95 protein-coding genes and 3 tRNA genes (2 of these 98 running past the window's edge) are annotated in these 115,343 nt (G+C 60.6%); 44 read left to right on the top strand and 54 right to left on the bottom strand.

What is annotated here, in order from left to right:
* Together rsmA and H6866_04755 are read left to right on the top strand one after the other, a co-directional pair.
* Window positions 1-269 carry the 3' portion of a 16S rRNA (adenine(1518)-N(6)/adenine(1519)-N(6))-dimethyltransferase RsmA gene (rsmA, locus tag H6866_04760; GenBank protein ID USO08592.1) on the top strand. It extends 544 nt beyond the left edge of the window, so the window shows 269 of its 813 coding nt (coding positions 545-813); its start codon lies beyond the left edge, outside the window; it ends in the stop codon at window positions 267-269.
* Complete coding sequence (locus H6866_04755) at window positions 266-1,018, top strand: SDR family NAD(P)-dependent oxidoreductase (protein USO08522.1); 753 nt, start codon at window positions 266-268, stop codon at window positions 1,016-1,018. The genes rsmA and H6866_04755 overlap by 4 nt, the downstream gene beginning before the upstream one ends.
* A 43-nt stretch (window positions 1,019-1,061) precedes the next feature.
* Here H6866_04755 and trxA read toward each other — a convergent pair whose 3' ends face one another.
* The 6 genes from trxA to H6866_04725 all read right to left on the bottom strand — a co-directional run bounded on the left by trxA (window position 1,062) and on the right by H6866_04725 (window position 11,412).
* On the bottom strand, window positions 1,062-1,379 hold the full coding sequence (gene trxA / locus H6866_04750) for a thioredoxin TrxA (GenBank protein USO08521.1): 318 nt from the start codon (window positions 1,377-1,379) through the stop codon (window positions 1,062-1,064).
* A gap of 61 nt (window positions 1,380-1,440) precedes the next feature.
* Complete coding sequence (gene addA / locus H6866_04745) at window positions 1,441-4,899, bottom strand: double-strand break repair helicase AddA (protein ID USO08520.1); 3,459 nt, start codon at window positions 4,897-4,899, stop codon at window positions 1,441-1,443.
* A complete protein-coding gene (addB, locus tag H6866_04740; protein USO08519.1) occupies window positions 4,896-7,877 on the bottom strand; it encodes a double-strand break repair protein AddB in 2,982 nt (993 codons plus the stop codon). Before addB ends, addA begins: the two co-directional genes overlap by 4 nt.
* Window positions 7,874-8,557: a nucleotidyltransferase family protein gene (locus tag H6866_04735; GenBank protein ID USO08518.1), complete on the bottom strand. Its 684-nt coding sequence runs from the start codon at window positions 8,555-8,557 to the stop codon at window positions 7,874-7,876. Before H6866_04735 ends, addB begins: the two co-directional genes overlap by 4 nt.
* On the bottom strand, window positions 8,554-8,985 hold the full coding sequence (gene tsaE / locus H6866_04730; protein USO08517.1) for a tRNA (adenosine(37)-N6)-threonylcarbamoyltransferase complex ATPase subunit type 1 TsaE: 432 nt from the start codon (window positions 8,983-8,985) through the stop codon (window positions 8,554-8,556). The genes H6866_04735 and tsaE overlap by 4 nt, the downstream gene beginning before the upstream one ends.
* Window positions 8,986-9,066: 81 nt before the next feature.
* The gene (locus H6866_04725; protein USO08516.1) at window positions 9,067-11,412 is read right to left on the bottom strand and encodes a PAS-domain containing protein; all 2,346 of its coding nucleotides are present in this window, start codon (window positions 11,410-11,412) and stop codon (window positions 9,067-9,069) included.
* A 72-nt stretch (window positions 11,413-11,484) separates the two neighbouring features.
* Between H6866_04725 and H6866_04720 the strand changes: the two genes are divergently transcribed.
* On the top strand, window positions 11,485-13,329 hold the full coding sequence (locus H6866_04720; protein ID USO08515.1) for an ATP-binding cassette domain-containing protein: 1,845 nt from the start codon (window positions 11,485-11,487) through the stop codon (window positions 13,327-13,329).
* Here the strand turns inward: H6866_04720 and H6866_04715 are convergent.
* From H6866_04715 to H6866_04705, 3 genes are read right to left on the bottom strand one after another with little or no spacing between them, the layout of a single operon-like run.
* The gene (locus H6866_04715; protein USO08514.1) at window positions 13,326-14,174 is read right to left on the bottom strand and encodes a DUF808 domain-containing protein; all 849 of its coding nucleotides are present in this window, start codon (window positions 14,172-14,174) and stop codon (window positions 13,326-13,328) included. The genes H6866_04720 and H6866_04715 overlap by 4 nt on opposite strands.
* 6 nt (window positions 14,175-14,180) lie before the next feature.
* Entirely contained in the window at window positions 14,181-14,843 is a 663-nt protein-coding gene (locus H6866_04710) for an epoxyqueuosine reductase QueH (GenBank protein USO08513.1), read from the bottom strand.
* Window positions 14,833-16,071 carry an MFS transporter gene (locus H6866_04705; GenBank protein ID USO08512.1) on the bottom strand — a complete coding sequence of 413 codons (1,239 nt, stop codon included), beginning with the start codon at window positions 16,069-16,071 and terminating at the stop codon, window positions 14,833-14,835. The genes H6866_04710 and H6866_04705 overlap by 11 nt, the downstream gene beginning before the upstream one ends.
* Before the next feature lie 152 nt (window positions 16,072-16,223).
* On the opposite strand from H6866_04705, the gene H6866_04700 reads away from it, so the two are divergent.
* Window positions 16,224-16,649 carry a hypothetical protein gene (locus tag H6866_04700; protein USO08511.1) on the top strand — a complete coding sequence of 142 codons (426 nt, stop codon included), beginning with the start codon at window positions 16,224-16,226 and terminating at the stop codon, window positions 16,647-16,649.
* Between the two features lie 7 nt (window positions 16,650-16,656).
* Here H6866_04700 and H6866_04695 read toward each other — a convergent pair whose 3' ends face one another.
* On the bottom strand, window positions 16,657-17,889 hold the full coding sequence (locus H6866_04695) for a sodium:proton antiporter (protein USO08510.1): 1,233 nt from the start codon (window positions 17,887-17,889) through the stop codon (window positions 16,657-16,659).
* A 115-nt stretch (window positions 17,890-18,004) separates the two neighbouring features.
* Between H6866_04695 and H6866_04690 the strand changes: the two genes are divergently transcribed.
* Window positions 18,005-18,763 (top strand): hypothetical protein, encoded by a 759-nt coding sequence (locus H6866_04690; GenBank protein USO08509.1) that lies wholly within the window; start codon window positions 18,005-18,007, stop codon window positions 18,761-18,763.
* A gap of 43 nt (window positions 18,764-18,806) precedes the next feature.
* The gene (locus tag H6866_04685; protein ID USO08508.1) at window positions 18,807-19,199 is read left to right on the top strand and encodes a VOC family protein; all 393 of its coding nucleotides are present in this window, start codon (window positions 18,807-18,809) and stop codon (window positions 19,197-19,199) included.
* 177 nt (window positions 19,200-19,376) lie between these two features.
* Here the strand turns inward: H6866_04685 and H6866_04680 are convergent.
* The 3 genes from H6866_04680 to H6866_04670 form a co-directional block, all read right to left on the bottom strand.
* Window positions 19,377-19,466, bottom strand: a tRNA-Ser gene (locus tag H6866_04680).
* Between the two features lie 230 nt (window positions 19,467-19,696).
* Window positions 19,697-20,347: a helix-turn-helix transcriptional regulator gene (locus tag H6866_04675; protein USO08507.1), complete on the bottom strand. Its 651-nt coding sequence runs from the start codon at window positions 20,345-20,347 to the stop codon at window positions 19,697-19,699.
* A gap of 89 nt (window positions 20,348-20,436) precedes the next feature.
* The gene (locus tag H6866_04670; protein ID USO08506.1) at window positions 20,437-21,162 is read right to left on the bottom strand and encodes an alpha/beta hydrolase; all 726 of its coding nucleotides are present in this window, start codon (window positions 21,160-21,162) and stop codon (window positions 20,437-20,439) included.
* 36 nt (window positions 21,163-21,198) lie between these two features.
* Between H6866_04670 and H6866_04665 the strand changes: the two genes are divergently transcribed.
* Both H6866_04665 and H6866_04660 read left to right on the top strand, forming a co-directional pair.
* Window positions 21,199-22,362, top strand: coding sequence for a glycosyltransferase family 4 protein (locus H6866_04665; protein USO08505.1), 1,164 nt, complete (start codon window positions 21,199-21,201; stop codon window positions 22,360-22,362).
* Window positions 22,359-23,342: a glycosyltransferase family 9 protein gene (locus H6866_04660; GenBank protein ID USO08504.1), complete on the top strand. Its 984-nt coding sequence runs from the start codon at window positions 22,359-22,361 to the stop codon at window positions 23,340-23,342. Before H6866_04665 ends, H6866_04660 begins: the two co-directional genes overlap by 4 nt.
* A gap of 22 nt (window positions 23,343-23,364) precedes the next feature.
* Here H6866_04660 and H6866_04655 read toward each other — a convergent pair whose 3' ends face one another.
* A complete protein-coding gene (locus H6866_04655) occupies window positions 23,365-23,946 on the bottom strand; it encodes a translation initiation factor IF-3 (GenBank protein USO08591.1) in 582 nt (193 codons plus the stop codon).
* Window positions 23,947-24,122: 176 nt separating this feature from the next.
* On the opposite strand from H6866_04655, the gene H6866_04650 reads away from it, so the two are divergent.
* Window positions 24,123-27,287 carry a winged helix-turn-helix domain-containing protein gene (locus H6866_04650; protein ID USO08503.1) on the top strand — a complete coding sequence of 1,055 codons (3,165 nt, stop codon included), beginning with the start codon at window positions 24,123-24,125 and terminating at the stop codon, window positions 27,285-27,287.
* 13 nt (window positions 27,288-27,300) lie between these two features.
* Here H6866_04650 and thrS read toward each other — a convergent pair whose 3' ends face one another.
* A complete protein-coding gene (thrS, locus tag H6866_04645; protein ID USO08502.1) occupies window positions 27,301-29,298 on the bottom strand; it encodes a threonine--tRNA ligase in 1,998 nt (665 codons plus the stop codon).
* Between the two features lie 265 nt (window positions 29,299-29,563).
* On the opposite strand from thrS, the gene H6866_04640 reads away from it, so the two are divergent.
* The 4 genes from H6866_04640 to H6866_04625 all read left to right on the top strand — a co-directional run bounded on the left by H6866_04640 (window position 29,564) and on the right by H6866_04625 (window position 32,704).
* Window positions 29,564-30,061, top strand: coding sequence for a hypothetical protein (locus tag H6866_04640; GenBank protein USO08501.1), 498 nt, complete (start codon window positions 29,564-29,566; stop codon window positions 30,059-30,061).
* A 124-nt stretch (window positions 30,062-30,185) separates the two neighbouring features.
* A complete protein-coding gene (locus H6866_04635) occupies window positions 30,186-30,920 on the top strand; it encodes a L,D-transpeptidase (GenBank protein USO08500.1) in 735 nt (244 codons plus the stop codon).
* A 75-nt stretch (window positions 30,921-30,995) separates the two neighbouring features.
* Entirely contained in the window at window positions 30,996-31,379 is a 384-nt protein-coding gene (locus H6866_04630) for a hypothetical protein (GenBank protein ID USO08499.1), read from the top strand.
* A 56-nt stretch (window positions 31,380-31,435) separates the two neighbouring features.
* Complete coding sequence (locus H6866_04625; GenBank protein ID USO08498.1) at window positions 31,436-32,704, top strand: hypothetical protein; 1,269 nt, start codon at window positions 31,436-31,438, stop codon at window positions 32,702-32,704.
* A gap of 142 nt (window positions 32,705-32,846) precedes the next feature.
* Here H6866_04625 and H6866_04620 read toward each other — a convergent pair whose 3' ends face one another.
* From H6866_04620 to H6866_04590, 7 genes are all read right to left on the bottom strand, one after another.
* Window positions 32,847-34,301 carry an HlyD family type I secretion periplasmic adaptor subunit gene (locus H6866_04620; protein ID USO08497.1) on the bottom strand — a complete coding sequence of 485 codons (1,455 nt, stop codon included), beginning with the start codon at window positions 34,299-34,301 and terminating at the stop codon, window positions 32,847-32,849.
* A gap of 25 nt (window positions 34,302-34,326) precedes the next feature.
* Window positions 34,327-36,735, bottom strand: coding sequence for a type I secretion system permease/ATPase (locus H6866_04615; protein USO08496.1), 2,409 nt, complete (start codon window positions 36,733-36,735; stop codon window positions 34,327-34,329).
* A 90-nt stretch (window positions 36,736-36,825) separates the two neighbouring features.
* On the bottom strand, window positions 36,826-38,178 hold the full coding sequence (locus H6866_04610; protein USO08495.1) for a TolC family outer membrane protein: 1,353 nt from the start codon (window positions 38,176-38,178) through the stop codon (window positions 36,826-36,828).
* Window positions 38,179-38,299: 121 nt separating this feature from the next.
* Entirely contained in the window at window positions 38,300-44,980 is a 6,681-nt protein-coding gene (locus tag H6866_04605) for a cadherin-like domain-containing protein (GenBank protein ID USO08494.1), read from the bottom strand.
* Window positions 44,981-45,203: 223 nt separating this feature from the next.
* The gene (locus H6866_04600) at window positions 45,204-46,679 is read right to left on the bottom strand and encodes an NAD-dependent succinate-semialdehyde dehydrogenase (GenBank protein USO08493.1); all 1,476 of its coding nucleotides are present in this window, start codon (window positions 46,677-46,679) and stop codon (window positions 45,204-45,206) included.
* 904 nt (window positions 46,680-47,583) lie between these two features.
* Window positions 47,584-47,982, bottom strand: coding sequence for a hypothetical protein (locus tag H6866_04595; GenBank protein ID USO08492.1), 399 nt, complete (start codon window positions 47,980-47,982; stop codon window positions 47,584-47,586).
* 339 nt (window positions 47,983-48,321) lie between these two features.
* Window positions 48,322-48,397, bottom strand: a tRNA-Ala gene (locus H6866_04590).
* Between the two features lie 136 nt (window positions 48,398-48,533).
* Between H6866_04590 and H6866_04585 the strand changes: the two genes are divergently transcribed.
* The 4 genes from H6866_04585 to H6866_04570 all read left to right on the top strand — a co-directional run bounded on the left by H6866_04585 (window position 48,534) and on the right by H6866_04570 (window position 53,997).
* Window positions 48,534-49,280: a CvpA family protein gene (locus tag H6866_04585; GenBank protein USO08491.1), complete on the top strand. Its 747-nt coding sequence runs from the start codon at window positions 48,534-48,536 to the stop codon at window positions 49,278-49,280.
* Complete coding sequence (locus H6866_04580; protein ID USO08490.1) at window positions 49,273-50,838, top strand: amidophosphoribosyltransferase; 1,566 nt, start codon at window positions 49,273-49,275, stop codon at window positions 50,836-50,838. The genes H6866_04585 and H6866_04580 overlap by 8 nt, the downstream gene beginning before the upstream one ends.
* Complete coding sequence (locus H6866_04575; GenBank protein ID USO08489.1) at window positions 50,835-51,548, top strand: SDR family NAD(P)-dependent oxidoreductase; 714 nt, start codon at window positions 50,835-50,837, stop codon at window positions 51,546-51,548. Before H6866_04580 ends, H6866_04575 begins: the two co-directional genes overlap by 4 nt.
* Before the next feature lie 85 nt (window positions 51,549-51,633).
* Entirely contained in the window at window positions 51,634-53,997 is a 2,364-nt protein-coding gene (locus H6866_04570) for an AAA family ATPase (GenBank protein USO08488.1), read from the top strand.
* On the opposite strand, the gene der is transcribed toward H6866_04570, so the two are convergent.
* From der to H6866_04555, 3 genes are read right to left on the bottom strand one after another with little or no spacing between them, the layout of a single operon-like run.
* Window positions 53,994-55,409 (bottom strand): ribosome biogenesis GTPase Der, encoded by a 1,416-nt coding sequence (der, locus tag H6866_04565; protein USO08487.1) that lies wholly within the window; start codon window positions 55,407-55,409, stop codon window positions 53,994-53,996. The genes H6866_04570 and der overlap by 4 nt on opposite strands.
* Before the next feature lies 1 nt (window position 55,410).
* Entirely contained in the window at window positions 55,411-56,760 is a 1,350-nt protein-coding gene (locus tag H6866_04560; protein USO08486.1) for a PQQ-binding-like beta-propeller repeat protein, read from the bottom strand.
* Window positions 56,757-57,488 carry a hypothetical protein gene (locus tag H6866_04555; GenBank protein USO08485.1) on the bottom strand — a complete coding sequence of 244 codons (732 nt, stop codon included), beginning with the start codon at window positions 57,486-57,488 and terminating at the stop codon, window positions 56,757-56,759. The genes H6866_04560 and H6866_04555 overlap by 4 nt, the downstream gene beginning before the upstream one ends.
* Window positions 57,489-57,611: 123 nt before the next feature.
* Here H6866_04555 and H6866_04550 point away from each other — a divergent pair, with 123 nt between their 5' ends.
* The 11 genes from H6866_04550 (at window position 57,612) to H6866_04500 (ending at window position 68,657) form a co-directional block, all read left to right on the top strand.
* A complete protein-coding gene (locus tag H6866_04550) occupies window positions 57,612-58,064 on the top strand; it encodes a hypothetical protein (protein USO08484.1) in 453 nt (150 codons plus the stop codon).
* A 78-nt stretch (window positions 58,065-58,142) separates the two neighbouring features.
* On the top strand, window positions 58,143-59,357 hold the full coding sequence (locus tag H6866_04545) for an NADP-dependent isocitrate dehydrogenase (protein ID USO08483.1): 1,215 nt from the start codon (window positions 58,143-58,145) through the stop codon (window positions 59,355-59,357).
* Between the two features lie 13 nt (window positions 59,358-59,370).
* Window positions 59,371-60,609 carry a L,D-transpeptidase family protein gene (locus tag H6866_04540; GenBank protein ID USO08482.1) on the top strand — a complete coding sequence of 413 codons (1,239 nt, stop codon included), beginning with the start codon at window positions 59,371-59,373 and terminating at the stop codon, window positions 60,607-60,609.
* A gap of 117 nt (window positions 60,610-60,726) precedes the next feature.
* Window positions 60,727-61,476: a type IVB secretion system apparatus protein IcmL/DotI gene (locus H6866_04535; protein ID USO08481.1), complete on the top strand. Its 750-nt coding sequence runs from the start codon at window positions 60,727-60,729 to the stop codon at window positions 61,474-61,476.
* Between the two features lie 148 nt (window positions 61,477-61,624).
* The gene (locus H6866_04530) at window positions 61,625-62,812 is read left to right on the top strand and encodes a type IV secretion protein DotH (GenBank protein ID USO08480.1); all 1,188 of its coding nucleotides are present in this window, start codon (window positions 61,625-61,627) and stop codon (window positions 62,810-62,812) included.
* Window positions 62,809-64,158, top strand: coding sequence for a DotG/IcmE/VirB10 family protein (locus H6866_04525; protein USO08479.1), 1,350 nt, complete (start codon window positions 62,809-62,811; stop codon window positions 64,156-64,158). The genes H6866_04530 and H6866_04525 overlap by 4 nt, the downstream gene beginning before the upstream one ends.
* A 102-nt stretch (window positions 64,159-64,260) precedes the next feature.
* Window positions 64,261-65,604, top strand: coding sequence for a hypothetical protein (locus H6866_04520; GenBank protein USO08478.1), 1,344 nt, complete (start codon window positions 64,261-64,263; stop codon window positions 65,602-65,604).
* Between the two features lie 184 nt (window positions 65,605-65,788).
* Entirely contained in the window at window positions 65,789-67,180 is a 1,392-nt protein-coding gene (locus H6866_04515) for a DotA/TraY family protein (protein ID USO08477.1), read from the top strand.
* Window positions 67,181-67,238: 58 nt separating this feature from the next.
* Window positions 67,239-67,526: a hypothetical protein gene (locus tag H6866_04510; protein USO08476.1), complete on the top strand. Its 288-nt coding sequence runs from the start codon at window positions 67,239-67,241 to the stop codon at window positions 67,524-67,526.
* Window positions 67,523-67,942, top strand: coding sequence for a hypothetical protein (locus H6866_04505; GenBank protein ID USO08475.1), 420 nt, complete (start codon window positions 67,523-67,525; stop codon window positions 67,940-67,942). The genes H6866_04510 and H6866_04505 overlap by 4 nt, the downstream gene beginning before the upstream one ends.
* Window positions 67,917-68,657, top strand: coding sequence for a hypothetical protein (locus tag H6866_04500; GenBank protein USO08474.1), 741 nt, complete (start codon window positions 67,917-67,919; stop codon window positions 68,655-68,657). The genes H6866_04505 and H6866_04500 overlap by 26 nt, the downstream gene beginning before the upstream one ends.
* Before the next feature lie 48 nt (window positions 68,658-68,705).
* Here H6866_04500 and H6866_04495 read toward each other — a convergent pair whose 3' ends face one another.
* The 5 genes from H6866_04495 to H6866_04475 all read right to left on the bottom strand — a co-directional run bounded on the left by H6866_04495 (window position 68,706) and on the right by H6866_04475 (window position 75,281).
* The gene (locus tag H6866_04495; protein ID USO08473.1) at window positions 68,706-71,042 is read right to left on the bottom strand and encodes a hypothetical protein; all 2,337 of its coding nucleotides are present in this window, start codon (window positions 71,040-71,042) and stop codon (window positions 68,706-68,708) included.
* A 156-nt stretch (window positions 71,043-71,198) separates the two neighbouring features.
* Window positions 71,199-71,870 carry an ABC transporter substrate-binding protein gene (locus H6866_04490; GenBank protein USO08472.1) on the bottom strand — a complete coding sequence of 224 codons (672 nt, stop codon included), beginning with the start codon at window positions 71,868-71,870 and terminating at the stop codon, window positions 71,199-71,201.
* 234 nt (window positions 71,871-72,104) lie between these two features.
* A complete protein-coding gene (locus H6866_04485) occupies window positions 72,105-72,866 on the bottom strand; it encodes a VacJ family lipoprotein (GenBank protein ID USO08471.1) in 762 nt (253 codons plus the stop codon).
* Between the two features lie 145 nt (window positions 72,867-73,011).
* Window positions 73,012-74,115, bottom strand: a complete 1,104-nt coding sequence (lptG, locus tag H6866_04480) for an LPS export ABC transporter permease LptG (protein USO08470.1) — start codon at window positions 74,113-74,115, stop codon at window positions 73,012-73,014.
* Entirely contained in the window at window positions 74,112-75,281 is a 1,170-nt protein-coding gene (locus tag H6866_04475; GenBank protein ID USO08469.1) for an LptF/LptG family permease, read from the bottom strand. Before H6866_04475 ends, lptG begins: the two co-directional genes overlap by 4 nt.
* 55 nt (window positions 75,282-75,336) lie before the next feature.
* Here H6866_04475 and H6866_04470 point away from each other — a divergent pair, with 55 nt between their 5' ends.
* Together H6866_04470 and H6866_04465 are read left to right on the top strand one after the other, a co-directional pair.
* A complete protein-coding gene (locus H6866_04470; GenBank protein USO08468.1) occupies window positions 75,337-76,797 on the top strand; it encodes a leucyl aminopeptidase in 1,461 nt (486 codons plus the stop codon).
* A gap of 13 nt (window positions 76,798-76,810) precedes the next feature.
* Window positions 76,811-77,257 carry a DNA polymerase III subunit chi gene (locus tag H6866_04465; protein USO08467.1) on the top strand — a complete coding sequence of 149 codons (447 nt, stop codon included), beginning with the start codon at window positions 76,811-76,813 and terminating at the stop codon, window positions 77,255-77,257.
* Window positions 77,258-77,309: 52 nt separating this feature from the next.
* Here H6866_04465 and H6866_04460 read toward each other — a convergent pair whose 3' ends face one another.
* The 3 genes from H6866_04460 to H6866_04450 form a co-directional block, all read right to left on the bottom strand.
* A complete protein-coding gene (locus tag H6866_04460) occupies window positions 77,310-78,032 on the bottom strand; it encodes a hypothetical protein (GenBank protein USO08466.1) in 723 nt (240 codons plus the stop codon).
* 186 nt (window positions 78,033-78,218) lie between these two features.
* Window positions 78,219-80,852: a S8 family serine peptidase gene (locus tag H6866_04455; GenBank protein USO08465.1), complete on the bottom strand. Its 2,634-nt coding sequence runs from the start codon at window positions 80,850-80,852 to the stop codon at window positions 78,219-78,221.
* Window positions 80,849-81,928, bottom strand: a complete 1,080-nt coding sequence (locus tag H6866_04450) for an anhydro-N-acetylmuramic acid kinase (protein ID USO08464.1) — start codon at window positions 81,926-81,928, stop codon at window positions 80,849-80,851. Before H6866_04450 ends, H6866_04455 begins: the two co-directional genes overlap by 4 nt.
* A gap of 59 nt (window positions 81,929-81,987) precedes the next feature.
* Between H6866_04450 and H6866_04445 the strand changes: the two genes are divergently transcribed.
* Genes H6866_04445 through H6866_04430 form a run of 4 tightly spaced genes read left to right on the top strand, consistent with a single transcriptional unit; the run spans window position 81,988 to window position 86,336 of the window.
* Entirely contained in the window at window positions 81,988-83,232 is a 1,245-nt protein-coding gene (locus H6866_04445; GenBank protein USO08463.1) for a tyrosine--tRNA ligase, read from the top strand.
* Between the two features lie 59 nt (window positions 83,233-83,291).
* Window positions 83,292-84,284 (top strand): aspartate carbamoyltransferase catalytic subunit, encoded by a 993-nt coding sequence (locus tag H6866_04440; protein ID USO08462.1) that lies wholly within the window; start codon window positions 83,292-83,294, stop codon window positions 84,282-84,284.
* Entirely contained in the window at window positions 84,281-85,582 is a 1,302-nt protein-coding gene (locus H6866_04435) for a dihydroorotase (protein ID USO08461.1), read from the top strand. The genes H6866_04440 and H6866_04435 overlap by 4 nt, the downstream gene beginning before the upstream one ends.
* Window positions 85,569-86,336, top strand: a complete 768-nt coding sequence (locus H6866_04430; GenBank protein USO08460.1) for a TSUP family transporter — start codon at window positions 85,569-85,571, stop codon at window positions 86,334-86,336. The genes H6866_04435 and H6866_04430 overlap by 14 nt, the downstream gene beginning before the upstream one ends.
* Here the strand turns inward: H6866_04430 and H6866_04425 are convergent.
* Both H6866_04425 and H6866_04420 read right to left on the bottom strand, forming a co-directional pair.
* Window positions 86,291-87,481 carry a CoA transferase gene (locus H6866_04425; protein ID USO08459.1) on the bottom strand — a complete coding sequence of 397 codons (1,191 nt, stop codon included), beginning with the start codon at window positions 87,479-87,481 and terminating at the stop codon, window positions 86,291-86,293. The two genes, H6866_04430 and H6866_04425, sit on opposite strands and share 46 nt — an antisense overlap.
* Window positions 87,478-88,008, bottom strand: a complete 531-nt coding sequence (locus H6866_04420) for a prepilin peptidase (protein USO08458.1) — start codon at window positions 88,006-88,008, stop codon at window positions 87,478-87,480. Before H6866_04420 ends, H6866_04425 begins: the two co-directional genes overlap by 4 nt.
* Before the next feature lie 192 nt (window positions 88,009-88,200).
* On the opposite strand from H6866_04420, the gene H6866_04415 reads away from it, so the two are divergent.
* Complete coding sequence (locus tag H6866_04415) at window positions 88,201-88,656, top strand: hypothetical protein (GenBank protein ID USO08590.1); 456 nt, start codon at window positions 88,201-88,203, stop codon at window positions 88,654-88,656.
* Window positions 88,656-89,594: a hypothetical protein gene (locus H6866_04410; protein USO08457.1), complete on the top strand. Its 939-nt coding sequence runs from the start codon at window positions 88,656-88,658 to the stop codon at window positions 89,592-89,594. The genes H6866_04415 and H6866_04410 overlap by 1 nt, the downstream gene beginning before the upstream one ends.
* Window positions 89,595-89,596: 2 nt before the next feature.
* Here H6866_04410 and H6866_04405 read toward each other — a convergent pair whose 3' ends face one another.
* Genes H6866_04405 through H6866_04390 form a run of 4 tightly spaced genes read right to left on the bottom strand, consistent with a single transcriptional unit; the run spans window position 89,597 to window position 95,350 of the window.
* Window positions 89,597-91,057, bottom strand: coding sequence for a mechanosensitive ion channel (locus tag H6866_04405; GenBank protein ID USO08456.1), 1,461 nt, complete (start codon window positions 91,055-91,057; stop codon window positions 89,597-89,599).
* 59 nt (window positions 91,058-91,116) lie between these two features.
* Window positions 91,117-93,477, bottom strand: coding sequence for a 3-hydroxyacyl-CoA dehydrogenase (locus tag H6866_04400; GenBank protein ID USO08455.1), 2,361 nt, complete (start codon window positions 93,475-93,477; stop codon window positions 91,117-91,119).
* The gene (locus tag H6866_04395; protein USO08454.1) at window positions 93,474-94,229 is read right to left on the bottom strand and encodes a GNAT family N-acetyltransferase; all 756 of its coding nucleotides are present in this window, start codon (window positions 94,227-94,229) and stop codon (window positions 93,474-93,476) included. Before H6866_04395 ends, H6866_04400 begins: the two co-directional genes overlap by 4 nt.
* Window positions 94,226-95,350: a thiolase family protein gene (locus H6866_04390; GenBank protein ID USO08589.1), complete on the bottom strand. Its 1,125-nt coding sequence runs from the start codon at window positions 95,348-95,350 to the stop codon at window positions 94,226-94,228. Before H6866_04390 ends, H6866_04395 begins: the two co-directional genes overlap by 4 nt.
* Window positions 95,351-95,535: 185 nt before the next feature.
* On the opposite strand from H6866_04390, the gene H6866_04385 reads away from it, so the two are divergent.
* Window positions 95,536-95,940 carry a TIGR02300 family protein gene (locus H6866_04385; GenBank protein USO08453.1) on the top strand — a complete coding sequence of 135 codons (405 nt, stop codon included), beginning with the start codon at window positions 95,536-95,538 and terminating at the stop codon, window positions 95,938-95,940.
* 56 nt (window positions 95,941-95,996) lie between these two features.
* Here H6866_04385 and H6866_04380 read toward each other — a convergent pair whose 3' ends face one another.
* From H6866_04380 to ettA, 8 genes are all read right to left on the bottom strand, one after another.
* Complete coding sequence (locus H6866_04380; GenBank protein ID USO08452.1) at window positions 95,997-96,422, bottom strand: hypothetical protein; 426 nt, start codon at window positions 96,420-96,422, stop codon at window positions 95,997-95,999.
* A gap of 251 nt (window positions 96,423-96,673) precedes the next feature.
* Entirely contained in the window at window positions 96,674-96,970 is a 297-nt protein-coding gene (locus H6866_04375) for a hypothetical protein (protein ID USO08451.1), read from the bottom strand.
* Between the two features lie 15 nt (window positions 96,971-96,985).
* Window positions 96,986-98,812, bottom strand: coding sequence for a glutamine--fructose-6-phosphate transaminase (isomerizing) (glmS, locus tag H6866_04370; GenBank protein ID USO08450.1), 1,827 nt, complete (start codon window positions 98,810-98,812; stop codon window positions 96,986-96,988).
* A gap of 22 nt (window positions 98,813-98,834) precedes the next feature.
* The gene (locus H6866_04365; protein ID USO08449.1) at window positions 98,835-99,209 is read right to left on the bottom strand and encodes a hypothetical protein; all 375 of its coding nucleotides are present in this window, start codon (window positions 99,207-99,209) and stop codon (window positions 98,835-98,837) included.
* Window positions 99,202-100,605: a bifunctional UDP-N-acetylglucosamine diphosphorylase/glucosamine-1-phosphate N-acetyltransferase GlmU gene (gene glmU, locus H6866_04360; GenBank protein ID USO08588.1), complete on the bottom strand. Its 1,404-nt coding sequence runs from the start codon at window positions 100,603-100,605 to the stop codon at window positions 99,202-99,204. Before glmU ends, H6866_04365 begins: the two co-directional genes overlap by 8 nt.
* A 45-nt stretch (window positions 100,606-100,650) precedes the next feature.
* Window positions 100,651-101,439: a DUF3108 domain-containing protein gene (locus H6866_04355; protein ID USO08448.1), complete on the bottom strand. Its 789-nt coding sequence runs from the start codon at window positions 101,437-101,439 to the stop codon at window positions 100,651-100,653.
* Window positions 101,440-101,482: 43 nt separating this feature from the next.
* The gene (locus H6866_04350; protein ID USO08447.1) at window positions 101,483-101,872 is read right to left on the bottom strand and encodes a VOC family protein; all 390 of its coding nucleotides are present in this window, start codon (window positions 101,870-101,872) and stop codon (window positions 101,483-101,485) included.
* A gap of 4 nt (window positions 101,873-101,876) precedes the next feature.
* Complete coding sequence (gene ettA, locus H6866_04345) at window positions 101,877-103,523, bottom strand: energy-dependent translational throttle protein EttA (protein ID USO08446.1); 1,647 nt, start codon at window positions 103,521-103,523, stop codon at window positions 101,877-101,879.
* Window positions 103,524-103,695: 172 nt separating this feature from the next.
* On the opposite strand from ettA, the gene H6866_04340 reads away from it, so the two are divergent.
* From H6866_04340 to H6866_04325, 4 genes are all read left to right on the top strand, one after another.
* On the top strand, window positions 103,696-104,328 hold the full coding sequence (locus H6866_04340) for a porin family protein (GenBank protein USO08445.1): 633 nt from the start codon (window positions 103,696-103,698) through the stop codon (window positions 104,326-104,328).
* Window positions 104,329-104,439: 111 nt separating this feature from the next.
* The gene (locus tag H6866_04335) at window positions 104,440-105,204 is read left to right on the top strand and encodes an SDR family NAD(P)-dependent oxidoreductase (protein ID USO08444.1); all 765 of its coding nucleotides are present in this window, start codon (window positions 104,440-104,442) and stop codon (window positions 105,202-105,204) included.
* A gap of 55 nt (window positions 105,205-105,259) precedes the next feature.
* Window positions 105,260-105,967: a hypothetical protein gene (locus H6866_04330; protein ID USO08443.1), complete on the top strand. Its 708-nt coding sequence runs from the start codon at window positions 105,260-105,262 to the stop codon at window positions 105,965-105,967.
* A 100-nt stretch (window positions 105,968-106,067) separates the two neighbouring features.
* Window positions 106,068-106,799 carry an SURF1 family protein gene (locus H6866_04325; GenBank protein USO08442.1) on the top strand — a complete coding sequence of 244 codons (732 nt, stop codon included), beginning with the start codon at window positions 106,068-106,070 and terminating at the stop codon, window positions 106,797-106,799.
* Here H6866_04325 and H6866_04320 read toward each other — a convergent pair.
* Window positions 106,777-107,079, bottom strand: a complete 303-nt coding sequence (locus H6866_04320; protein USO08441.1) for an SCP2 sterol-binding domain-containing protein — start codon at window positions 107,077-107,079, stop codon at window positions 106,777-106,779. The two genes, H6866_04325 and H6866_04320, sit on opposite strands and share 23 nt — an antisense overlap.
* A gap of 38 nt (window positions 107,080-107,117) precedes the next feature.
* On the opposite strand from H6866_04320, the gene H6866_04315 reads away from it, so the two are divergent.
* Complete coding sequence (locus tag H6866_04315) at window positions 107,118-107,936, top strand: 4-(cytidine 5'-diphospho)-2-C-methyl-D-erythritol kinase (protein ID USO08587.1); 819 nt, start codon at window positions 107,118-107,120, stop codon at window positions 107,934-107,936.
* 6 nt (window positions 107,937-107,942) lie between these two features.
* Here H6866_04315 and H6866_04310 read toward each other — a convergent pair whose 3' ends face one another.
* Window positions 107,943-109,823, bottom strand: a complete 1,881-nt coding sequence (locus H6866_04310) for an SEL1-like repeat protein (GenBank protein USO08440.1) — start codon at window positions 109,821-109,823, stop codon at window positions 107,943-107,945.
* A 243-nt stretch (window positions 109,824-110,066) separates the two neighbouring features.
* Between H6866_04310 and H6866_04305 the strand changes: the two genes are divergently transcribed.
* A tRNA-Gln gene (locus tag H6866_04305) sits at window positions 110,067-110,141 on the top strand.
* Window positions 110,142-110,303: 162 nt separating this feature from the next.
* On the opposite strand, the gene H6866_04300 is transcribed toward H6866_04305, so the two are convergent.
* Complete coding sequence (locus H6866_04300; protein ID USO08439.1) at window positions 110,304-111,323, bottom strand: recombinase family protein; 1,020 nt, start codon at window positions 111,321-111,323, stop codon at window positions 110,304-110,306.
* On the opposite strand from H6866_04300, the gene H6866_04295 reads away from it, so the two are divergent.
* Window positions 111,322-111,522 (top strand): helix-turn-helix transcriptional regulator, encoded by a 201-nt coding sequence (locus H6866_04295; protein USO08438.1) that lies wholly within the window; start codon window positions 111,322-111,324, stop codon window positions 111,520-111,522. The genes H6866_04300 and H6866_04295 overlap by 2 nt on opposite strands.
* Here H6866_04295 and H6866_04290 read toward each other — a convergent pair.
* From H6866_04290 to H6866_04275, 4 genes are all read right to left on the bottom strand, one after another.
* Window positions 111,509-112,225 (bottom strand): anaerobic ribonucleoside-triphosphate reductase activating protein, encoded by a 717-nt coding sequence (locus H6866_04290; protein USO08437.1) that lies wholly within the window; start codon window positions 112,223-112,225, stop codon window positions 111,509-111,511. The genes H6866_04295 and H6866_04290 overlap by 14 nt on opposite strands.
* Window positions 112,222-114,207 carry a ribonucleoside triphosphate reductase gene (locus H6866_04285; protein USO08436.1) on the bottom strand — a complete coding sequence of 662 codons (1,986 nt, stop codon included), beginning with the start codon at window positions 114,205-114,207 and terminating at the stop codon, window positions 112,222-112,224. Before H6866_04285 ends, H6866_04290 begins: the two co-directional genes overlap by 4 nt.
* Before the next feature lie 183 nt (window positions 114,208-114,390).
* On the bottom strand, window positions 114,391-114,567 hold the full coding sequence (locus H6866_04280) for a hypothetical protein (GenBank protein USO08435.1): 177 nt from the start codon (window positions 114,565-114,567) through the stop codon (window positions 114,391-114,393).
* A 9-nt stretch (window positions 114,568-114,576) separates the two neighbouring features.
* A protein-coding gene (locus tag H6866_04275; protein ID USO08434.1) for an alginate export family protein crosses the window boundary here: on the bottom strand, window positions 114,577-115,343 show its 3' portion. 454 nt of this gene lie beyond the right edge of the window; 767 of the gene's 1,221 nt are visible here — the last part of the coding sequence; the start codon falls outside the window, past its right edge; it ends in the stop codon at window positions 114,577-114,579.

The following is a 115,343-nucleotide window of genomic DNA, read 5'->3' as shown; positions in this document are numbered from 1 at the left end:
GCGCGTTCACGCCGCCGCCCAAGGTGCATTCGGCGGTGGTGCTGTTCACGCCGCGCCCGCGAACGGACACGGTGCGTTTTTCGACGATGGAGCGCGTGAACGCCGCCGCCTTCGGGCAACGGCGCAAGATGCTGCGCGGGGCGCTTGGCGATCTGGCGCGTTTTCTGCCGCAGGCCGGGATCGACCCGACCGCGCGCGCGGAGGATGTGGGCGTTGACGCGTTCGTGCGGCTTGCGCAATGTGTCGAGGACGAAGGGGGCCCGACATGAACATCGTAATCACGGGGGCGAGCAGCGGCATCGGCGAGGCGCTGGCCTTGCATTATGCTGCCAAGGGCGTATCGCTGGGCCTGACCGGGCGGGACGGTGCGCGGCTGGAAGGCGTGGCGCGCGCGTGCCGGCGCAAGGGGGCGCTGGTCGAGGCGGCGGTGCTGGATGTATGCGATCGCGCGGGGATGCGGGCGTGGCTTGAAAAATTCGATTCGGTGCGGCCTGTCGATCTTGCCATCGTCAATGCCGGGATCGGCGGTGGGGCGCGCGGCGCAACGCCCGAGGCGCTGGAGGCGGCTCGCCGGATTTTCGAGGTCAACATAGACGGAGTGAACAACACGCTGGAGCCGCTTTTGCCGCGCATGGCGGCGCGCAAGGCGGGGCAGGTCGCGTTGATGGCGTCGCTTGCCGGGTATCGCGGCGTGCCGGGCGCGCCTGCCTATGCCGCGTCGAAGGGTTTTGTGAAGCTGTACGGCGAGGGGTTGCGCGGCGCGCTTTGGCGCAAGGGAATCCGGGTCAATGTCATCTGCCCGGGCTTTGTCGTCAGCCGCCTGACCGGTTTTAACGATTTTCCCATGCCTTTCCTGATGTCGGCGGAGCGCGCAGCCGCGATCATCGCGCGCGGCCTTGCACGCAACCGTCCGCGTATCGCGTTTCCGTGGCCGATGGCGTTCGCCGTGTGGTGGCTTGCCGCTTTGCCCGCCGTGCTTTCGGAATGGGTGGTGCGGCGTTTGCCGAAAAAGAAATGAAAAAAGACCCCGACCGGGGGCCTTTTTTCAAAGGAATGGCGCGTTAAATCTGGGATTCAACCCATTGCGCAAGCGCGGCTTTCGGCATCGCGCCGACCTTGGTCGCCGCAAGCTGGCCGCCCTTGAAAAGCATCAGCGTCGGGATGCCGCGTACGCCGTATTTGGTGGGCGTGTGCGGGTTTTCGTCGATGTTGACCTTGACCACCTTTACGCGGCCCTGCAGATCGTTCGAGATTTCGTCGACGATGGGCGAAAGCATTTTGCACGGGCCGCACCATTCGGCCCAGAAATCGACCATTACGGGCTGGCTGGATTTGAGGACTTCGGCCTCGAAGCTGGAATCGGTAACGGCGAGCGCCATGGCATTTTCCTTTCTTCGTGTACGGCTTCAAAATATGGGGCCGAAGGGGGCCTGGTCAAGGCTATAAAACGGCGGTGACGTCCATCAGGTCCGGCCCGTCGGTCCAAAGAAGGGCACAGGTGATGGGGCGGTCCGGCCAAATCCCCGCCAGCACGTCGCGGTAGGTGCGCATCTGGCGCAGATAGGCGGCGGGCACGTCGGCGATTTTACGCGGGGCGGGGCGGTTGGTCTTGAAATCGAGGACGGTGATCCCGGATTCATCAACCAGCAGGCGGTCGATCTGGCCGGATACGACGGTATGGGTGCCATCCGGGCGCGCAAGGTGCCCGGTCAAAGGCACCTCGGCCCGCGCGGCGGGGGTGAAAAGCGGTGCGAAGGCGGGGGTGTCGAGGACGCCGAAGACGGCTTCCAGAATCTCGTTCTGCGCCGCGACGTTCAGGCGGTGCGCGGGCTGGGCCAGCCATTGTGCCGCACGCAGCATCCTGTCCTCGGGCGGCAGATCGGGCAAAAACTGGAACAGGGTGTGGATCAGGCGGCCACGCCGGAAACGGTGCGATATGTCGCCGAACAAAGGCGACATCACGGCCGGGTCGTCGATTTCGGGGCGCGAGGGGATCAAGGGGCGCGGCGGCGATTCGGGCGGCGGGGCGGGTGCGCGCATCCATGACGGCAGATCGGCGGCGCGGGTATGACCGCGCGCGCGTTCCGTCGCGGGCGCAAGGGGATCGGTTTGGGGGTTTTGCAGCACGAAAACGTCGCCGTCGATGTTGCCGACGGGTTTAATCGCGGTTTCGCAGGCGGTGTACCAGCTATTTTCGACATCGATATAACGCAGGGCTGATTTCTGCGCGCCGCCAATATACAGGCGGTCCGCCGCACGGGTCAGGGCGACATATAGCAGGCGGCGGCTTTCTTCGTCGTTGGCGGCTCTGATCGCGTTGGCGCGATCGTGCGCGAGTTGCGCGCCTTCATCGGTGGATGGCGGCCAAAGGGGTATGCCGCGCACATCGTCGCGTTCGGGCCAGAATACGGAATCGCGCAAATTGCGCGCGGCGGTGGTGCGGATCGTATCGGGCAGGAAGACGATGGGCGCCTGAAGCCCCTTTGAGCCGTGCACCGTCATCAGGCGCACCGTGTCGTCGGCTTCCTGCAGGTCGCGTTTGATTTCGGTGTCGTCGGTCAGGGCGTCTTGCAAAAACCCCTGAAGCCCCCGCACGTCGCGCATGTCGTGCGCATCGGCGCGGGCGAGAAGCTCCTCCAGCGGATCGCGCGCGTCCTCGCCCAAACGGGCGAGCAAAGCGCGCAGGCCGGAACGGGAATCGGCGGGGCATGGGGAAAGCAGCAGGCCGTGCAGGAACGCGCCCGCATCGCCGTTCGTGGCCAGAAGTCCGGAAAGCCATGAGGCCACGGCATCGCCGCGCGCCTTGACCGGTTGCCACAGGGGGCGGCGTTCGCGCCCGTGTGCCAGGGCGAACAACGTATCTTCGTCCACGCCGATGAATGGGGATTTCAGCAGGGCGGCGAGATTGAGGTCGTCGTCCGGTTGAAGGGCGAAGGCCACCGCGGCCAGACAATCCTGCACCGCGATCTGCCGCGTCAGGACCATGCGATCGATGCCGCTGACCGGGATATTGCGCAGGCGCAGGTGACGCAACAACGCCTCGGCCATCGGCTTGCGCTTGCCGACCAGTATCAGGATATCCTCGGGCCTGATGCGGTCGCCGCGCGATTCCAGAATCTCGCCGGGGTCGGCCAGCATGGCGGCGATGGTGTCGGCGACGCGGGCGGCCAATGCCTCGACCGGTTTTGGATGTGTGATCACATGGGTGAAGGGCGATTTGCGTTTTTCACCGGCCTTGTTCGGCGGTTCGTCGATCGCGTAAACGGGCCATAATTCGATGCGCCCGCCCTTGCCGCCATGTGCGGCCTGATGGGTTACCGGTCCGCCGTCCTGCGTGACACCCGCGCGCATCGCCTCGGGCGCGAAGACCCGGTCGACGAAAGACAGGATGCCGGGGCCAGAGCGAAAGGACACGCGCATCGGGATGGTCTGTTGCCGGTGCGGCAAAGGCGCGGTCGCGGCGTCGAGGGCGGCGTGTTCGCGCGCGAAGACGCGCGGGTCCGCGCCCTGAAAGGAAAAGATCGATTGTTTTTCATCACCGACGACGAAGGTGGTGCGTGTCCTGTCCTCGCGCTGGCCGAGGCCGGAATAGAATTCCGCGTACAGGCTTTTGACGATGCTCCACTGGTCGGGGCTGGTGTCCTGCGCTTCGTCCAGCAGGATGTGGTCGATGCCGCCGTCGAGCTTGAACTGTACCCAATCGACGCCGGTACCGGAAAGAAGTTTGCGGGTGCAGGCGATCAGATCGGTGAAATCAAGGCGGTTGCGGCGGCGCTTTTCCTGTTCGTATTCGTCCAGCGCGGCAGCCGAAAAACGCAGCAGGGCGTTGGTCGACGCGGCGGTTGCGGCCGCACGCATGGCGAGATCGAGCGCGCCCAGCCGCTTGGCCTCCGCCGTCCAGAGTTCAAGGGCGGATGCATCGTTTTTCAAAAGACCGGAAGGGGGTTTCGCCTCGCCCTTGCTATCGAGAAAAAGTTTTTTGTATTCGTGAAAATGCGCGGCGGGTTCGGCACCGCGCGCGAAGGCGTCGATCGTGGTTGGCGCTTTCTGACAAAATTTCGTCTTGCACTGCGCCATCAGCGGATAAAACGCGCGCAAGGCGTCGAAAGGCACGGCATCGCGGAAAGCGGGCAACAGGGATTCCGCATCGCTGCCGGGCATTACGCCAAGCGTGTGTTCGACAGCAGCGCATAAACCGTCGATGCCGCCGTTGGTCGTTCGCGCGTCGGCAAAACGGGTGCGTTCGGCCATCATCGAATCCATCAGGGATTCGATCTGGTCGGCGTTGCGCAAGGTTCCGAGCCGATCAAAGGCGGATTTCAAAGCGCGGTCGGCGGGCAGATTTTCGCGCAGGCGCAGAATGATCGCATGGCGCACCACGCGGCGCATGTCGCGGCTTTCGGCGTCGGTCATGATTTCAAAGCCGGCGGGCAGCTCCGCCTCCATCGGGAAGCGCGCGAGCACAGACTGGCAGAAGGCGTGAATGGTCATGATGCGTAAGCCGCCCGGCGCCTCGATCGCGCGGGCAAACAGATTGGCCGCTTTTTCAAGCTGTTCGGCGTTGGGCGTCGTTTCAAGCAATCTTTCGAGTTCCGGCGCCAGCGCCTCGCGTCCGGCTACGGACCAGCGGCGCAAGGTGGAAAAGACGCGTTCCGTCATCTCGCTTGCGCCCGCCTTGGTGTAGGTAATGCACAAAATCGCGGAAGGCGGCGTGCCGGGCGTGGATTCGCCGGGCAGCAACAGACGCAGATAGCGATTGACGAGCACCGAGGTCTTGCCCGAACCGGCGGACGCGCCGACCCAGACAGGCACGTCCGGCCGGGCGGCAAGGTTTTGCAGGCGCGTCGCCTCGCCGACCGGGTCGGGCGTGGCGGGTGCGTGCAGGGGGGCGCTTGTCATGCCGCTTCCTCCCCTTGCGTTTCGTCGTCGAATTCGGACGACCATTCGGCGATGCGGCCGAGATGCGCGTATTCGTAATCATCGGGCAGTCTGTAGGCCGGGTCGGGCCAGCATTCGTAAGGCATGCCGTCTTGAAGATAGCGGCGCAGCAGGGTTTCAAGATCCGCGCGCGCAGTCGTGCAAAGCGTATCCAGATTTTCGGTGAAGGCGGTCGTGCCAAGCGCGCCGCCGCTGCCGCCGACACCCCAATAGGCCAGCGCAGCCAGCGCATCGGGCGGGGCGGCGATGCCAAGCGATGCGTCGAACCCGCCCGCCAGCAGCATCGCGCCCAGAAGGGTAAGTTGCGGTTGTTCGCCTTGCAGGACCTTGTTTTTCGCGGGCGCGGCGCCTGTCTTGTAATCAATGATCGCCCATCCGTCCGCGCGGCGTTCAATGCGGTCGGCGCGGCCCGCAAGCGTGAAAGCGCGTGCGTTGATGTTCATTTCCATCGTGCCGTCGCGTTCGGCCCATGCGGTTTGCATTCCCTGCCGCCATTCGCGTTCGTGGCGGAGCAGCGCGTCGGTCATTTTCAAAAAACGCGGCCACCAGTGCCCGTAGACGTCGGGATGGGCGTGCGCGTCGGCAAAGACCTTTTCACCGATTGCCTGCAATTGTTCGCGCGCATCCATCGGCAAGCCCGTGGGGAAGGTGCCCAAAAAACGTTCAAGCGCGGCATGGACCAGCGTGCCGCGTTCGCGGGCGTCGGGCTCCGCCTCCAGTGGGTCGAGGGGTTTGAGAGCCAGCACATGCCGCGCGTAGACGCCGTAGGGCTCGCCGCGCAGCTTTTCAATGTCGGTAACGCGCAGACGCCACGGCCGCGCGTCGAGGGGCGGGTTGGCGACGGGACGATCCGTCGCGCAGGGCGGCGCGTCCGGCCTGTCCATCGCCGCCGCCAGATCCAGCCATTTTTCACCGCGCGCGCGTAAATCCTTCACATTCGCGCATTCGCACACCGCATCCAGGCGTTGCAGCCAGCGTGCCGCGATGGCGGGCGCGCCGTCGCGCGTTTTGCTGCGGGTCAGGATGACTTTGGCCGCGCCCATGCCTTGCGCGAAATCATGTGCCGAAAGGGTGGTCGCACGTTCGGGCGCGGGCAGGCCAAAATCGGCGCGCATGCCGCGCGACATCCAGCCGTCGACTTCGGGCAGGCGCGGCCATGCGCCTTCGTTCAGGCCGCCCAGAATCATGGTATGCGCCTGATAAAGCCGTGCCTCGATCTGGCCCAGAATGGCCAGACGCGGATGGGTACCGAAACGCGGACGGATGCTGACTCCCTCCATCGCGGATTCCAGCACCGCATGCGCGCCGGACCAGTCGAGATCGGGCAGTATGTCGGAATGCTCGAACAAGGTAGAGAACATATCCGCCGCGGCTTCACCCGCGTCACCCGACCATAGACGCTGCGCCCCGGATTCCGGCGGCGCGGCGGCCAGATTTTCGGCCAGCAGGGCCAGAGCGCGCAGGCGTTCGGACGGGCTTGCGGCCAGCGCGGCAGGGGCAAAGATTTTTTCCAGCGCGCGCAGGCCCGCGCGGATTGCATCGCGCATAGCAGGGTCGAGGTGGCGGTTCGCGTTGAGTGCGTGGTGCAGCCCGGTAAACCCGGGTGCCGGGCGCAGGCCGCGCAAAATATGGCGGTCGAGCAGGCGCACGAAACTGCGATAAGGCGGCGCTTCGGCGGGCCATGCCGCGCCGCCACCCGCCAGCGGCGATTTGAGCGCGGCCAGCAGCGCCACGGGCGAGAATTCACCATCCAGAAGATCGACAAGCAGCAAAAGCCATGCGCCGACCGGGGTGCGGGAAAGTTTGCGTCCGGCGGAATCGTCGATGGCAATGCCCCAGCGGGCGAGGTTGTACGCCACCCGTCCCGCCAGCACGCGGTCGGGCGTAACCAGCACGCAGACATCGCGGTTCGTTTCGTCGGCGATATGGGCGCGCATGATCGCGGCGATCGCGCCGGATTCGGCGGCCAGATTCGCGGCCTCGACCAGCGCGACGTCTTCAAAGCAGGTTGCTTCCAGCGGTTCTTCCTTCCATCGGTGCAGCGTGCCCGCCGGACGCATCATGGCCGCGATCAGTCGTTCGCGGTCGCCGGGGGGCGGCACGCCGTCCCAGTCGCGGATTTGCGCGCGATTGATTCCGATGTGATCGAGCAGGCGTTGCAACCCGGCCTGCGGGTGGCCTTCCTCGATATGCGTATTCCAGCTTTCGTCATCGAGTACGCGGTCGAGGCCGGGCAGGACGACCAGACCTTGCGGCAGTTCGGCCACGGTCTTTATCAGATCGGCGGTCGCGGGAATCGATCCCGTGGATCCTGCCGCGATCACCGGGCCCGCAGGCGGGTTTGCGCGCAGATGTTCGGTGTAGGCGCGGATCATCGCGATGCGCCACGCGCCGGGGTCGAGCGCGTTTTCCGTGCGTAGTTGCGTCGGCCAGTGGCGGGCGATCGCACGCTTGAGAAAATCAAGTATGATGCCCCAGTGCGCGGCGTATTTTTCGGGGGCGAGCGTGTCGAGTCGTGCGAGGTCGAGCCCTTCGGTATGGATGGAATCAAGCAGGCGGCCAAGTTCTGCCGCCATCGGCAAAGCCTGGGCGATGGTAAAGCGGTCCGGATAGGCGCGGGTGAGATAGCGCGCGAGCATCAATTGACGGCGCAGCGGGTGGATGGGGGTGGCGTCGCCCAATGTTTCCATGCCTGCGCCGAGCGAGAGCGCGTCCTCGTCCACATCGCCGATGGGGCGTATGTCGGGCAGAAGCAGGGGCGTGCCGCCGGATTTGCGCAAAAACGCCTCGCGCAAATTGCGGCAGGCGCGGCGGTTGGGCAGCAGTACCGTCATCGCGGCCAGTTGCATCGGGTCGTTCGCGGCGCGGGCCAGCAATCCCGCCGCCAGCGTGTCGACGAAGGAACAGGTCGCGGGGATGGTGTAAATCGCACCCATCATCTGCCTCGTTCTACCGCTGCGATGTCGGCGGGCGTGGTCAGGTGATGCCAGACGCCCTTGTGCACCCGTGCGGCCAGACGTCCTTTCGTCTGTGCCGCGTCCATCAGGTCACGGAAGGAAAAGGGACCGTCGGGGGCGGAATCGAAAATACGCGGGTTTAAAATGCGCGCGCTGGTCCACATATAGGCGCCGGATTTATCCGGCGCGCGGCGCGGCAGGCCATCCGTCAGGTCGTAATCGCCGATGCCGGGCGTCAATGTCATGGTTTCAAGCGGCTGAAGCAAAAGCAGGATGTCCATCGTGTTTGCGTCCCACGCGTCGGCAAGATCGGGAAGGGTATCCACGTCCGGCAGGATGGAATCGCCGGAAAGCACCATCAGCGGTGCGTCGCGATCAAGATGCGCCAGCGCGTTTTTTATGCCGCCGCCGGTATCAAGAAGCGCAGGTTCGTAAATCGCGGCGACACCCATCGCGTCAAGATGCGGGGTGATGATTTGGGCCAGATGGTGTGTGTTGGCGACGATGGTTTCCACACCCAGCGCGCGCAGGGATTCGATCGCGTAATCGATGATCGGTTTTCCCGCGACCGGCACCATGGGTTTTGGGCAGGTATCGGTCAGCGGGCGCATACGTTCGCCCCGCCCTGCCGCCAGAATCATCGCCTGTGTGATGCGGGTCATGTCGAAACCTCGATCCTGCGGGTGCCGTCCTGCGTGATGTCTATGACGATATTCAGCGCGTTCGCGGGTAACAGTGCGCCCAGACGCTCCGGCCATTCGATCAATAACAGGGCATTCGACGCCAGCGCGTCCTCCCACCCCAGTTCAAAGACCTCCTGTGGGTCCTTGAGGCGGTAGAGGTCGAAATGCCAGACCGGCATGTCCGGGGTGTCGTAAGTCTGGACCAGCGTATAGGTCGGGCTGGGCACGTCGAGATCGGGGTCGCCCGAAATATGCCTGATCAAGGCGCGGGCCAGCGCGGTCTTGCCCGCGCCCAGATCGCCGGTCAGCGCGACGATCCGGCCCGGCGCGCATAAAGGCGCAAGAGCACGGGCATGACCGGCCAGTTCGGCCTCGGTCTTCGCCAGCATCGGTGGGGGCAGGTGCATACGAATTAGCTAGCATAAAAATTGGCGGCGTCCAAAGCGCGGCGCATCCTTTTATGTTTGCGCGGGCGGGCCCGCAGACTCTTACGTCTGCGCGGGTGGGCCCGCGCGGGGCAACGTAATCGTTACTTCGGTGCCTTCGCCGGGGCGGCTGGACAGGCTGACCTCGCCGCCATGCATCCGCACGATGTCGCGCACGATGGCAAGGCCAAGGCCGGGGCCGCTTGCCCCACCATGCGCGTTGGTCACGCCCGCGCGCTGGAAGGGCGCAAAAATACGGTCCTGTTCATCGGCGGGGATGCCGATGCCGGAATCGCGCACGGTAAGTTTGACCGCATCGGCGTCGCCGCGCAGCACCAGTGCAATCGTGCCGCCGCCGGGGGTGAAGGAAATCGCGTTGCGGATCAGGTTGACCAGCACCTGTTTGACGCGGCGGGCGTCGGCGCGAACCATACCGATATCCGCCGGGCAATCGAGGCTGGTTTGCAAGGTTTCGCGGCCCGCCCATTCGCGGGTCAGGTCGTAAACCTCGCGCGCGGTCTGGCCGATGTCGACCTCGCCCAGACGCAGGGACATAACGCCGGCCTCGATCTGCGTGAGGTCGAGAATGTCGTCGATCAACGCGGTCAAATTCGCGCCCGCATCGATGATGCCGCGCGTGTATTCGCGCTGTTTGTCGTTGAGTTCGCCGAAATAGTTATTGGCCAGAATTTCGGCGAAGCCGGTCATGGCGGAAAGGGGGGTTCGCAATTGATAGGAAACGTTGGCGAGGAAGTCCGTCTTGAGTTTTTCCGCCTCCTCCAGCGCGTGGGCCTTTTCGCGCAAGGCTTCCTCGAAACGGAATTTGTCGGTGATGTCGCGCAAGGTTTTCATCACGCCGCCGTCGGGCATGGGCACCGAGGCGAATTCCAGCACCGTGTCGTCGTCGCGATGAAGCTGGCAGGTTTGTTCCTTGCGCTGAAGGCCGAGCGAGACGAGAATCGATTCGATGTCCTTCCAGCCGAGCTTGAAGAATTTACGGTGTTTTTGCACCAGCTCGGTGATGTGCGGTTCGCCTTCCAGATCCTCGGGGTTGAGGCCCCAGAGCGTCATGTAACGCGGATTAAAGTATTTCAGGCGTCCGTCCGGCCCGAACACCGCCACGCCTTCGGCCAGATTTTCCAGCGTTTCGCGCTGCATGGCCATAAGCGTGTTGTAGGAGGATTCGAGTTCGAGGCGCGAAGTCACGTCCTCGAAGGTCATCATCAGCCCGCCCATCGGGTGCGGCGCCGCCAGCATCCGGATCGCCGCGCCGCTTGGCAGGTAAAGCATGTCCTCGTGCGGGTGAAGCAGGCCCGTGAACATATCGACCCATGATTTTTTGAAAGCGCGGAAATCCGCCTGTTCCGGCAGACGGCGCAGCTCGCGCAGTTTTTCCATCAAATCGCCGAGTTTCGGACGTTCGTTGAGATAGCTGTCTTCCACCCCCCACAGCCGCCCAAAGGCGGAATTGTGAAATTCAAGACGGTGATCGGCGGCGAAAATCGCGATCGCAGTCTGCAACTGTTCAAGCAGCTTGCCCTGCGCCGCGACATAGCGTTTGTGTTCTGCGGTGCGATCTTCCTCGGCGGTGACGTCGGCGGTCTGGATCAACACGCGGTCGTCGCCGCCCATGGGCAGGATCGCGAATTCGACGACGCGCCGACGCCCGCCCACGATCAGGCGCGCGCGCAGGGTTTGCGGTTTTTTGTCGGCACGCGCGGCGCGGATCATCTGGCGCAGTCTGGCGGGCGCGTCCTCGGTTCCGCCCGGAATGGTGACGGGCAGCCAGATCTGGGTTTCGACGATTTCGGCGGCGGGGCGTTCAAGCGCGCGGGCATAGGCGGCGTTGACCCAGGCGATGTCGTTGAGCGCGTCGGCGATCCAGACGGGCATCGGCACGGCGTCGAGCGCGGCGCGCAGCTTCCCGGTTTCGTCGTCGGCGGTTTTGCGTTTGGCCTTGAGTTCGGCGATTTCAAGCGCGTCGGCGGTAACGTCGTGCAGCCAAAGGATGTCGAAAGTGTCGAGCCCGCCCAGATCGTGCCCGCGCGTGCCGTGGATGTGCAGCGTGCGACCGCCGCGCGTGCGGGCGCGCAGAGCGAAACCTTCGCCGTTTTGGGCGAGGGCGAGAAACCCTTCCTCCAGCGCGGCGGCATCGGCGGCTTCCAACACGTTTTCAATATCGTGCACGGTGGTCAGGCGGTCGATGCCCAGCGCGCGGGCGAAGCCGCGCGAATACAGCAGCGCGCCGCCCGGCGCAGGTTTTCCGTCGACCCCGCGCGCCCAGCCGCAATATTCCAGCGGCAGGGCGGAAAAAAACGCCTCCAGCCGCCGCTTTTCGGCACGCGCGGCCGCGCCGCCCAGCAAAAAGGAAAAGAACCCCGACATCGCGCATAAGGGTACAGGCTTCATGGTTTGGCGAAAAGGGCGTTTTCACACGGTTTTACCTTGTGCCATGGCCATGGAATGGCTTAATCAGGCGCCATGCCTGAACGCCTGATCCTCCATGTCCGCGACGCGCTGGTCGCCTTCGGCAAGAAGCCGCTGTTTGAAAATCTGGAATTTTCGATTCTGGAAGGGGACAAAATCGCGCTGGTGGGCAAGAACGGCGCGGGCAAGACGACGTTGATGAATGTGATTACCGGCGCGCGAACGCTGGACGACGGCGACCGCTGGCAGCTTGAGGGCACCACCATCGGTTATCTGCAGCAGGACATTCCCATGCGTCCGGGCCAGAGCGTGCGCGATTTCGTGCGCGAGCATGTGCGGGTTTCGGACACGCACGAGGCGGTGGATTACCGGATCGACGCGGTCTTGCATCCGCTCGACCTCGACCCGGATTGGACGATGGACACGATGTCGGGCGGCCAGCTGCGGCGCGCGGCGCTGGCGCGCGCGCTGGTCGAGGACCCGGACATACTGCTTTTGGACGAGCCGACCAACCATCTGGATCTGGACATCATCGAGTGGCTGGAAAATTATTTGAAGAATTTCCGTGGCGCGGTGCTGTGCGTCAGCCACGACCGGACCTTCCTTGCCAATATGTCGGACAAGGTGTTCTGGCTGGATCGCGGGCGGATGCGGGTGTGCCCGAAAGGTTTTTCCGATTTCGAGGACTGGCAGACCGCGCTGATCGAGCAGGAGGCGCGCGAGCTTAAAAACCGGCAGAAATGGCTGGAGATGGAGGAAGAGTGGGCAAGCCGCGGCGTGCCCGCGCGGCGCAAGCGCAATCAGAAGCGGCTTGAGATGATGCGTGCCGAGCGGGCGCGGCTTAAGGCCGATCTGTCTTCCTATCGCCGGATGATCGCGAAGGTCGAGCTTGAGGCGGGCGAAACCGAAATCGGCGCACGGCTGATCACGGAATTCACCCGCGTGCATAAAAGTTTCGGCGAGAAAAAGATTCTCGACGGGTTTTCGCTGCGCATCATGCGCGGGGACCGGATCGGCATTCTGGGCCGCAACGGGTCGGGCAAGACGACGTTCCTGAAACTTCTGGTTGACGAGATGAAGCCCGACGCGGGCACGATCAAGCGCGCGCGGGACATCAACATTTCCTATTTCGACCAGCAACGAAAGGACATGCGTCCGGACTGGTCTTTATGGCGCACGCTTTTGCCCAATGGCGGCGATTACATCACGGTGATGGGCAAGACGCGGCATGTGTGCGGATATCTGAAAGATTTTCTGTTCGATCCCGCGGACGCGATGCAGGCGGTGGGTTCGCTTTCGGGCGGGCAGAAAAACCGGTTGATGCTGGCCAGGGTTTTGGCCAATCCCGGCAATTTCCTGATTCTGGACGAACCCACCAACGATCTGGACATGGAGACGCTGGACATGCTGGAGGAGGTTTTGTCCGCCTATGCCGGGACCTTGATCGTGGTCAGCCACGACCGCGACTTCCTTGACCAGACGGTGTCGAAGATCATCGCCTTCGAGGGCGATGCAAAAATCGAAATGTGCATCGGCGGTTATTCCGATTATCTGGAGATGAAAAAAGAGCAAAAGGCGCCGCAAAAAGGCGCGGCCAAGACCAAAGGCGCGGCACCTGAATCCGCGCCCGCTTCCACGTCCGCCGCTTCCGCCGCATCGCCGGCGCGCGCGGCCAAGCTGTCTTACAAGCTGCAATACGAACTGGACAACCTGCCGGAAAAAATCGCGGGGTTCGAGGACGAGATCGCGACCCTGACCAAAAAACTGCAGGACAACGATTTCTATATGCAGGACAAGGACGGGTTCGCGCAGGCGACGCGCTATCTGGAACGGGCGAAAAAGAATCTGGACGCCGCTTTGGCGCGCTGGGTCGCGCTTGAGGACATGAAGGGCGGTTAGGACAAGAAGCCCCGCCGCAAACGGCGCGCGGCCAGTATCGCGCCTTTGGCGGCCAGCGCCGCTGCAAGGCCGCAGACAAAGCCGAGCGCCATGGCCAGAGCCGCGCCAGGCAGGCCATGCATCCACGGTTCCGCCAGGCGGTGCAGCGGCGGGATGCCATGCAGCAGGATCTGACCGCCGACCACGAACATCGCGGCGGTTCCCAGCACGCCCAGCGCGCGCATCAGCCATGGCGCGGCATACAGGATGCCCCGGCCCAGCGTGCTTGCAAATCCGCTTTTGCGCGCGAGGTAAAGACCGAGATCGTCGAGCTTCACAATCGCGGCCACCAGTCCGTAAACCAGCACGGTCATCGCAAGTCCGACCAGCACCAGTGTGGCGATGCGCGTAACAAGATCAGCATCAGCCACGATACCGAGGGCGATCACGATGATTTCGGCGGAGAGAATGAAGTCGGTGCGGATGGCGCCGCGGATTTTTTCTTGTTCGCTGCCGCCGCCGGCTTTTTGTGCGGGCGGGTGCGGCAGGATTTTTTGCGCGCCTTCAAAACACAAATAAAGGCCGCCAAGCGTCAGAAGCGGACCGATCAGCGCGGGCAGCAACGCGGACAGCGCGATCGCGGCGGGGACGATGACGGCCTTGTTGATCAACGACCCCTTGGCGACGGACCAGACCACGGGCAATTCGCGCTCGGCCGGAGTGCCGATCACCTGTTTCGCGTTGAGCGCCAGATCGTCGCCGACCACGCCGGCGGTCTTGGCGGCCGCGACCTTGGTCATGCCCGCGATGTCGTCAAGCAGGGTGGTGATGTCGTCAAGCAGGGTGAAAAGCGTGGCAAAGGCCATGGCGGATTATTTGCCGTCGTCGCCGTAAAAACGGGTGCCGATCTCGATTTTTGCGTGGCCTTTGGCCATGCGTTCCTTGTTGGTGTCGCGCCGTGAATAGACGCAGCCGCAATATTCCTGCTGGTAGAAATGCTCGCGCTTGGCGATCTCGATCATGCGGTGGGAGCCGTTGTCCTTGCGCCAGTTGTAGTCCCAGTATTGCAGCCCGTCGTAACGCGCGGCGGCACGGCGCCCGCAATCGTTGATCTGTTCCATGTTCTTCCAGCGCGAAATGCCAAGGCACGAGGTAAACAGCGGAAATCCGTTTTCATGGGCGTAAAGCGCGGCGCGTTCAAAGCGCATGTCGAAACATTCTGTGCAACGGCGCCCGCGCTCCGGCTCCCACTCCATGCCCTCGACCCGCGCGAACCAGTTGGAGGTGTCGTAATCGTTGTCGATAAAAGGAATGCCCATCTTTTCGGCGAAACGGACATTTTCGTCCTTGCGCAGGTCGTATTCCTCGCGCGGGTGGATGTTCGGGTTGTAGAAGAAGACCGTGATATCCAGCCCCGCTTCGGCCATCGCCTCCATCACCTCGCCCGAACAGGGGGCGCAGCAGGAATGCAACAGCACACGCCCGGTTCCGTCCGGAACCGGCAGATGCATGCGGCGCGGGAATTCAGTGTTCATGGTGGCTATCTATAGCAGTCTTGCGCAGGCTGGGCGATAAAATAGCGATGATCGCGACCACGGCAAGGGACATCACCGCGCCAAAAACGACCGACGGGACAAGGCCCAGAAACCGCGCGGCGGTGCCGGATTCAAATGCGCCGATCTCGTTCGACGAAATCACGAACATGGATTTGATCGCGGAGACACGGCCCATCATCGGCACGGGTGTCAGCAATTGCACGATGGTGCCGCGGATCACCATGTTGATCCCGTCAAACGCGCCGGACACGGCCAGACACAGCAGCGAGAACCACATGACGTGCGAAAGGCCGAAACCCAGCATGCACAAGCCGAACCCGGCGAACACCCATAGAAGTTGCGCCCCGGAAAGGTGGCGCATCGGCCTGAGCGCGAGGAACAGGCCTACCGCGACCGAACCCGCGAAGGGCGCGGCGCGCAAAAGGCCCAAGCCTTCGGGGCCGACATGCAGGACCTGGTCGGCATAGGCGGGCAGCATCGCGACCGCACCACCGAACAGCACCGCGAACATATCAAGCGCCATCACCGAAAGTACGACCGGGCTTTTAAGGATGAAGCGCCAGCCGGAAAGGATGCTGACCCATGCCGGTTCGCGCATCCGCGGGGCGGCGGCGTAGGCCGGTTTAAGGGAAAAAGCCACAAAAACCGACACTGTCAGCAGGGCGAAAGGAATGATCCACGCGCCGCGCGCGCCGTATCCGCCATAGACGATACCCGCCAGCGCGGGGCCGGCGATCGCGCCGCTTTGGAACAGGCTGCCCATCCATGCGTTCGCACCCGCAAGCTGGGGCCGGGGCACCAACATGGGAATCAAGGTGGTGGAGGCCGGCATGGTGAAGGCGCGGGCAAGGCCGGACACGAACACGCCCGCGAACAGCACCGCGACGATCGTGGATTCGGCCAGCGGCAGATGCCCGCCGCCAACCAGCATCAGCACGAATGTGTTCAGGCACAGCGTGACCAGCGCCAGCGCATAGACGCGGTGCGGGCGCGATATATCGACGATGTGCCCAGCGAAAAGCGAAGAAACAAGGGCGGGTGCGGCCTCGGCCAGGCCGGTGAGGCCGAGCATCCACGGGTCCTTGGTCAGGGAATAAATCTGCCAGCCGACGATCACCGCCTGGGCCTGAAGGGCCAGGGTCGTGGTAAAGCGCGCCGCCAGCAGGCGGCGGAAGTCACGGTTGCGCAGGATCTCGAACGACAGCATGGGCGCGCGACACTGCGCCCTGTGGCGGGTCCGGTCAAGCCCCGGCGTGCGCAGGGGGCGTGCCCCATGAATTGCCCAGTGGCAATTGCCCTGTGGCTTGCATTGCAGCGCGCGTGAGGTATTCTTCGCGGTACAGGTTTTTGGAGGTTTCGATGCGTCTTTTCGCCCTGATTTTGCTGGTTGCGGTGGTGCCGTTCGCGGCCGGATGCAAGCAGGAAAAAAAGCAGGAAGCGCAGGACGCCACGTCAGCGCCGTATGGCGTGGATGCGCCGCAGGGTCAGACGTCCGCGCCGTCCGCACCTGCGCGTGTCGCCGATGGGTGGTCCGGTCGCTGGATCGGGCCGGGGGATTCGTATCTGATCGTCCAGAACGAGGACGGGTACACCGTCACGATCGCCGACCAAAGCGGGCTTAACCAGTATCCGGCGCGTCCCACCAAGGCGGGCATGGAATTCCTGCGCGCGGGCAAGATCGAATCCCTGAATTCCGGAAGCGGGGCGGATACCGGCGTAAAGGAACTGGCGCGCCAGCGCAGTTGCCTGATCGTCAAGCCGGGTGAAGGTTATTGCCGGGAATAAAGGGCCGCTAGCGCCCGACCCATGCCAGCAGGCGGCGGAAGGTCAGGCCCTGCACCAGAATCGAAAACAGCACGACGACATAAGTCATCGGGACGATCAGGTTTTTTTCCGGTCCCGCGGGCAGGGAGAGCGCCATCGCGATCGACAGTCCGCCGCGCAAGCCGCCCCATGTCAAAAGGCGGATCGTGCCGCGTTCAAAGCGCGTGCGCAGACGCAAAATCGTAACCGGGAGCGCGACGCTGACCAGCCGCGCAGCCAGCACCGCGATAATCGCCAGTGCGCCCATCAGCGCCTGCGGCAGGTGAATGGGGATCACCAGAATCTCAAGCCCGATCAACATGAACAGTACCGCGTTCATGATCTCGTCCAGCAATTCCCAGAACAGGTCTAGGCGGTGTTTGGTGATGTCGGACATGGCCATGGCGCGGCCGTGATTGCCGACGACCAGCCCCGCCGCGACCATGCAGATCGGCGCCGAGACATGGATGTATTCCGCAATCGCATAGCCGCCGGTGACCAGCGCGAGGGTGAGCAGCGCCTCGGTCTTGTAATCGTCGATCGCGCGCATCAAGCGGTACGTGCCCCAGCCCAGCCCCGCGCCGAGGGCGAGACCGCCCCCCGCCTCGCGCAGAAAGCCCAGCCCGACATGCAATGCTGTGGGCGGTTCGGGTGTCATGGCGATGGACAGGATGGTCAGGAAGATCACCACGCCCACACCGTCGTTGAACAGGCTTTCGCCGCCGATTTTGGTGTACAGGGTTTTTGGCGCGCCAACCTGTTTTAAAATCGCCAGCACCGCGATCGGGTCGGTCGGCGCGATCAGCGCGCCGAACAAAAGCGCATAGATAAGAGGCAGATCGACGCCCAGAAAATGCGCGGCCATCCAGACCAGTGCGCCCGTGATCGCAGTGGCCAGCACCACGCCCACGGTCGCCAGAATCGCCACCGGCCATTTAACGCGCGCGAGATCGGCCAGATTGATGTGCAGCGCGCCCGCGAACAGCAAGAAGGACAACATACCGTGCAGCAGCACTTGCGAAAAATCGATGGTGCCCAGAAACGCGGTGGCCAGTGTCAGGTCGATCCAGCCTGCCGCCGCCAGCAGGATGCCAACCAGTGAAACCAGCAGCGCGAAGGCCATATGCCCGATGGTGGAGGGCAGGCCGATATATTTCTGGTTTATGAAGCCGCCAAGGGCGGCAAGGCAAAGAAGAACGGCGGTGATCTGATAAATCGTCATGCCCCATGGTAACAGCGAAGCAGGCGCGGGCGGAACCGGAAAAGATCGGCCGGGGGATTTCAGCTTGAGTTCAGGTATCGCGCCTATATGCTTGGCTGGACGGAAGGAAGATTTCATGGACAACGCGATTGAAAAAACGCTCAGCAAGGTGCCGGCGGTCACGCTGGGTTTCTGGATCATGAAAATTCTGGCCACCACGCTGGGCGAAACCGGTGGTGATGCGGTATCGATGTCGATGGGGCTTGGTTATCTTGCCGGGACCGTGATTTTCGCCGTGGTCTTTCTGGCGGCGGTGTTCGTCCAGATCCGGGCGGCGCGCTTCCATCCTGTGATCTACTGGGTGACGATCATTGCCACCACCACCGTGGGCACGACGCTGGCCGATTTCGCCGACCGGTCGCTTGGTATCGGCTATGCCGGCGGGTCGACGCTTTTGCTTGGCCTGTTACTGGCGTCGTTGTTTGTCTGGCATCGGACGATGGGCAGCATCGCGGTTGCCAGCATCGTCAGCGCGAAGGCCGAGATGTTTTACTGGGTCACCATCATGTTTTCACAGACGCTGGGCACCGCGCTGGGCGACTGGACGGCGGACGACGCGGGGTTTGGTTATACCGGCGCGGCGGCGATTTTCGGCGGCATGCTGGCCGTACTGGCGGGATTGTATTACGGCACGAAGATTTCGCGCACCTTCCTGTTCTGGGCCGCGTTCATTTTGACCCGGCCTTTGGGTGCGGTGGTGGGCGATTTTCTTGACAAGCCTGTCGCGCAGGGCGGGCTGGAGCTCAGCCGTTACGCCGCCTCTCTGGTGCTGGTGGCCGGGATCATGCTGTGCGGCCTGCTGTTCCGGCACAAGGCGGCGGAAAAAGCGCATTAGATAGATTAGCGGAAGCGCCGGTCCCTCTTTGAAAGGCAAACACATGAATCCCGTCGTTCATTTCGAAATGCCGTACCGCGACGCGCGACGCGCCGGTGCGTTTTACGAACAGGCCTTTGGCTGGAAGCCGCGATTTTTGGGCGAGGAAATGGGAAACTATATCCACATGACGACATCAGAAGGGGATGCCTGCAATACGGACCATCGCGGCACGATCAACGGCGGCATGTTTCCGTTCAAGGTGGATTGGCCGATGCAGTATCCATCCATCGTCATCGCGGTCGAGGACATCAGGGCGGCCATGGACCGCGTGAAGCAGGCCGGTGGAGAGGTGCTGGGCGAGCCGATGACGATTCCGGGCATCGGTGAATATGTGTCCTTTACCGACACGGAAGGCAACCGCAACAGCATTCTGCAACCGGGAAACGGCTGCTAGGGCTCGGCCTCATCCATGTCATGATCGTGCGCCCGGTTTGCGGCCGCATTATGAAGACGGGTATTTCGCTGCTTTCGTGATCGATCCGGACGGCCATAACATCGAAGCTGTTTATTCGCCGCGCCGCCGGGGGGGATGAGATTGCAAAAACAGGCCCAAAAGGGCCCGTTTTTATAATGGCGGAGGGGATGAGATTCGAACTCACGATACGGTTTCCCGTATACACACTTTCCAGGCGTGCGCCTTCAACCACTCGGCCACCCCTCCGCATATAAAATTCGCCGTGTTGTGGCCTCGTGGTTGAGGCTGTTTTGTTGTCGTTGCCGACAACGGGGCACTCGGCCACCCCTTACGCATATAAAATTCGCCGTGTTGTGGCCTCGTGGTTGAGGCTGTTTTGTTGTCGTTGCCGACAACGGGGCACCCGGCCACCCCTTTTGTATCAAATCGCGGCAGACCTTAGCGAAAGAAGCGCGGCGGCGCAACTGCCGGGCGTTTCAGCTTTCGTCCGTGCGGGCCGGTCGCACCGGGTCCGCGCCGGTGGACCAAAGCAGGTCGAAGGCCAGCGCCTGGGTGCGCGTCAGATCGGCGCTTTTGAGAATCGCGATCTGGCGTTGCGCCCAGAAGACATAAGCGACGCGGTCGGCATAGATGATGGTGTCGACGGGGCCGAGACGTTCAGGCGCGACCACGCGGTAATGCTCGGCCCCGCGCGGGTAAAAACCGGGCATGTCGCGGGTGATCAGGCGTTCGTGCAGTCCCGCCTCGCTTTTCCGGGCGGCATACAGACGGCTTGCATCGGGATCGTGGGCGGTGAAATTGCGAATATCGGCAAGGACGCTGCGGACTTCCTGTCCGCGGGCGCTTGAAAGGATGTCGGCGATCAGGTCGCGCAGGAAGCTTTCCCCCTCCAGCCTTGTCACGGTCACCGCATCATGGCGCAGTTCAACCCCGCGCGTGCCGATAAAGGCGATGCCGTGGCCTTCCAGCGTGCGTTGAAGCTTTTCCAGCGTGCCCTGACGCGGGTTGGTGGTGCCGCGTTCGATATTGTTGATGACGTTAAGGTGCATGCCGGATTCACGGGCAAGGTCGGCCTGAGTCCAGTCGAGCAGCGCACGGGCTGCCTTGATTTGCGGAACCGTCATCATCCCGACTATTGAATGGTGTTTGATGGTGTAAAATCAACATTAAATTTTGTATTTGTTTGCGGTTATAATTTTATACACATTTTATTGTGTTAAATGCGGCTTATAACATCTAGCAAGGCGGATTCCTGAATGGCCAGATCCTCGGGCCGGTTCAGGCGATGGTCGCCATCGGGAATCAGCGTCACGCGCACGCGGGCCGGATCGGCAAAGCGCGCAGCCACCGATTCGGCGGTTTGCCACGGCACACTCTCGTCCCTTTGGCCCTGTACCAGATGGACGGGCCCGTCGAAATACCAGGGTTCGTCCATCACGAAATTCGCGGGGCCGTCGGCGATCAGACCGGGCGGATAATCGGGCCCCGGCGCGACATGGGCGGTGAAATCCGGCGCGGTGGCGATGCCGACAAGGGCCGCCACACGATCGGGCCGTTCCTCCATCGCGCGCAGGGCGGTCCAGCCGCCCATGGACGAACCCATTAACACCACCGGGCCTTCGGTCAGTTGGTCGATCACCAGAAGGACGTCGTGGACGGCGCGCGAGAGGGTGAAGTCCGTATACGGGCCGTTATCGGGGCCGGCGCCGTGGCCATAGGCGTCGTAGCGGATAAAGGGAATGGCGTGACGGCGGCAGGTGGCATCGAGAAACAGGGCCTTGGTCGCGTTGCGGTCGGAGCGCAGGCCATGCAGGAATACCACCGCAGGGCCGGCTTTGGCCGGTTGCGCAGGGTGAAAGCGGTCATAAGGCAGGTGCGTGCCGTCGGGCCGGAGCAGAAATCCGGGTGCATCAATATCGGGGGTAAGGGTTTCAGGGGGCATAGGTTTCTGCTATCAGAATCGTTCGGACAGGACCATATGCTGAATCTGAAAACCCAAAAGACCCCCGTGGTCATGCAGATCATCCCGGAACTTGGCCCCGGCGGGGCGGAGCAGGGGTGCATTGACGTCGCCGCCGCGCTGGTACAGGCGGGGGCGCGGGCGCTGGTTGTCGCTTCGGGCGGTGCGCGGGTGGGCGAAATCATCCGCGCCAAGGCCGAATTCATCCCGATGCCGGTGCAATCCAAAAACCCGTGGGAGATGTACTGCAATATCGGGCGCATCCGGCGGCTGATCAATGCCTGGAACGTCGATATCGTGCATGTGCGCTCGCGTGCGCCGGCGTGGAGCGCGTGGTATGCGTGCAAGGGCACGGGCGCGAAATTCATGACCACGGTGCATGCGCCGTATAACGAGGGCGGGAAGCTCAAGCATTTCTACAATTCGATCATGATGCGCGGCGAACGCGTGATCGCGATTTCCGGCCATGTCGCACGCTATATCACCGAAAATTTCCGGATCAATCCGGACAAGATGCGGCTGATCCACCGGGGCATCGCGCTGGAGCGTTTTCATCCGACCATGGTGGGGATGCAGCGCATGGCGACGCTTTTGCGCGACTGGCGGATCGAGGACGGCGCGCCGATCGTGCTTTTGCCCGGTCGGATCACGCGTTGGAAGGGGCATCATGTATTGTTGCAGGCGATGTCCCAACTTGGGCGGCCGGACGTGTTTTGCGTACTTCTGGGTTCGGATCAGGGACGTACGGAGTACAGGCAGGAATTGGAGGCGCAGATCGGCGCGCTGGGTCTGACCGGACAGGTCCGGATCATTGATCATTGCAGCGACATGCCGGCGGCGTACATGATTTCGTCGGTCGTGGTTTCGGCCTCGACCGATCCGGAAGGGTTCGGCCGCGTACCTGTCGAAGCGCAGGCGATGGGGCGGCCGATCATCGCGACAGACCATGGCGGCGCACAGGAAACCATTTTGCGCGGGGAAACCGGCTGGCTGATCCCGCCGAATGACGTACAGGCCATGGCCGAGGCGCTGCGTCAGGCGCTGGCGCTTACGCCGGGGCAGCGCGCGGCGCTGGCCACGCGGTCCATGGCTCATGTCGCCGGGCATTTCACGCGCGAGAAAATGTGCGCCGAAACGCTGGCGGTGTACGCCGAACTTCTGGCTGAGAAGTACGGGCAATGACAGGTGCTACCCGCCGCGGCAACATCCTTGTAATCAAGCATGGCGCGTTTGGCGATTTCATTCAGGCGCTGGGGGCTATGCGCGCGATAAGGCAGGTGCACAAGGACGCGAAGATCACGCTTTTGACCACAAAGCCCTTTGTCGCGTTGGCCGAGGCATCGGGGTATTTCGACGCGGTGGCCGCGGATCTTCGTCCGAAATGGTATCAGTTCATCAAGCTGTCGGTGTTGCGCCGCTTTCTCAACGATGGGAAATTCGGGCGGGTGTACGATCTTCAGAACAGTGAGCGTACGGGTCTGTATCTCGGTCTGTTCAAGCGTGTGCCGGAATGGAGCGGAATCGCGTTTTCGGCATCCCACCACATGCCGGACGACGCGGCGCGGCGTACTCTGCATGTGTTCGACGCGCTGCGCGCGCAATTGGCGATTGCGGGTATAAAAAAGGTCGAGGTCGACGATTTGTCGTGGATCAAGGCGAATGTTGATTCCTTCGCCCTGCCCAAACCTTATGTACTGATCGCCGCCGGATGTTCGCCGCAGCATCCGAAAAAACGTTGGCCGGTCGACCGTTACGTTGCGTTGGCGCAGTGGATTGCGGCGCAGGGGCATACGCCGGTGCTTTTGGGGACCGCGGCGGAGGCGGATGTGAATGCGCAGATTCTGGCCAGCTGTCCGCAGGCGGTCGATCTGACCGGCCTTACGACGATTCAGCAGGTCGCCGTGCTGGCCCGCCAGGCCGCGGCGGCGGTGGGCAACGATACCGGGCCGATACAGATGATCGGACCGACGGGGTGCCGGACAATCGGGCTTTACCCTGGATTTTCCAATCCGAAACGGCACGGGCCGCTGGGGGTCAACGTGGTCACGATCCAGAAACCGGCGATGGCGGATATCAGCATCGACGAGGTTGCGGAAAAGCTCGCGCCATGGGTCGCGGGGATCGCAGGCGCGGCACAGCCCGCGGCAGGCGCCGCGGAATAAAGGCCGCGAAGGCGAATAAGTATCAGCTTTTCGGGGCGGGCATCAGGACCATGACCGCCTGACGGCCTTCGGCCTGAATGTCCTGTTCAACCTTGGAAAGATCGGCAAGGTCCGTCTTGGCGCGGCGCATCACCTGAAGCGAAAGGTCGAGGTGGCTTTGTTCGCGTCCGCGGAAGCGCAGGGTGAATTTCACCTTGTCGCCGTCGGTCAGAAACTGGCGCGCCTGCTTGATCTTGATCTGATAATCGTGATCGCCGATGGTCGGGCGCAGCTTGAGTTCCTTGATGTCGATGGTCTTTTGCTTTTTGCGCGCCTCGTTGGCTTTTTTCTGCTGCTCGTATTTGTATTTGCCGAGATCAAGAATTTTGCACACGGGCGGGGCCGCGTTGGGCGACACCTCGATCAAATCAAGGCCCGCTTCGCGCGCGCGCTTGATGCCGTCATAGGGGGTCATGACCCCCAGCATTTCGCCGTTTTCATCGATAACGCGCACTTCCCGGGCGCGGATTTGTTCGTTGACGCGGGGGCCATCTTCATTGAGCGGCGGACGGCGCGGCGGCAGAGGCGGGCGGGCGATGGGGCATTCTCCTGATATTGTTAAAATCGTAAAGCCCGATTATTACGGCGGTTCGGCAGCGGTTGCAAGGTCTGCATGCGGCAGATGTGTACGATGGCCGGGCCCCGCACTTTGCAAAAACGCGGCTTTCGCCCGTGTTTATGTTGACATAATCAACACCGGCGGTGTAGCTGTCTGGTTTGCCCCGTAGGAGAGGTTTTTGAATGCGCGTCCTTGTTTACGTTCCGAGCGATTCCCCGCGCGAGGCGGATGTCGTGGAGGCATTCGACACTGATTTGCCGGATGAGAAGTTTGCGCTTGAATACGCGACAGACACCGATGACTTTCTGGGGCTGATCAAGACCTATTCTTTCGATGTCGTGCTGGCTTACGCCGATGGTGCGCTTAAAAACCCGGTTTCGTTTTTACGCAACATTGATCTCGCGAATTTGCAGGGACCGATCGTGTGCCTATATCACGGTCTGGATGCGCAAGGGATTTTTCAAGCGCTCAGCTACGGCTGCGTTTCGGTCAGCGAGATGCGCGACGATACCGTGCCGGGCACTGTCGCCGCGCTTGTGAACAATGCCTATTACGGGTATGGCGGCCGTTCGCGGATCAAGACATATGGGCCGTTGACGATCGATTTCGCCAACAGAGTGGTCAGCGTTAATGGCGTTCCCGTGAACTTCACCGGACAGGAATTCGACGTCCTGTCCCATATCTTCGGGCGTCCGGGCAAGCTGGCAACCAAGGAAAGCATTCATGCCTCCATGTATCGGCTGGACGAGGAGACGGAAATAAAAATCGTCGACGTCTATATACACCATTTGCGTAAAAAGCTTAGGGAGGCCGCGCCTTCCCTTGCGCTTGACCAGTGCATAGAGACCGTATGGGGACAGGGTTACAAATTCGTCCCACCCGGCGAAGCCGCGGCTCATACGCTGGTTTTCGGGCCGCTGGCCGTTGATTTTTCCGGGATGGAGGTGCGCATCGACGGTGATCCCGTTGATCTGACCATCGGTGAATTTATGGTGCTCAAGACGTTGGCAGAGCATTTTCCCAAGCATCTCGACCCCGCGATCCTTGTGGCAGAAGCCAGCAAATTCGGCCGCGAAGCGGACGAAAGCAGCATCGCGCGCTATGTCGCGCTTTTGAACAAGAAGCTGGCGACGCGCGGCGAGATGTATGAACGGCTGATCGTTTGCGGGCCGGACGGGAAATATCTTCTGAATCTTTCTCAGGTCGCGCCCAAAATCGCGGCCAGCCTGGAAATGGATGTCGAAACGCTGGGGCCGATTCGGGTCAACCGCACGCTCGACGAGGTGACGTTCAAAGGCGTGGCCGTCGACCTGACCGAGCGTGAGACGGATATCCTTCTGGCCCTGATGGCGTTGCGTTCCGGTCTTTCGACGCTTGAGGCCATTGCCGAAAAAGTATACGGCGATGCGTCGAAGGCGGCGACCATGATGCCGAGTTTTCAGAAACTCAGGTCCAAGCTGACGGTGGCCAATGACGGCATCGACCCGGTCGTCACGCGTCGCGGTCTTGGCTATATTCTTGACGTTCAAGACGGGCGCGCGCGCAAAAAATCCACGATTGATACGGATTTGCTGCGTGTCGGCGGCTGGATTTTGAATACCCCGCGTGCGGAAATCGGCTTTCGTGCCGAAGGGCGGGTTTGGCCACTGCCGTTGGCACGGCAGCAATATCTTTTGATGAAGGCGATATTGGAGGCATATCCGAACGCCCTGACCCGCGCGCAGGCGCTGATGGCCATTCATGGATCGGAAGACCTAGATAAAGTCGCCGCATTGGGGACTTTATTTTCCACGCTTAAAACCAAGCTGGAAAATGGATATGCGGGGATAAGCGCCGGTTTGCGCAAAGTCGGCGGCTCGCTTTACAGGCTGGATCTGCCTGCGGACGACATTACCCCGGAAATTCTTGAAGAGTGCAGCATCACCGAAATCGGCGCATGGGGTATCAACCATACGCTTAACGCGCTTTTCTTCGACGGTTCGCCGGTGACGCTGAACGATACGGAGTTTTTCGTGGTCGAGGCTTTGGCCGAAACCTACCCGGAAGTCGTGAGCAGCGAAGCGCTGGCCGATATGTTTTTTAACGGGAGCCGCCCTGCGTTGAATGCCTGCCTTACGAATCTGCGCCGCCGCATGCGCGAGGAAAACAACATCACCGAGCCGCTTTTGCGTACGATACGTGGTGTTGGTTATTCGATTACCGCGAACCGCGAGGAGTTGTCGGGCCATATCGTGGAGGCATTCAATAAGCAGGCCGCGGGCGAAATAGAAATCAATTTCAGCTTGCACGAACTGTGTTGCGGCGAGGCGGTCGTGACGCTTGGCGCGAGTGAATTGTTCGCGCTTGAGGCGCTTTCGCGCGCGGATGCGCCGTTGCGTTTCGCGGATATCGCCGCCAGCAGCGAAGGGCGGTATTCGGAAAGCGCGATTCAGGCGGCCTTGGCCGCAAGCCTTCCCGCCAAGATGGAGAAAGCGGGAATTGAAGATTTCGCGCTGATCGAGAATGTATTCGGGCTTGGTTATATCCTTGTAGGCCGGCGCGAGCACATACGCGCCAACAGCCAGTTTCTTGAAGTAAAAAACATGCGCCTGAGCCAGTCGCTGTTCGAGCTGAGCGTGGATGGCACAACCGTTTCGCTTACGCAGTCGGAATATTACATGCTGCGCACGATGTTCGAGCATCCGCGCGTACCATTGAGCGCCGAAAACATGCAGGCGCTGATGCTGGAAGGTGAGGAGGTATTCTCGGTGACGACCCTGATTACGGGCAAGCACCGTATCCACCGCAAACTGGCCGATGCGGGCATTAAAAACCCGGATATCATTTCGGTTAAGGACGGTGTCGGCTATTACCTGACCTGCATGGAAGGCGATTTGAACGTAAGCCGTCTTGACGGCGTGCGCGCCACGACGCCGAGTGACACGATCATTCGTGTCGGAGCCGGCCTTGTGCTTAACACGATCGGTGAAAGCGTCATGTTGCGTGACAGGGCGCTTGGGAAGATCGAGGGAAAGGTGTTCGACCTGCTGGCGCTGTTCGCGCGCATGCATCTGGAGCCCGTGACGCCGGAGGATATCGCCCGACACATGTTCGCCGACAAGCCGTTAAATACGGCTTTGGCCAGCGTGCAGCTCGGCATCAACAATCTGCGCTGGGCGCTTGAACAGAACGAAGCCGGGCTGGGCAGTGCGCTGATCCGCGAATACAGGGCGGGCCGCAAGCAGACCGATCCGGTCGTCGCGTATACGCTCGTCCTCGACCCCGATGAGTACACGTTCGTCGGCGAACTGCTTCAGGAATCAGGCATGGTTGCCGCGAACGGCGCCGGTATGGCGTTGCGTGTTTAGGGCGCTGCTGGTTTTAGTATGGTGCCTTGCTGTCGGCCACAAGGGCGGAAAGCGCATCTGCCAGCGGTTTGACGCTTTGGTCCTGCGATCCCAGACGGCGGATGGCGACGGTTTTGTTTTCCGCCTCGCGCGCGCCAAGCACGAACATCACCGGCACCTTGGCGTGGGAATGTTCGCGCACCTTGTAATTGATCTTTTCGTTGCGGGTATCCAGTTCGGCGCGCAGGCCCGCGGCTTTCAGCGCGGCGAAGACCTCGGCGGCATAGGCGTCGGCGTCGGACGTGATGGTCGCGACCACGCATTGCACCGGCGCCATCCACAGGGGCAGTTTGCCCGCGTAATGTTCGATCATCACGCCGATGAAGCGTTCCATCGACCCGAAAGCCGCGCGGTGCAGCATGACGGGGCGGTGTTTGGCCCCGTCCTCGCCGATGTAATTCGCATCTAGGCGTTCGGGCAGCACGAAGTCGAGTTGCAGCGTGCCGAGCTGCCATGACCGGCCGATCGCGTCCTTCAGGTGGAATTCCAGTTTCGGGCCATAAAAGGCGCCATCGCCCGGCGCTTCGGTGTATTCCAGTCCGGCGGCCTTAAGCGCCTGACGCAGGCCGTTTTCGGCCTTGTCCCATGTCGTATCCGACCCCGCGCGCTGTTCCGGGCGCAGGGCCAGACGCACGCGCACTTCACTGAAGCCTACGTCCTTATATATGTTGCTTAGGAAGCGGCAGAATGCCACGGCCTCGGATTCGATCTGGTCCTCGCGGCAGAAGATATGCGCGTCGTCCTGCGTCATCTGGCGCACGCGCATCAGGCCGTGCAGGGCGCCGTGCGCCTCGTTGCGGTGGCAGCAGCCGAATTCGGCCATGCGGATGGGCAGGTCGCGGTAGGATTTGATGCCCTGATTGAAGATCTGAACGTGGGCGGGGCAGTTCATGGGTTTGAGCGCCAGCCAGCGCGCCTTGCCCGAAAGGGTGGGCTGGTCGCCCTCGGTGCCCGGCACCTCGTCAGGGACCACGAACATGTTTTCGCGGTATTTTCCCCAGTGGCCGGAGGCGACCCAGAGCTTGTTGTCGATCAGTTGCGGGGTTTTGACCTCGACATAGCCGCCTTCTTCTAGGCGGCGGCGCAGATATTGTTCCAGCGCCTGCCAGACCGCGTAGCCCTTGGGGTGCCAGAAGACGGAGCCTTGCGCCTCGTCCTGAAAGTGGAACAAGTCCATTTCACGGCCGATTTTGCGGTGGTCGCGTTTTTCGGCTTCTTCCAGCGCGGTCAGATAATCGTCGAGTTCCTTTTGCGTGCGCCACGCGGTGCCGTAAATGCGGGTCAACATCGGGCGATTGGAATCGCCGCGCCAATACGCACCCGCCACCTTCATCAGCTTGAAGGCCGTGCCCACCTGCGCGGTGGTCGGCATGTGCGGCCCTCGGCACAGATCGAACCATTCGCCCTGGGCGTAAATCTTGATTTCCTCGCCCGCTGGCAGATCCTCGATCAGTTCGACCTTGAAATTCTCGCCTTTTTCGCGGAAGCGGCGGATGGCCTCCTCGCGGCTTACGACTTCGCGCATGAAGGGTTTTCCGGCGGCAACAATTTCCTTCATCTTCGCTTCGATCGCGGCGAAGTCCTCCGGCGTGAAGGGGGCGTTGCGGGCGAAATCGTAATAAAAGCCGTTTTCGATCGATGGGCCGATGGTCACTTGCGTGCCGGGAAAAAGGGATTGCACCGCCTCGGCCATGACGTGGGCGCAGTCGTGGCGGATCATGTCCAGCGCGGCTTCGTCCTCGCGCCGGATGATGGCGATGGCGGCGTTTTTGGCCAGCGGCAGGGAGAGATCGTATAATTCACCGTCGACGCGGATCGCCACGGCGGCCTTGGCCAGGGATTTGGCGATCGATTCCGCAACCTGCGCGCCGGTGGTGCCAGTGGGATAGCTGCGCGACGAGCCGTCGGGCAGGGTCAGGGCGATCTGGGCGGGTGTACTGGCGGAATGGTTGGCGGGGGCGGATGCGGGCATGTACGGACCTTTTAATGATATCAAAATGCCTTTGGCAAAAATGCGGGGCAGGGCGCCCTTTTTAGCGCGTAGGGGCGGAATTCTCAAGGCCCATGGGTCATCCCATCGGCCCCGCGCGGCGATTTTATTCTGTTGCGTTTTTTTGGGGAGGTTATTAGATGAATCACGTTCCGGAAAATTAATTATTGACATAATCTGTCATGGTGTTTACATTAACTAGCGATTAACACATTCCATTCGGCGAAAATTCTAGAGGAGATTAAACATGGCGAATTTGGTTAAAGGAATTGCGGCTGCTACGGTTGCTGTTGGCCTTCTGGCTACTCCGGCTGCTGCGGCCGGTCGCGGCGGCAATGATGGTTCGGGCGACGGTTCGCGTTGCACCGATTGCTCGGGCGGCGGCGGTCACGGCCATCGTGGTAAAGCTGGTGGCGCATTCCAGAACGTTGTCAACAAGACGCGCGTGAGCGTCGTCACCACTCCGAATCTGGCGGTTTCCAGCGGTTGGTGCATGGAATCGCTGTCTGTTTCGCTGGGTGCCGGTTTTGGTGGCTTCTCCGGCGCGATCGGTGGTGCGAAGTCGACCTTCGCTGAAGCCTGCGGCCGTTGGTACACGATGGCGCAGGGCGCAGGCGGCAGCAATTGCGTGCCGGCTTTGACGTCGGTTCTGGTCGCCGGCGGCAAGCCGATCGACGCGGCGCTTCAAGGTGCGGTCAATGCCTGCTACGGTCGCGCTCCTCGCAGTCCTAAGCCGCGCGGCTAAGACGTTCGCACGTCAAAGAACAATCCAAAAAAGCCGAGATTCTTCGGCTTTTTTTATTGACCAAAACTTATATATTTGTTATGTAAAATATTATATTGTCTGTTTTTTGATCGGGGTTATACGAATGCGTACCAAATTTGCTTCCAGATTGTTTCGCGCCGCTGCTGCTGCGGCTTTGTTCGGCGCGTTGACCGGTGCCGTGCAGGCCGGCGATCTGAACGAAGGGTTCGCGGGACTGAATACAGCCTCGCACGACTTGAACGGTGCGGCGGTCACGGGTGGCAGTTACGGCGGGCGAAGTAGCGCAGTTTATAATCGTGCGGCCCATCCAGGGCTGTGGGACCATCGCGGCATCGCACGTCCGCATGTCGTCGGGTATCGCGGCAACCAGCCGGCGGGCAGTCTTTTGCTCGATCATAAATACCAGCATCTTTATCTTATTCTTGAGGGCGGGCGGGCGATCGAATATGTCGTGGCCGTCGGTCGCAAGGGGATGGAAATTGGCGGAGGCAGCCACCAAATCGCCCGCAAGGAAATCGACCCCACATGGGGCGATCGCGGCGCGATGGCCGTACCGGGGCCGCAGAACCCTTTGGGTGTACGCGGTATGTTTTTGGCCGATACGCGCGGCGTCGAGCACGGCTTCACCATTCACGGGACCAACGATCCGGCCAAGTTGCGTCAGCCCGACGGGGCGCGGACGCCATCGCATGGCTGTATCCGCATGGCGAATGACGATGTCATCGACCTGTATAACCGTGTCCATGTGGGGGCACGGGTAACGGTGCGTTTTGACGATTCGGTGCGCAACGAGATTAAAGAGGGCGGTCATGTCGCGCGTCTGGCGGCGCAGCCTTGAAAATTTTGAAAGTTGACCGCGCTGAAATATTAATTTATAATATGTAAAACATTAAACGGGAACGATTTTCTGGGTGTGACCATGCGTTTAACTTTAACAGAGGTATTTCGGCCCCTTGCCGCAGCGAGTTTTATCGGGTTGTCCCTTGCGGGCTGTGCTGTCGACCGCACGCGTGAAGACGGGATGCGCGAAACCGGCTTCACCGTCGGAATCGCAGGTAAAAGCGAAGTGAATTTCGATACGACGGTCGGGCGTGCCAACGTGCTGAATAACGGCTTGGCGAATCAAGACCCCCGCGTGTCGCAAGCGGCAGCGCAAATAATCTGTGAAAATAATAACGGTGCCGGCAACCGGGAACAGACGCGGATGCGCTGGCAGGTCGCGGCAGGGGAAAAACCGGACATTACGTGCGGAGCGCCGCCAAAAGCCGGACCAACACGTCGCGGCTTGACGCAATAAGTTTTGTACGCATCTTTTTGATAACGGTACGCAATTTCATTAAAAGGTTTTGACGCATGTTCAGGTTTAAAGCCATTTTCAAGCGCCTTTTGCAGGGTGCCGCCGTAGTGGGCCTTGCCGTAGGGCTTGGCACCACGGCAGTGCAGGCACAGACCTACGACGCCGCGCGCGAAGCCGGCCCGGATATGAGCGGCTATACCTATGTGCCCGGCCAGAAATGGTACGAGTTGAACAAAAAGGGCGGGCTTTCGGCGCGCGTGGTGCACGCGGTCGAAGAGCAGATCGGAAAGCCCTTGTGCAAGATCGAAATCCATCCGGGTCACTTCATCTCCAACCTCAAACCATGCCCTGCCGACCATCCGATGATGGAAGACAGCAAGATCGGTTTGCTGCGCAAGAAAAGCGGATGGTTTAACGGTGAATGGGCATACGAAATGCGCACCGATTATGCCGATGTGCAGGTGGCAAAATTGATCCAGCAGGAAGATCGGGCGCTGAAAGCCGGAGCCTCTGTAGGCAAGAAACCGGCAGACAAGCCTATCGCCGTTGCCGCTGCGTCCGCGAAGCCGAAGACTGAAAAACCGGTGGTCGTGGCCAAGGCCGAGATCAAGAAGAAAAAATTGCGCAATCAGATCGCTGCCAAGGCACTCGGTGCGAAAGACACGCTGGTCGCCGGTTTGCGCGGAGCGATCATGCCAGAAATGCCGACCACCGGTGCGCCCTTGCCGCCGTTTCGTCCTTCGTTCGATGTGGCGATGGATTTAGGTGTCGCCGCCGATGGCCGTGCCACGACGCCTGCGGAAACGGCTGACAAATTTATAAGCGACACGAAAGATATGGCACCTGCACAGGTGGTGGTCGCACGCGAGCCGGGCGAAGGCTCGTTCATCGGTCTTCGCGTGGCCGCGCGTCCGTTGGAAGGTGTGCCCGGTCTTGCCGCCTTCGCGCCCAAGGATAAAGGTTCCGCACCCCGTCTTTCCGGCGGCACGGATCAAGGCACGCAGATCGCGGCCATCCCCGCGCCGGACCGCATGCGCGACGGTGCGGATAACCGCAAGGGCGTTGTGGCCGGCGGGGTGTCGTCGAAATTCAACATCGTGGCGGCGAACGTGACGCGCGAGATCGCGGGCATGGGCATCAAGCATTTCGTGCAAGTGGAAACCGACGACGGCAAGCGGGTCGATATCGCGCTGGACTGGCGGCGCGCAAACGGCGCTCTGGTCGCGTTCGAGGTCATGGATAACGGTTATCAGCGTTTTGACGTCGAATCCCACCCCGCGTTGCGCGGGCTGACAAACCGGGTTCGTTCGTTGGCCGTCGCCTAGAGCGCGCCATTTTTAGACTGACGTAATTTTCACGCGTCATGCCGCGATTTGTTCGGGGCATTCCTTGCCATCGATTACCCTCATCACGCGGCGTCGAAAACGTTTTGGCGCACGATTCTTGTTTATTGAATGGGAAGCGGCATCAATGTTCGTGCAGCGCCGAGTCGACGGTCTTGATGAAGGGTTTCATCAGGTATTCCATCACCGTGCGTTCGCCGGTCAGAATATCGACCGTGGCCACCATGCCGGGGATGATCGGCAATTCCTCACCATCATGTTTGATCGTCGTCACCTTGGTGCGGACCTTGACGCGATAGAAGCTTTGCCCCTTTTCATCGGTGATGGTGTCGGCGGAAATATCCGCGACCTCGCCCGGCATCCCGCCATAGATCGAAAAGTCGTATGCGGTCAGTTTGACCATCGCCTTTTCGCCCGGATAGATGAAGGCGATGTCGGCGGGGCGGATGCGCGCCTCGACCAACAGGGTGTCGTTTGTGGGCACGATTTCAAGCACGGTTTCTGCCGGCTTGACCACGCCGCCCACGGTGTTGATCTTCAGATCCTTGACGATGCCGTCGACCGGCGAGCGGATCTCGGTGCGGGATTTCTTGTCCTCCAGCGCGCCAAGGGTCTGGCCGATCGACTGCACTTCGATCTGGGTCTGGGCCAATTCGGCCTGCGCCTTTGATTTAAACTGGGTGGCGGCGTCGTTGAGGCGGGCCTGTGCCTCCGCTACCGCGGCGCGGGCGCGGGGAAGGGCGGCGCGCAGACCGTTCAGATCCGTGCGGTGGCCGGCCATGCCCTGATCCATCTGCAGCAGGTCGCGTTTGGGCGCCGAGCCGCGATCGACCAGCGGGCGGATCATGTCGATTTCGTCCTGCGCCAGCGCGATCACGCGGTTGGTGTCGGAAATCTTGGTGGTGATCTCGTTGACTTCCTGCGCGCGCTGGTTGAGCTGGGAGCGCAGCACGTCGACTTCCGAATTAAGCGAAAGTTTATCGGCGCGGAAGGTGTTGAGTTCCTCCTGCACGCTTTGTGGCGCGGCCTTCATCACGTCGTCGGAGAATTTGGGGGCGTCGAGGCCTTCCGCCTCGGCCTGAAGGCGGGCGATCTTGGCCTGAAGGCCCATGTATTTGGCCTGTGACGAGCCAAGGTCGGACGCCGCGCCGACGTCGCGCAGGCGCAAAAGCACCTCGCCCATCTGCACTTTCTGGCCTTCCTTGACCATGATGGCGTCGACGGTTCCGCCTTCCTGATGCTGGATTTCCTGAATTTCCGAGGAAGGGATGACCTTGCCCTCGCCACGCGCGGTCTGTTCGATCTTGGCGAAGGAGGCCCAGACCAGAAACACGAAAATCGTGGCGCAGATCACCAATAATTGCAGATGGCGGTGCAGCGGCAGTTCGTCATCCGCTACCAGAAATTTATCGGCATAGGCGGAAAAGCGGTCGGTCGGGCCCTTGGCGCCGAACGTATCCTTGTGGATTTTTTCCCAATCTTTCGCGTTGCTCAAATCCATGCCGGGCGCGGGTTGCGATTCCGGACCGGATCCTGATTGCTGCGGTTGTTGTTTGCGGGGGTCGTTGGCACCAAGCATGACGGTAGATTCCCTTCAAATTCCTTTAACGGTCCTGGCCCTGGGCGGTATTCGAGCCGCCGAATTCGCCGGCCTGAAGGCGGCGCAGGATTTCGTCCTTCGGCCCCATGGCAAGAATACGCCCCCGATCCATCAGGATCAGTTTGTCGACCAGTGTCAGCATCGTGGCCTTGTGCGTGATCAGGACCACCGTGCGCGCACGCACCAGCACCTCAAGCCGACGCATCAGGCGCATTTCCGATGCCGGATCGAGGGAAGACGTCGGTTCATCCATAATCAAAATCGGCGGATCGTAAAGCAGGGCGCGGGCGACCGCGACCGCCTGTTGCTGACCGCCGGAAAGCGCCTCGCCGCGTTCGCCGACCTGCGTGTCCAGCCCGTGCTGGGTGTCGCGCAGGAAGTCCATCACGCCGGAAAGTTCGGCCGCGCGGATGACGGCGCGGTCGGAGACGGTTTCATGGCCCATGGTGATGTTCTGGCGCACCGAGCCGTAGAAAAGCTGTGGTCGTTGCTGAATCACGCCGATGGCGCGGCGCAAATCGCCGGGATCGATCTGGCGGACATCCGTCCCATCCAGAAGCACCGCGCCGGAGACGGGTTCGTACAGGTTCTGCACCAGGCGTTGCAGGGTGGTCTTGCCCGAACCCACCGCGCCGATAATGCCGATATGATCGCCGGGGTTGATGGTCAGCGAAACGTTGGCCAGCGCGGCCACGGTCTGGTTGGGATAGCCGAAGACGACGTCGCGCAGTTCGATCTTGCCGCGCACCGTGGGCATCGAAATAAAGTGTCGGCCGCGCGGGCGTTCGACCTTTTTGAGCATCAGGTTTTCAAGCTGCTGAAGCGATTCTCTGGTTTGCTTCATGCGGACGATCAGGCCCGCGATCTGAGAAAGTGGCGCGAGCGCGCGGTTGGAAAGCATGTAGGATGCGACCAGCGCGCCGGTGGTCATATGTCCGGCCGCGATCATATAGACGCCGACGATAATCACACCGATGCTGGCTATCGACTGGATGAAGGATGCCCAGTACATGATCGAGGAAGTGATCTTCCGCATCTTGACGCTGGTGCGCGAAGCGCGGTTGGTCAATTCCTCCCACTGTCTTTGCAGGTGGCCTTCGGCGGCCTGAACCTTGACGGTTTCAAGCCCCGTCACGCTTTCAAAAAGCAGCGCGTTTTTAAGTGCGTTTTCGGCCATGGATTGACGGATCACGCCTTCGATATGACGGGATTTAAACCAGGACAGGCCGATGACGATCGGGATCGCCGCCAGTACGGGCAAAACAACCCAGCCGCCAAGAATGGTGACAAGAATAAGAAAGATGATCGAAAACGGCATGTCGATCAGTGCCGTCATCGTGGCCGATGTAAAGAAATCGCGCAGGGAATCAAATTCGCGCATGTGGGCTGTCAGCACACCCGCCGAGGCCGGGCGCTCGGTCAATTTCATGCCCATCACCTGTTCGAAGATGCGGCCCGACACCTTGACGTCGGCGCGTCGTCCAGCGACGTCGATGAAAAAGCTGCGCAGGTTTTTAAGCGCAAGGTCGAAGATATAGGCGAAGCCCATGCCGATGGCGAGAACCCAGAGCGTCGGGAAGGCGCCGTTGGGTACCACGCGGTCGTAAACGTTCATCACGAACAGCGGCGAGATCGCGGCGAAGATGTTGATGACGATCGCGGCAAGGCCTACTTCGATGTAAATCGATTTGTTTTCACGGATCGCGGACCAGAACCAGTCGCGGCCTTCCTCGATCTCGGCCGGGCCGGCACGGTCGTCGAGCCGTGCAACCGGGCGCAGGAAAAAGCAGTTTCCTGTATAGGCCTTCGCCAGCAGACGCAGCGGCAGTTCGCGCATTTCATCCGGCGTTTCGGGCAAGATGATGCGGAAGATCGTGTCTGGATGCGCGCCGGCATTACGGTCGCCCACCGATTGTTTGCCACGCGGGGGCAGGATTTCCGAGACAATGCAGGCCTGATTGCCTTCCAGCGCCAGAATGCAGGGCAGGTTGGGCATGATGGCAATCGCATCGAGCGATTTTTCGGCCAGACGGGCCGAAAGGTCGGCGCGCTCGGCGGCGCGAATGAACAGGGCCGGAGTCACACCCTCGCGCGGGATGGGCAGGCCCGCGGCCAGCGCGGTCGTCGAAATGCGGCGTCCATACAGGCCCGACACGATTTGCAGGCATTCCAGCAGCGCATCCTTGACCGCGAGACGGTCGGCCTCCAGCGGCCAGGCAACGCTTTCGCGGGTGACGCCCTGTGTGGCGGCCTGTGCCGCCGGCGTCTGTGCCGCGGGGGTTTGCGGCTGTTTGCCCGTGTTTTGTTGCTGTTGCGGCTGCGTCTGCGGTTGTGAGGCAGAGGCGGGTTGTGCGCCTGCGCGCGCCGGGTTTTTTGGGGTGCCGCCGGGCGGGGTGCTGGATGATTTGGACAAGGAGTGTCTCCGGAAAAAGAAAAACTGCGCCGTTCGCGGGCGCAGTTTATCATGAATTCGTGGAAAAAAAGAGGCCTTAAGTCCGAAGCTTTAGTTCAGCACCGTGGTCGTGGTGTTGGCTTCACGCGGCGAGCTTACGCCCAGCGTGGACAGGAGGCGCCCTTCCAGAGCGAGAATGCGGTAGACCGCGATAATTTCCAGATACTGGGCGTTGACCGCGTTGGAGCGCGAGACGAACAGCTCGTTCTGGGCGTCGAGTACGTCGAGCAGGGTACGACGGTCCAGTTCAAACTGGTCCTTATAGCCTTGGACCACCTTGGCGTTGGAATCGGCCTGCGCGTTGAATTCCTTGGCGCGTTCGCCGGCCGCGACCATCGAGGCCCAGGACTGGCGCAGATTGTCCTCGATCACGCGGGCCTGTTCGGCGCGGTTTTCTTTGGCTTGCGCGTGGCGGTAGACCGCTTCGCGTTTGTTATGGGTGTCGATTCCGCCGCGGAAGATGTTCCAGTTGGCAATCACCTGGGCATTGGCGTTTTTCGCCACCTGAATCACGCCGCCAAGGTCGTTGTATTGGCGGCCCTGCAATTGCAGGTCGACCTTGGGCAGGAAATTCGCCTTGGTGGCCTGATATTCCTGCCAGGCGACATCGGCATCGGCTTCGTAGATGCCCAAAGTGGGAGAATTGACCGTTGCCGCGTCCACAGCCTCGTCGACCGAGGATTGAAGCTGGTCAGAGGGGACTTTCGGCATCACCAGAATGTCGGGCTTTTCGCCGGTGTAGCGGATGAACTGGGATTCCGCATCGCGGAGCGCAAGGCGAACATCGGCTTCCTGCGCGCGGGCGGATGCCACCCGGGACTCGGCCTGATTCACGTCGGCTTCGGTCGAACGGCCGGCCTGAGCGCCGGATTGGATTTCATTGAGCATGTTCATATGCTCGGCCACGTTGTCCTTGGCGATTTGCAGCAGGTCGCGCTGGCGCATCACTTCAAGGTAGGACTGGACGATCGACAGGCCGACCAGCTGAGCCGTTTCCTCAACCCGCCATGACGCGGATTCGACGCGCTTTTCCTGACGGTTGATTTCCGCCATGTGCGCACCACCTGCGAACAGATTTTGTGTCAGCGTGGCCGAGTAATCGTAGGTTTCGCGCGTCTGACCGTTGGTCTTGCCGTTGCCCAGGGTGGTAACGTTTTTGTTCCAATCTGGACCAACGGATGCGCGCAGATCAACCGAAGGCAGCAGCAAGCCGCGACCTTGTTGGTATTCTTCCTGCGTGGCCATGCGGTTGTTCGCAACAACGCCGTATTCCGGGTTGGTGATCATGCCGCGGGAGACCGCGTTTTCGAGGCTCAATTCCTCGGCCGAAGCGGAGATCGCGGTAAAAGAGATGCCCAGCGACAGCGCGCTGCACAAAAGAAGCGTTTTGAATTTGTTGCTCACTGCAAGACCCCTGCTTTTGAATGACTGACGTGGTATGCGATACACCATAAAACCTATTTTGGCAAGGGCCGGATCGAATTTTCCGGCCCCTGACAATGACTTATGACTCACGAGTCGTCTCTTAGACGTCCAGGTTGCCGTTGTGCAACAAGGTCTGAACGTCGAGCGAAGTGTGGTTGGCGACAAACATCGCGTCGTGCCAGCCAGACCCGTCGTTGTTGTTGACCTGTAGCATCGTGCCGCCGTTCTCGCTGACCGCGCGGACGTAGTTGTTGATCGAGGCCTGTGCCGCGGATCCGTTGTCGATCAGCGCGGTCAGGTCGATCACGTCGCCCTCGCCGGTGTTGAAGTCATGCACGGTGTCGTAGAACTTGCCTTGCACGCCGCCATCCATATCGGCGCGGTGCGCGACGAAGATGTCGGCCCCGGCATCGCCCCACAGCTGGTCGGCACCGTATTCGCCGAAGATGGCGTCGTTGCCGGCACCGCCGTGGATCGTGTCGTTACCGGACCAGGTCATGATCACGTCGTCGCCGCCGCCCGCATAAACGGTGTCGTTGACACCCTGGGCGTAGGCGATCAGCGCATTGTTGCCGTCGTCGCCGTAGGTCGTGCCCGACACCACGATGATCGAGGCGTTGGCCGAGTGGCTGCTTTGCGCGGTGACCGAAAGTGTCGCCGAGGAAGTGTCACCGTCGTAGTCCTTCAGGTAGTAGGTGAAGGTGTCGGTGTACTGGCCATCGTCGGAGGCATAGTAGACATAGGCACCGTTCGAGAACACGTACAGCTTGCCGTGCTGGCCGTCGATTTCGGTGACGCCCGTGGTCGCAATACCGTGCGTGCCGCCGGTTGTGCTGGAGATCGCGTAGACCGTGGTCGGCGAATCCCAACCCAGAACATCCACGCCCGCGCTTCCGCCGCCGGGGTTGAAGCCGGTGATCAGGTTGCCGTTGTGGAAGTAATCGTTGGCGCAGTAATTGACCAGATCGCTTGTCGCGACGGGCCCTGAGTCGACAACGTGGATGGCCAGCGTGCCGTGACCCACGTCACCGTCTTTGTCGACCGCGCAGACCTGGAAGTTCAGGTCGATCACGTCGTTCGGATCGTTCGGATTGCCGTGATCCAGCGGTTTGAGCAGGTGGAACGTATAGGTGCCGTTGGCCGCGATGTCGAGGGTGAAGACCGTCTGGCCGTTCGCCGTGCCGACATAGCCGTGTCCGGTGTTGGTTACCGTAATGGCAACCCCGCCCGTGGTCAGCCGGCCGTTCATCAGCGAGCCTGTGGCGGAGAAGTCGCCGCAGGTTACGAAGGTGCCCGGACCGTCGCCAAAGAAGTTGGCGGTCACGATTCCGTTTACGTCATGCGAGCCGGCTTCCATAACGGTGCCGGAGGCATCCGTTACGACAGGCACGCCGTTGGTGTCGACCGTCACGGTGCCGTGATTGGCATCGACAACGGATTTATCGCCGTCGAAATCGATCAGGTGATAGGTGAAGGTCGCGCCCTGACCCGCCAGCGGCGGGGTGAAGGTAAACTGACCCGTGCTGTTGATAACAAGCGTACCCGCGCTGTTGGTGATGGTGACGTTCGAGCCATCGGCCGGCAGGGTGCGCGTTTCGCCGCCGAACGTGACGTCGTAGACGCGGCCCGACACGTCGGCACCGACATGGTCATTGGCCATGATGTTGCCGGTGGCCGTCGAGGTCGAGGACAGGAAGCTGTCGTTGATCGCGACCGGCGCGTCGTCGAGCACCTGAACGGTGATGACGCCGGTGTCGGAGTCGCCGTCAGCGTCCGTCCCTTTGACCGTGAAGTTCAGGTTGATCACGTCGTTCGGGTTGTTCGGGTCGGCGTGATCCAGTTCGTGGAACTGGGTGAAGGTGTAAGCGCCGCTGGACGTTACGACCAGGGTGAAGACGGTCGCGCCGCTTGCATCCTTGCCGGTCCAGGTGTTGCCGGACAGGGTGACCGTCACGGGCGAGCCGTGCGAGGTCAGGTGACCGCCCATCAGCGAACCGCCAGCCGAGAACTGGTTGACCGCCGTGATCGTACCCGGGCCGTCGTTGAAGTAATTGACAGGTACCTGACCACCCATGACGACCGGACCGGCGTCGAGGTTGGTTTCGTCGAGCGAGATCGTCGAGTTATCAACCACCGGTACGGTGTTGATGTCGGTGACGGTCACGTTCAGGTGCGCCGTCGATCTGTCGCCGTCGTAGTCGCGGATCGTATAGGTGAATTGATCGGTGCCGGTCGTCGTATTGCTTGACGTGTAGGTGTAGGCACCGGTCGAATTGATCACCAAGGTACCGTGGGCACCCGTGATGGTCACGTTCGAGCCGTCCTGCGGCAGGGCGTAGGTGGTGCCGTTATAGACCACCGAGACAACCGGAACCGGAACGTCCTGACCCGGGGTGTCGTTCGCAAGAACGTTGCCCGTCGCCGTCATCGTGCCCGAAGGCATGTTGACGGTGTCATCCAGTGCCGAGGGGGCATCATCGCGCACGTTGACGGTAATAATGCCGGTGTCGGAGTCGCCATCGACATCCGTACCCTTGACCGTGAAGTTCAGGTTGATGATGTCGTTCGGGTTGTTCGGGTCGGCATGGTCCAGTTCCTTGAACTGGGTGAAGGTATACGAGCCATCCGTCGCCAGTTGCAGCGTGAAGACGGTCGTTCCGTTCGCATCCTTGCCGGTCCAGGTGTTGCCGGACAGGGTGACCGTTACGGGCGAGCCGTGCGAGGTCAGGTGACCGTTCATTTCCGAACCGCCGGACGTGAAGGTGTTGACCGCGGAAATCACACCCGGGCCATCGCCGAAGAACGAGGCCGAAACAGTGCCCGTCGTGACGGACGGACCCGAGATCAGCGATGTTTCGTCAGTCACGACGACCGAGTCACCCACGATCGGGATCGCGTTGGTGTCGATGGTGACGTGGCCGTGGTTGGCGTCGACAACGGATTTATCGCCGTCGAAATCGATCAGGTGATAGGTGAAGGTCGCACCCTGGCCCGCCAGCGGCGGGGTGAAGGTGAAGGCGCCCGAGGCGTTGATGACCAGGGTGCCCGAGGCGTTGGTGAAGGTCACGCTCGAACCGTCCGCCGGCAGGGTCTTGGTCTCGCCGCCGAAGGTGACGTCGTAAACGCGGCCCGGCGTGTCGGCACCGACATGGTCGTTGGCCATGATGTTGCCCGAGGCCGTCGCGCTCGACGAGATGAACGTGTCGTTGTTGGCAACCGGGCCGTCATCCAGCACCGTGGCGGTGAGGGTGCCAATCGCGGAGTCGCCGTTCGAGTCGGTGATGCGGACAGTGAAGCCCAGATTCAGCGCATCGTTCGGGTCGTTCGGATTCGGATGGTCCAGTTCCTTGAACTGCGTGAAGGTGTAGGTGCCGTCGGTGTTGACGACCATCGTGAAGATGGTGACCGATCCGACTTTGCCGGTGAAGGTGTTGCCAGAAAGCGTAACCGTCACGTCCTGACCTTGCGATTTCAGCGCCGGACCCGTGTAGGCCACAGCCGCGATACCGCCGGTCGTACCCTGACCGTCGCCGCCGTAGCTGTAGGTATAGGTGCCGTGCGCGACTTGCGCGGTACCGGTGTCTGCCATGGTGGTTTCATCGACCGTAACCGCCGAGCCCGTGATGGTGGGCACGCCGTTGGTGTCGATGGTGACGTGGCCGTGGTTGGCGTCGACAACGGATTTATCGCCGTCGAAGTCGATCAGGTGATAGGTGAAGCTGGTCCCCTGACCCGCGACCGGCGGGGTGAAGGTGAATTGGCCCAGGCTGTTGATGACCAGGGTGCCCGAGGCGTTGGCGAAGGTCACGCTGCCGCCGTCCGGGATGGTCTTGGTCTCGCCGCCGAAGGTGACGTCGTAGACGCGGCCCGGCGTGTCGACGCCAACATGGTCGTTGGCTATGATGTTGCCGGTGGCCGTGCCCGTCGAGGACACGAAGTCGTCATTGTTGGCGATCGGTGCGTCATCGCGTACGTGGATGGTGATGGTGCCGTCGGCAAAATCGCCATCGGAATCGGTCCCGCGAACGGTGAAGTTCAGGTCGATGACGTCGTTCGGGTTGGAGCCGTCAGCGTGATCGAGCTGATGATACTGGGTAAAGGTGTAGGTGCCGTCTGGGTTGACAACCAGCGTGAAGATGGTGGTGCCGCCTGCATCCTTGCCGGTGTACTGGTTACCGGACAGGGTGACCGCAACCGGCGAGCCGTGCGAAGACAAATGACCCCCCAGCAGCGAACCGCCGGCCGAGAAGTTGTTGACCGCGGTGATCGCGCCCGGCGCATCGGCGAAATAGTCGGCGGGTACGGTGCCAGTGGCAACGTTCGGGCCGCCGGGAAGCGCGGTTTCATCAACCGTCGCTTCAGAGTTTCCAACTACCGGAATGGTGTCGATGTCGGTCACCGTGGCGGTCAGGTTGGCTTGCGACGTGTCGCCGTCGTAATCGCGCAGCGTGTAGCGGAAGACGTCGTCGCCCGGGCCGGAGTTGTTGGAGGTGTAGGTATAGTGGCCGGTCGCATCGATCACCAGCGTCCCATGGGCCGCAGCGATGGTGACGGTGCCGGTGGTGGGAACCGTGTAGGTGGTGCCGTTGTAGACGACCTGGGTCACCGTGTTCGAAACGTCCTGCGAAAGAGTGTCGTTGCTGGTGACATTGCCGGTCGCGGTGTGGTCGGTCGCGAGCGTGTCGTTGGCGGCGATCGGCGCGTCGTCGAGCACGTTGATGGTGATGACGCCGTTGGCCGTGTCGCCGTCGGCATCGGTCGCGGCAACGGTGAAGTTGAGCGAGATCGAGTCGTTCGGGTTGTTCGGATCGGCGTGATCCAGTTCATGAAGCTGGGTGAAGGTGTAGGTACCATCGGAATTCACGACCAGCGTGAAGACGGTGGTGCCGTTTGCGTCCTTACCGGTGTAGGTGTTGCCCGAGAGCGTCACCGTGACCGGGGATCCGTGCGAGGACAGGTGTCCGCCTGCAAGCGAGCCGCCGGCCGAGAAGGTGCTGGTCGGCGCGAACGTGCCGGGGGTGTCGAGCTGGTAGTTGATCGACACGCTGCCGTTAACGACGTTCGGACCGGCAGAAAGGCTGGTGTCGTCGACCGTGGCCTGAGAATTGCCGACGACCGGCGTGGTGTCGACAAAGGTGACCAGGAAGCTTTCGACGTTGAAGTTGGTGTTGTTGGTCAGGGTGATTTCCTGGTCCGTCAAATGCGCTTCTTCGTTGTTGACACGCACGGTGACAACGAACGAACCGTCATAGCCGCGCGGCGCGGTGATTTTGAGATCGGAGAGGTCAGCCGCGTTTACAGTCCAGACACCGCCCGAGAGCGTGCCGTGGTTAAGCGTGAAGCCAGCCGGGATGCCGGTGAGCGTCGCGGTGGTCAGAACCTCGGAGCCGTCGGTATCGGTCACGGCCGCGTGGATATCAAGCGCCAGCGGCACGTTATCCGAGCCGGAAACGTTGACGACGGCCAGATCGGGCTGGTCGGCGACAGCGTCGACGATGACGTTCATATCTTTTTCGACGATTTCTGTCGCGCCGGTGCCAACATCGGTTGCCACCATCGTGACGTGCAGCGGCGGGTTGGTCGGTTGTGCAATATCCGCATCCGAGTTGTGCGGCGGGATCAGCACGGGGCCGCCCTGATAGGTGTGCCCCTGGGGCAGGGTGATGGTATAGGTGTGGGTCGTGGGATTATAAGTGCCGCCGCCCGAAGCGCCGATATCGACGGTCCAGCCGGTCGGGATGCCCGAAATGGTGACCGTCAAGGTCTGACCGGCAGGGTTGGAGCCGGCACCCGCGATCTGCAGATTCACAGGCGTATCTTCATAGGTATAGGTATTGTTCGCGGACAGGGTCGCCGTGGCCAGCGGAACAGCAGCGGGCGTGACGACCGTCGGCCCTTCCTGCAGCGTCGGCAGGCCGAAGGCGAGCGCGGTCACACCGATCGGGCCGACCGGCGAAAGCGTGCCGATCGACACCGGGTCGACCGAGGAGTTGAAGCCGTAGCCACTGCCACCCGGGGCCGCGGCGGCGGTGCCGGCCGCAGGTTCGATCTGGGCGAGTTTTTCGGCCGAAACATCGGCTTGCGCCACTTGAACGGGCTTTTCAACCGCGACGTGCTTGGCAGCGTGCGATTCCTCGCCAGCCGCGGGTTCGACCGTCTTGATCTGTTCGGCGGCCGCGACGTTGAGGACGTTGATCAGCTGGGCCGCGGGAACGACCGAGCCGTCGGCAAGCGTCATCTGCGGCGGCAGGGGCGAACCGTTGACTTCGGCGTAATCATGCAGGGTAAGCTGGGTGCCGTCTTTGAAGGCGACGACAAGGTCGGAGCCATGCTGATCGACAGCGGCCACTTCCTTCATGTCGAAGCCGAGGGTGTAGGTCTTGCCCTGTTGCAGGGTGAATTCGGTCTGGGCCAGCGTGCCTTGCGGCTTAAGGATGGTGAGGTCGGCGACTGTGTCCTGCGGGAGGGTGTCCGCAAGGCCCATGGCGACCTTTTGCAGGTTCATGACCGTACCGTCGCTCAAAGCGATGTCAGTGAACGGGAAGTGGTCCTTCGCCTGCGCGAAGTTGGTGATGGTCAGCGTCGAGCCATCGTTGAAGGTCAGCAACATGCCGCCGTCGCCCAGCAGTTTCATCGCGCGGATGTCTTCGACCCCGAAGTTGAACGCGGTCGGCTCATCCTTCGAGAGTTCGACCATCACGTTCGAGCCCATGCAGGGCTTCTGGATGACGTAACTGGTCGTGTTGGTATCGCATTGCTGAACGCTGGCGCCGTTTTTCATTTGTCACACCCTCTAGTGTATGTCGCGGGAAAGTCCCGTTTTTGTAATCCGAATATCCGTAAAATGCAATATCTGCTTTCCCGGAAACGCATTATTTTTATGGGAAGACTGACCCCATGTCAATAATTATGTTAAAATAAAAACAAGGCAGGAAAAATGCCCTGATCGCCGCGTGGTCTGGCGATTGTGTTTCGAGTCTACTGAAAGCAGCTTTAAGACGAGGTTAAATCCCGCCGAACAAGGTGTATTTGGGGCTGGTATATTCCTCGATCCCCTCCAGCCCACCCTCGCGCCCGAATCCCGATTGTTTGACGCCGCCAAACGGGGCGGTTGCGGTCGACATCAGCCCTTCGTTGACACCGACCATGCCGTATTCCAAAGCCTCGCTGACCCGATAGGCGCGCCCGATGTCGTTTGTATAGACATAGGCGGCCAGTCCGTGTTCGGACGCGTTGGCCTGGGTGATGGCATCCGCTTCGTCGTCAAAGGGGAAAAGCGCGGCCACGGGACCGAAGATTTCGGTCCGGGCCAGTTTCATCGACGGTTTCGCCCCGGTCAGGACCGTCGGGGCGTAAAACAGGCCGCCCTTTTTGTCGCGCCGTGCACCGCATGAAACCTTGGCCCCACGGGCGCAGGCATCGGCTACCAAGTCCTCCACCTTGGTCAGGGCGTCGGTATTGATCAGCGGGCCGATCGCGACATTGTCGGCAAACGCGTCGCCGGTCTTCAGCGCCTGAACCGCCTTGGTCAGATCGGACGCAAATGCGTCGTAGACGCCCCTTTGAACGTAAAAGCGGTTGGTGCACACACAGGTCTGACCCGAGTTTCTAAACTTGCTTTGTATCGCGCCATTTACAGCGGCTTTCAAGTCCGCATCGTCAAAGACGATAAAGGGTGCGTTGCCACCGAGTTCAAGCGAAAGGCGCTTGAGGGTCGGGGCGCATTGCGCCATCAGTTTGCGGCCCACTTCGCTTGAGCCGGTGAAGGAAAGCTTGCGGATGTCGGGATGGGTGCACAGGACCCTGCCCACGTCCTGCGCCGCGCTGGTCGGCAGGACGTTAAGGACGCCGGATGGCAGGCCTGCCTTTTCCGCCAGCGCCGCGAGGGCGAGGGCGGAAAGCGGTGTTTCCTGCGCTGGCTTAAGGATAATGGTACAGCCAGCGGCCAGCGCAGGCGCAACTTTGCGGGTGATCATCGCATTCGGGAAATTCCAGGGTGTGATCGCGGCGCAGACACCCAGCGGTTCATGGGTGACAACGGGACGGGACCCGTGACGAAAGGGTGGAATCGTGCGGCCATAGTGGCGGCGGCATTCCTGTGCGAACCATTCTATGAAGCTGGCGCCATAGGCGATTTCGCCGCGTGCTTCGGCCAGCGGCTTACCCTGTTCGGTCGAAAGTAGAGTAGCCAGATCTTCGGCGTTGGCCCTGACCAGGTCGAACCAGCGCATCAAGATCGCCGCACGATCGCCGGCCAGCATGGCTTTCCAGTCAGGCAGGGCGGCTTTTGCCGCGACGATGGCGGCGTTTGCGTCCGCCGCATTGCAATCGGCGACCCGGGTGACGGTTTTTCCATTGGCTGGATTTACGACCGCAAAGGTTTTACCGGTGCTGCCGGCCACCCATTTCCCGGCGATATAGGCGTGCTGACGTTTAAGATCGGGCAGGGCGGCGGATTTAGTTTTTTTTGTAGGCGGCATGATGGATTCGATGTCTGAGTTTTTTACAATTATAGAAGCGATGCCATGTAGAAACAGGGTGCCATTCTGAATGAGTACCGGTTTTTAGTCCCATAATCCTAAAATATTATTGCGATTTTTTTTAATCGCGGCATGGGGTCAAGCTGTGGGTAAGTTTGCGGACGATCTTAAAACCGCCTATATAAACAAGGATGTTACCCTTTGTCTGAATATCTTATAAGTGTTTGTAAATACGTCAAAAATACAAAAAAATGACTCGACGGGGGATGCGGATTCTGGTTGATTGAAGTCAACAAAATGCGCTGTTTCGTAAGAGATAGTCGTTTTGCGGGCCCCCTGGAAAGGGTCCGGGGTTCCGGAAGACGCGGCGGGTACGTCCCGCCAGTCCAAACGCCGGAAGCTCAAGGGATAGGTATAATAGGGCCATCCCCCGGTCGGCTGTACCCGTGGTCGCGCACGCAAAAACGTCGCAAGCCAGAACCGGATCACGTGTTGGCCCTCGACCCTGTCCCGCAATGCCGGACGAAACGTTTTCGATCCGACGCGTGGTTCATCGCCACGATAATCTAGGCGGGCCCTGGTGGCCGCGCCGGAAAGCCAGGCGGAAGAGGGTCGCACCCGAAAGCGCAATAACTGGCGGACTGATGATCGGAAACTGGCGGCACCTTTGCACCCGCTTTCGTCTTCGGACGATTACGCCGTGCTTGGTATCCGCGATTTCCAAACGGGCCCCGATGCTCGTTGCCGTCGAGATCTTCGCCTTCGGGCGCAGGTGGAGGCAATGAGGATCGGGGTTCTTGTTTGTCTAAATTTGTGTATTTTTCACTTTAATATGTGTTTTGGTTTTTTTGATAATAAAAAACACCTTTCTAGGTGCTTTTTATACTTATCTTTCAGTGTTCTCTCAGGCTTCGACGTCGATCAGCTTGCCAGAGAGGCGCTCTTCTTCCTGATGGAGTTTTTTGCGCAGCGTATCGAGACTGCGGCTCATGCGCGTGATCTCGCCTGTCATTCTGGCCGAGTCCTCGTAACGATCGGTGCTGGCGGCCTGCATTACGCGAACCAGAATTTCACCGCGCAGCGTATCGACCCTGTTATGCAGGTTTTCGAGGGATTGACGTTCCTCGGCTGCCTTGTCGGCGTCATGGCCACCCCGGTCGCCGGAATTCGTGCCGCCACGATTGTTGCCGCCGTTATCGTTGCCTGAATGGCGGCGCGCCTGTTCGTACAGCGCGGCGAATTCGCGCTGCTTACGGCCAGTCGCCGTATAGGAACCCGTGGGTGGTACGCTTCTTAATGCCATTGTCATCCTCCAGCGCCAATAAACGCGCCGGGTTGCTTGCATACAAATTTATTTAACGAATGGTTAATATGTCGCATTAAATTGCGGCAAAAATGTGGCAAATGTGGATTTTTTCTGTCAACCAATTGAAATGTATTGGATTTTTTAACCGCAAAACCTTTACGAACGTTAACGTTCATGGACGTTGATTGTTAATTCTTGTCTGGTGGCGCGTGGTCACACGGCACGCTGAACAAAAACAAAAAGGGCCGACACGGGTGTCGGCCAACATAACAACACGGAATGAAAAAACAGCCTTTCGAAATGCCTTAAACGAAATGCCTTAAATACGACCGGGCGTGGTGGAGGTGATCGGGATCGAACCGACGACCTCGTCATTGCGAACGACGCGCTCTCCCAGCTGAGCTACACCCCCGTTCGCCACGGTCGGGATGCTTCTACACCGAGTGCAGGGCGGGTTGCAAGTCCCCTGATCGGCGCGGTTGTGAAGCCGTGTGAAAACGCCGGTGAATCGCTTGCCTTCGGGTGGCGGTTTCACTATCACAAAAGGCATGGTTCTCGATCTCGTCGTACTGGGCATTTTATTCGTTTCCGCTGCCGTCGCCTTCATGCGCGGGTTCGTGCGCGAAATCTTCACCATCGGGTCGCTTGCGGGGGCGGGCATCGCGACCTTGATGTTCGGGCCAAACCTCAAGCCTATGGTGCATGACTGGATCATCGATCCCGCAGCCAAAACGCCGCAAAAGCTTTTCGATCTTATTCCTTATGAAATGCTGGTGCCGGTCATCGCCTTCGCGATCGTGTTCTGCGCAAGCCTCGTGGTGTTTACGATCATTACACATCTGGTGTCTAAGGGGGTTCATTCGGTGGGGCTGGGCCCGGTCGACCGGTCGCTGGGTGTCGTGTTTGGGTTGATACGCGGCGTAATACTGATCGGGCTTATGGGCGTGGTGATGAATTTCGTACTTAGCGACGAGCAGCGCGAAACCTATTTCGGCGATTCACGGACCTATCCGATGGTGACTTATAGCGCCGACCTGATGCAGGCGTTGATGCCGGGGCGCGAGGTGATCGAAAAGGTCGCGAAAAAAGATATCAATGCCACGCTGGATGCCGCGAAGCCCGGTACAGAAGCGCTGGAACCAGGGCAGGCGGGCCGGACCGCCAAGGGCGATCAATCGTCATCTGTCGGCAAGGCCGTGGCAGATTCGCTGCGTCGCCGCGCGGCGGACACACTGGCGCCAAAAGATGCCGAAACGCAACAAAGGCCGCGCACACAGGGGCATTTCAATGACTAAGACGTTGGGGACCGATCCGCTGGGGAGTCCGTTGGGGCCGAATGCCAAGGAAGACGACCATTTTCACGACGAATGCGGCGTGTTCGGTATTTACGGGACGCCGGACGCGGCGGCGCTGACCGCGCTTGGTTTGCATGCGCTTCAGCATCGCGGGCAGGAAGCGTGCGGCGTCGTGGCTTGGGATTCGCACCTGCCCGCGCGGGCACAATCGACCGCGCCCGAGGATATCGAGGATCCGGTCGGGCATTTCACTGGCACGTTCAGCGCGCATCGCGGCATGGGGTTGGTGTCGGACAATTTCAGTTCGCAGTCGGTCATCGACGGGCTGCCGGGCAGCGTTGCGATCGGGCACAACCGCTATGCGACCTGTGGGGCCAGCATGTTGCGCAATGTGCAGCCGATTTTCGCCGACCTGGCCTTCGGCGGGTTCGCCATCGCGCATAACGGGAATCTGACCAACGCCTATACGCTGCGCGAGTCGCTGGTGGGCGCGGGGGCGATCTTCCAATCGACATCGGATACCGAAGTCATCGTGCATTTGGTCGCGCGTTCGCACAAGGCCACGGTGCTTGAGCGCGTGACCGAGGCGCTGGGCCGGATCGAAGGGGCGTATTCGTTGGTCATCGTCGCGGAAGGCAGGCTGATGGGGGTGCGCGATCCACATGGTGTGCGACCGCTTTGCCTTGGCCGTCTTGGCGATGCGTATGTGCTTGCCTCGGAAACCTGTGCCTTCGACATCATCGGCGCGGAATATGTACGCGACATTGACCCGGGTGAAATGGTGGTGATCGACGCCGACGGCGTACGAAGCCTGCGTCCGTTCGAGAAAACATCGTCGCGTTTCTGCATCTTCGAATACGTCTATTTCGCGCGGCCGGACAGCCTGGTCGACGGGCGTTCGGTGTACGAAGCGCGCAAGCGCATTGGCGCGGAACTGGCGCAGGAATCGCCCGCGCCGGGTGCCGAACTGGTGGTGCCGGTGCCGGATTCGGGCGTGCCTTCGGCCATCGGTTATGCCGAGGCGGCGGGGCTGCCCTTCGATCTGGGCATCATCCGCAACCATTATGTCGGGCGCACCTTCATCGAGCCCAGCGATAGCATCCGTCATCTGGGTGTGAAACTTAAACACAACGCGAATGCCGAGATCATCAGAGGCCGGTCGATTGTGCTGGTCGACGATTCGATCGTGCGCGGCACAACCAGCCGCAAGATCGTCGAGATGCTGCGTCAGGCAGGCGCACGCGCGGTGCATATGCGTATTTCCTGCCCGCCCACCAGGCATAGCTGTTTTTACGGTATCGACACGCCGACCACGGCCGAGCTTTTGGCCAACCGCTTGTCGGTCGACGAGATCCGCGAATATATCGGCGTCGATTCACTGGCTTATGTTTCGCTTGACGGTTTGTATCGCGCGCTACGGATGCCGGGGCGCGACAACGCGGCGCCGCAGTTTTGCGATGCGTGCCTGACCGGCGATTACGCCATACGCCTTACGGATTTCGAGGGACGGGAAGACCGCACGCGCACGGTTTCCAGCATGGGTGAGGCCGCGGCATGAGCGTGGACAGGACAGGACGGGTCGCGCTGGTCACCGGCGCGTCGCGCGGGATCGGCTTCGCCAGCGCGTTGGCGCTGGCACGCGCCGGCGTGCATGTGGTCGGGCTTGCACGCAGCAAGCCGGGGCTGGAACAGCTGGACGATGCGATCCATCAGGCGGGCGGGACGTGCACCCTGATGCCTTACGACCTGCTTAAGGGCGATCTGATCGAAGGGTTGGGCCCGGTTTTGTTCGACCGGTTTCGCCGGCTCGACATTCTGGTCGGCAACGCCGCGATGCTGGGCGGACTGACGCCGGTCGCGCAGACCGATCCCAGTGTGTGGGAGCGCGTGTTCACGCTGAACGTTACCGCCAACCTGCACCTGATCCGGACCTGCGATCCGCTGTTGCGCGCGTCGGATTCCGGACGCGCCGTGTTCGTTACGTCCGGCGCGGCGCATTCGTGCAAGCCGTACTGGGGCGCCTATGCCGCGTCCAAGGCGGCGCTGGAAGCGATGGTGCGCGTCTATGCCGGCGAGGTCGCGCATACCAACCTTAAGGTCAATTTGCTCGACCCCGGCCGGGTGCGTACCGTGATGCGGGCCGAAGCCTATCCGGGCGAGGACCCGGCGATGCTGCCGCTTCCCGAAATCGTAGCCGATGCGATTTTGCGCATGACCCTGCCCGCATACACCGATCATGCGCAACGCGCCGCGATTGCCGCGGCATAGTTTTTTCATATATTGCACCGCAGGTATTGGTGCGCTATGACAAACCCGGAGCCGAACGGTTTGACGATTCAAAGGACGGGAAATCATGGTTCAGCGCAGCTGGGAAGCGGAGAATATCGACAACGCCCTTGAGGGGCGCGACCGCTTCGCGGATGCCGTTGCCTGCGAGTTTCTGGGGCGGCTTTTGAATGTCATTCCACCGGATTCACAAATGGCGGCGGCAATGTGCGCCGTTTTCGACGGCGACCGTTTTTTCGACCATATCAAGCGGAATGATTTTCCCGAACGGCGCGCGCAGCATTCAAGGCGTATGCGTGATTATGAAGCTGCGATGAAACCGTTGCGCGCGCAACGCAACCGCCTGATCGCCGCCGAGCGGAATAATATCATAAAAAGACAAACGGCGGATCAATACGATCTTGCTTCCCTGACCAAAGAGTTGTCGGAGATTGACAGCGCCAGACGTGAGGTGCATGCGAAAATCGATGCGGTGAGCGACGACAAGCCGAGGCCCTATGCACGCAGGTATGTCAAAGTCATGGGCAGGGGGTATCCGAAAGCCACCGCAAAAGACATCGCCTATCTTCGCGGGATGCTTGCGCGCGAAGCAGGCCGCCAGAACGAGATGGCAGGAAATGCCGTGTATAAAAACCTGATGGCCATCGCCGATCTGCTTGAGTGGCCGGTAGCCGAGCGCGAAGCTGTCCGCCTGATCTGGGCAATACAGTCCTGTTCATCCTTTGAAGGTGCCCTGAAAGACAGTTTGCTTACATTTGATACCGCTCAGCGCGAGACGGCTTTCAATCAGGTGGCGGCGGTCATGCTGGGAGTCAGCCGGCAAAAAGTTTCAAGCCTGTTTGCCCCGGATGGCGAGCTTGCCCTGTCCGGCGTCTTGATACCCGTTGCCGGGGGTTACCATCCAAAGCTGAACGAGACCCTTTTCAAACTGCTGGACGAACCGGACGTCACGACGGAAAAAATGTTGCGCCGTTTGATCGGCGAGGCCGCAACCACGAAACTGGATCTTAAGGCCAATTTCAATTACGTATCCGGGCATATCGAACATGTGCGTCTGCTGGTGGAAAACGCGGTATGCGACCAAGTGGCCGGGTGCAACATCATCGTTTACGGGTTGCAGGATTCGGGCAAGACGGAATTCACCAAGGCTTTGGCCAAGGCGCTGGACATGCCCTTGTACATGCTGGGGGAAACGAAGGCGGGACACGCAGAACCCAGCGCCGACGAGCGCCTTGGGCAAATTCTTCTGGCCAAGCGCCTGACCGCGCATATGAGCGGCGTGATCCTGGCGGTGGACGAGGCTGAGGAGCTTTTGAAAATCCGCGATCCCGGTGCCGATAAGGCGGCAGGCGGGGTAACCAAGGTATTTTTAAACCGGTTGCTGGAACGCGGGCAGATGACGATCTGGATCGTCAACGATATCGACAAGATCCATCCCGCCGTGCGCCGCCGCATGAAATACGCGCTGCCGTTCGGCGCGCTTACGGCCCGGGACCGTTTGCAGGCTTGGAAAGCCATTGTCAAAGATCATGGTCTGGATATTGATCCGGCGGCGCTTGAGGCGCTGGCCGTCAAATACGAAGTCCCCGTGGGCAGTATCGTGACCGCCGTGGAGAACGCACGGTTGACCACGCGCGATCGGAACGGGCTTGAAAGATCGTTGCGGTCGACGGGCACGTTCGTGTTTAACGGTGTCGGCAATGTCCTGACATTGCAGGCGCCGCACGAAAGTTATTTTCCCGAGTTGGCGCAATTTCGCGAACGCCGGTTTTCGGAAGGCCCGGACGCGTTTCGCGTCCGTATCGCCAAGCATCTGGACAAGGCTGTCGCGATTTACGCGCACGGACCATCGGGCGCCGGTAAAAAGGCGTTTTTCCGCGATATCGCATACCGTAACGGCCGCGAATTCATGGAACATAGTTTCGTCGAATTCTTCAACGAACCGGAGATGCTTGGCGATATTTTGCGCGATGCGACAAACAAGCCCTGCATCATGGCATGGAACGACATGGCGGCCCTTAACGCCTATCCCGTGCATCATCCCGTGGCGTCGGCGGTGCGCAAACGGATCGCGCAATTGCTGGACCTGATTCCGGTCATCCACGTTTTCTCATCGAATGTTGCCGATACGCCGCCGCAATGGCTGGCGCAGGATTTCCCGTTCATCCTAAAATACGATCATCTTTCCCGGCAACAGATCAGACAGGCATGGCCCTTGTTCTTCGGCACATCCGAACCGCGCGGGCGCAACCATGCCTATAACGCGCTGACGCCAGGGCATTTCGCGACCATCGCCCGGCGCAACAGAGGCTTGGGCGTGGAGGATGGGGCGCTTGAAGGCGCGCTTGGCGAAGTATCGAAAATCGATCCCGCGGATCAACCGAAACCGGGTTCGTCCACGCCGGGCGGCGCGAAACTGATCATACATTAAGACGCGTACGGGTTTTTCGAGGTGCGCAGGTTGAAGCGGATGGGCACGCCGCCAAGCGCGAATTTTTCGCGCAGGCCGTTGGTCAGGTAGCGCATGTAATCGTCGGGCATGTCGTCGGGGCGGCCGCACCATAAAACGAAGGTGGGCGGGCGGACCTTGATCTGGGTGATATAGCGCAGGCGGTTGGGCCGCCCGTTGACCAGCGGCGCGGGGTGGCGGCTTTCCATCGCGCCGAGCCAGCGGTTGAGCGCGCCGGTGCCCACGCGTTTGTTCCAAAGCGTGTAAGCATCGCTCATCGCCGTGTGCAACCCGTCAAGGCCTCGGCCCGTGAGGCCGGAAAGGTAGACGGTTGGGATATCCGGCAGCTGGCCCAGAACCTGCGCCAGCATTTCAGGCAGTTGTTTTTGAATGGCGGCGCGTTCCCCGACCGCATCCCATTTATTCACCGCCAGCACCAGAATCCGGCCTTCATCGACCACATGCCGGGCGATGGTCATATCCTGTTTGTCGATACCCGCGACGCCATCGACCACCAGCACCACGATCTGGGCCAGACGCACGATGCGCATCGTTTCCTGGGTCGAGATTTTTTCGACCTTGTCGGTGATCTTCGCCTTGCGGCGCAGACCGGCCGTGTCGACCAGCTGGTATTTCGTGCCATGCCAGTGGAAGTCGATCGCGATCGGGTCGCGGGTGATGCCGGCCTCTGGCCCCGTCAGCAGCCGGTCCTCCCCCAAAATCGCGTTCACCAGGGTCGATTTGCCCGCGTTGGGGCGGCCCACCACCGCGACTTTAATGGGTTTTGCCGCCACATCCTCGTCGTCCACGAATTCAAAGTCGAGATCGCCCTCGATCGCGTCGAGGTCCGGTCCCGCGCGGCGCGGGGCGTCGCTTTGCGTCGCGTCCGTATCGTCCGCGCGCGCAGGCATTTTTTCAAGAATCGCATGGTAAAGGTCGGACAGGCCAAGCCCATGCGCGGCGGAAACGAAAAACGGATCGCCGAAGCCAAGCGCGTAGGCTTCGGCCACGCGCTCGCGCGCGGCCTTGGCATCGGCCTTGTTGACGACCAGCAGCACCGGTTTCCCGGATTTGCGCACGGCACGGGCGAAATGTTCGTCGGTGGGCGTGACGCCCGCGATGCCATCGATGATGAACAAGGCCAGATCGGCGCGGGCCAGCGCGGCCATGGTACGTTCGCGCATCCGGTCGGTCAGTGTGCCGGATTCCGCTTCCTCCAACCCCGCCGTGTCGATGATCGTCACGGCTTCGTCGAAAATCCAGCCTTCCGCCTCGCGCCAGTCGCGGGTCACGCCCGGGCGGTCGTCGACAATCGCCAGGTCCTTGCCCGCTATGCGGTTGAACAGTGATGACTTGCCGACATTGGGGCGGCCGACAAGGGCGATGGTCAGCATCTTATTGCCACGCGCTGAGCGTGCCGTTCTTTGAAAGCAGGTAAAGCGTCCGGTTGGCGACGATGGGCGGGGCCACGACGTCCTGTCCGGTTTTGGTCACGCGCTGTTCGGCGCCGGTGGCGGGATCGAGTTCGCGCATCTCGCCGTTCGAGGAAACGAGGATAAGCCGTCCTCCCGCCAGAATCGGTCCGTACCAGACGATGGTGCCCTTGAGCTCGTCTGGGTCGGTATATTGCGGCAGTTGCATCGACCACTGGGTGCGGCCGGACGCGCGGTCGAGCGCGGTCGCGACTCCGTCCGCGCCCACCACGAAGACACGGTTGCCCGCGACAAGCGGCGTTTGCGAGCCGCCGACATTCGCATCCCAGCGGCGTTCGCCGGTGCGTTCGTCGATCGCGGCGGTGCGCCCGGCATAGGATGTGGCGACGACGAGGCCGCGGTCGACGACCGGCAGGCCGCGAATGTCGGAAAAGCCCAGATCGCTGCCGCTGCGTACAAGCGGCGCTACACTGTCGGACCACGATACCGCACCGGTTTCGGCCTGAAGGGCATAAATTTCGCCCGACGAATAAGCGGGTACGACGATGTCGCGATTGGCGGCGGGCGCGGCGGCGCCCAGCAGGCCGGTGGTTTCAGACAGGCCCTGATGGGTCCAGAGCTGGTGGCCATCGGCCGCATCAAGCGCGACGGTTTCATTGTCAACGGTTACCGCGTAGACGCGATCGGGCATGGCCGAGGGTGCGGAACGCACCGCGCCGTCAACCTTGGTGCGCCAGATTTCCGAACCGTCGGCAGGGTTCATGGCCAGCACCTCGTTAAAGCCGGATGTCACGAACAGGCGTCCACCGGAATAGGCGACGCCGCCGCCGATCACGGGTTCGTGCTCGGTCTTGGGCATCGCGCTTTGGGTCCAGATCGTTTTGCCGTTGGCGGCATCGAAGGTGCGCACGCGCGATTTGGCGTCCAGGGCGAAGACCCGGCCGTCGGCCATCACCGGCTGGGCGCTTAAAGGTTGATCCTTGGATGCGCCCGCGCCGATCGCGGACGACCAGATTTTATGCAGCGCGCCGGAATTGAGGGCGACGTTTTGCATCGCGTGGTTGGCAAAGCCACCGGCTTCGGGCCAGAATTCATTGTCCCACGGCGCGGGCAGGTCGGCCGTGGTGTCGGCGGCTGCTTGCGCAGGGGTCGCGGCCTTGTCGCCGTCGGCCATGGATTTTTCCATGTCGAAAAGCGAAATGCGCGTGCCTTCCAGCGGCGGGGCTTTTTTGTCCTTGAAGAGGCTGCATCCGGCAAGGGTCAGCGCGGCGATGCAGGCAAAGGCAATCGGGCGAAGGTGGGCGCGGTTCATGGTTTTTCCTTTTGCGGCTGGACGGGCGTGCTGTCGGCGGCCTGTTGCGCGCGGATCTCGTAAAGATGGCGCAGTTCGGCGATGTTGGTCGTCATCTCAGACGCGCGACCGGCATGGGTTTCCGCACGGTCGAGCATGGCCAGCGCGCGGGCGGGGTCTTTCAGGCGTTCGCCCGCGACGATCGCGGCGCTTGATTCCGGCAGGGCGGCAAGCGGCGAGTCGCCGATTTCGCGTGCGAGTTTGTCGAAGGCATCCACCAGTTTTTCCGGGTCGGCGGACGCATCGTCCATTTGCAGGCGCAAGGCGTCCCACGCGCCCAGCCAGCCCCACGGCATGTCGCCGCCGGCCTTGGCAGCGGCGGTGTAGGCGGCGTCGAGTTCGGCGCGTTTTTCCGGAGTCGCGGGGTCGCCCACCACGCCCGCGCGCACCAGCCAGGCGATCGCCGCCTGCGGGCGGGTCAGTTTCGCGGCAGCGGATTCCGTAACCGGCACCGCAGGGTCGGAGAGCAGCGCGATCAGATGCGCGGTCGATTCAGCGTTGCGGGTTTCGCGCATGTTGCGCCATATCACGCCCGCAGCGGTCCCGATCACCAGCATCAGCGCCATGCCGATCAGGGTGGAACCCCAGTTCTTCCAAAATAATTGCAGACGTTCGCGCGCCAGCGCGTCTTCGGCATCGTGCAAAAGCAGTTCGCTGCGTGCCTGTGCCTCGTCCTGATGAAGGGCCATCGGAAATCCCTATTGATTATTGTGGTTGTCGTTTTCGCGGTCTTCTTTATGGAGAGGCGCCGCGCGGGCGTCAACCACGCCCAAAAATTGACATAAAGCAAGCGGGTGTGAGATAGGGAGCTGATGTCACGTCATCGTACAGGCCATGCCGCTTCATCAGCCCGCCGCCCTTTCGCCGTCATCACGGGCGGGCGGCGTGTGGAGGAAACCGACGCGATCAAAGCGCTGGCGGATCGCAGGCAGGCTGCGTTTTCCATTTTGTCCGCGCTGTATTCGGGATTGATTCAGGTCAATTTGGCCCGGGATTACGATTTGCTGGTTACCGACAATATTGTGGCCATGAGCGTCAAGCCCAGCGCAAACAGCGCCGGTGACCGCCAAGGCTGGCGCTATATGTCTTTGACCTTCTCGCCCGATAGGAATCAATGGACCTTCGCCTATGACGGGTTTCGCGCCACGGGCAATGATCTGGGCGTGCTGGCCAAACAGGCCATGGCCGGCATCGAAGGCATTGAGGGCCGCAGGCTGGTCCTGGCCGGCAAGGTCATCCCCAGACGCAGGGCACGTCACCTGTAAATCGCCATCAGATCGCCCTTGTCGCAAGGTAGTCATACCCTTAGTGTGATGCCCCGTTAGGGCATGGAGAGGCTTGCGATGGCAAAGATCAAGGTCAAAAATCCGGTCGTCGAACTGGATGGGGACGAAATGACCCGCATCATCTGGCAGATGATCCGCGAACGGCTGATCTTGCCGTATCTGGACATCGACTTGAAATATTACGATCTGGGCATTCAAAGCCGCGATGCCACCGAGGACCGGATCACCGTCGACGCCGCCAACGCGATCAAGCAATACGGCGTCGGGGTTAAATGCGCGACGATCACGCCGGACGAGGCGCGGGTCGCGGAATTCAACTTGAAGAAAATGTGGAAATCGCCCAACGGCACCATCCGCAACATCCTGAACGGCACGGTATTCCGCGAACCCATCATCTGTCAGAACGTGCCGCGCACGGTGCCGATCTGGACCCAGCCGATCATCATCGGCCGCCATGCGTTCGGCGACCAGTACAAGGCGACGGACGTCAAGATTCCGGGACCGGGCACGTTGACCCTGACCTATACGCCCGAAGGCGGCGGTGCGCCCCTTTCGTGGGAGGTGTTCCATTACGACGGGCCGGGCGTGGGCATGGCGATGTTCAATGTCGACGACTCGATCGCCGGGTTCGCGCGGGCCTGTCTGAATTACGGGCTTGCACGCGGGTATCCGGTGTATCTGTCGACCAAGAACACGATTCTCAAGGCCTATGACGGGCGGTTCAAGGATATTTTCCAGCAGATTTACGAGGCCGAGTTCAAATCCCGGTTCGAAGCCGCGAAACTGACATACGAACATCGCCTGATCGACGACATGGTGGCCTCGGCGATGAAATGGCCGGGCGGGTTCGTGTGGGCGTGCAAGAATTACGACGGCGACGTGCAGTCGGATTCCGTGGCGCAGGGTTTCGGGTCGCTTGGCCTTATGACTTCCGTCCTTCTGACGCCCGCGGGCGATTGCGTCGAGGCCGAGGCCGCGCACGGCACGGTCACGCGGCATTACCGCCTGTACCAGCAAGGGAAAGAGACATCCACCAATCCCATCGCGTCGATTTTCGCGTGGACGCAAGGCCTTAAATACCGCGGCCAGTTCGATGCCACGTCGGATGTTACCGCTTTTGCCCAGACGCTGGAAAAGGTCTGCGTCGACACGGTGGAGGGCGGCGCGATGACCAAGGATCTGGCGTTGCTGATCGGGGCTGACCAGCCATGGCTGACCACCGCCGCGTTTATGGACCGGATCGACGCCAACCTCAAAACAGCACTCAAATAACGCGATGTATAAAATGATGACCAGATTTCTGATCGCCCTGTTCGCCGTTACCGCGCTGGCCCACGCCGCCCACGCCAAGGACAACAACGACAGCCGCATGGCCGGCACGCAGCCTGTGGCCGGGGTTTCCAAGCCGATCGTGGACAACGATCCGGACGCGAAAAAGGGGGCGCCCAAGCCTAAAATCAAGACGACCAAAAAATCGTCCAAGGTGGCGCAGGCTTCCGCCCCGGCGATCGCGCCGAAGCAGAACTATGTCGGCAAGATCGAAACATACCGCGCACGCGGGGACGATACGTTGCAAAGCATCGGCGAACGGGAAAGTCTTGGTTATGTTGAATTGCGCGCCGCCAATCCGTCGATGGATCCGTGGCGGCCGGGTGCCGGCAGGTTCATCATCCTGCCCAAGATGCATCTTCTGCCCGACGGGCCGCGCAAGGGCATCGTCGTCAATCTGCCGGAAATGCGGCTTTATTACTATCAGTCGAACGGCGAGGTCGCGACCTTTCCCATCGGGGTCGGACGCGAAGGGTTTTCGACCCCGACCGGCAGCACCAACATCGTCAGCAAGACCAAGGGTCCGACATGGCGGCCGACCCCGCGCATGTTGCGCGAAGACCCTAGTCTTAAGCCGTTTTACGGGCCGGGGCCGGACAATCCACTGGGGACGTACGCGCTGTATCTGGGGTGGCCGGAATACAGGCTGCACGGCACCAACAAACCATGGGGCATCGGGCGGCGCGTGTCGTCGGGGTGCATCCGCATGTATAACGAAAGTGCCGAATACCTGTTCGGCCACGTGCCGGTGGGTACGCCGGTGACCACGGTGCGCCAGCCGATCAAATTCGCGTGGATCGGGGACATGCTGTATATCGAGGCGCATGCGGATGGCATGTTGGCCGACCAGATGGAGCGCGGAGAGATCGATTACCGCGTGCCGGACGATTTGTTCGCCGATCTGTCCCGCGCGGCGGGTAAGTCGCGCGACGACATCGACTGGAAGGCCGTGCGCGAGGCGCTGCGCGACCGGCGCGGTTATCCGGTGCCGATCCTTTTGGGTGCGCGTGAAGACCAGAAATTCGTGACCGATTCGATGATGCGGCGCGCGGGCACCGAACGCGTCGAAGACCGCGAGGTCGTGCCGCCGTCGGGTAACGCCTCGGCACCGGTGCCGGTACCGGCACCCGGAAATGCCGGATCTTCGGCGGGCAGTGCGGGTGCGCGCCGCAGCATGGGCGGTTTCAACAGCTAGGTGTCGGGACACGACATCTCGTTCATGCGGGGATTCGGGCATAGAAAATTTGTTTAGAATCATGCAGTTTTACCTTTATAGTGTGACCCGATTGATCATATTCCGTTAACCGAAGCCATGCCGCCCACCCCGCCCAACAATACGCCGAACGATCCCAAATCCGCCCCGCGCCCCAGCGCGGCGCAGGCTCGCGCGGCCAAGGTCGGTGCGGGAAAAGGTGTGGCAGATGCCGAGGCGCGCAACGCGCAGACCGGGCTTGGCCGGATCGTGGTGCGCAATGAATTCTACCGCGACGGCTATCGCACGATGTTGCGGGTCGCGCTGATTGAAGCGATCGCGGTTATCGGCTTGATTATCGCGATGATCGTCATCGTATACGCCTATCAGCCAGAAAACCGTTATTTCGCGACAACCGAGGATGGGCGCGTGGTGCCGATGGTGGCGCTTTCAGAGCCGAACCTCTCGCGTCCCGCGCTTTTGTCATGGGCCAGCCAAGCCGCGACCGAAACCATGACTTTCGGTTTCCACGATTATCGCCGCAGGCTACAGGAAGCATCGCGCCATTTCACCCGGCAGGGCTGGAACTCCTTCGTCAAGGCGCTGCAAGATTCGGGTATCATCGAGGCCGTGGAAACCAATCGTCAGGTCGTATCCGCCGCGCCGCGCGCCGCGCCGACCATTCTGGCCGAGGGGGTCATGAACGGCGTTTATCAATGGCAGGTGGAAATGCCGATGATGATCACCTATCAGTTCGGGTCACAGCAGCGCAATGTCAGCATGACCATCCGCCTTGTCATCGTGCGCGTCCCGCGGCTGGAAAGCCCGAACGGCGTCGGAATCGAACAATGGTTGGCTTACGGGTCATAAAAGCGTGACTCAAAACGCGAGGGGCGCGGGAGAGATGTTTTCCGGAATTCTTGACAGCCGCGCCAAAACCGCGTTGTCTTCTGGTGATAATTTAGAAAAAGCCCACGAAAAATCGGGCGACTCTTATTATGGTGGCGGTGTGCGTGTCATGAAACGGCTTTTGCCGGTACTCCTTTTCGGTTTTTTGTCTGTTGTCGCCGGGCCTGCGTCGGCGCAGGACGCCGCTCCTGTTGCCGCCTCTCCCGTCGCATCTTCGGATGCAAAGACGCCTGCCGCCGCGTCACCGGCGGCCAATGCTCCGGACGCCACGGGATCCGCGATCCTGCCGCCCAGCAGCGATGCGCCGCCCACCGATGTGCAGGACCCGTTGGCCGAATTCCGCCGTGCCCAGCAGGCCGAGGCGCCCGCGTCCGCCAATGCCACGCCGGCCCCGACGCCGGGCGGATTCCAGCAGCCGGGCGCGGACCAGCCCGCGGACCAGTATTACAACCTGAATACGCTGAGCGCCGAGGATGTCGAGGCGAAGCGCGCCGAACTTGAACAAAAGGCGCGCGAGCAAGCCTTCGATGCTGCGCTCAACGGTATGATGCCGATGACGCCGGACCAGATCCGCGCGCTGCTGGACAAATACAAGGTTACGCGCGATGTGTCGGAATCCCGGATCGGCGGCATGCCCAAGCCTGAGGTCACGGTACAGACCGTTTCCCTTGATCCCGGCGTCACGCCGCCGGTCATCAAGCTGAGCCCCGGTCACGTCACGTCGATCACCATGATGGATATCACCGGTCAGCCTTGGCCGGTGCAGGACGTCAGCTGGGGTGGAAATTTCGAGGTCATCTCGCCGGGCGACGGGGGGCATCTGATCCGTGTTTCGCCGATGGGCGCGGCCGAGGTCGGCAACATGTCGGTGCAGTTGGTCGGTTTGAAAACCCCGGTCACATTTACGCTGGAGACCCAGCTTGACGTCGTGCAGTACCGCTTCGACGCCCGTATCCCCGAATACGGTCCCAACGCCACGCCGCCGATCATCGATCCGGGCCTTACCATCGAGGCTGGGTCGGACAAGGCGCTGACCCAGATTCTTGACGGGGTGCCGCCGGGTGGCACCGAAAAACTGACGGTCAACGGCGTCGACGGGCGGACATCGGTCTTCCGGTCGAACGGGACGACGTATCTGCGCACGCCTTTGACGCTTCTGTCGCCGGGCTGGAGCGCATCGGTCAAGTCCGCAGACGGCATGACGGTTTATGTGGTCAACAATTCACCGGTGCTCCTGCTTTCGGATCACGGCAAGCTGGTGCGTGCGCAGGTCGAGGAAAACAAGGCAGCACAATGACAGACAACGTTACCTTTGATCCTGAAGCAGGGGTTCCGCAGGAGCCTTCGCACGACGATTTCAGCCACGAGGAAGACCTTTCGTCCGGCGATGACGGCTTCAACGAATTCGACGCGCCTGGACATGGCCAGAAGGGCGGGACGCTGGGCGAAATGTGGCGCAACAACCCGATCATCAAGCTGGGCGTCATCGGGGTCGGTGTCGTCGCGGTGGTCGCGGCCTTCGTGATTTTCGGCATGGGCGGCAAGCAAGACGACCAGTCGCGCGTGGGCACAGCGCTGAAGGAGCACGAGGCGCCGGGCAACGACACGACCGAGGCCTATCGCGACGCAATCAACGAGGTCAACCAGCAACGTCTGGATCAGGCAGTGCAGACCGGGCAAAGCACCATGCCGATCCCGGTGTCGGACAATACAGATAATTCGCTTCAGGACGGGTCCGGTACGCCACCGGCGTCGATGGACGATCCGTTGGCCGGGTGGCGGTCGGGGTCGCAGCAATCCGGGCCTGATCCCACGCTTGAACCCACCTCGCCGCAATTGGTGGGTGGCAACGGGCAGGGCGGCAACGGTGCGCAGCAGCAGGTGATGCCGTCGGGGCCGGATCCGCAGGCGGTCGATGCGCTGGCCAACGCGATGACCCAGCAGATGCAGCAGATCCTGGACAAGCACAAAATCCTGCCGCCGCAGATCATGCAGGTTACGTCCGCTGATTACCTTGAGCAGAAGGCACAGAAGGCGTCTTCAAGTACGGGCGGTGCCAGCACGGCCCAGAATGCGCCGGTGGTCAAGGAAATCCTGATTCCGGCAGGTACAATCGTTTATGCCCAGACGCTGACCGAGGCCAATACGGATGCGCCGGGGCCGGTGCTTGCGCGGCTGTCCAGCGGGCCTTTGGCCGGTGCGCGGATTCTTGGCTCCTTCAAGGATACGGAGGATTATCTGATCCTCGATTTCAATACCGTCGTGGTCAACGGCATCTCGCAATCCGTCAATGCGGTCGCGATTGATCCGAAAACCACGTTGCCGGCGTTGGCCAGCGAAGTCGACCGGCGTTACTGGCGGCGCGTGCTTTTGCCCGCTGCGGCCCGGTTCATCGAAGGCATGGGCAACGCCATCGCCCAGAATGAGCAGACCGTGGTGGTGACGGCGGATACGACGACGGTGTCGCAGCCCAAGCTGAACACGCGCGAGCAAGTGGCTGCCGGGTTGGCCGCCGGCACCTCGAAACTTTCGGAAGAACTGGATAACGAAGGAAACAGGACCAAGGTGATGATCAAGGTCAATGCCGGTACGCCGATCGGTGTTTTGTTCCTTGAGCCCGTGGTCAAGGATTCGGGGCAATAAGATGGGGCAATAACCCGTTCGACATGTTCTTCGCGCGCATAACCGCGCGCGGAACGGTAAAAACCATTGAACGCGTCGGCCCGCCCTGTTAGGCGTATGTTTATGAACCAGATCAACGATCCCGACATGCATCAAGACGGCCACCATGGTGACGAACTCGAAGATTTCGACGTCTATGACGAAGCGCCGGAGGAGGCCGCGCACGGGATGGATCCGGGTGCGGATTCGATCGATGACGCGGATTTTCACGACGTGTCGGACGAACTGGATGCCGATGTGTTCGGCGAGGGGGAGCCCGCGCCCTTACCTGCCAAAAAAACCAACTGGTTCAATATCGGCGTTGTCGGGGCCATGGTTCTGGTGGCAGGTGGATTGATCGCCTCCAAGGTTTTACCGCAGATCATGGCTGGCAACGCGCCCGCCCCCACGGTGCAGGAGGCTTCGGGCGCCAACACGGCCGACAGCGCCGCCGCAGCGCAGGAAGCCATCGCGCCCGCAGGCACGCAAAACGCCGCGCAGGGGGCCGGGCTTCTTGATAATCCAGATAATTACGCGGCGCTTGGCAATACCGGCAACGCGCCGCAGACCGCCGCCAATGCTCAAACCGCCGCTGACGACCCGTTCGCCAAGATCGTAGCCCAGCCAACGCAAGGTGCGGACGACAATGCCGGCGCGGTGCCGATGCCCGCGCCGATCGCGACGCCACAGCCGGGATCGGTGGTCGGGCAGTTTCCGAACCAGCCGCAAACGGTGTCGCAGACCTCGGTTACTCCGACGCAGTTGCCAGCGCCGGATACGGCACAGCCGCAGATCCAAACCGCTGCCGCGCCCGCGCTTGAGGATACAGGCGCCGGAGGGGCGAGTGCGGGAGATACGACGGCATTGGCCGGACGGGTCAACGCGATCGAGACGCGGCTTGACCAGATGGATTCCAAGCTGACCGATGCGATGGACAAAATCGCCGCCGCCGCCCCCGCCGACGACAGCAAGCTGAGCGCCATCCAGACGACACTGGAGCGGCTGGAAACACGCATCGACGATCTTTCTCAATCGCGTCCTCGCGCCGTGGCAGCGCGCAGCAATGATTCCGACGTGATGGCGTCTGCGGCATCCGCGGCCCCGAAAAAGCGCAGCGCCGCTTCGGGCAGCAGCAAAAAAACCAAGCCAAGGGCGACTTCGACGTCCAGTTCCGTATCCAGCTGGGACCGTCCCTATAGCCCCGCAAGGCGTGCGCAACCGGTTTCGACGGGCGGCAATTCGTCGGGCGGCAGCGGTGGCTGGTCGCTGCGCGGTGCGCGCCCCGGCCATGCCGTGCTGGCGCGCGGCGGCGATATGCGCGAGGTTGGCGTCGGCGACGATGTGCCTGGGCTGGGTCAGGTTACTGGAATCGCCAGTATCGGTGGGCGCTGGGTCGTGCAGGGCACGCAGGGGCGGCTGGCACAGTAAAAGCCGTTCCAACTTGTTTATAATGGTCGCAAGTACCAGATTCGCAACGATTTTATGTCGTTTTACGGTACAGATTCCTGTGGCGCGTTAACCTAAAATTAGGTAAAATTTTAAATAATAATAGGCGGGGAAGTCCCGCCTGCGGCACCAATGCCGCTGTGCGCTGACAAGACGGGGTGTGTGCATGGCCCTTTTCGGGTTGTTCAAGTCGGATAATCACGCGGATAAAAATACCGCGCATATGCCTCATGTCGATAAGGGTGCCTTGTTCCGGTATACGCATATGCCGGAAATTTTTCCGCGCATTCGCGCGCTGGGTCAAAAATTCGGGCATTTCGCCTATGTGCTCGCGCTCGTCTATCGTTCGGCGCGGCTGTTGCCTGCCGGGCATCCGATGCTCAACCCCGCCAATATCGGCCGGTTCGGCGTGCGCGATGTGATCGCCACCGCTGCGAACGGGCTGGTGGTGAAGCGCGAGAATATTGACCAGATCCTGATCTTCGGCGCGGTGCTGGTGGCGATGGCGATGATCGTGCTGCAGACCATTTTGATCGTGCTGTATGCCGCGTTCGGCTCTGCCGCGCACGCGGCCGGTACGCCCAGCGGCACGTTTTTTAGCACGCCCAATCCCAATACCGATATTATTTTTGAATTCCTGCGCAGCGTGTTCGGCGTCAGCGATATTTTTGGTTCGGGCGTGGCAACAATCACGCAGCCCGGGTTCCATGCCATTTTAGGGTTTTACAGCACGGCGATGATGATCATCGCGGTGATCGTGGTCCTGTATTACGTGATCACGGTGGTCGGGGAATCGGCGCAGACCGGGCAGCCCTTCGGCAAACGCTTCAACGGGTTGTGGGCGCCGATCCGGCTGGTGCTGGCGCTTGGGCTTCTGGTGCCGTTGGGCGACGGGCTCAACGCCGGGCAATACATGACCATGTATATCGCGAAATTCGGATCGGGCCTTGCGACCAATGCTTGGGTTAAATATACGGAAGCGTTCAACGCGCCGACGCCGGTCGCGGGCAATGTCGGGGCACCGACCGCGTCGACACTTGGCACCGGCATATTCATGTTTGAAACCTGTCGTGCCGCGTATAACCGCGCTGGGCACTGGAACAGCCCCACCGATGTTTTCCCGGCAAGCGGTACGGACGTGGTGACCATTCTGGTCGATAATGGAAAAACCTCGCAGCTAGCGACGTTTACAGATGCCGATATCAAGTTTGGACGCGATGCCGGTGCCGCGAAAATCACCTATGTCTGGTCGGCTGTCGATCTTCCGCTGCCCTCTGGCAAAGGCCCGTCGCCAGCCAACAGCACTTGCGGTTCGATCGAAATGTCGATCAAGGGTGATACAGGCAGCAGCGATGCAACAAATACGGACATGACTAATGCGGCTAATACCGTGCAACAGGCGCAGGTAACCTATCTTACCGCGATGAAGCAGATGGCCGATGCATTTAAAGATCCGTCCACCAAAATTTCTGAAAAACCGTGCCGTGGGCCCCATCGGGTACGGATTATTCCGCGCAAGCAATGTTCAGGCTTCTGCTCTTGCACAGCAGGTCGCTAACGCCATCAATGCGGCACAAACGAGTATGAACAGCGTGCCTGCGAATATACGGACCGCCATGATGTCGGCGACGACCCAGGTCACGTCGATGCAGAACGACGCCAAGACACGCGGTTGGGGAACGGCGGGAATTTACTACATTCAGACCGCGCGTATGACCCAGGCGGTTCTTGATGCGGTCAGCAATGCGGTTCCCGCTCCCGTTACTGGGCCGGATGGCAAATCAAAACCATCGGTGCTGGTATCGCATTGGGACGATTCCTTGCAACTACCGGGTGTGGGGGGCCGACCAATACGGATCAAGATGCTGCTGCGCGGACCGCCCTTGCCAATGCCGAGGTCGTGATTTCGAAGGTGCCGAGCTATATTACCACACAGCCGACGAACGCCTTGGGCGCGGCGCCAGCCTATAATCAGGACTTCAGTTCGAGAGGCGCAAGTATTACTGATCCTATTCTCTGGTTGGCGCGCTGGCAGTTTGGCGATGGTTTTCTGGAACTTGTCGATAACAAGTCCGCGGCAAGCGCGACGACATCCGGAAACGACCCCATGAGCCGTTTGATTGATGCGGGTGGCAGCATTCTTTCGCATGCCGGATCCATGATTAAATATTATATAGCGGCCAAAGCAGGCAGTAATTTCATAGACAGATTTTTCGGTGCGATTCCAGGGCGGGTAAGCTTGTCAAAGCACTCAACTTTATCGGTGCAATATTGGATGCAGTTGCGCCTGTGCTGTGGTTTATCATTACGGTTGGATTAGCGGTTGGCATCGTCCTGTTTTACCTGCTGCCGATGATGCCGTTCATGTATTTCTTTTTCTCGGCCGTCAACTGGGTGATCGAAGTGGCAGAGGCCGTTGTGTCGATGCCCCTGTTCGCGCTTTCGCATTTACGGATCGACGGCGAGGGCTGCCGGGCCAGACGGCCTTTGCCAACTGGTTGACGCTGTTTGGTGTTTTGTTGCGTCCGCTTTTGATCATCATGGGGTTGATCGTGGGGACTTTGGTGTTCAATGCCGGGGTGAATTTTCTAGCCGCGACCTTCAAATATGCGATATTCGCCTATAACCCGGATGCTACATGTACGCTTCCTGGGACCGGAAATGCGCCTTGCGGATTGGATATCAGAAATGTCAGCGGGTTTGGGATTATTACCTATACCGTGTTGTTCGTTTATCTGGTCTATATGTTGGCCAATTCCTGTTTTAAGCTGATCGATGCGATTCCGGACAAGATGCTGCGCTGGCTGGGCGGCGGGTCGTCCTTCACAGGCGACCGGCCGGTCGATATCGGCAATATGCAGGGCATGGCCTTGGCCGGTTATGCGGTCATGACTCAGGGGCATAGCGCGCTTGAGGGTACGGAAAAGAATTTCAGGGCCACTAATGCAAGGCGTAGGGATATCAAGGAGAAGGAAAACGAAATTAGAAGACTCCATGGCGATGTAAACGCGCCTTCTTCTGGTGGTATGACGTAAACCAGTCGGAAAACTACATAAAAAAACCGCGCCATAAAGCGCGGTTTTTTAATGGCCGTGATGATCGGTTATGAAGGACGTACTGTTGGTGCGGGTTTCCGGCGTTTTTGCGCCTCGGTGATGACGGCAGCGGGGGCACCTGAGGTGCTTCGACCGGTCCTTGGGCCGTTTCGCCCAGCGGTGTTGCCGAAGGTGCGGCTTTCGGCACTGCAATTTCGAATGGCCACCGGCCAGAATATCCTTTGCGGTCGGCTTGGGAGATTCCTGTGTTGCCGCAGCCGTTTCCGGTTTTACAGCGGCGGCTTGTTGCGGCGCGGGGCTTTCAACGTTTTCCAGCGCCGCATCGGGTTTGCCGTTCAAATTGCCCGCGTTGAAGGCATCGACCAGATCGGAGACCTTGACGCCCAAGCCCTGCAACTCCCTTACGGCCTTTTCAGAGAGGTCGTTGAAATTGATATGCGTGATGTCCTTGCGGGCGCCCATGCGGGTTTTTTCCGAAAGAACGGGGTCGATCTGCGCCTTTCTGGCCTCGTGCAGCGTGCTGAGCAAAATCAGATCGCGGCGGTATTGGTATTCGGCCGGCAGTAAGGTCTTGGGCAGGGTGATACAGAATTTCAGATCAGGCGTGCCACCGCCGCGCGGTGCGTTGTCGAGACGCAGGTTGATGCCGATCCCAGCCAGATGCAGCGCTGTGGACCCGTTGAATCTGCGACCCGGCGGTAATTTGGCCTGAACGCCCTTGCCGGAAACACGGTAGACGGTTTTTGACTGTCGCGGAAACACAAATCCGCGCCGTGGGTCTGCTGATCGTCCCATGCACCGTGAACCACGCTGTTGTATTGGCGGCCCATCCAGGATTTTTCGATGAATGCCGCCGTATTCAGGTGCGTTGGGGCGGCCGTATTGAGTGGCATCGAAATGACCGGCGAGCGCGGAATGGCGCATGAACAGGGCGAAAATCGCGTCCTGCCCGTTCATTCTGGCTATTTTTCCATCGGGGCCGGGGATTCCGAGTGTTTCCTGCTCAAGCAGGCGCGCGCGTCTCCGGTCGCGGATTTTATCCGGATCCGTTTCCGGGTTTTCGCCATCGGCCAGCTTTTCCGGGGGCAGTTGTTCGGCAAGTTCGTCAAGCGCGGCAAGAAACGCGGCGTCCTGATCGATGCCACCGTAATATTGCGCGATCAAACGGGCCGTATGCGGGCTAAGAGCCTGCCAATCCGATCCCGCCATGGCCACATCCGGTCGATCGCCGATGCGCGGATAAGCGAGGAAGGGTTGAAACAGCAAGTTGCCAGCCTTGTTTTCGCGGAATGGCTCCATCGCAAGACCGGCAAGGTGGGAATCCGCCCCCTCATCATTCTGCGCCGGGTCTTGTGCCGGGGTGTTTTCTTCGGCTTTGGCGGCCTGTGCATCGGGTTTTTCCACGCTGTCGGCGTCCGGATTTTGGTCTGCTTCCAGTGTGTCGGCGTTCTTGCTCTTGTTAGCGGGCTGGTCGTCAGCCGCGTCCGGATTTTCGAGCGTGGCGGCCGCTTCCTCGATTTCGCTTGCGGCGGCCGGCGCGGTGGGCGTGGCCTTGAAGGCTTCGTATTGTTTGATGGCGGCGCCCTTGCCCGTTTCCGGATTGAAGGCGCGGTTCAGGATTTCCGGTTTTACGCCGTCTTCGGCCAGTGCATGGTCGTAGAAGCTTTTGGTGCCGGGTAATTTTCGGTCGTATCTGTCATAGTCTTGAACAATCTGTTCCGCGTAGTAACGGGCGAAATCGCGCACGCGGGCGGGGTCGGCGGTTTCCTCGCCGGTCATCGCGTTCCAGTGGGCGGTGAAATGTTCGGTATAGCCGTCGATCAGGCGATCTTTGGGTTCGACGTATTTTTTACTGGGTTCGCCTTTCAGCGCGGGCGCAGCGGCGTCCGCAGCCGCAAAAAGTTCGGGATTGGCGGTTTTGAATTCGGCAAAGGCGGCATAGGCCTTGCCGCGGCGCTGCGCCGGGTCGAAGGCGGCGTTCAAAAGGCTCGCGTTTACGCCGTTTTTGGTCAGGGCATACGCATCAAACGCGCGTTTTTTCGGTTGCGCCTCGTATTCGCTGCGGGCGCGGGCGGCGTAGAATTCGGCGAATTTGCGGGCGGCTTCCGGATTTTCGGCGGCGCCGTCGGTGATCGAGCGCCAGCCCCCGTTTTCGGTGAAGCGCTTTTCAAACGCATCGGCCAGTTTCCTGTCGACGGCCAGTTTTTCATGTTGACTGCGAAGTGCGGCGAACATTTCGCCGACCGCCGCTTCAGTTTCCGGCGACATGATAGAATCGTCCCCGGAAGCGCCCGTTGCGGCTGTCGCCACCGGTTCGGCCACCTGTTCGGCGTTGTCCAGATCCATTGCGCTTAAATCAGCCATTTCACACCCCTTGCTACGCCTTTTTGTTATACATGTTGGCGCTTAAAGTTTTCCTAATATGGAATGGTAAAATTATATAGGCAAAACGCCTTAAAAACGCAAGTTTTTCGCTTCAAAAAGCTTAACAAAACCGGATTTTGGAGCGGTGAAGGCGGATCAATCCTTAACGTCGCTGGTGCCGCCGTCGCGCAGATAGTCGATCAGCGCCGTAAATTGGCCGCCGCCTTGCTGGATCACGCTTGCGAAGTCATTGCGTTGGGTGATCGCCATGCTGACCCCTTCCACCATCACGTCGATGATCTTGTCGGCGCCGCCGGTATTGCGTACGCGCCAGTCAACCGTGATCGGGCTGCCCTTGCCTGTGACTTGCGAGGTAACGATGATGTCGCCGGACGCGCCGTCCGCCCGGTCACCGGTGACCGTGAATTTCTGGCCGGAGTAGTTTTTGAACCGCGCCGAATAGACGTTGAGAATCATCTGTTGATAAAGTTTGACGTACTCGCTTTGTTGCTGCGGGGTCGCGGCGCGCCAGTAGCGTCCGGCAGCAAAACGGGCGACCAGCGGCGTATCGAAATGCGCGGCCAGAATCTTGCGGAACAAGGACATGCGGCCGGTATCGTTCAACGATTGGTCCGACAGGGCGCTGGTCGCGGTGTCGCCCAGTTTCTGGATCAAGGCCTGCGCCGCCGCGCCGGGGTCTTGGGCCACCGGCTGGACGTGAAGGCCCTGGGCCGGGACAAAAAGCGGTGCAGCCACGGACGATGCCGCGGGCAGAGAAACCGTTGCGGCGGCGGCCAGGAACGGCAAGACCAGCGTGAGCAGTCGCATGGGCAGGCGTGCTTGTATTTTTATCACGGGCGTTTTCATCGGTGTCGTCCAGTCTTTGGTTCGGCAATCCTATCGCAACACGTCATTAGGGCCGCTTTAGGGCGGCCCTATGAACAGTACGGTCATTTATAAGGCAATCGTGGCAGCGATCAAGCGGCAAAGGGTCACACATTACGGGGCGTCACATTACGGGGCGGATTCCCCGTAAGTTATGCCCGCCGCCTTATGTCGCCGTCATTCGATCGTCGGCAACGGCGCGCTTTTCGAACCCGATTTGTCGATCATCGCGTTTCGACGCTGGATATAAATGCTTTTCAGCACCGCGTAAGGGTCACCGGAATTGCGATAGACATCGTCCATCACGTCGCGGGTGCGGTCCTTGGCGTCAACCAGCGTCAGGCCGGCACGAGTCCATTGCAGGCCCGGTTTATCGGTGTTGCGAGCGTACCAGTAGATCGGGTCCATCGCGATGTCGCCAACGAAGCCGGCCGAGTCGCGCAGCGTCGAGGGCCCGAGAATCGGCCAGACGATATAAGGACCGTTGCCAACGCCCCATACGGCGAGGGTTTGTCCAAAATCTTCCGGTTCGCCGGGCATGCCGGTCTTGGCCGCGACGTCCACAAGGCCGCCACCGCCGACGAAGGTGTTGATCATAAAGCGCTGAACCACGGTGCCGGCGCCTTTCAAGTCGCCCTGCAGCAGCTCGTTCGCGAGGTAAACCGGGCTTTTAAGGTTGGCAAGCACGTTGTGCACGGCATCGCGGCCGATTTGCGGCACCAGCGTGCGGTAAACGGTGTCGAGTGGATTAAAGACCACCTTGTCGAGCACGCGGTTGAAAGACATCGTGACGCGGTTGACCGGTTCCAGCGGGTCGCTGACCGCGGATGGGTCGGCGGTGGCGGGGTGCGGCATCGACGCACAGGCCGCAAGCAGCAGCGCGGCAGTGCCGGTGAAAGCGATCTTGGCCAGCCGGGCGCGTGCGGTTTTGGTATTCATGGTTGATTCCCCCAAGTGGTTACGGAATTCATATTCCGTATAAAAATTACAGAAAGGGCCTTAACAGGCCCTTAAAATGATCCAGCTTCAGATTAACAATTCCACAAGGTGCGTCAACGGGGGATGTCGACGCATTCCATGGTTTTTACCCGTCTTCCGTATTCAGGAGCCATGTTACGGAACCTAGCAGGACGATCACCCCCGTCGACCATGCCGCCAGCACGACCGGAAGCTGGTGCGAACCGCCCAATGCGCGCAGGAATGACGACATGAAAAAAACGACGAACCCCGACGTCATGCCGGTTAGGACCATGAACAAGGCGCGCTGGAAACGTGGCGGGCGCAACGAGACGGTGGCGGCCAGCAGGATCATCGCGGCCAGCAACAACGGCTGGGCCAGCAGGGATTGGTAATAAACCTCCATTGGCGCGGTTTCTAGGCCGGTGTCCTTAAGTGTGTGAATGAAGGCCGGCAATTGCCAGAACGAGATGGTGTCGGGGTCGGAAAAGCTTTCCTGAATGTCCGCCAGAGTCAGTTCGGTGGCCAATGTATAGGCTGGGTAGAACTGGGCAGGAGTGCCCGTTTCGCGGATCGTGGCGTTGTGGAAGACCCAGCGACCGGGCTGGAGGAGGGCCGATTGCGCGTCAAGGCGGCGGGTGAAGTCGCCCACTTCGTCGTAAAACAGCGCCGTTACGCCTTTGAGCGTCCAGTCGCCCAAGGCCACGCTGTCGGCGTGAATGATAACCTCGCCGCCTGAATCCGCCTCGCGCAACCACAGACCCTGTTGCGAAACGGTGACCAGTTTACGGTGCTGGCCCAGATACTCGGCTTCAAGGCCTTGATAATGCTGGATCGCGCGGGCGGTCAGCGGGTGGATCAGCATGATGTGGATGAACCCGATCGCCATCGCCGCGGTCACCAGGGGGGCCACGAACTGCCATGCCGAATATCCTGCCGCGCGCATGGCGGTCAGCTCATGCCTGCGGGCAAGCCACCAGAACGATGCCATCGCCGCGAACAATATCGCGAAGGGCAGCAGCATCTGGCCGACTTCCGGCAATTTATAAAGGCCCATCTTCATCAGCAGGCCGAGGCCGACATCGCCGCGCCCATCGGCGCGACGCAGCAGTTCAAGCGTGTCGAAAAGATAGACGATCGCCAGCAACCCGCCGAGCATCAGCGCGAACATGCGCAAAAAGATCATCGTCAGGTAGCGTGAAAGCAGGCGGTTGGTGCCCAGAATCTTCATACATCCCTCCGGCGCGGCAGGTCATGATGCAGCAGACGGTGCCAAAGCCGCGCGGCTTGCGCGATGATGCGTTCTCCGGGCGGGGTCAGGAAAAACAGGGCGATCAGCACCGGCAAGCCCGCCACGACGTACATCAACACGCAGCCAAGCAAGGTTTTCTTGGCCAGCGAAAAGCAGACTAGATAAGCCCCCTGCAAAGTCAGCGCGAACACGGCGGCGGCGCCGATCAATGGCATCTGTCCGCCGCGGCGAAAAGGGCCGAGCAACAGGGCGGTGGCGCTCATGAGCGCGAAGGCAAGCATCAAAACCGGAGTAGAAAAGCGGCGGTTCAACTCGGCCCGGAACTGAAGCCTGTCGTCGGGCGAGGAATCCGCCAGCGAAACCGGGCCGATCAACTGGCCAAGCGTACGCTCATCGGGTTCGCGCCAACGCTCGTCGATGGTGCCGGTTTCATCTGGCATGTCGAGGGTATATTGCGAGAAGTCGAGCCGAGAAAATTTGTCGGTGCGCGGATTGAGCTCCTGACGCGAGCCATCGTAGACGATGATCTTTTGTCCTTTTTTTTCAGTGACGATGTTGCCAGATCGCGCGACGATGGTCACCGCCGGACCGCCATTCGCCACCGTGCGGGTGTCATGGACCATCAGGCCGACCAGGCGGCCATCGGGCGCGCGCTTGTTGACATAGGCGGTCAGGTTGGGGCCAACGGTGTTGAAGATCCCCTCGCGGAACATCAGGTGCGCGTACTGGGCCCGGATTTCCTTACGCAGGTTTTGAACCTTGGCAATGCCGATCGGCGAAACCCAGAGGGAAAGGACAAGCAACCCCGCGATGAGCAGGCCTGTGCCCGTCAACACCGGTCTGGCCAGCCGCAGGGGGGACGTGCCCGCCGCGCGCAGCACCACCAGTTCCGAGTCCATCGCAAGGCGGTGAAAGACGAACAGAGTTGCGATCAGCACCGCGGCCGGCAGCACGGATTCAAAAAAGCGCGGCAGGGACAGAGCCATCATGATCAGGAAGGATTGGGCCGAGGCGTTCGATTCCAACACCAGTTCGATCAGCTTGAGCGACTGGGTAAGCAGGATGATCATGGACAGTCCGCCCGCGACGATCAGCGTCGCAAGCATCAACTGGCGCAATATATAGCGGTCGTAAATCTGAAACATTGACCCCGCCCGTCAGGGTTATATCCTTTCGCACGGGACCATACACGCTTGAGGGATGGATATGAAGATCGGCTTTTCACCTAAACCTGCCAAAGACACGGACCTTTACCTGATCGCGGTATGCGAGGGGGAGGCACGCAAGGCCGCCGGCCCGCACGCGGCGGCGATCCGCGCGATTCTTAAGGCCAACCCGGATTTCAAGGGCGAGGGCGGCGCGATCGTCACCGCGGTAGTGCCCGGGGCGAAGACCGGGCGGGTCGGGCTTTGCGGTCTTGGCCCGCGCAAGGCGCGCACGGCGCTGGCGCTGGAAATCGCGGGCGGCAGGATTTTGGGCGCGGCGATGCAATTGCCGGTGCGGGATATCTTCGTCGATTTTTCGCAGGCCGGGGCAACCGGGGCCGACGAGATCGCGGCGCTGGCATCGGGGGCGGCGCTGCGGGGGTATGAATTCCGGGCCTACCAGACCAAAAACAAGGACCAGCATCTACCCGACAGCGTCACATTCGGTGCCGGGGCGGTTGCACAGCGGGCGTACGCTCCGATGGCCAAGAGCGCGGCGGCGGTGCATTTCGCGCGCGACCTTGTCAACGAACCGGCCAATGTCATCTATCCCGAAAGTTTTGCGCGGCGGGTCGTGGGCAAATTGCGGCCGCTGGGCGTCAAGGTCACGGTTCTGGACGAAAAGCAGCTGGCGAAAAAAGGGTTCGGCGCGATGCTGGCCGTTGGCCGCGCAAGCGCGCACAAGCCGCGCCTTGTGGTCATGGAATATAAGGGCGCTGGCGTCAAAGGCGCGCCGGTAGCGCTGGTCGGCAAGGGCATCACCTTCGACACGGGCGGGTATTCGATCAAACCCAGCGACGGGATGCTGGAAATGAAATGCGACATGGCGGGCGCGGCGGCGGTCGCCGGGGCGATGCTGGCGCTGGCTGCATCGCGCGCCAAGGTGCATGTGGTCGCGGCGCTGGCGCTGGCCGAAAACATGATCTCGGACGACGGGTACAGGCCTTCCGACATCCTGAAAAGCCTGTCCGGCCAGACGATCGAGGTTACGAACACCGATGCCGAGGGGCGGCTGGTGCTGTGCGATGCGATGTGGCACGTACAAAAGACGTACAAGCCGCGCGCCATGGTCGATATTGCGACCCTGACCGGGGCCGCGATGGTCGCGCTGGGCGAGGAGTTCGCGGGCCTGTTTTCCAACGACGATGTGATGCGCGACGCGCTGGAGGCGGCTTCGCACCAGACCGGCGACCGTGTATGGCGCATGCCGCTGGATAAGGCATTCGACCGGGCTATGGATTCCAACATCGCGGACATGAAAAACGCGGCGGCAACGCGTTACGGCGGGTCATGCACCGCCGCGGCGTTTTTGCAGCGTTTCGTCGAAAAAGGCGTCAAATGGGCGCATGTGGACATGGCGCCGGTTATGGTCGCGCGTGCCGACGCACCTTTGTGCCCGCGCGGAGCCACGGGGTTCGGCGTGCGGCTGCTTTCGCAGTGGGCGCAGGACGCGTAAGGGGATCAAGCGCGTGACCGAGATCCGTTTTTACCATCTGCAACGCAGCCGGGAGGAGGATGCCCTACCCCTGCTCGCGTTCAAGGCGTGGCAGGCCGGACAGCGCGTGGTTGTGCGCCTGCCGGACGCCGCACGGGTCGAGGCGATGAACAACGCGCTTTGGACTTTCAAGGCCGATGCGTTCCTGCCACACGGTTCTGCGGCGGACGGGGCGGCGGATCGTCAGCCGGTATGGCTGAGCACCGAGAACGACAACCCCAACGGCGCAAAAACCCTGATCCTCGGCGTAGGGTGTACGCCGGATGAAATTGAGGCGTACACGCTTTGCTGCCTCATGCTGGACGGGAATGACGCGGCGCAGGTCGAGGGCGCGCGCAGTCTGTGGCGCGGCTACAAGGATGCCGGGCATGAATTGTCGTATTGGCAGCAGGATGCGAGCGGCTGGAGCCGCAAGGCGTAATGTAGGGTCCGGGCCCTAATCATTGGACATAGCTTTTCAGTTTATTCGAATTTTAGCGACAGTTTCTGGAGATGCTGTCCGAGATGATTTTTGTAATTCTTTTTATCTGTGGTTTGCATTTCTCACAGTTAAAGATTTTGTAGCGAGAAAGGTGCGGTATCCTGACTATAAGTCTTTTCTGAGCATCCAAAAGCGTGGTGATTTCATATTCGACTTTTCCCCAACCTATTTGTTCGTGCTCGGTTTGTATCTCGGTGTCTGGATAAAGTTTTTTAAACGCCTTTATCACGGCAGCGTATGCAAGTTTATCCATGGTGATTGTTACTTGCGGCTGAGTGTATTCTAAGCTTTCCTCCAAAAGTCCTTGGCAAAATTTTAGTGTTTCGTTCTTGTTTTTGAGTTTTGCAAAGCTTTGAGATCTATAGGGAATGAAATTCATGGCCAGCGAATCATTCATCATTTTTTCGTAATCTTCTTGTGGGCGATGGCTGGCAATTCCTTTGTAAAGTGCTTGGATCTGTAATTGTAGGGGGCTGTTTCTTGGTGGGTATCCGTTCTCCCAGTCAGATACGAGATATGCGTTTCCATCCTCGCAGGAAATTAAATTTTTATAATTTTGATCGGCGGCGCCTCCGGGATTTAAGCCGATGAAAGCGAGTTTTTGATTGGTGCGGAAGGTTTCTTGAGGCGTATACAAAAACGTCCAGCAACTTTGATGGCCAAGTACCGCATAGTTCTTGTCGATCTCTGCTGCTAATTTCTGGAATAGCCCCATTTTTTGATTACCTGCATAAAGCGTGGCGCGACTCTGTATGAATTTAACCTATCGCTCACGTAAAAATCATACTCTAAAGCATCCATAATCTCAGACGTACGCATTCTGGGCATCCGTTCAGCCTTGGAGAAGCAGTGCAAGAGGGGATGCGTCAAGGTTTTTCATGAGGGATTGGTAAAATCCATCTCAATCGACAATGACCACGCCGGTGTCGAGGTAATGCTGCAAGGTCTGGTCGAGGACCGTGCCCGCAAGCGTCGCGACGTTCGTGCCGCCGACCGATACCGTGGTCGCGTTCTGGCTGGTGGTCAGGGTCAGGAAACCGTCTATCGCGCCTTGATGCGCGGCGGTCAGGGCTGAAAGGTCGAGATGGTCGAGCAGCGGGTTGAAATCGTCGATCACCGCATTTTGCGCGCCCGCGCCAAAGGCAAAGGTATCGGCACCGTCGCCGCCGTGGACCGTGCCGCCGGGCGTGCCGATGGCGGTGAACGTGTCGTCGCCCGAACCAAGGTCGATGTCATAGGCGATATAACCCGAACGATCGGTGACGGTGACGCGGTCGTTTCCGTCATTGGTGTTGGCGGTCAGGGTGCGATCCTGCGCGGGGATGTGCGGGTCGATCAGAAAGCCCAGAAAATTGACCGTGTCGCCGCCCGCGCCGGTCTGGATGAACCCCTGCTGTCCGCCGCCGATATCGACGCTGGTCGCGCTGGTGCCGTCGGCGATTACGGTGACTTCGATAAATCCGTGCAACGTCACCGCCAGACCGTCGTCCATGCGCATGGAAAGGCCCGAAAGATCCTGTCCCGCATTGTTGGTCAGGGTCAGGTGGTTGCCCTCGCGGTCGGCCAGCAGCACGGTGCCGGTGCCGCCGACGCCCAGCGTTCCGGCCTCGTAGGCGGTGTGGCCAAGCGTATCGGAATGCATTCCCGCGATGCCCGCCGCGCCGTGGATGAAATAGATGACGTCGACCAGATCGCCGCTGCGCGAGGCGGCGGCCAGAGAGGGCAGGTCGTAGGAAACACCCGCGAAAACAAAGTTTTCGATGTTTAAAAGATGGGTGGCGATGCCGGTATCAAGACTGGTCAGGGTGACGGTGCCGTCCGCATCGACCGCGACATTGTGGTTGAATACGGATTCGGTGATGTACGTGTCTGTTCCCGCGCCGCCGTCGATGGTGTCCGAACCCACCGAAGCGTAGATCGTGTCGTTGCCGCGCCCGGTGTCGATGACGTTGTCGAGCGCGGAGCCGTATACCGTGTCGTTGCCGTCGCCGGTGTCGAGGTTTTCGATGCCGGTGCGCGCGGCAAGGTCGAGCGTCAGCGCGTGCGAGATCGCGGCCGCGTTGATCGTGTCGGTGCCGCCGTTGGAATCGGTTACCGCAATCGGGTTGGTGTTTTCGTCAGTATAAACATATAGATTATTGTTGGTTGCGGCATCGCCCTGAAGATTAATCGACCAGCCGTTCAGGATTCCCGCCGTGCCGGCGGTGTGGTCCGCGACCTCCAGCGTCCAAACGCCCGTGGCATGCTCGCCCCAGTCGGCGACGGTGGTAAAGGTGAATTCCGACATTGCGCCGGTCACGGGCGCCGCGCTCATCAATATCGAGCGCGTGCCTGAGGGCGAGATCAAGGCGATGTCAAGTTGCGCGGCGGCGGCGTGGGTGATGTCGACGCTTACCTGCACATGATCGAGAATCAAATCGCCGGAAATTGTGATGGTTGAATCAATGCGGCCCGTTCCGTCCGGGATCGGCACGGCCGGGCCGGTGTACGTCTGGTCGATGGTACGAAGATTGGCCTCCGTATGTGTCGTGGTCCATGTTTCGGCAAGGCGTACGGCGGCAAGGGCATCGACCAGTCCGAAGCCGACGCTGTGCGAAAAATGAAGGCCGGTGCCGTTCCAGTTGTCTGCGCCGTTGGTCTGCCAGTCGCTGACCGCGCCGGTCGCGCGGGCGGAATAGGCGAGGATTTCCTGCACGTCGCGGTAGCCGAGATTCGGGTTCGCCTCCAGCATCAGGGCGACGATTCCCGAAACCTCCGGCGTCGCGGCGGAGGTGCCGGAAAGGCTGACGTAATCGCCCGGGAAATAGCCGCCCGCGCCGGATACGTCGTCGGTCGGGATGCTTTGCCCGGGGGCGGAAACGAGCAGTGCCGCGCCGGGGTTGCTGAAAGACGCGGCGGCGCCGGTGGCGGTCATCGCGCCCACAGCGATGACGTGCGGGTCGGCGGTGACACTGTGGTAATCAACGCGGTCCGCGCTGTTGCCGCCGTTTCCGGCGGCGAACAGGATGACGGTGCCCAACCCGCCGCGCCCGTTGAAGGCGGCGTCCTCGATCGCCGCGCGCTGGCCGTCCAGCCACCCATCGGCGTAATTGTCGGCAAAGGCCCCGGCATAGCCCCAGGAATTGCTGGCGATGTCGTTATCCACCATGTGCGTCATCGCGGCGGTGAACTGGTCGGTGGAATCGTCGGCGGTAAAGCTGACGCGCAGGCCCACGAGCGTCGCGTCATAGGCGACGCCGACAATGCCCACGCCGTTGCGCGCGGCGGCCGCGATACCGGCAATGGCGGTGCCGTGGTCGTCGCCGGTTTCCGCCTGCGGCAGCGGGTCGGACCCGGCGAAATCGTAACTGGCCGCAAGGTCGAACCGGCCCGCGAGGTCAGGGTGGGCAAGGTCGAAGCCATCGTCAATCAAGGCGATGCTGACGCCCGCGCCGGTATAATCGGTCCATGCCGGGACGACGTCGATGTCGATGCCGCCCGCCGTATTCAGCAGGTTGGTCTGGTAGACGAAGCGGTCGTCGGTCGGCAGGGTCATGAGGCGGCTATGGTATCAGGTTCGACGAGGATTCCGCCACTAACGGGTTGCAGGCACCCGGTGGTGGTGGGCAGGGTCAGCGGCAGGCCCGCGCGGGCGCGGGCGGCGAGGTAGGCGAAGCCTTCGGCCTCGATGAAATCGCCGGACCAACCCAGCGTATCGGCGTCGGTCACCGGCAGACGGGTTTCGAGGCCGCGCATGATGGCCGCGTTGTGTCGTCCGCCGCCGCAGACGAGCAACCGCCGGGTCGGGCCGGGCAGGCGGTCGAGCGCCGCGAAAACCCCGGCCACCGTGAAGGCGGCGAGCGTGGCCGCGCCGTCCTCGGGCGAAAGGTCATCAACGCGGCAGGATGCAAAGGCGTCGCGGTCGAGGGATTTGGGCAGGGTGCGCGCGAAATAAGGGTTTTCCAGCCATTTCTGGATGCGGGCGCGATCGGGCGCGCCCTTGAGGGCCGTTTCGCCGTTCCGGTCCATCGATTCCCCGGTCGCGCGCCGCATCCAGTCGTCGATCAGGGCGCTGGCCGGGCCGGTGTCGCAGGCGTAAATCGCCTCGCCATCAATCCAGGTGATGTTGGCGACGCCGCCTAGGTTGAGGACGGCGGCCGGTTCCTCCAGCTCCGCCTTGCGCACCAGCGCGCGGTGGTACAGCGGCAGAAGCGGTGCGCCCTGACCCCCGTGGCGCATGTCGTTCGAACGAAAATCGTACATGACCGGAAGGCCCGTGGCGGCGGCAAGGCGCGGGCCGTCGCCGATCTGCCATGTGCGGGCGTTGGCGGGGTCGTGGAACACGGTCTGGCCGTGAAAGGCAATCAGGTCGATTTGTCCGGCATGCCCGAAATCGCGGACTGCGTTTATATGCCAGTCGGTCACGAGGGTTTGGGCTATCGCGGCGGCCTCGTTTTCCGGGGGCCTGCCCAGCACGGCGCGGATCGCCGCGCGGACGGTTTCGGGGTAGGGGGTGAAGGCGCGGGCCAGCACCTCGCCCGCCGCGATGCCGTCGGTGTGCAGCAGTGCGGCGTCGATGCCGTCCATCGACGTGCCGCTCATCAATCCCAGAACGCGCTGCGTCTTTGCCATAGCGCGATTTTCTGCTATCCGTAGGGCAAAGTCATGCATTTTTGAAAAAAGGGCGGGCCATGGCCTATAAATCCGAATTCCTCAACGTCATGCACGCGCGCGGCTTTATCCACCAGTGCAGCGATTTCAACGGGCTGGATCACCGCCTTCTGGAAGGAACGCAATCCGCCTATATCGGTTTCGATGCTACCGCGCCTTCATTGCATGTCGGCAATCTGGTGCAGATCATGATGCTGGCGTGGTTCCAGCGTTGCGGCCACCGGCCGATCACGCTGATGGGCGGCGGGACGACGCGGGTCGGCGATCCGTCGGGCAAGGACGAGGCGCGCAAGCTTTTGTCTGTGCAGACGATCAACGACAATATCGCGGGCATCCAGAAGGTCTTCGCCAATTTCATCGATTACGGCACCGATCAGGCGATGATGGCGAATAACGATTCATGGCTGGCGACCCTGAATTACATCGATTTCCTGCGCGACGTGGGCCGGCATTTTTCGATCAACCGGATGCTGACCATGGATTCGGTCAAGTTGCGGCTGGAGCGCGAGCAGCCTTTGTCGTTTATCGAATTCAACTACATGATCCTGCAAAGCTATGACTTCGTCGAATTGTGCAAACGGCACGGCACGATTTTGCAGATGGGCGGGGCCGACCAGTGGGGGAACATCGTCAACGGTGTCGAACTGGGGCGGCGGATGCACGGATATGCGCTGTATGCCCTGACCACGCCGCTTTTGACCACCGCGGACGGCAAGAAGATGGGCAAAACCGCCGCCGGGGCGGTGTGGCTGAACGCCGCGATGTTGCCGGTTTACGATTACTGGCAATTCTGGCGCAATACGGCGGATGCCGATGTGGGCCGGTTTTTGAAATTGTTCACGTTTCTGCCGCTGGACGAGATCGCGCGGCTGGAGGCGTTGGGCGGGACCGAAATCAACGAGGCCAAGAAAATCCTTGCGACCGAAGCCTGCGCCCTGTGCCACGGGCGCGAGGCCGCGCAAGCCGCGGAGGAAACCGCCCGCCGGACCTTCGAGGACAATGCGGCGGGCGCGGATTTGCCGAGCGTGACCATCGCCCGCGCGCAGCTGGAGGCGGGGATCACGCTGATCGACCTGCTCAAGCAGGTCGGGTTCGCAGCCTCGAACGGCGAGGCACGGCGCCTGATCCAGGGCGGCGGCGCCTATGTCAACGACAACCCGGTGGAAAGCGACGCGTTCAAATGCACGCTCGACCATCTGGGCGCGGACGGGTCGATCAAAATTTCGTCCGGCAAGAAGAAACACGCGCTGGTCAGGCCGGCCTAGAAACCAGGTCCGACGCCGGGGTTTGATTTCCCCCGCGTTATGCCGTAATGTCCCCCCTCATGACGGACCGGATCGAAAAAGACCTCCTCGCTGCCCGCGACGGGCGGGATGTCAGTTTTTTCGACCTTTATTCCATCGACCAGCTTTCGCAAGCCGATATCGACCTGATCCTTGACCTCGCGCGCGCGTTTCGCGCGCATGAAACGTATAAATTCGCGTTCAACAAAGGCTGTTCGATGGTGAACGCCTTTTTCGAGAGTTCGACCCGCACGATGTCGAGTTTCGACCTTTCGGCCAAGCAGCTTTCGATGGACACCAGCAATGTCGGCTCGTCCTCCTCGACCAACAAGGGGGAAAGCTTCCTTGATACCGTCGAAACGCTGGATTCCTATAATCTTAAGGTCATCGTCGTGCGCACCAAGGAATCGGGCGTGGCGCAGGTGCTGGCGCGGCATGTCGGCGCGTCGATCATCAACGCGGGCGACGGCTGGCACGAACATCCGACGCAGGGGCTTCTCGACGCCTTGACCATGCTTGACCGCTTCAAGGCGAAATCGCTTTCGGGCAAGACGATCACCATCGTCGGCGACGTGATGCATTCGCGCGTCGCTGGTTCGTTGATCCGCATCATAAAGAAGCTCAAGGGCGATATCCGCATCGCCGCGCCGCAAACCTTCGTTCCGGCGGGAATCGAGAATTTCGGGCTCAAGGTTTTTCACTCGCTGGAAGACGCGCTGGAAGGCGCCGACGTGGTTTATGCCCTGCGGGTGCAGGAGGAGCGCGGCGCGGCCGGGTTCATCCCCACTTTGCGCGAATATTCCAAAATGTACGGCATCAGCAAGGTGCGGCTCGATCTGGCGAAACCGAAAGCGATGCTGATGCACGCCGGGCCGGTGCGCCGCGACATCGACGTGCATTCCGCGCTGGTCACGCTTGATAACCGGTCCCATATTTTACAACAGGTCGAAAACGGCATGGCCGTGCGCAAGGCGCTTTTGTGGCTTTTGGCCAACCGCATGGACGGCCGCGTGAAGGAGGCGCATTTGCGATGAGCGGCGATCTTCTGATCCGCGGCGGCCATGTCGTCGATCCTGCGAACGGGCTGGACGGTCCGGCCGATATTCTGGTGCGCGACGGGAAAATCGCGGGCGTGGGCAAGAACCTCAAATCCGGGGCCGGTACGGTCATCGATGCCAAGGGGCTTACCGTCACACCGGGCCTGATCGACCTGCAGGTGCATATGCGCGAGCCGGGGCGCGAGGACCGCGAGACGATCGAAACGGCATCCCGCGCGGCGCTGGCGGGCGGGGTGACCTCGGTCGTCGCCATGCCCAACACGACGCCGGTCGCCGACAACCAGACGGTGATCGAATTCGTGCTCAAGCGCGCGCGGGAGGTCGATCTGGTCAATGTCTACCCGACCGGCGCGATTACGCGCGGGCAACAGGGCTCGATGCTGGCCGAGATCAACGAGTTGAAGAAATCCGGCGCAGTCGCCGTCACCGACGACGGGGTGGACGTGCAGGATGAAAACATCCTGCGCCGCGCGCTGGAATACACCAAGACCTGCGACATATTGTTGATGAGCCATTGCGAAACCGAATCCCTGACCGCCGGTGGCGTGATGCACGAAGGTTGGGTTTCGACGCAGCTTGGCCTGCCGGGGACGTCTGCCGCGTCGGAGGACCTGGCCGTCGTCAAAAACATCTTGCTGGCCAATCTGTGTGGCGCGCGGCTGCATCTTCTGCACAATTCGTCGGAAGGCGCCATTGCCGCGATCCGCGCCACAAAAAAATCCGAGCGGCGCAACGTCACCGCCGAAGTCTCGGTCCAGCATTTCGCGCTGAGCGACGAAGAATGCCTTGGCTACAACACCAACGCGAAAATGTATCCGCCGCTGCGTTCGGCCGAGCATATCGCCGCTGTCATCGCCGGCATCAAGGACGATACGGTAGACGCGTTCACCACGGACCACGCGCCGCATATCGAGCCGGACAAGCTGGAGCCGTTCGTTCATGCCGCGTTCGGGTCGACGGGGTTGGAAACCAGTTTCGCGGTGATGCATAGCTATCTGGTCCGGGCCGGGCATATTTCGCTGGCCAAGGGCATATCCAAGATGACGGTGGAGCCCGCGAAGATCCTGCGCATCGAAAAAGGCACGCTTTCCGTCGGCGCGGATGCGGACATCGCGATATTCGATACCAAGAAAAGTTGGGTTGTCGATGCGCGCGAAAGTTTTTCCAAAGGCAAAAACTGCGTTTTCGACGGCAAAAAACTGACCGGAAAGGCAGAATACACCATCGTCGGCGGGCGCGTGAAATTCGCCGGAGGGTCGATTGTGGGAAATTGAATCCTGGCTGTTGGTGCCGGCGGGGTTCGTTTTGGGAATCGCAGCGGTGGTTTTCGGCGGGACGATGTTTTTCACCATTCCGCTGATGCAGGCCTTATTCCCGCAGGCCGGGTTCGGCGTCATCGTCGGCAACGCGAAAACCGGCAGTTTTTTCCGCAGCATCGGTTCGACCGTATCGACGCATTCGCAGATCGCCTATCGCCAGAATTTGAAAATTTCCACGCTGGCACTGGTTGGCACCGTCATCGGCGCGTCGGCGATCGCGCAGTTAAGCCAGATATGGCTGTTCCCCGCCGTTGTCGTGTCGATCATGCTGGCGGTTTGGGCGCCGCGGCTTGCGCCTTTTATCAGCGAAAAAACCTTTCATGCCGCCGCGTTCTTGATCGGGATTTATGCGGGGTTGTTCGGCGCGGGCATCGGGGTCTTGTTGCTGGCGTTGTTGCGGCTGAAATTCCCGGACGATGCGGATATCGCCTTCGTCAAGATACAGGCGCGGTTCGTCGAGTTTCTTTTGGTCATCTCGGCGGTCGTGACGCACTGGCTGCACGGCAATCTGGTCGCGGCAATCTGGGTGCCGTGGTCCGCGGGCGCACTGGTCGGCGGTTATACCGGGGGGTTGATGCTCAACCGGTTGGGCGGGCTTTCGCCGCGCGTGCAAAAATCGGTCCTGTACGCCAGTTTCGCGCTGGCGTTTTGTGTCGCCGGGTATCAGTTCGTTTCCGATTTCGCGCCGTTGCTGAAAACCCCGTCCTGATCCGCACCCATGACCGGCGGCGCGCGGCGGTAGGCGACGGGGGTTTCCGAAAGTTTGACCGGATTGCCGACCAGCGCAATGGGCGCAGGCGCGGCAGGGTGGTCCATATGCACGATCATGTCGCGCGCGTGTAATTGCGGCAGGTGGAGCGCATCAAGCATCGAATTGACCGGCCCGCAGGGCACGCCGCGCGCGATCAGGCCTTCCATCCAGTGTTTGACCGGGTGCGCGGCGATTATCTGCGCGATCATCGGAGTCAGGGTCTCGCGGTGGATGACGCGCTGTTCGTTGGTCGCAAAGCGTTGATCGCGCGCGAGTTCGGGGCGGCCCGCGAATTCACAAAAATGTGCGAACTGATGGTCGTTGCCTACCGCCAGAATGACCCAGCCGTCCGCCGCCTGAAAGGCGTTGTAGGGCACGATCGTCGTGTGCGCGTTGCCGACGCGCGGCGGGTTTTGTCCGCTGGTCAGCGCGTATTGCGCGATATTGGTGAGCATCGCGAGGGCGGAATCAAGCAGCGCCAGATCGACATGCTGGCCGCGCCCGGTTTCATCGCGCGCGCGCAAGGCGGCCAGAATACCGATCACGGTATTGAGGCCCGTGACGTAGTCGATGATCGCAACCCCCGCCTTGACCGGCCCACCTGAGGGTTCGCCGGTGACGCTCATAAACCCGGACAGGCCCTGAATGATGAAGTCATAGCCGGGTTCCTGCGCCCATGGCCCCGTCTGGCCGAAGCCCGTGATCGAGGCATAAACCAGCCGGGGATAGCGGGTTTTAAGCTGTTCATAGCCAAAGCCAAGGCGCGCAAGACTTCCGACCTTGAAGTTTTCAACCAGCACGTCGGCATCGCGCAGCAGGGCGTGCAGTTTTTCGCGGTCCTGTTCGCGCGCAAGGTCCAGCACCACCGAGCGTTTGTTGCGGTTGGCGGAAAGATAATAGGCGCTTTCGTCCGTTTCCCGTCCTTCGCCGTCTTTAAGAAAAGGCGGCCCCCAGGCGCGGGTGTCGTCGCCTTCCGGCGGGCGTTCGATCTTGATTACGTCGGCGCCGAGGTCGCCAAGCATCTGGGTGCAGACAGGCCCCGCCAGCACGCGGGTCAGGTCGACCACCCTGATGTTCTTAAGCGGCCCGTTCGCCCCGGTCATCCCGCCCCCGTCGCGAACAGGGGCAGGGCGGGGGCGAAGCGGATGACGGCGACCAGCACCGCGCCCGCGCAGAAGCCGGGCCCTGCGGGAATGGTCATTTCGCGGAAAGAGTCGGATTTGCCGTTGCGGCATCGTTGCCAGACCAGCAGGGCGATGCCGTGCAGCAGACCCATCATCGCGCCCGCGCACAGCGCCTCGATCGCGCCTTCGAGGCCAAGCCAGATACCCGCCGCGCCGATCAGCTTGATGTCGCCCAGTCCCATCGTTTCAAAGCCGTAGATGCGGTTCGCCACCAGCCGGATCAGGCCTAGCGCGCCCGCACCCGCCGCCGCACCCGCCGCCGCGTCCCACCACGGGCCGACATAAGGCCAGGCGGCCCAGCGGAAAAGAACGCCGCACACCGCCAGCGCGAACACCAGTTCGTCGGGCAGAAGGCGAAGTTTCAGGTCGATCGCGCACAGCCATGCGACGAGCAGAAAACCGAAAAAAAACAGGATGCAGACGGCGATGGAAGGCCAAAGGAACATGGCCTCAAGCTAGGGGATGGCCCGCGTTCCGACAAGGTATAAAGCGTTTTCATAAGCATTTTTTGAAGACGTCCGTGCGCAAGCGGTTTGACGCGCGGGCGTTGTTTGGTAGGTTAGGAAAAAGATTCGCACAGCAAAAAGACGAAACAGATGGCTTCCAAGAAAGACGACGAAATCCTGCGCTACGACCGGATGGTCGAACGGGCGCTGCGCGGCGTGGTACGCGAGGCGGTACGCGAGGTCATCCGCGACGGGCTTTCGGGCGACCACCATTTTTACATCACCTTCCTGACCGAGCATGATGGGGTGAAGATTCCGGATTACCTGAGCGAACGCTATCCCGGCGAAATGACCATCGTGCTGCAGTACCAGTTTTACGATCTTGAGGTCGACGACGAGATGATGCGGGTGACGCTGTCGTTCAACAACGTGCCGGAGCGGCTGGAAATCCCGCTGCCCGCGATCACCATCTTTGCCGATCCATCGGTTAATTTCGCGTTGCAGTTCCAGCCGCTGGAAGGCGCGGAAGGCGACGGCGACAAGCCAAAAGGCAAAAAGCCCAAGGCCGAAAAAGGCGAAAAGGCGGACAAGGACGCCGCGCAGAAATCGGGCGAGGTGGTGAGCCTTGACCAGTTCCGCAAGAAATAATGGCCGTTCACTGGACAATTGAAACCGAGGCCGCGCGCGGCCCGCTGGATGTGCGCATCGACAAGGGCGAATGGGTTGACGCCGCGCGCGGGCGCACGGTGCCTTATAAAATCTACCGGCCTGAAACGCTCGATTCCGGGCCTTATCCGGTCGTAATTTGGTCGCATGGGCTGGGCGGCACGCGCGACGGGGCGGGGTATCTGGGCCGGTATCTGGCCAGTCACGGGTTTTTGCACATCCATATCCAGCACGACGGCACGGACGACAGTCTGTGGCGCGGGATGCCGGGACATCCATGGGACAATATCCGCAACGCGCATATCCCGTGGGAAACGGTCCGCAACCGTTATCTGGACGTGCCGTTCGCGCTCGACCGGCTGATGGAGATGAATGCGCGGGATGATTTTTACCGCGGGCGCATGGATTTTTCGCGGCTGGGTATGTCCGGCCATTCTTTCGGCGCGCTGACCACGCAGGTGATCTGCGGCCAACTGGCGGGGCGCGAGGTGCCCGAAGACCTCAGCGACGGGCGGTTTCTGGCAGGTGTATTATACAGTCCCGTGCCTGCGTTCCGGCACCAGCTTGGCGGGGAAAACGTATACCAGTCGATCAAGCGGCCGCTTTTGCACATCACCGGGACCGAGGATTTAAGCCCGGTCGAAGGGTTCGGCATGGAGCGGCGGGTCGAGGTGTTCACGGGTGCGGGCGACGTCGACCAGTATCTGTTCGTGCTGGAGGGTGGGGACCACATGGTGTTCAACGGGTCGCGCGGGCAGCTTGAAGCCTATGACGGGATCGAGGCGCATCAGGACATGATCTGCATCGCGGCGCATGCGTGGTGGGATGCGTGGCTCAACCGCGACGAAGGCGCGCGCGGCTGGATCGATTCCCACGCTGCGCACTGGGCCAGCGGCCGGGGCGAATTCCGCAAACGCTAAAGTCAGGATTTGGCTTTATCTTCGTGGATACGGCGTTCCTGCACCACCGTCACCGGCGGATTCATGTTCCAGGTGACCTGTTGCGGGAACGGTATCTCGATCCCCGCCTGATCGAAGGCTTTTTTCATGCGGCGGTTGAATTCGCGCCCGATGTTCCATTGCTGGATCGGCAGGGTCTTGATGCGCGCCTTGATGACGACCGAGGAATCGGCAAAGCGGTCGACGCCCGCGATTTCCAGATCGTCGAGAATCCGGTCACGAAAGGCCGGGTCGGCCCGCAATTCTGCGGATACCGTGCGCATCACCTCGACCACGCGGTCCGTATCCTCCTTATAGGCTACGCCCATTTCAAACACGTACATGCCGAAATCCTTGGTGCGGTTGGTCACGGTCGTAATCGCGCTGTAGGGCACGGTATAGACGGCGCCGTCGTAATCGCGCAGCTGGATCTTGCGTAGCGTAATTTTTTCGATCACGCCGCTATGGCCGCCTATACTGACGACATCGCCCACGCGCATCACGTCTTCGAGGATCAGGGTGAAACCGGAGAGGAAATCCTTGACCATCGTCTGTGCGCCGAAGCCGATGGCAACGCCGACGATGCCTGCGCCGGCCAGCAAGGGCAGGATATTGATGCCGATTTCGGAAAGCAGCATCAGGAAAAAGACAAGCGCGAACGCCATGAAAGCAATGTTGCGCACGATCGGCAGGATGGTGGAAACGCGGCTGGAATTCGCGCCATCCAGGCGTACGAAGGTCAAATGCAGGATGGCGTTGAGGATTTCCCAGACGATGGTGGCCAGCGCGATGACGAAGCCAACGTTGATGATCATGCCGATACTGTGACGGAACCATTCGCTTTCAAACGGGTTGTAATCGGATTCAACTCCCCAGATCAGCATCAGGCTGTAAAGCATCAGCCCCAGCAGGCCGATGGTGACGACAAAGCGCAGAACGCGCGCGTAAAAACGCAGGCGCGCCGCCGGCATGTCCAGCCATTTGACCGCGCGGTCGGTCCAGTACAAGGCCTTGGTCGCGCCGCGCCGGAAGAAAAAGACCAATCCGACCCCCAAAAGCGCGGTCAGCAGCGAGAGGCCGATCCGTCCGACGGTCGAGCCCTTGAGGTTGTTGCGCGCAAGGAAATTCTGATACCGGTCGATCAGTTTGTTTGTAAAGTTGTCGACGCCCAGAGTCTTGGTCAACGGGGCAATGGTTTCTTGCCCTTCGTCCATATCCCCGGGCTGGGCTTGCGTTTTTTCAAGGGCCTTCAAATTCTGGATGAATTCGGTGCGCGCGGTGTCGCTTTCCAGCGTGGTGATCAGTTTTTTAAGATCGTCCTGCGAAACGGTGACGCTGGCCTTTGCCGGTGGCGTGCCGGTGGCTTGCGCCCATACAGGCGCGGCGGATGCGGCGCACAGCGAAAGGGCGAGGAAAAAAAGCGCGAATTTCAGGTTCCGAAGCATGGTCCCATATTGGCATGCCGTGTCTTGAATTCAACCCCGGCGACCCAATTTACTGTTACCTAGTTGCGCAGGGGCTTGCCCTTGTCGAGCATGTGCTCGATGCGGGCGAGGGTGCCGTCCTTGCGCACAAGCTGCATGAAATTCTCGTATTCAAGGCGCAGCAGCGCGTCTTCCTCCACCGGTTTGGTCGGGTCGGCGTCGGGGCCGCCCGTCAGCACCGTGGCCAGCGCATCGCTGACGACCATGTCGTAGGGCGTGGCCTTGCCCGATTTGCGCAGGTCGGAAAGCGCGAGGTCGAGCGCGAATTTCCCCGACGGGCCCGGCAGGGGCACCGCCATGGGCTGGGGCGCGGCGTAATCCCGCGCCAGTTCGGCGGCTTTGGCGCGGGCATCGAACAACAGGCGGTCGCGGTTCATGGTGATCGCGTCGGTATCTTTCAGGTAACCGACGTCGCGCGCGTCATCGGCCGATTTGGCGATGCGGGCGAGGCCAATGGTTTCAAAGGCCTGTTTGACGTGCGGGATCGGCCCCTTGGCGGCGCCGGGTTTGAGGCTGCGCCGGTAATATCTTTGGAGCATTTCCTTGCAGCCACCCCAACCGGGAATCAGGCCGACGCCGACTTCGACCAGACCACAATAAAGTTCGGCGTGCGCCTGTACGTGGTCGGATGCCAGCAGGATTTCGCAGCCGCCGCCAAGGGCAAGGCCGGAGGGCGCGGCCACGACCGGGAAGGGCGCGTATTTCAAGCGTTTGTACGCTTCCTGTCCGCCGCCGACCAGTTCCTCGATCTGCGGCCAGAGAGCGACGTTGATCGCGAACAGCGCGAGGCCCAGATTGGCCCCCGCCGAGAAGGCGGAACCTTCATTATAGACGACCAACGCCTTGTACGCGCCATCCGATCCTTCGATCAGGTCGCAGGCGGTATGGATCGCGGCATGGATCTGGTCGTCGATCGCATTCATTTTCGAGGTGAATTCAAGGCACACCACGCCTTCGCCCACGTCCCAAAGCGCGGCCGACGCGTTTTTGAACAGCGGTTTGCCCGCGCGCTTGAAGTCGGCCAGAAGCAGTACGCCCTGCGCACGTTCCAGTTTGCGATATTTGCCGTCGACGCCGAAATATTGCAGCTGGCCGCCTTCGGTTTTGTAAAAAGAATTGTCGCCGATTTTTTCCAGCAGGGGCGGCACCGGACGGCCTTCGGATTTCAGCCTGTCGGCGAACCATTTTGGGCCGAGCGCGTCGATCATTTCAAACGGGCCGAATTTCCAGTTGGTGCCAAGGCGCATCGCCTCGTCCACCGCGGCGACGCTGTCCGCGATCTGGGGTACGAGGCCCGCAGCATAGGCGAGCGTTTGCGAAAGCACGTCCCAGGCGTAAACGCCGCCGATATCGGGGTGCTGGACCACGGCGCGCAGGCCGCCCTTGCCCGCATCGGCGGATTCCAGTTTCGGCCTGTCGGCGGGGCGGTAGGATTTTTCAGGGTCGAATGGCGACGCGTCGAGCCGGATGGCCAGTTTGTTGCGCTTTTCGTCAAGGCGGTAAAAACCGCCCTTGCCCTTGCGGCCGGTGTAGCCGCCCGCGATCATTTCACGCACCAGCGGAATGTCGCGGTAGATTTTGCGGTATTCGTCGCCATCGGGCAGGGTGGAGAGCAGGGATTTCGCAAGATGCGGCATCAAATCCACGCCGACCAGATCGATCAGGCCGAAAATGCCGGTCTTGGGCACGCCGATGGGTTTGCCCATGATGGCGTCCACCACCTCGATGGGCACGTTGCGGTCGATCGCGGCGTTGACGCCCGCCTGCATCCAGAAGGTCAGGATGCGGTTGACGATAAAGCCGGGGGTGTCCTTGCATTCCACCACACCCTTGCCAAGGCGGATGTCGCAGAATTCGCGCAAGGCCGCGACCGCGTCGGGCCGCGTCTTGGGTCCGATCACGATTTCAAGCAGGCGCATATAGCGCACGGGATTGAAAAAGTGCGTGATCAGGAAGTCGGCGGCGAAGGATTCGGGTTGGCCTTCGACCAGCTTGGCAAGCGGAATGGTCGAGGTGTTGGAGGAAACGATCGATCCCTTGCGGCGGTGTTTTTCGATTTTTTCATAGGTCGCGTGTTTGACCGCCAGATCCTCCAGCACCACTTCGACGATCCAGTCGCACTGGGCGATTTTTTCGATGTCGTCTTCCAGATTTCCGGGCGTGATCAGTTTCACGTTGCGCGGATGCATCAGCGGCGCGGGATCGGCCTTGAGCATTTTTTCGATTGCGCCTTGCGCGAACCTTGAACGGTCATGCGCGCCCGCGTCTTTCGGGACAATGTCGAGCAGCAGCACCTCGACGCCCGCGTTCGCGATCTGGGCGGCGATGCCCGATCCCATGACGCCGGAACCGATAACGGCGACCTTGTCGATGCTGGTCATTTTCTTTTCGAATCCCTGGGAAGGTTTTTAAGCCATTTTTCTTTGAGTTCGCGCATGGCGATCACGGAAAGCAGATAGCCGCCCGCCGGGATGACCGCATGCCAGAAGACATGATTGACCCTTAGGGTCGGTAGGTAGATGGTCAGCACCAGCACGATCAGGGCCGCAATCGCGAAATGGCGCACCCACGAGCTTTCCCATGCCTGTTCCTTTTTCGCCTGGGCGTTTTTCTTGCGCATGGCGTCCATTTCATCAAGCGAGGTCAGCGATTTCTGCATCTTGATGCTGGCGATGTAGCTGCCGTCCTCCAGCCGGTGCGAGCCGCGCGAAACGACGGCATAGCCAAGCTGGGTATAAAAATGTTCTGCGGTGATGCTGGAATCGAGGGTCAGGGTGTTCAGCCCCATGCCGGTCGCGATCTGTTCCAGTGCATCGACCAGTTTGCGGCCCACGCCCATGCGCCCGTAATCAGGGTGGACGTAGCATGCGCGCAGTTCGCCCTGCAGCGGGGCGATGCAGCCAAGGCCGGCCAAAGTCGTGCCGTCGAAGGCGCCGATGCGGATTTCCTCGTCCGCGCTGCTGTTATAGCGCGCGATGCGCGCGTCGCTGATCGGGCCGGACCATGCATCCAGCACTTCGGGTGGGTAGTCATGGCTGGCCGTCGCGTGCACGGCGGCGTGGTGCACGCGCAGGAAATTCGCGGCGTCGGCCGGTCCCAGCGGGCGGATGGTGACCTTGCGGCGGAATTTCATGCCGCCTCGATAATCGTGGCGACGCCCTGACCGCCGCCGATGCAGGCGGTGGCCAGGCCGATTTTCTTCTTCTCGCGCCGCAAAAGGCTTGCGAGTTTTCCGGTGATGCGCGCGCCGGAAGCGCCAAGCGGGTGGCCGAGCGCGATCGCGCCGCCATCGAGGTTGAGTTTGCCTTCGTCGATGCCAAGGTCGCGGATGACCGGCAGGCTTTGCGCGGCAAAGGCCTCGTTCAGTTCGACGATGTCGATGTCCTTCATCGTCAGGCCCGCGCGCTTAAGGGCCTTTTGTGTCGCCGGGACCGGGCCGATGCCCATGATTTCGGCATCGCACCCGGTGGATGCGAAGGCCAGAATGCGGGCCAGTACGGGCAGCTTATGCGCCTTGGCGTAATCCTCGGAGGCGACCAGCACGGCGGCGGCGCCGTCGGTCAGGGGAGAGGCGGTCCCGGCGGTGACGCTGCCCTTTTCGTCGAAGGCAGGTTTAAGGCCGGCCAGCGCCTCAAGCGTGGTGTCGGGGCGGATGCAGCCGTCTTCCGCCACCCCAGCGATGGGTACGATTTCATCGCGGAATTTGCCGGATTCACGAGCGGCGGCGGCCTTTTTCTGGCTTGAAAGCGCGAATTTCTCCTGTTCCGCGCGGGGAATACCGTATTTTTTCGCAAGGTTTTCCGCGGTTTCACCCATGCCCATATAGATTTGCGGGTAGGTGTCCTTCAGTGCCGGGTTGGGCATCGGGTTGAAGCCGCCCATCGGCACGCGGGTCATCGATTCGACCCCGCCGCAGACAAAGACGTCGCCCTGTCCGGCGGCGATCTGCGCCGCGGCGTAGTGGATCGCCGACATGGACGAGCCGCACCAGCGGTTGACCGTGATGCCGCCTACCGAAACCGGCAGACCCGCCGCCACCGCGACGATGCGGCCCAGATTGAAACCCTGTTCGCCTTCCGGGAAGGCGTTGCCCAAAATCAGGTCCTCAATCACGGCGGGGTCGATGCCGGTTTCGGCGACCAGCGCGCGGATAACCGCGGCGGCCATGTCGTCAGGCCGGGTACGGGCCAAGGCGCCCTTGGACGCAAAGGTAAAGGGGGAGCGTTTGTAGCCGCAGATCACGGCCTTGCGCAAAGCGGGGGAGGTCATGCATGTTTCCCTAAGATAGTGACGTTTGTAACGGTACCGCATTCGTGCCGCCGGGAAAAGGCGCAAAGACAGGTGTGTCGCCGCGTGCGTTGAGGCATGCATTGACAGGCCCCCTTTTTCCATGGCAATGGACGACACGCCCATACAGCGACCAGACGGAGGAGTTTGCCGTGCCCGATATCAGAGGTTTGAAACGCAGCTGCGCGAGTTGCGCCACGCGTTTTTACGATTTCAACAAGACGCCCATCATTTGTCCCAAATGCGGGGCCGAGTTCACGGGGATCGTCAAGATCCGCACAAGGCGCGGCCGCAACGTCATCGACGAGGCCAAGGCCCGCGCCGCGCAGGAGCAGGAGGACGATGTCGCCGACACCGTCGAGGAGGATGACGAGCACCGCACCACGGTCAGCCTGGACGAGGTCGAGGAAGACGAGAACAAGGGCGGCGACGAGGAAGACGGCGAGGATGCAGGTGATCTGGATCTCGACGATCTTGAAGACGGTGATGCCGGCGATGACGACGACGAGGATCTTGAAGACATCGACGAAGACATCGACGTGGACGACAAGGATTAAGGCCTGCGTTTTTTAAGCGGCATTTTCACGATCCCCGGCCGATTTGCCGGGGATTTTTATTTTTCCAAGCGGTACAGGCGCAGGATACGGCGCAGATTCGGGGCGATGCCGCGGTCGATGCGGCTGATCAGGAACGTCGTGGCCAGAATGACGCGCAGGATCGCGGCGCGTTCCGGGATCAGGCGCTGGCCGCGCACGTGCATGTCGATGATTGCGTCGCCTGCGGTGTCGTCGAACCATTCGGCGCCATCGGGGCGGGCCGACAGGCGGATGCCGATGACTGGATTGAGCCGCAGGCCATGCGTGCCCACCGATCCGGCCATGATTTCAATCGTATACTGGTCCGGGGCGCGGGTTTCGACCTGATAGCACAGGAAATCGTTTTCGGGCGCGGGTGCCCCGGGGCGTGCGGGGTAGTAGGCCTTGCCGCCGTCATGGACAATGCAGGAAAACATCGGCCAGCCCGGAGGCGGCCACGGCATATCCGTGTCGATATCCGTCGTTTTTACCGGGCTTTCCAGTCCGTTTCTTGTTCCGCCTTGGGGACCGTCTTGCGGCGGTGCGGACACCGCGGGCGGCGTTCTGCGCGCTCCCACCATGAAATCCCATCCCTGATTGTTTTTTTGTGTGCTTTATTTTTCCCAAAGTTAGGGAAAAATTTCAACAATAAACTTATTGCGGGAATGAAATAATATTGCGCGTATGTGTACGTGCCGGTGTATGTGTTTGCACGTCAGGTAGCGATTCCAAGGGCCGCACGGGCTTTCGCGTTCTGCTCCTCGGTTCCTGCCAGAACCCAGCCCTGGGTCAGCATGCGGGTCATGTACTGACGATTATAGATGAAGCTGGCGATCACCTGCCACACGCCCACGGTGAGGAATGTGAAAAGCGCGTGCAACGCCGCGACCATCAATTCACCGCGAAACAACGGCACGAACCAGCCGAAAAACAGGTAGGTCCAGCTGTAGCCGTAAAGTCCGTCGCGGACGAGGCCGCTTTCGACATGACGAATGGGGATGATCGTAGCCATAGTCTGCGTCTTTCTTTATTCAACGGTGACGGATTTTGCCAGATTGCGCGGTTGGTCGACGTCCGTGCCCTTGGCGATGGCCACGTGATAGGCCAGCAGTTGCACAGGGATCGCGTAAAGAACCGGGGCGGTGAAGGGGTGGACCTCCTCCATCTCGACCGGCCAGCGCACGGCGCCGGACATTTTTTCCATGCCCGCGCGATCGCTGACCATCATGACCTGTCCACCGCGCGCGACAGTTTCCTGTACGTTCGAGGCGGTCTTTTCAAACAGGTTGTCGTTGGAGGGCGCCAGCACCACCACGGGCACATGTTCGTCGATCAGCGCGATCGGCCCGTGCTTCATTTCACCTGCAGCGTAACCTTCGGCGTGGATATATGAGATTTCCTTGAGCTTGAGGGCGCCTTCAAGCGCCAGCGGGTATAGCGCGCCCCGGCCCAGATACAACACGTCGCGGGCCAGTGCGATATCCTTGGCGACTTTTTCGATCGCCTCGTCGGCGTTGAGAATGCGCGCGCACAAGGCCGGGATATGGCGCAAAGCACGGGTCAAATCGCGTTCACGTTCGTGGTCGATGGCGCCGCGTTTGACCGCGATGGCCAGCGCGATGCAGGCCAGCGTGGTCAACTGGGTGGTGAAGGCCTTGGTCGAGGCGACGCCGATTTCAGGTCCCGCCAGCGTATGCAGCACGGTGTCGGATTCGCGTTCGATCGTGCTTTCGATGGTGTTGACGATGGACAGCACCTTTTGCCCCTGACGGCGGCAATAGCGCATGGCTTCGAGCGTATCGAGAGTTTCGCCAGACTGGCTGACGACGATCACGCCGCCGCCCTTGGGCATCGGCGCCTCGCGGTAACGGAATTCCGAGGCGATGTCGATTTCGACCGGGATGCGGGCAATCTGCTCGAACCAGTACTTGGCAACCATGCAGGCATAAAACGCCGTGCCGCAGGCCAGCATGGTGATGCGCGGTGCGTCAGCCATATCGAGCACGCCCGCGGGCATCGCCACCGTGCCGGTCGACGGATTGATGAAGGAGTTGAGCGTGTCGCCGATCACAGTCGGCTGCTCATAGATTTCCTTGAGCATGAAATGCTTGTAATCACCCTTGCCCGTGGCCGCGCCGGACTGGGCCGTGACACGGATCTGGCGGCGTACGTCCGCACGCGTACGGTCATAGACGCGCGCGCCTGCACGGGTGATGATCACGCGGTCGCCGTCTTCCAAAAAGCAGATGCGGTTGGTCAGCGGCGCCAAGGCGTAGGAATCGGAAGCGAGGAACATTTCGCCATCGCCGAAGCCGACGGCCAATGGCGTGCCCTGACGCGCGCCGATCATCAGGTCATGCTCGCCGGCAAAAATCATGGCGAGAGCATAAGCGCCTTCGAGCCGGTCGAGCGCTTTGTCCGTCGCGTCCTGCGCGCTCATACCCTGATTCATGTAATGGGTGATCAGTTGCGCCACGACCTCGGTATCCGTGTCGGTTTCAAAACGGATCTGGTGCGATTCCAGTTCGGCCTTGAGTTCGCGGTAGTTTTCGATGATGCCGTTGTGGACCACCGCGACCTTGTCGGTCGCGTGCGGGTGGGCGTTGCGAGTGGACGGTCCGCCATGGGTGGCCCAGCGCGTATGGCCGATCCCCACGATTCCGGCCAGCGGTTCCGCCGCGAGCAGGGTTTCAAGGTTGGAAAGTTTGCCTTCGGCGCGGCGGCGTTCGATATGCCCGTCGGTCAGCGTCGCGATGCCCGCCGAGTCGTAACCCCGATATTCGAGGCGGCGCAGACCCTCGACCAAAAGCGGAGTTACCTGTTTTTCGCCAAGGATGCCAACAATGCCACACATGAAAAGCCTGCCTTCCCGATGATCAGTGCGCGAGCGCGGCGCGGGTTTCGCACTGGCCCGCAATGCTGTAGGAACCGTCGTCCTCGGCCTTGAGCAGCACGGTCATCTTGCGCTGATACTGCGGAACGACGCCGCAATCGCCGGTCGAAAATTTCGCGCGGATGTATTGCGCGGTCAAAAAGCCACGGCGCACCGTGTCGATCGCCAGCGCGCTTTGGTGATTGGCCATGCTCATGCCGCGCACCGTGACGTCGGCCAGCGAATAGGCGTGGTTGGTCGTGACCGGGTCGGGCATTCCCACCGCGCATTCGCAGGCCAGTGCCGGGGCGGCGAGGCCGAAGGTCAGCAGCAAGGCCAGCATGACCTTTCGGGTCGTTTTGAAGAGTGATTTACGCATGGGTTTTCTTTCCTTTTCGGGTTTCCGCCTTTTTGCTGCGGTATTCGGTGGCCCATCCGTCGCGCACCACGCTGCGCGCGCGGGCAACGGCCAATGCCTGGGCCGGAACGTCGGTGGTGATCGCAGATCCGGCGGCGACGTATGCGCCCTCGCCGACCGTCAGGGGGGCCACCAGCGTCGAATTCGAACCGATGAACACGCCCGCGCCGATCACGGTTTCCTGTTTGTCGAAGCCGTCGTAATTGGCGATGATCGTGCCCGCGCCGATATTGGCCTTTTCGCCGATCACCGCATCGCCCAGATAGCTGACATGCTTGGATTTCGCGCCGGGTTTGACATGGGCGCGGTTGACTTCGACGAAATTGCCGATCGTGGCCTTTTCGCCGACCGAGGATTTGGGACGAATGCGCGCGAACGGCCCGATCGCCGCGTTCGCGCCGATGGTCGCGCCTTCGATATGGGTGAAAGCGTGGATCGTCACATTGTCGGCGATGCTTACGCCGGGACCGAAAAACACACCCGGTTCGATCGTAACGTCGCGGCCGATACGCGTGTCCGCCGCGAACCAGACCGTCAGCGGATCGATCAGGGTCGCGCCGCCGGCCATCGCGCGGGCGCGGAGCAGGGACTGTATCTCATGTTCGGCGTCGGCCAGTTGCGCGCGGGAATTGATGCCCATCAGTTCGTCCGGTGCGCCGGTGACGTATGCGCAGCGCACGCTCTGCCGCGCGGCGATGGCGACGATGTCGGTCAGGTAGTATTCGCCCTGGTCGTTGTCGGTTTCAAGCGCCGCAAGCCAGGATTCAAGCCGATCGGCGGCAACGCAGAACGCGCCCGCGTTGACCAGTTCGATGGCGCGCTGTTCGGGGGTGCAGTCGCGTTCCTCGACAATCGCTGTGACGCAGTCGTCCGCATCGAGGATCAGGCGGCCATAGGCGGGCGGGTTTTGCATACGCATCGCCAGCACGGCCAGCCCGGTTTTTTGACCGGCCGTCCACAGGGCGCGCAGGGTTTCCGGCGTGACCAGCGGCACGTCGCCCAGAAGAATCAGTACATGACCTTTCGCGCCTTTCAGTGCGGGCAGGGCTGCGCGCGCGGCGTCGCCGGTGCCCATTTGGGCTTTTTGAATCGCGGTTGGGTGCGGGGCCACGCAGGCGGCGACGTCGTCCATGCCGGGATTTGTATCGGGCGGGGCGATCACGGTTACGATTTTACCTGCCCCGAGGGATTCGCATGTCGCGACCACATGGCGGATCAGCGGCCAGCCCGCCAACGCGTGCATCACCTTGGGCCGGTCCGATTTCATGCGCGTGCCCTTGCCCGCCGCAAGGATAATGCAGGAGAGGTCGCGGCTATCGCGCGATTTGTTCAGCGGTTCGTCACTCATGGGCCCCATCATTCAAAAGCCGTTTTCCGGCGTCCAGTCACAGGCCGTTACGCCCTATTGCAACCCGGAAAGATGCGCAATCACATCGCCGTATTTCGTGTGGATGTCAACACGCACCGGAATAACCGGCAGACCGGGGGCCGGGGTGGCCAGCCAAACCACCGGCAACCGCCCGCCCGCCTTGGCCTGTTGCTGGATGATCAGCCAGCCGCGCGGTTTTTTGGGCCATTTGCCCTTTTGCGGGACGATTTCGACCGAACAGCCGTGCGCCGGGCCGGTATAGCTGGAAAGCCGGGGGTTGTTCATGACCGTGTCGCCCGCATCGCGAAAGCGGACGATGAAGGACCGGGCGTTGTCGAAGGCCAGAACGTCGCGCGCGCAGCTTTGGGTTCTGGCATAGCCATCCACCGCCAGCATCAGGGTGGAAAGCAGGTCGCGCGTACCTGCCGTGATGTCGGGATCGACCGCCGGTTCCTCGGTTTTGCCCTTTTTGGTCAGGGTCATGCCCTTGAAACTGCCCGGTGGGTCATAGCGAAAAACCGCGCGTTCCACCTTGTCCTGCCAGCTTACGGAATAATCGTGTTCGGCGGGTTCAAAACCGCTGCCGCCGACGGTGTCGAATTTTCCCCACCACGGCAGAAGTTTGGCAAAAATGCCGACGGTGCGGGCATCGGCGGCAAGGTGATAGGAATCAGGCCCAAGTTCGTAAAGCGCCGTAAGGCCGATCATGCGTACGCCCCCGGCATAAAGCCCGTACGTGGCGTTTATGGGCTTTTTTTCATCCGCGTGGGCGGTCTGGGTATATAAAACCAGACAGGCAATGGCGACGAGTATCAAACGCATAGCGTTACCCTAACGCGGGCAACGGTTATTTCAATCCGTTGTATTACGCCAGAGGTTGCTGGAAACGCAGGACATAACCGTCCGGATCCGAAACCATCAGCTCGCGGAAGGATCGGGTCGTAGCGCCTGTACGATATGTTTTATCCATCAAGTCGCGCAGGATGGTGGCGTTTACGAAAACTTCGCGCAGTTTTTCAACGTCGGGCACGATGATCTGGAAGTTGATGCCGCGACCATAAGGTTTTTCCAACGGTCCGCGCACATAATCCGCGCTTGTTCCTTCCTCAATCATCAGCGCGGCATCGCCAAGCGTAAGATAGGCGAATCTTTCATCCGGCCTCGCCCATGCAACCGTGAATCCGGCGGCTTGGTAGAATTCCAGACTGGCGTCGAAATCGCTAACGATCAGTTCAGGGGCAAGGGCCGCCGTCATGGCGTCATGCCGCCTTTTTGCCGAGGCGGCGTTCCTTGTCGACTTCGTACGCTTCGAAATTGCCTTCAAACCATTCGACATGGCCGTCGCCCTCGAACGCCAGAATATGCGTGGCCAGACGGTCGAGGAACCAGCGGTCGTGGGAAATGATCACCGCGCAACCGGCGAAGTTTTCCAACGCTTCCTCCAGCGCGGCCAGGGTTTCGGTGTCGAGGTCGTTGGTCGGTTCGTCGAGCAGCAGCAAATTCGCGCCGGTCTGGAGCATCTTGGCCATGTGGACGCGGTTGCGTTCGCCGCCCGAAAGCTTGCCGACGTTCTTTTGCTGGTCGGGCCCGCGGAAGTTGAATGAGGCGACGTAGGCGCGGGAATTGACCTCGATCTTGCCGAGTTTAAGAACCTCGTGCTCGCCGGAAATTTCCTGCCAGACGTTGTTTTTCGGGTTGAGCGAGTCGCGCGATTGGTCGACATAGCCGAGCTTGACTGTTTCACCCACGGTAAAGGCGCCGGAATCCGGCTTTTCGGATCCGGTGATCATGCGGAAAAGCGTTGTCTTGCCCGCGCCGTTGGGGCCGATCACGCCGACGATGCCGCCCGGCGGCAGGGCGAAGGACAGGTCGTTGATCAGGGTGCGGCCGTTATAGGCTTTCTTGATGTTCTTTGCTTCCACCACCAGATCACCAAGGCGCGGCGGGGTGGGAATCGGGATCTGCTGTCTGCTGACGGTTTCGGCCTCCGATTCCTCCAGCATCCGGTTATAGGCGGCGATACGGGCCTTGGATTTGGCCTGACGCGCCTTGACGCCGGCGCGGATCCACTCGAGTTCGCGGTTGAGCGTGCGGGCACGGGACGCGGCCTCGGCGCTTTCCTGTTCCAGACGTTTGGCCTTTTTGTCGAGATAGGTGGAATAATTGCCCTCGTACGGGATGCCCGACGAGCGGTCGAGTTCGAGAATCCAGCCGGTGACGTTGTCGAGGAAATAGCGGTCGTGGGTGACCATGATCACCGTGCCCTTGTAATCGAGCAGGTGTTTTTGCAGCCATTGCACCGATTCCGCGTCAAGGTGGTTGGTCGGTTCGTCGAGCAGCAGCAGGTCCGGCGCCTCAAGCAGCAGGCGGGCCAGCGCGACGCGGCGTTTTTCGCCGCCCGAAAGTTTGGTGATGTCCGCGTCCTTGGGCGGACAGTTGAGCGCGCGCATCGCGGTTTCGGCGGTGCGTTCCAGTTCCCATCCGTTCGCGGCGTCGATTTTTTCCTGCAACGCGCCCATTTCCTCGGTCAATTTCATCATTTCGTCGTCGTCGCTGACTTCGCCGAATTTCAGGGAAATGTCGTTGTACTGGCGCAAAAGTTCACGAATTTCGTGCGCGCCGTCCATGACGTTGTCGAGGACCGAGCGGGTCGCGTCGAGTTCCGGTTCCTGCGCGAGGTAGCCGATTTTGGCGCCTTCGGCGACCCAGGCTTCGCCCGCGATGTCCTTGTCGATCCCGGCCATGATCTTGAGCAGGGTCGATTTTCCCGATCCGTTGGGGCCGAGCACGCCGATCTTGACCCCCGGCAGGAAGCTGAGTGTCATATCCTTGATCACCGGTTTCTGGGCACCGGGGAAGGTTTTGGTCATGTGGCTCATGACAAAGACGTATTGATAGGCGGGCATCGTAAAACCTTTGGAATTGTTGGGGTCAGGCGGGTTTTAGCGTATCCGCCGCGCGGGCGCAACAGGCGCGCAAGGGGGCGTGTCGCTTGCCAGGGCTAAAAAAGTTCTGGTTTCATGTCTGTTCGCGGGGCTATAATTTCGCCGGTCAATTATCTTAAAAGGGGTCAACGAAATGAAAAAATATCTTCTGGCATTGGTCGCTGGCGTTGCCGGTTTCGCCGCCGTTCTTCCCGCCGCACGGGCGCAGGATGGCTGGCAGCAAGGTCTGTACATTTCCGGTTCCGCCGGCTGGAACCATACGCAGGACCAGAAAATCACAGGGGCGAGCAAATCGAACCTGAAAGAGGGCTACGGCCTGTCCGGTGCGGTTGGCTACGATTACGGCAACAACGTACGTACGGAAATCGAGCTTTCCTATCGTTCCAACAAGGTGGACGGCCTTTCGGACAATACCGGGCCTTTTGCGTCGCCGGGTGGCAAGGTGACCGCGACCGCGGTGATGGCGAACGCTTATTACGACATCCCGACCGCCACGCCAGTCACGCCTTATATCGGCGCCGGTATCGGTATCGCGCATGTCAAAACCGACAATTACAGCACCGCGGGTACGATCATTTCGGACGGCAAGGACAACGCCTTCGCGTATCAGGGCATTCTGGGTGCGGATTACGCGTTGGAAAGCGATCTTTCGCTGTTCGGCGAATACCGTTACTTCTCGACCGAAAAAGTCAATATGGGCTATGGCAACAAGGGCACGTACCACAACCACGCGCTCATGGCCGGGTTGAAGTACAGCTTTAATTGATCAGGCTGATCGGTTTTACAGACTGGTTTTCAGGCCGTCCGGCGCATGCGCTCCGGGCGGCTTTTCTTTTTTGGATGAAATCTTTAGGCTTCAGGCGACGATGGAGGGCCCATGAATTCGTACATCCCTGAATGCGTGATGATTACCGGTGCGACCGGCGATTTCGGGCAGGCTTTTGCGCAGCGTTTCGCGGCGCTGGGATCGCGTCTGGTCGTGCACGGGCGCGACGCGGACAAGGTTGCGGCGTTGGTCGATTCGATCGAGGGCGAGGTTTACGGCACCGTTTTCGACATGACCGACCAAACAGGGATCGAACGCGGCATCGATTCCATTCCGGACCATTTTCGCGAGGTCGATCTTTTGATCAACAACGCGGGCGGGGCGCTCGGCCTTGATGCAGCGCAGAACGCCGATCTTGCCGATTGGGACGCGATGGTCGACATGAACGTGCGTTCGTTGATCCGCGTAACGCGGCTTTTGCTGCCGCGGATGGTGGCGCGCAAGCGCGGGCATATCATCAATATCGGGTCGATAGCGGGCAGTTATGCCTATCCCGGGGGCAATGTCTATGGCGCGTGCAAGGCGTTCGTGCGTCAGTTCTCGTTCAATTTGCGCGCCGACCTGCCGGGCACCGGCGTGCGCGTCACCAATATCGAACCGGGAATGGTGGAAACGCGTTTCAGCCTTGCTCGGTTCAAAGGCGATACCGACAAGGCGGCCAAGGTATACGCAAACACCACGCCACTTGTGGCCGAAGACATCGCCGAAAGCGTGGTCTGGGCCGCGACACTGCCGCCGCATGTCAACGTCAACGCGATCGAGATCATGCCGACCACGCAAAGCTTTGGCCCGCTGGCTGTGGAAAGATTTGCATGAATACGCCGGGTGACGTTGGACAAGATTTCCGATCGTCTTTATCAAAGGAAATGCGATGAGAGTCCCGGATTATTCATCAATCCCGATTCAGGAATGCGACGAGCCGATGGTCGATCTGGCGCAGTATCCGATCGCGCTTGAGCCGATGGCATTTCGCAAGGGATATACCGCCAATCCGCAATTATGGGCGCGCGTAAGCGTGGCCGCGAAGCTGGAGCAGATCCAGCATGACGTGTTGGACGCGCAAGGTTTACGGCTCAAGGTCTTCGACGCATGGCGGCCGCGTGCGGTGCAGGACCGGCTGTATGCCGCGTGCTGGAAAACGCTGGCCGAGCAGGACCCGGAACGCACGAAGGAAGAAAACGAGGCGCTGGCCGATTTGCGCGTCGTTCAGGGCAGCGACGAGGGTTTGATCCCGCCACATACGACGGGTGGCGCGCTCGACGTCACGTTGATCGATACGCATGAAAACGCCGAGCTGGGCATGGGGTCACCCTATTTGGGCTGGGATCCCGGGCAGGGCATGGATTACGACCACAGGAACCAGCCGCACTTGCGGACCCTGACCATCGCGATGACGCAGGCAGGCTTTGTTCAGGATCCTTATCAATGGTGGCATTTCGATTACGGGAATCAGAAATGGGCCCGCGTGACCGGTGCGGGCGTGGCGATTTACGGTGAAATCGCGCCGGCTATGGGCGGATTCATGAAAAAGGGCGCGGCGTTCGGGCACGGGATGCTTTTGCCTTATGAACTGCGATGAGGCGCAGGACATGCTGAAATTCAAGTCTGGTCAGGCCGGGGCGCATCACCTAAAAATAAGCGATGGGTGCGACCCAGAACGCAGGAGAACGGTTTAGATTATGGTTTTAAGGCGAACGAATACGGGGTTCTGGACGGCGGCGCTGGTGGTCGGCCTTGTGGTCGCGTATTTTGTCCATCTTGGCTTCGTGCAGATCGACCTGATCGCACAAGAGCATGGTCTGGCCGCCGCGCAGGCCGCGCAGCAAAACGTGAATGCCAGCAAAATCTCGCTGATGGATGCGGTCGATGATCCGGCCAACGACCTGCGTCGCGGGTATCTGCGCGGGGTATGGAAACAGAACGCGAATATCAAGATCGGCCCGCGGGTGCATAGCGGCATGTCCGGTTACTGGATCGCGACGCCCTTCATGCTAGCCAATCAAAAAATCACAATTCTGGCCATACGCGGCTGGGTGCCGGAAACGATGGCGCCGGTGATGCTGTCGGCGCAGGCGCCGTTCGGCATGGCCACGCTTACCGGTGCGCTGCGTGCCGGTGAATCCGTGTCCGAAACGCCGGTCGCGGGCGATCAGCAGTCGTGGCGAAAGTTGGATATCGATGCGATCGCTGCGGCCAACGGCGTTGAGTATCCGGCGCGATTGGTGTTTTTCATGGAAACATCGAGCCTTTCCGAAGATCCGGCGCTACGCCGGGTTCAGCCGCTTGAAGGGATGGACGTTCCGCATAGGCAATATGCGTTTTTCTGGTTCGGCGCCGCGGCGGTGCTGGCCGCATTGTTTTACGCGCTGGCGGTGCATCCGCGCTTTTTCAATCTTCCAAAAGCGCGTTGAGTTTCATCGCAAGGCCCATCGGGCCTTTGACCTTCAGCTTACCGGTCAGATAAGCTACGTTCGGATCCTTGGTTCCGGCCATAAAACCCAGCAGCAAGTCCTTGGCGAGGGTCAGGGTCAATTGCGCCTCGCCGTCCTGGGCCGCCACCTTGCCGGGGCGGCTGGTCGAGTCGACCAGAAGGATGCCATCGGCACCAAGATCGAATTTCACCGTGGCCCGGAAATCGGGATGGGTTTTAAGTTTGTCCTGAAAGCGGGCGATCAGCGTGTCGAGCGTCATGCTTGTTATTTTACCGGGCAATGGTAAACAAGGCGTTGATGAAATCCCGGTTTTCCGCGCCTGCGAAGTTGAACCTTTCCCTTGCCGTTACTGGGCGGCGGGAAGACGGGTATCATACGCTGCGTTCCCTGATCGTGCCGACCACGTTGGGCGATACGCTGGATGTGGTGCCCGCGCCAGAATTCACGCTTACCGTCGAAGGTCTTTTTGCCGTACACGCGCCGGGTGGTGAGGATAATCTGGTCGCCCGCGCGGTCCGCGCGCTGGAGCGTATGGCTGGACGTGCGGCCGCATTGGCCATGATACTGGGCAAGAATTGCCCTGCCGGGGCGGGGCTTGGCGCCGGTTCCGCGGATGCGGCGGCGGCGATGCGGGTGGTGAATGCGCATTGGGGGAAACCGTTCGATGACGCCGTACTTGCCCGGGTGGGTCTTGAGATCGGGGCCGAACTTCCGTTTTGTCTGATGAACCGCGCCGCGCGTGTCACCGGCATCGGCGAGATCGTCGAGCCGGTAACGGTTGCGCCACTTGACGTCGTGGTGGTCTGGCCCGGAATCGTACTGGCGACCGGGGCGGTGTTCGCCGCATACGAAGGTGCGGTTTCAATCGTCCCGGAAAACGATCTGAATCCGGCAGATTGGCGCAACGACCTTGAACCGGCGGCGCGCGGCATTGCCCCCGTCATCGGTACGGTGCTGGACGCATTGCAAGCGCAAGGTGCGGCGGCGGCGCGCATGACCGGATCGGGTAGTGCGTGTTTCGGCGTTTTCGATGATGGGGACATGGCCGCGCGCGCGGCCGCGGTGATCGCGGCGGCGTATCCGGAGTGGTGGGTGCGCGCCGGACGGACTTTATAGCGGGTTTTATTTCGCTTTGGCCGAATCCTCGACGACGCTTTGACGCAGCATTTTCATCAGTAAATCGGCGTTGGCCTTTCCATCCACCTTGATGTCGTTGCGACGTTCATAGGATTTGATCGCATCGGCGGTCTTGGGGCTGGCGGCGCCGTCCTCCGGCCCGTCATAGATGTCGCGGCGGGTCAGCTGTTCTTGTACCTGCGCGGTAATCAACTGGTCGGTATCGGGAATCATCTCGGCCAGATCCGGCATCAGGCGCGCTAGTTCGGCCGTCGCGTCGGAATTGCTGCCGGGTTGGGCGCTTTCAGGTTTATGCACCAGTTTGGCAAGCGAGGTGCCGTCGGGCAAAAAGCCCGCCTTGTCAGGCGAAAGGCCCAGACGGCTGGCCAGTTGGTCGAGGGCGTTGCGCGCCTCGGTTGATCCGCCCTGCGCGCCGACGCGATACCAGATCAGCGCCTGATTCGGTTTCGGTTCGGCCAACAGGCCGTTTTCAAGGATCAGGCCGAGATTGTACGCGGCCTCGTTAATGCCGGAGAGCGCGGCTTTCTGGAAGAAGCCGGCGGCAAGCTGCGGGTTGTATTTGGTGCCGATGCCTTCGATATAGGCGATGCCGAGGTTGTATTGCGCCTCGGGGTGGCCTTCGAGCGCGGCGATGCGGTACCAATCGAGTGCGCGGTCGATGTTCTTGTCGACACCCAGACCCTGATGGTTGAGGACGCCGAGATTGTACGCGGCGTTGGCGATGCCGGCATCCGCCGCCTGACGGAACCAATAAGCGGCGCGTGTGTAATCCTGTTTCACGCCGGAGCCGGCAGTGTAGATCGCGGCCAGATCGTGTTCGGCCTCGGGCTGGCCGGCATAGGCCTTGTCCTCCAGCTCCTTGAGGGCGCCGGTCAGGCTTGGATCGCGTTCGGGCGCGGCGGCCGGTGCGGTGGCAGATACGGCGGAATCGTCGGGTTTGGCCGATGCGGGCAAGGGTGCACCATCAGTGCTGACGCGCGCGACGGGTGCGGCGGTCGATTGATCGAGTGTTTTGAGTTTAAGTTGCAAAGGTTGCAGCGTGCCGGTTTTAAGGTCGATGCGCGCAAGGCTGCCGTCGGCCATCACCGCGACGGCGGTCTGGCTCGCGTTCACGTTGTACGAGATGACCCAGCCAAGGCCGAGTGCGAAGACCAGCGCGCCAAGCGCTGCGGACGCGTTCAGGTTCAGCGGTTTTTTCCACCACGGCAGTTCTTCCGTTTCTCCGGCATCGATGACGGTGCCGGAACCAATCAACGATGATGCGTGCGCGGTGCGCGCAGGCGCGGCGACGGGCAAAACTTCACCGGACGCGGCGATGCGCGGCAGGCCGGATTGTTCCGCCAGGCTTTGATCGGTCAGCAGCACCATGGCGCGGGATTGCAGTGCGGATTGCGCTTCCTGCGCCACGCGTTCAAGGCGCTCCATACGTCGCTGGATACGGGCGCGTTTTTGGTCGTCGGCCTCGATCTTGCGGGCGATCTTCAGATTGTTTGCCTGCGCCTCGCGCAGTTTTTCCTCCAGCCGCTCGTGGCGGTTGCGGGTGAGTTCGGAATCCTGACGCTGGTCCTCCATCTTGCGGCGGGTTTCCGCCAGCTCCTTGCGGTTTTCCAGCAATTCGCGTTCAAGCCGGGTCTGGGTCGAACGGGTTTCCTCGACCAGTTTTTTCAGGACGTCGCGTTCGGCCTCGGACTTGATCAGTTTGATGCCCAGCGTGTCGAGCGCGGCGCGCACCTGATCGGTCGCGGCCATGTTGGCGTTGGAAACCGGGAAGGGTCGCGCGTTGGCCGCCGGTGTCGGCGATGCGGCCGTCGCGGCGCGGGGTGTCGATTCCGGCTTGGCCGCAGGCGCGGCGTTCGTGGGGCGCATGGTGTTTCCCTCGTTCGTGGTCATCACGTCGTTACGTCGTTACGTCCGATTTTCTTGCGTGGCTGGTCCAAGGGTTTTTGCATATTTTGTAAAATAGCGCCACAAAAAAGCGCCGCATTTATCCACAGGGCTTGGCCGGCCCTGCCCTTTGGTTCTGCCAGAGTGCTTGCGCGCCGTGGCCTGCTCATATTTCGGCTTGCGCAAGGCGCATGGGGCCGGTATTGTCTGCCCCGTTTTCCCCGGTGGGGCGTCGCCAAGCGGTAAGGCAGCGGTTTTTGGTACCGCCATTCCCAGGTTCGAATCCTGGCGCCCCAGCCATCTAGTCACCGGTTTGCCGAACGGTGAGAAATACTCCCCAAATATCCCGCAGTTCCGCGCTCTTTTCGAGCGGCTTAGCTTCTGCCGAGCACTGAGAATTAAAAAAACCGGGGCATTCTCCTCGGTTTTCTCTGATAGCCAATTTTCTGTTCGACGGATTTATCAGGCGGCCATTTGGCCAAGTTCGAATGTGGCGAAGATCTGCTTGCCGACATGAGAGTCTGAGAGACCTTCACGTTCGGCGATTTGTCGTATGGTAAGACCTTGGAAATGCTCATCCCGCCAGATAAATCCCTGCACCAGTTTCTTAATCTGGTCAGGCGGCAGATCAAAAATATCCCGATCAGGCTTTTCCGGTTCTATGACGAGTGCGCCCTTCTTAGCCCGCCGCGTATTGTAGGCGCCAACGATAAGGGCGGTTTCTTTTGGTGAGCTGATTTTTGTTTCGGTGGTTTGAGAAAGTGCGGCGCAGAGTTCTTGAACATTCACCTCGATCTCAAGGCTCTCGGCTTGAACGGTAATACGCTGGGTAATTCCTTGAACAAAGCGAGGCATCTGGAGCAGTGCTTGCCCTTCAACAATCTTCTGAACGCTTTCAATATCACGATCCAGACAGATCCCCAGCAATTCCACGACACCGGACCGGCTGCATAAACTGTGCCGCAAGACACTTTCAACTGTTGCTTCAATTTCATGTGCTGGAAGTCTCCCCAGTAAACCATCCGGGTGATCCCGCATCTGGATCAGATTCTGGCTGACATAATACCGGTATTGCTTTTTGCCTTTGGCGGTGTATCCGGGCGTATAAGGAGTTCCTTGCGCATCGAACAGAATGCCTTTGAGTAAATTGACCTCTCTGGAGATTTTCTGCCCTTTATAAATCGATGCCTGTTCATTCAGCTTTTGCTGCACTGCCGCCCACAGATCCTGAGGAATAATGCCTTCGTGCTGCCCATCATAAGTTTTGTTCTTATGCCGGATCTGCCCGATATATATCGGGTTTGAGAGTAGTGCGTACAAGGCACCCCGCGAAAATGATTTACCGCCAACCGTCCGGCCATCTTTGTAGGTTAAAATCTTGCTCAAAAACTCCGCCAGGATTTCCTGATCCTGCGGGGCGAGGTCTTGGATTTCGGCATCGCCTTCTCGTGCCATTTTGCGCAGGATGCAGGCCTGAAGCATGGCGCTAGCCTTTGCCTCACCTTGGATGACCCAGCAAGAACTGGCTGTAAGAATCGGCAAACCTCAATCTTTTGTGGCGAAAGTGGAGGGCGGCGAACGCCGCCTGGACGTTATAGAGCTGATGGAAATCGCCGATATTGTTGATCTTGAGCCGAAGACCATCCTGAAAACGTTAACTGGGCAGGCTAAAAATTTCTGAATTCCAGTTTGAAGGTGTTTCTAGGATGGATGACCGACCAGTCTAGCGGTTTGTGGGCTGTAAGCGGTGCTAATGTGGGACTGCCCGTGCCAGTGAAATTCTGGATATAGTAGGTACCGTGGTACTTGCGTGCCGCGAGGTCATCCATGATTGCGTTGATGTCACTCTCGTTCAGGAAATCAGAGTGGATAGTTGTGCGGACTTCAAAAGGTACACCGTCGTGGCAGAGATAAGAAAGCGTTTTTGAGAATACCTCAAACTGGTTCATGCCCGTTGTGGCATGGAATTTTGCACGTGGAGCTTTGTAATCAAGCGCGATGTAATCAATTAGCTTCGCATCCAATAAAGGCAGGAGCACATCGGGGCGCGTGCCGTTGGTATCGATTTTGACGGCGTAGCCCAGTGCCTTGATATCGCGCACAAGCGCGGGCATGTCAGGATAAAGCGTACATTCACCGCCCGAGAGCACAACGCCATCAAGAAGGCCCTGACGCCGCCTTAAAAAATCCATGACCTGTGCAATATCACCGCGGCCTTTGCCTTTGACGATTTGCGGATTGTGGCAATACGGGCAGCGCATGTTGCAACCGGAAAACCAAATAATGCAGGCGGTTTTGCCAGGGTAATCCAGCATGGTAAATGGCGTTACGTTGTAAACGGGCAACGTAATGCCTTGTGGTTTATGGCGTAGAACCGTGCTCATTGCATCGAAAACAGGTCGGCGGATTGGATGCGATCCTCGCAGAAATGTTTACGTTGGGCGTGCTCGCCTTTTTTGCCGGTGTTGAAGCTGGCCACGGGACGGAAATACCCCATGACGCGCGTCCAGACATTGGTCTTTTTCTGGCAGTGCGGGCATTCAGGTTGTTCACCCTTGAGGTAGCCGTGTGTTTCGCAGGTCGAAAATACCGGTGTGACCGTGATGTATGGAAGCTGATAATTTTCAATGACTTTTTTGACAAAACTACGGCAGGCATCTGCGCAGGAGAGTTTTTCGCTCATATATAAATGCAGAACCGTGCCGCCCGTATATTTGCATTGCAGTTTGTTTTGCAGCTCCAGCGCCTCGAACGGGTCATCCGTATGATCGACGGGGATTTGTGACGAGTTTGTGTAATAGATATTCTCGCCCGAGCCGGACTGGAGGATGTCAGGAAAACGCCTTTTATCTTCCTTCGCAAAACGGTAAGTCGTGCCTTCCGCCGGTGTGGCCTCAAGGTTGTAGAGATTGCCTGTTTCTTCCTGATACTGACGCATTTTATTGCGCATGTGGTCGAGAATGGCGAGCGCGAAATCAATGCCTCTATCATCGGTGATGTCGTAAGCGTCGCCTGTGAAATTGCGGATCATTTCGTTCATACCGTTGATGCCGATTGTGCTGAAGTGGTTGCGCAGGAACGGCAAATAACGTGCGGTGTAGGGGTAAAGGCCGCGATCGTACATGGTTTGCACGAAGCCGCGTTTCTTTTCCAGCGTGGAGCGCGAGATATCCATGAGCCTGTCGAGCTCGCGCATCATGCCTTCCCTGTCACCTTTGAAACGGTGGCCAAGCCTTGCCATGTTGATGGTGACAACGCCGAGTGAGCCTGTCATTTCGGCGGAGCCAAACAGCCCGTTGCCACGGCGCAAAAGTTCGCGCAAATCAAGCTGAAGGCGGCAGCACATGGAACGCACGGCACCCGGGGAATATGCCTCGGGGTTGCGGACGCGTTCGCCCTTTTCGTTGCGCATCCATTGGCTGCCAACAAAATTCTGGAAGTAAGATGAGCCGACTTTGGCCGTGTTTTCAAAAATGGCTTGGGCGACCTTGCTATCCCAGTTAAAATCCTCGGTGATGTTGACGGTCGGGATGGGAAAGGTGAAGGGCTGGCCGGTCGAATCCCCTTCCGTCATCACTTCGTAGTAGGCGATGTTGATCATCTCCATCTCGGGCGCAAAATGTTTGAAGCATAGATCTTCAAGGGAGCGGATGCCCATGTCGCGCGATTGTGCGCGGCCCAGCATTTCGGTGTTGTTGATACCTTTGAACAAATGCTGGTCTCGGCAGCCGGGGAACTGGTTTTGAAGATCCTCCGGCACCGTGATATCAAGCGTGATGTTCGTAAACGGCGACTGTCCCCAGCGCGCGGGCACGTTGAGATTGTAAACAAACTGGCGGATGGCCTTTTTGACATCCTTGAAAGACAGGTTATCCAGAAATACGTAAGGCGCGAGATAGGTATCGAAGCTTGAGAATGCCTGCGCCCCTGCCCATTCGGATTGCAGGATGCCTAAAAAGTTGCTCATCTGCCCGAGCGCCTCGCGGAAATGGCGGGGCGGGCGGGAAGACACGCGCCCGCCTACGCCATTGAAACCTTCATTGAGAAGGGCGCGGAGTGACCAACCTGCGCAATACCCCGTCAGGCAATCGAGATCGTGGATGTGGATATCGGCCTGCCGGTGGGCGAGACCTTCTTCCGCGCTGTAAACCGAGTCGAGCCAGAAATTGGCAATCACCTTGCCTGCCACGTTGTTGATCATGCCTGCGTTGGAATAACCCGTGTTGGCGTTCGCGTTGATTCGCCAGTCCGTTCCTGTGATGTATTCGCCTACGGCCGCGCTGCTATCCACCTTGGTGCCGGTGAAGAGCGTGGCGAGGTTATCAGGGGATGATTCTTTGCGAAGGGCGGACGGTACGGTAGGCATGGAATGCTCCAATCTTTTGAAAACACTGGTTTTTTTTGTTGAGGGGAAACCCGCAAGAAACCACAAGATGATGTGGTGACACTTGTAATGCTGCACTAGATATTGTGTTTATTTTTGATGTGGGTCAAAAAATGCCAACAAAAAAAGCCCCTCATACGAGGGGCTTTTCGATATCAATCCCTTTTAGTCTTCTTTTTGTGATGATCCGAAATAGAGCATGGCCATGCGCTTCTGGTTTTCGAGGATTTGCAGCATCGTCTTGCGCGTGTTGTCTTGCATCATCTGTTGTGTTTGCTCCAGAGTTTTCCACCAGATGGCCATAGGGTTTTGTGGTTCATCTTTTTTTGCGTTCTGGGTCATGTCGTCCTCCTAGAATTTGACATCGACCTGTGCCCACGCTTTTTGCGTGTCGGTGTACAGGCCATCGGCGTTGTAGTCGGCGTACTTGAGTATCACGTCGATCCCTTTGGTATAATCAGGCCCTTTGAAGGATTTTTTTACCGAGAAATCGGCTTCCGTGCCGTAATCCGTGCTCGTGCGGTCGGCATTATAGTCATGCCATGCGGCGCTTAGGACAATACCGTTTAGCGGTGCTACGCTTTCAGGCAGGGTGTAGGATACGTTTATAAACGTGTCTTCAAGACCGTTTGCGGGTGTATCCAGAAATTTATCGGCCCAGCCGTTGAATTTGTGCAGTGTGGCCAGCGGTGTCTGGAAGGATGACGTGCCGTTACCGCCCAGTTTCTCGTAGCCCGGCTGGATATTCAGGCCATAACCTTTGATGCCCGGGGATACGAGGAAGTACCCTTCGCTATAATTGGCGGTGTTGTTGTGCGCATCGTTCTGTTTTGCGGCTTCGAGTTCGTAAAAACCAGTCCAGCCTTCCGTGACGGGCACATCGCCGGTCAAACGCAGGCCATAGGTGCGGGATGATTTTGTAGCCCAGTTGTCGAAGTCAAGAGATAGGCCGTAGGCGGTTGCCGTGAGCCACGGGGCAAGAGCGTAGCTGGCGCGGGCGATGTGGCTGTTTGATTCAATGTCGCCCAATGTGTGGTCACCGCCCGTGATGCGGTTGATGTTCCAGAGATAGCCGTATTGCAGGGTCAGTTTTTCGATCCCCGTATAAGACAGCAGGG

The sequence above is a fragment of the Rhodospirillales bacterium genome (assembly GCA_023898805.1).
Taxonomy (GTDB): Bacteria; Pseudomonadota; Alphaproteobacteria; order Micavibrionales; family UBA1664; genus UBA6145.
The sequence above is the reverse complement of the archived record's forward strand: the minus strand, read 5'-3'. Positions and strand labels throughout refer to the sequence as shown.

Coding starts and splice junctions, on each gene's coding strand:
- H6866_04405 (USO08456.1), bottom strand. CDS start 91,057: ATGCTTCGGAACCTGAAATTCGCGCTTTTTTTCCTCGCCCTTTCGCTG.
- H6866_04365 (USO08449.1), bottom strand. CDS start 99,209: ATGCGTAAATCACTCTTCAAAACGACCCGAAAGGTCATGCTGGCCTTG.
- ettA (USO08446.1), bottom strand. CDS start 103,523: ATGCCCGCCTATCAATACGTCTTTGTCATGAGCCACATGACCAAAACC.
- H6866_04555 (USO08485.1), bottom strand. CDS start 57,488: ATGGCCCTTCATCAGGACGAGGCACAGGCACGCAGCGAACTGCTTTTG.
- H6866_04320 (USO08441.1), bottom strand. CDS start 107,079: ATGACGCTCGACACGCTGATCGCCCGCTTTCAGGACAAACTTAAAACC.
- der (USO08487.1), bottom strand. CDS start 55,409: ATGCTGACCATCGCCCTTGTCGGCCGCCCCAATGTCGGCAAGTCATCA.
- H6866_04550 (USO08484.1), top strand. CDS start 57,612: ATGTCACGTCATCGTACAGGCCATGCCGCTTCATCAGCCCGCCGCCCT.
- H6866_04545 (USO08483.1), top strand. CDS start 58,143: ATGGCAAAGATCAAGGTCAAAAATCCGGTCGTCGAACTGGATGGGGAC.
- H6866_04340 (USO08445.1), top strand. CDS start 103,696: ATGAAAAAATATCTTCTGGCATTGGTCGCTGGCGTTGCCGGTTTCGCC.
- H6866_04700 (USO08511.1), top strand. CDS start 16,224: ATGCGTCTTTTCGCCCTGATTTTGCTGGTTGCGGTGGTGCCGTTCGCG.
- H6866_04280 (USO08435.1), bottom strand. CDS start 114,567: ATGACCCAGAACGCAAAAAAAGATGAACCACAAAACCCTATGGCCATC.
- H6866_04420 (USO08458.1), bottom strand. CDS start 88,008: ATGTTCCTTTGGCCTTCCATCGCCGTCTGCATCCTGTTTTTTTTCGGT.
- H6866_04660 (USO08504.1), top strand. CDS start 22,359: ATGACAGGTGCTACCCGCCGCGGCAACATCCTTGTAATCAAGCATGGC.
- H6866_04520 (USO08478.1), top strand. CDS start 64,261: ATGAACCAGATCAACGATCCCGACATGCATCAAGACGGCCACCATGGT.
- H6866_04355 (USO08448.1), bottom strand. CDS start 101,439: ATGCGTTTGATACTCGTCGCCATTGCCTGTCTGGTTTTATATACCCAG.
- H6866_04395 (USO08454.1), bottom strand. CDS start 94,229: ATGAAATTCCGCCGCAAGGTCACCATCCGCCCGCTGGGACCGGCCGAC.
- H6866_04625 (USO08498.1), top strand. CDS start 31,436: ATGTTCAGGTTTAAAGCCATTTTCAAGCGCCTTTTGCAGGGTGCCGCC.
- addB (USO08519.1), bottom strand. CDS start 7,877: ATGATGGGTGCGATTTACACCATCCCCGCGACCTGTTCCTTCGTCGAC.
- addA (USO08520.1), bottom strand. CDS start 4,899: ATGACAAGCGCCCCCCTGCACGCACCCGCCACGCCCGACCCGGTCGGC.
- H6866_04440 (USO08462.1), top strand. CDS start 83,292: ATGACGGACCGGATCGAAAAAGACCTCCTCGCTGCCCGCGACGGGCGG.
- H6866_04495 (USO08473.1), bottom strand. CDS start 71,042: ATGGCTGATTTAAGCGCAATGGATCTGGACAACGCCGAACAGGTGGCC.
- H6866_04650 (USO08503.1), top strand. CDS start 24,123: ATGCGCGTCCTTGTTTACGTTCCGAGCGATTCCCCGCGCGAGGCGGAT.
- H6866_04325 (USO08442.1), top strand. CDS start 106,068: ATGGTTTTAAGGCGAACGAATACGGGGTTCTGGACGGCGGCGCTGGTG.
- H6866_04600 (USO08493.1), bottom strand. CDS start 46,679: ATGCCGCCTACAAAAAAAACTAAATCCGCCGCCCTGCCCGATCTTAAA.
- H6866_04635 (USO08500.1), top strand. CDS start 30,186: ATGCGTACCAAATTTGCTTCCAGATTGTTTCGCGCCGCTGCTGCTGCG.
- H6866_04290 (USO08437.1), bottom strand. CDS start 112,225: ATGAGCACGGTTCTACGCCATAAACCACAAGGCATTACGTTGCCCGTT.
- H6866_04510 (USO08476.1), top strand. CDS start 67,239: ATGATGTCGGCGACGACCCAGGTCACGTCGATGCAGAACGACGCCAAG.
- H6866_04755 (USO08522.1), top strand. CDS start 266: ATGAACATCGTAATCACGGGGGCGAGCAGCGGCATCGGCGAGGCGCTG.
- H6866_04535 (USO08481.1), top strand. CDS start 60,727: ATGCCGCCCACCCCGCCCAACAATACGCCGAACGATCCCAAATCCGCC.
- glmU (USO08588.1), bottom strand. CDS start 100,605: ATGGGGCCCATGAGTGACGAACCGCTGAACAAATCGCGCGATAGCCGC.
- H6866_04725 (USO08516.1), bottom strand. CDS start 11,412: ATGAAGCCTGTACCCTTATGCGCGATGTCGGGGTTCTTTTCCTTTTTG.
- trxA (USO08521.1), bottom strand. CDS start 1,379: ATGGCGCTCGCCGTTACCGATTCCAGCTTCGAGGCCGAAGTCCTCAAA.
- thrS (USO08502.1), bottom strand. CDS start 29,298: ATGCCCGCATCCGCCCCCGCCAACCATTCCGCCAGTACACCCGCCCAG.
- H6866_04375 (USO08451.1), bottom strand. CDS start 96,970: ATGGCTACGATCATCCCCATTCGTCATGTCGAAAGCGGCCTCGTCCGC.
- H6866_04425 (USO08459.1), bottom strand. CDS start 87,481: ATGACCGGGGCGAACGGGCCGCTTAAGAACATCAGGGTGGTCGACCTG.
- H6866_04540 (USO08482.1), top strand. CDS start 59,371: ATGATGACCAGATTTCTGATCGCCCTGTTCGCCGTTACCGCGCTGGCC.
- H6866_04530 (USO08480.1), top strand. CDS start 61,625: ATGAAACGGCTTTTGCCGGTACTCCTTTTCGGTTTTTTGTCTGTTGTC.
- H6866_04735 (USO08518.1), bottom strand. CDS start 8,557: ATGACCCGCATCACACAGGCGATGATTCTGGCGGCAGGGCGGGGCGAA.
- H6866_04695 (USO08510.1), bottom strand. CDS start 17,889: ATGACGATTTATCAGATCACCGCCGTTCTTCTTTGCCTTGCCGCCCTT.
- H6866_04285 (USO08436.1), bottom strand. CDS start 114,207: ATGCCTACCGTACCGTCCGCCCTTCGCAAAGAATCATCCCCTGATAAC.
- H6866_04720 (USO08515.1), top strand. CDS start 11,485: ATGCCTGAACGCCTGATCCTCCATGTCCGCGACGCGCTGGTCGCCTTC.
- glmS (USO08450.1), bottom strand. CDS start 98,812: ATGTGTGGCATTGTTGGCATCCTTGGCGAAAAACAGGTAACTCCGCTT.
- H6866_04690 (USO08509.1), top strand. CDS start 18,005: ATGGACAACGCGATTGAAAAAACGCTCAGCAAGGTGCCGGCGGTCACG.
- H6866_04450 (USO08464.1), bottom strand. CDS start 81,928: ATGGCAAAGACGCAGCGCGTTCTGGGATTGATGAGCGGCACGTCGATG.
- H6866_04665 (USO08505.1), top strand. CDS start 21,199: ATGCTGAATCTGAAAACCCAAAAGACCCCCGTGGTCATGCAGATCATC.
- H6866_04400 (USO08455.1), bottom strand. CDS start 93,477: ATGACCAGCATCGACAAGGTCGCCGTTATCGGTTCCGGCGTCATGGGA.
- tsaE (USO08517.1), bottom strand. CDS start 8,985: ATGCACCTGCCCCCACCGATGCTGGCGAAGACCGAGGCCGAACTGGCC.
- H6866_04455 (USO08465.1), bottom strand. CDS start 80,852: ATGACCCTGCCGACCGACGACCGCTTCGTCTACCAGACCAACCTGCTG.
- H6866_04485 (USO08471.1), bottom strand. CDS start 72,866: ATGAATACCAAAACCGCACGCGCCCGGCTGGCCAAGATCGCTTTCACC.
- H6866_04300 (USO08439.1), bottom strand. CDS start 111,323: ATGCTTCAGGCCTGCATCCTGCGCAAAATGGCACGAGAAGGCGATGCC.
- H6866_04525 (USO08479.1), top strand. CDS start 62,809: ATGACAGACAACGTTACCTTTGATCCTGAAGCAGGGGTTCCGCAGGAG.
- H6866_04685 (USO08508.1), top strand. CDS start 18,807: ATGAATCCCGTCGTTCATTTCGAAATGCCGTACCGCGACGCGCGACGC.
- H6866_04460 (USO08466.1), bottom strand. CDS start 78,032: ATGGGGCTATTCCAGAAATTAGCAGCAGAGATCGACAAGAACTATGCG.
- H6866_04295 (USO08438.1), top strand. CDS start 111,322: ATGGCGCTAGCCTTTGCCTCACCTTGGATGACCCAGCAAGAACTGGCT.
- H6866_04570 (USO08488.1), top strand. CDS start 51,634: ATGGTTCAGCGCAGCTGGGAAGCGGAGAATATCGACAACGCCCTTGAG.
- H6866_04315 (USO08587.1), top strand. CDS start 107,118: ATGAAATCCCGGTTTTCCGCGCCTGCGAAGTTGAACCTTTCCCTTGCC.
- H6866_04515 (USO08477.1), top strand. CDS start 65,789: ATGGCCCTTTTCGGGTTGTTCAAGTCGGATAATCACGCGGATAAAAAT.
- H6866_04415 (USO08590.1), top strand. CDS start 88,201: ATGGTCGAACGGGCGCTGCGCGGCGTGGTACGCGAGGCGGTACGCGAG.
- lptG (USO08470.1), bottom strand. CDS start 74,115: ATGAAGATTCTGGGCACCAACCGCCTGCTTTCACGCTACCTGACGATG.
- H6866_04670 (USO08506.1), bottom strand. CDS start 21,162: ATGCCCCCTGAAACCCTTACCCCCGATATTGATGCACCCGGATTTCTG.
- H6866_04350 (USO08447.1), bottom strand. CDS start 101,872: ATGACGGCGGCCCTTGCCCCTGAACTGATCGTTAGCGATTTCGACGCC.
- H6866_04445 (USO08463.1), top strand. CDS start 81,988: ATGGCCTATAAATCCGAATTCCTCAACGTCATGCACGCGCGCGGCTTT.
- H6866_04490 (USO08472.1), bottom strand. CDS start 71,870: ATGCGACTGCTCACGCTGGTCTTGCCGTTCCTGGCCGCCGCCGCAACG.
- H6866_04410 (USO08457.1), top strand. CDS start 88,656: ATGGCCGTTCACTGGACAATTGAAACCGAGGCCGCGCGCGGCCCGCTG.
- H6866_04475 (USO08469.1), bottom strand. CDS start 75,281: ATGTTTCAGATTTACGACCGCTATATATTGCGCCAGTTGATGCTTGCG.
- H6866_04310 (USO08440.1), bottom strand. CDS start 109,823: ATGCGCCCCACGAACGCCGCGCCTGCGGCCAAGCCGGAATCGACACCC.
- H6866_04330 (USO08443.1), top strand. CDS start 105,260: ATGAGAGTCCCGGATTATTCATCAATCCCGATTCAGGAATGCGACGAG.
- H6866_04470 (USO08468.1), top strand. CDS start 75,337: ATGGATATGAAGATCGGCTTTTCACCTAAACCTGCCAAAGACACGGAC.
- H6866_04715 (USO08514.1), bottom strand. CDS start 14,174: ATGGCCTTTGCCACGCTTTTCACCCTGCTTGACGACATCACCACCCTG.
- H6866_04675 (USO08507.1), bottom strand. CDS start 20,347: ATGATGACGGTTCCGCAAATCAAGGCAGCCCGTGCGCTGCTCGACTGG.
- H6866_04705 (USO08512.1), bottom strand. CDS start 16,071: ATGCTGTCGTTCGAGATCCTGCGCAACCGTGACTTCCGCCGCCTGCTG.
- H6866_04575 (USO08489.1), top strand. CDS start 50,835: ATGAGCGTGGACAGGACAGGACGGGTCGCGCTGGTCACCGGCGCGTCG.
- H6866_04620 (USO08497.1), bottom strand. CDS start 34,301: ATGCTTGGTGCCAACGACCCCCGCAAACAACAACCGCAGCAATCAGGA.
- H6866_04435 (USO08461.1), top strand. CDS start 84,281: ATGAGCGGCGATCTTCTGATCCGCGGCGGCCATGTCGTCGATCCTGCG.
- H6866_04585 (USO08491.1), top strand. CDS start 48,534: ATGGTTCTCGATCTCGTCGTACTGGGCATTTTATTCGTTTCCGCTGCC.
- H6866_04560 (USO08486.1), bottom strand. CDS start 56,760: ATGAACCGCGCCCACCTTCGCCCGATTGCCTTTGCCTGCATCGCCGCG.
- H6866_04640 (USO08501.1), top strand. CDS start 29,564: ATGGCGAATTTGGTTAAAGGAATTGCGGCTGCTACGGTTGCTGTTGGC.
- H6866_04380 (USO08452.1), bottom strand. CDS start 96,422: ATGCCGTGGCCGCCTCCGGGCTGGCCGATGTTTTCCTGCATTGTCCAT.
- H6866_04605 (USO08494.1), bottom strand. CDS start 44,980: ATGAAAAACGGCGCCAGCGTTCAGCAATGCGATACCAACACGACCAGT.
- H6866_04335 (USO08444.1), top strand. CDS start 104,440: ATGAATTCGTACATCCCTGAATGCGTGATGATTACCGGTGCGACCGGC.
- H6866_04580 (USO08490.1), top strand. CDS start 49,273: ATGACTAAGACGTTGGGGACCGATCCGCTGGGGAGTCCGTTGGGGCCG.
- H6866_04595 (USO08492.1), bottom strand. CDS start 47,982: ATGGCATTAAGAAGCGTACCACCCACGGGTTCCTATACGGCGACTGGC.
- H6866_04710 (USO08513.1), bottom strand. CDS start 14,843: ATGAACACTGAATTCCCGCGCCGCATGCATCTGCCGGTTCCGGACGGA.